This window comes from Corynebacterium sp. HMSC074C03 (assembly GCF_001838285.1).
GTDB lineage: Bacteria > Actinomycetota > Actinomycetes > Mycobacteriales > Mycobacteriaceae > Corynebacterium > Corynebacterium amycolatum.
On sequence record NZ_KV836189.1, the window covers coordinates 57,672 to 173,014 of the forward strand.

Sequence of the window (115,343 nt, forward strand, 5' to 3'; positions counted from 1 at the left end):
CGATGGGCTGACCGGGTTGCCCTTCTCGTCGACGACGAAGCAGCGGTCAGCGTCGCCATCGAAGGCAATACCGATGTCTGCGCCCTGCTCCACCGTAAACTTCTGTAGGTCAACGAGGTTGGCGGGCTCCAATGGATTGGCCTCGTGATTCGGGAAGTTGCCGTCGAGCTCAAAGTAGAGATCAGCAACATCCATGTCTTCTCCGAGCACTGCCGGAACTGTCAGTCCCCCCATACCGTTACCGGCATCGACTGCAACCTTCAGGCGACGGCCGGAGCGAATGTCGACCAGCCCATGGAGGAACGCCGCGTAATCCTGCAGAACATCTTCACGATCAATTTCGCCCGGAGTGCCGGTGTACTCCGGAATTCCGTCGACAAGCAGGTCCTTAATCTGAGCAAGCCCTGTCTCCTGCCCGATTGGGCGGGCCAGCGAACGGCACATCTTGATGCCGTTGTATTCAGCTGGGTTGTGGCTGGCAGTGAACATCGCGCCCGGGCATTCCCTTACTCCGGAGGCGAAATACAGCTCGTCCGTAGAGGTCAGGCCGAGCAGGGTGACATTGAGCCCCTGCGCTGCCGCGCCATCGGCGAAACTAGCCGCCAACTCCGGCGAGGACTCACGCATATCGTGGCCAACTACGGCACGCGTTGCGCCCTCTGAACGCATGATGTGCCCAAAGGCGGCGCCGATGGCTCCGACAAGGTCCGCGTCGATGCCCTCACCGACAACACCGCGCACGTCATAGGCCTTGATGACGGCATCCAAATCGGGACGATTGTAAGTGCCCACGAAAAACCTCTCTGGGTAAGTATCAGTGTTGTGAAAAATGATACTAGCCGCAGAGAGGCTCTCACAAAGAAATGCCGCGGCAAGATGGCATGAGCTGGGGCACGGCGCCCGCCCCGTTAGTCGTCCGAATCCTCCGGATCGCGAACTACATGCAGGTGACCGCGCGCGGATTTCCGCGTCGACGGGTGACGGCTGGAATCAATCTTGTAGGTCTGAGGACGGTTGTCGACCTCATCCCGCAGCACCAGGCCAGTCGCGTTGCGGCCAGCTTCACGGACAGCTTCCGCCAATGCGGTCAAATCATCATCGTCCTGGGCGGGCGTCGGCACGTCGTAACGCACGAGCTCCCAACCCAGCGGTGCGGTGATGGAACGCGCGTGCTTCTCACAGAGATCCCAGCTATGCGGTTCGGACGCGGCGGCGAGCGGACCCACCACAGCCGTCGACTCCGCGTAGGCATACGTCAACGTAGCTACGGCAGGTTTGCCACAGCCGGGCCGGCAACAACGTCTAAAAACACTCACGGCATCAAAGTCTAGACCCTAACTTTAAGTTTCGATAGTTTTTCTCCCACTCCGGGCGTTTTTCGCTTTCCGACGCTCCCCCGGGGCACCCCAGCCTTACCCAGCAAACCCGCGACATGGCCGAAAGTTGACCTCACCCACGTTGACAGGCCGACCGATTATGCTCAACAAATATGAATTCATCGGCTTATACTCCGCGCTCGTTGCGACGCTCACTGCGACGCGGTCGCGGACCTCGGGGACCTCTGTTGCCGCCGGAAGTACCTCGTTGGAAGAGCCGTTCAGAAGCTTTTGACCAGGCGGTTATTGACGCCTATGCCCCATTGGATCAGCGCTGGTCCCGACAACTGTCGCACCTGGACATCGCCATCGATACGATTCCTCGCATGCAGTTGCGCCCGGACATGTACTTCCCGGAAGAGGTTGTCGCTGACGGACCTGTCCCACTGGGACGGCTTATCCCTGCTGGCATTGACCGCGTAGGCAACCCCACCCGCCCCTGCGTAGTAGTGTTCCGCCGCCCCATTGAGCGCCGTGTGTCGGGTCGAGTGGAACTGGACCAGATGCTGCAATATGTACTGACCCGCCTGGTGGCGGTATATCTGGGCATTGATCCGGTTGAGGTGGACCCTAGTTTCGACGAGAACTTCCTGTAGAAAGCTCTCTTCTAAGGAGCTCCCTAGAGAGCGGGGAAAAACTCGTTCACCGAAAAATCCCCCAGGGGTTTACCCCAAGGGAGACTGTGGCATTGCGCGCACACGAAAACTAGCCGCGCGGTTCTAGCCAATCTGCCGCTTCAAACGGCGACGCTCACGCTCAGAGAGGCCACCCCAAATACCGAAGCGCTCATCATGCTCGAGAGCAAACTCCAGGCATTCATCTCGCACACCACAAGCACGACAAATACGCTTTGCTTCGCGAGTGGATCCACCCTTCTCAGGGAAGAAAGCTTCTGGATCAGTCTGGGCACACAGAGCCTGCTCCTGCCAGTCCTGATCGACGGCTTCAAACAACCCCGAAAGGTCATCTGCCCACTCTGTCAACGGCCGAGGCTGGTTTTCAGAGGAGCTATCGTTCACAGCGATGTCACCCGCATTCGTCTCACTATCCACAGCAGAGCCGCCATCAAACATGCTGGACTTTTCCATGCCGAGGGCCTCCTGATGGTTGTTGCTGCGGGTCTTTAAATTGGGCTTAGTGTGTGAAACACACATTTGTGATTACACACGTGTAACCCACCATCGGTCAAGCCGAGTAGAGAATTTGCCCCAATACTTTTCATTGCCCCTGAAGCCCCTCCCCCCGCGTTGGGGATTAAGTTCAGGTTGAAGGATGGCGCCTGAACCCTAAACCTGTCACCTGAACTCAACCACATTCGCCACATGCCTCTCACCAGCAACTTTGGCGACACTTCGGCAATTCTAATCAGATATTGCCGACAAAAGTCTGACACGCCGAAGGCTGCAGACTAGACATCCGTCGAAAAACGTACTCCGTGATCGGGAATCTGGACGCCCGGCCACACGCGCATGCCGTTGACCAATTCACAGCGGGCGCCAATGACAGCACCTTCGCCGATAATTGCATCACTAATGACTGTCCTCGGACCGATATCGGCACCATCGGCAATCACAGAGCGCTCGATAACAGCACCGGCGCCAATGCGTGCGCCGTCGAAAATCACTGACTGATCAATCCGGGCACCCGCACCAATCTCCGCGCCACGGCCAACAACAGAGCCACCGTAGAGGAGAGCACCGCCACCAATCGACGCGGATTCGTCGACAAGCGCCTCACCGTGCTGACCCTCCAGAAGTGGAGATGGAGCGATACCACGGACCAGGTCGGAGGAACCGCGGACGAAGTCACCCGGAGTACCCATGTCGCGCCAGTAGGCATAATCAACGTGACCGTAGACGTTCATACCGCGGTCGAGCAGCGCTGGGAAGATCTCACGCTCAACACTGATAGGGCGACCAGCCGGGATGGACTCGATGATCTCGCGACGGAACACGTAGATGCCGGCGTTAATCTGATCGGTCGGCGGATCCTGGGTCTTCTCCAGGAACTCCAGGACACGGCCGTCCTCATCGGTTGGCACACACCCGAACGCGCGCGGATCCGGCACCCGCACGAGGTGCATCGTGACGTCGGCATCTTTTTCCGCATGAGTCCCCAGCACCGCGCACAAGTCGGTACCGCCGAGGACATCGCCATTGAAAATCATCGCGGTGTCATAGCGCAGTTTGTCCAAGACGTTACGGATACCACCACCGGTACCAAGTGGCTCAGACTCAAAAACATATTCAATCTCTAGACCCAAATCCGAGCCGTCGCCGAAGTGCTCTTCAAATACTTCAGCTCGGTAGGATGTGCCCAACACCACATGCTTCATGCCGGCAGCACGAATGCGACCCAGCAAATGCTCCAGGAACGGATGTCCTGCTGTGGGCAGCATCGGCTTCGGCGTATTCACAGTGAGTGGACGCAGACGCGTACCTTGTCCGCCGACCAGAATGACAGCGTCAGTCTGTTCAGCCAACTTGGCTCCCGCCTGCTGTGCAGCATCCGTTCCCGGCTGGAAAGTGGAGCCATGCCCAGCACTCGGACGAACTTCGGTAGTCATGAAATCGGTAACTTTCTTCGATGGATTATTCCAACAGTTAATTAATTCCTACGCTTCTTGACAGCGATTATGGCTTTGCCACGCAGGAATAGCCCTAAACGCAGCGCCAACCGTACAGGGGCCAGTGTCGGCCCCGGCAGGCGATCTGACATGAAGCGATATGCCGACTCGTGATGCGCCTTTACGGTGATTTCTGGGTGCTTACTGGCCGAATGGCCCTGCGCGTGACGGATCTCTGCGCGGGGACAGAAGATATTGCTCCACCCCGCCTTGCCCAGACGGTCGCCCAAGTCCACGTCCTCCATATACATGAAGTAGCGGGTATCAAAGCCATCGATTTGGTCGAACGCATCCCACCGCAGCAGCAGACATGCCCCCGACAACCATCCCGCCGGACGCTCACGATCCATATCTGCGTCGTCCCGGTAGCGACGCGAGAACGGATTAGTCGGCCAAATATCAGCTAGCAGCGCATGCCCGATACCACTGACCAATTTAGGAACCGCGCGTGCCGACGGGTACACGGTGCCATCCGCCTCGCGAATCAGCGGACCAACCGCTCCGGCTCTGGGATTGCGCTGCGCGCATTCCAACAGGGCATCGATTGCGCCAGGTGCAAAGACCACGTCAGGGTTGACCAGCATGACGTAGTCCGGATTAATTTCACCAGCACGGCGAGCCCGCCCCAGCTCCGCAATGCCACGGTTTGCGGCCGCACCATAGCCAATGTTGCCACCGGTGCGCAGAAGCTGAACTTCTGCTCCGGTCTCCTTGGCCCGAGCTTCTTCCTTTTCCACAGAACCGTCCGTCGAGCCGTTATCGGCCATGATTAGACGCGTGGAGGCGCTGGCGGCGGGGCCCAGCGAATCCACCAGCTTGCTCAGGTGCTCGCCGGGCGAAAAGGTCACGGTGACCACACCGAGCGGAAGCTGCGAGGGTTGCGGAGAATTCGAGGTTACGTTCACAAATCTAGACCCTAGGCCAGGACTGAACGCAAAGTGTCCTGCCACTCCGGAAGTGGCTTTAGACCTGCCTCACTCCACGCGGAACCATCCAACACAGACCAGGCTGGACGCGGTGCTGGACGCGGGAACTCGCTGCTTGCGCAAGCCACCACGCGCTGTGGATTATGGCCGGTGAGCCGAAACACTTCGCGAGCCACCTCGAACCATGTCGCCTCGCCACTGCCCGTGACATGGAAGGTGCCGGTCGGTGCGCTGCTCGGTTCGGACAACACGCGTTCGGTTAACTCCCAGATGGCTCCGGCAAGGTCACCGACGAAGGTGGGGTTACCATGCTGATCGTCAACGACCTTAATAACTGCCGGATTGCCTTTGTCATCAGTTGCCGTCTCCGCCAGACGCATCATCGTGGAGACAAAGTCCTTGGCCTCCGGCTGTGTAGGGCCCGACCAGACCCACGCCGTGCGCAGAATAGCGAACCGAGCACCCGAATCGCGCACATTGTTCTCCCCCACTAACTTGGTGCGGCCGTACATAGTCTGTGGCGCAGTGAAATCATCGACTCGCAGCGCCCGGCGTTGCTCCGTCATCTCATTGATTGCTACATCGCCGAAGACATAGTCAGTGGAGACCTGAATAAGATACGCATCTTCCTTTTTCGCTCGAGCCGCCAAGTACTTCGGTCCGAGTGCATTGACCAGGTGGGCTGAACCGGGGTTGGATTCTGCGCCATCGACATCGGTCGCCGCTGCCGCGTTTATGATGACATCGACGTCGTCAAGCAAAGGCGTCGACTCCACGGCGTCCGAGTCAGCGATGTCCAACTGTGCCCGAGTGAGCGCGCGCACCTCAATATCAGCGGTGAAAGCGTCACGCTGAAGCGCAGTGCCCAGCTGTCCAGCAGCGCCAACAATGGCGACAATGGGACGCTGTGAGTTGCAGCAGGTTCGTTCGTTAGTGGCGAAATGCGAGACTGAGGTTTCAGACATATTCTTCTTTATCACTATCGTAGATACGATTGACACTGTGTTGAGATGCAACCGGACACGGATTGACACTGTGTTGAGGTGCCACCGCACACGGTTGGACGGTTAAGGTTTATGTAGTTTCCGCAGCTGCTGACTGCCCCTCCACGAGGTGTGGAACGCCCACGCAGACACGCAGCACGAATTATATTTTTACAGACGGTTAGAGGAGCCCCGGTTTGAGCAGCCACACGCCACGCGCGCGTCACGCACGCGATATTCAAGCGCCACCGTCCTCTGCAGAGAGTACAGCCCAAGCTTGGCCGCCGATGCTGCGCAATACACTTGTGCTGCTCTCGGCCATTATTCTGGTTATTTCCGCAGTTGGTTGGTGGACAGTCGGTAGGACCACCGACAATTTGGGTTCAGGTGGCGACTTCGGTCTGGGCAGTGAGAAGGACGGTGCAACTGATATTCTGCTCGTCGGTTCAGACTCCCGCGCCGATGCCCAGGGAAACCCGCTGACCCCAGAAGAAGTTGAACTTCTGCGTGCCGGCGACGAAGAAGCCACGAATACAGACACGATTATTGTGATTCGTGTTCCTGCCGATGGCTCTTCAGCGACGGCTATTTCCATTCCGCGCGATACCTATGTCCACACCAATCGCCTGGGCAACACAAAAATTAATGGCGTCTACGGCAACACGAAGCAGCTGGTGGAAGAGGAACTCGCGGGCAGTGGGGCATCGCCAGAAGAGATTGAGCGTCGCTCAACTGAGGCCGGACGTAGAGCTCTGATTGAAACCATTAGCGACCTAAGCGGTGTCACTGTTGACCACTACGCAGAAGTTGGTCTGCTCGGCTTTGTCCTGCTCACCGACGCCATCGGTGGTGTCGATGTGTGCCTGAATGAGGCTGTCTACGACGAGTTCTCGGGTGCAGACTTTCCGGCGGGCTCACAGACGTTGAAGGGTGCCGACGCGCTCTCATTCGTCCGCCAGCGCCACGGCCTGCCCCGCGGTGACCTCGACCGAATTACTCGCCAGCAGGTCTTCATGGCCTCGTTCACCAATAAGCTGCTCGGCGCTGGCACACTGTCCAATCCCGCGAAGCTGTCTGAACTGGGCAACGCTGTCCAGCGCTCAGTGGTGCTCGACGACAACTGGGATGTCACCGGATTTGCTACCCAGATGCAGGGCCTCAGTGGTGGCAACGTGAAGTTTGAAACTATCCCGGTGACCTCGATTGACGGTGTTGGTGACTATGGCGAGTCGGTGGTCACAATCGATAAGGGCCAAGTCCACCAGTACTTCGAGACCCTGCTGGGCACCAAGGAAGAAGAAGCTCCGACGAAGGAAGAAGACGATAAGAAGGCTGACCCCAACGCGGCTGAAACTACAGTCAGCGTTTACAACGCCACAGGCATTGAAGGTTTGGCCAGCGGCGTCTCAGGTTTCTTAACGGAAAAGGGCTACACCCAGGGAGAGGTCGGCAACGCTGAGTTCGCCGGCGTTGCCTCCAGCCAGATCAATGCGGCTGACCCAGAGGATCCGGCAGCTCAGGCCATTTCTGAAGCACTCGGTGGCGTACCGATTGTCCACGATCCATACCTCGATCCGCACCACATCTCAGTGACGATTGCCGGTGACTACGACGGCCCGGGATTGACTCCAGAGGGAATGGCCCCTGATTCGGGCGAGGGTGCCGAACCCGCACCTGAAGTCGAAGATGGTTCCAATGGCGACATCATCGGCCAAGAGGGCGGCGAAATTCCGCAGGAAGATCGCCCCGCTATTGACGCCGCTGGCGTGACCTGCGTGAACTAGGTCCGCCCCTTCGGGGAGACCTCAGCGACATGTTCGATGAGGTTATATTCCTCAATTGCGGCTAAGGACTCCTTGGCCTCCTGTTCGTCCAGCACGTTCATGATGAACCCGTTCTGGACGAACACCCAATCACCTGCCACCAGCTCAGGCACGTACATTGCCGAGCATTGCCGCTTCTGCCCCGCCATATCCACTGTCGCCATCGGCAGTGGACCATCGGCTATTGCCAAAACCCGGGCAGGAATTCCAAGACACATCGTGTTACTTCGTCCTCTCCGCTACAGTCGGGGCGTCCGCCGAACCACGGCTATCCGTTGTCATATTGTCCGCAGGTGCACCGGCATGTTCCTGCATCGTGAATGTCATCACTCCCGCAGGTGCCGAACTACACGGTAAGCACGGATCAGCGGCCCAGATGGACTTCTCGACCCCCGCAGCCTCCCCGCCGCCGCACAGCTGCTCGGTGAGCATACGAGTCAGCCAGGGTTCGTTCTGCGCAGTTGGTGTCATGATCTGACAATCCGTGATGATGCCGTCAGCCCCTGCCGTATAGCGATGCACTAACAGCCCACGCGGACCGTCAATCACCCCGACACCACTGCGATGCCCTTCAAAGTCAGCGTTCTCAATCGCTGTCGCGGCATTCGGATCGCACACATGCTCGCCGAGCAGTTCCCCGTCGGCAAGCACCCGCCTCGCCCAAGCCGCGGTGTCGGCGAGAAGCTGGCGTTGGGCGTCGCGTGGGCTCACCCCACGCTTATCGACGACAACCTGTCTGGAGACCGGCCCCACCCGGTAGAAATCGACCCGCTGACCTTCACAGCCATGTTTTCCCAGCTGCTTCGAGGCATCAAACACCGGTCTGGGAGCGGCATCGCCCGGACGGGATTCACGAACACGTGTGGGCCAATCAGCAGCCGGGAAAATCTCCGCCGCGGTATCGGTGTCATGCCGTGCGACTGCCAAGTAATTTCCCAGCGGCGCAAGCTCACCGTCGGCATCGACAACTGCCACATCGAGGCCGTCAAAAGTATCCGTCCAAGCATCAGGGGCATCGGGAGTGGGAAGAAGCTCCACTTCCTTGATTACCGCCGTCTCAGCCAGTACCTCCAGAGCAGTTTCTGCCTCAGAAACCAGCGCCTTATCCACTGTCGCGCGCACACCGCCGGGGACGGCGACATCCGGGAAGTGCGACGGTGCCCCCGCTGCACGCATCAGAGCTTTTCCGGCACGCTTCATTGCCCGCGCCCCCTCGCGGTCGACGGCCACAAATTTGGTCGCTAGATTATCCAAGGTCGACCCGGCCGCCAGCAGCTCTCGAATCAACTGTGCGGTTCGAGGAATGTCGGAGACCCCGTAGAGGTCCTCTACCGCCCGCACGCCTGCAAGATGATGCACAACCGGGCACAGGCCACACAGCCGCTTGGTGATATCTGGTACAGCCAGCGCCTGCTTGCCCACGAGCATCCCGTCGATACGCGGTAGCCCTGAAAGATCGAAGGACACCTGTGTGATGGCGCCGTTGTCATCGCGATAGACATCCAGTCGTGCCTCGAATGGGTCAACAAGCTCATCGAGCTGGATGTGCTGGGTAACCGGAACGGATTTGGATGACATGGTCCGCCTGCGCCTCCTTTGCGCTGAGTGCTTCGCCATAATGGTATCTGTGCATGAGCTTGGATTGTTGACCAGCGTGGTGGAAAAGATTGCCGAGGTCTGCCCGGGACGCACCGTGACAAAGGTGTCAATGCGTGTGGGCGACCGCTCCGGAGTCGTCTACGATTCCCTCATCGCCGCGTGGCCCGTGGCCAGTGCCGCGACGCAGTGTGAGGGCGCCGAGTTAGACGCCGAGCTCATTGTGTCGACGGTCTACTGCCCCACCTGCGAGGCCGAGCATGAGATCGATGAATTCTATGCTCTAACCTGCCCCGTCTGCGGCACCCCAACTGCGGATCTACGGCACGGCCGCGAGTTTGAAATCTCCAGTATTGAGGTCAACGCTGAGGGCGAGAGTTAGACGTCGCTGTCGCGCTCGTCGGCAAGCCAGCTGTCGATGAGCTCACGCGCAACCTCAGTCGCTTCCTCAATGCCGACAAGTGCCGTGTCGCTGAGCCCCACCACCATGTCAGCCGACTCGTAGACCACTCCCACCACACCGACGCGCGCAGGCTCCTGCCCCAACAGGCGCGCCGCGGTGAGCAAATCCAACAAGCCGACCTGGTGCGCGGACAGCTTTGCCGCCAATAGTCGAGGAATCTGGTCACCGACAAGCTTGACGACGGTACCGGGATCCCCCGGACCAGCGAGAGCGTCGAGCAGCAATAAGTTCTTGGCCTCCTGCACGAGGGGCAGCAACTCCATACCGCAGGTGCCGCCATCGATGTAGGCAACCGCACCCGTCCATTCGTCCCCTCGCCCGGCGATGTTCGCAGAATCATCGAGATTAGAGGGCGACCAGACCAAATGCGCAGAATCTCCGGCCTGAGTTGCCTGCCTCATGCCTGCAGATTCCAGTTCCGGAGCGAGGCGCCTCAGCAGTTCGAGACCAATGCCGTCGTCGCCCATGACGGGGTTGCCGATGCCAAGAACCGTCACCAACGGGGTTCCAGTATCGGCGCCGGTGACTGCGTCGGACGCCTTATCGTTACCCAATGATCTCCTATCCAATGCGTGGAGAGTCAACCGGTTGCGTGCCGCGCGGTAGCCAGACAGAGCCACCAATCATCGAGGACAGACCACCGTGATTGTGCACCGCATCGGAGCGGATGACCAGGTAAACGTGAATGACGGCGAAGAGCCAAATCAAGTACATGATGATTGTGTGAATCAGGCGGAAGTAACCGATGCCAATCCAGTGCGTGGGCATAGCCAACAGCTGGAAGAACCAGTTGGACTGATCCATCATCGCGTATAGCGACAAACCTGTGAGCATCTGGATGAAACACATCGCATAAATGCCGGTGTACGCCAGCTGCTGCAGCGGATTGTGAGCGAAGTAGAACGGCCCTTCCTTGCGCAGGAAGAGGTAGTACTGCATCGTGTGCCAGAGGTCTTTAACATCCTGCTTGTTATAAATCGGCCATAGCGCACGCCATCGGGTTTGTCGGTCGTGGGTAACAAACAACAGAATGACACGCCACAGCCCCACCGCAATCCATAGGAATCCTGCTAAGAAGTGCGCGAAACGGACATATCCCATTGCGAATCCCGCTGCCGAACCGTCATAAGTACGCTCGGTCAAATAGGGCTGCATGATGTACCAGCCAGTAAAGGTCATCACCAACATCAGCGCCAGGTTCAACCAATGTTGAACGCGCAGCGCCCATCCCCACAGGTGAACCTCAACCCACGAACCGGAGCCTTTTTTATTCTCTGCAATGGCCTCGTCAAGTTTCCGCAGCCCCATTGCCACGAAACCTTCGAAGATGAAGTCTCCGATGATATTTCCGTCTTTGTCAATGGGAGCAAGTGCGACACCCATGCTGCGATGACCGCGGCCATGGTGCATGTTCGCGTTACGCCGAAGCAGAACGCCTTCCTCACGGGACATTGTGGAAGCCTCAACGACCGCATTCAATTCACCGCGCATGATGGCGACATCGACCGTTTGATCCGCAATGTTGAGACCGTGCACCTTGGCGATGGAGTAACGGCGATCCGGAGTGGCCGGGTCGTAGGAATCCGGAGTTAGTTTCATCAGTGGCGTGCCGTCGAGGTGGAAAAGATCGTCGCGACGACGACGCAAGCTGACCTTCAGCGCAAGGTCGACAGGATCGCGGGACTCGTCCGGGACAATTGCTGCGGCCTGAATGACCTCAGATGGCGACAACCAGTGGCTGGTGTGTGCGTCAATAACCGCAATAACCAGGGGGTTGCCCTTGGAATCTTTTAGTCGCAGTTCCGGATTTTCACTCACTGAGGGGGTCATGCCGTCGTCACCTTAAACATCTCCTGACCAGACGGATCCAAAACATGGACTGCGCAGGCCATACATGGGTCGAAGGAATGAATCGTACGAAGTGGCTCAAGCGGCTGCTCAGGATTGACCAGCGGATGCGTGCCATCGCCAGCCAGCGCGTGCTCGTACGGGCCAAGCTGCCCCTTGGGGTCACGGCCACCGGCCAGCCACGTGGTAGGAACCACGGCTTGGTAGTTGGTCACCTTGCCATTTTCGATTTTGACCCAGTGGCTGAGCATGCCACGAGCGACCTCGAGAAAGCCCACGCCCTGGCACTTTTCCGGCCACGAGGACGGCTCCCAACGGCTGTTGTCGAAGACATCAATATCGCCATTCTTCAAGGCCTCAACGAACTCTGGGAAAATGTGATCTGCCAAGTAATTGGCGGTAGTCACAGATTCCACGGCACGAGCGTAGGTGCGTCCCGCAGTGGAGTTCATCTGCTCAATGCGCAGGTCGAGCTTGTCCATAACCTCGTCGACCAGGCGCACCGTCTCCGACTCCTTCTGCAGGTACGCCAACAGCACACGTGCAACCGGGCCAACTTGAACAGCGCGACCGTCGTAACGCGGCGCCTTCGACCAGGTGTACTTTTCGTTGTCGGACAGCCACTCGTACGGCGGTTTCGGTCCGGTGTAGTTCACTGTGGTTTCACCGTCGTACGGCTTGAGGCCGACATCGTCGCCCGCTTCCTGCTTGTACCAGGCGGAGTTAATGAATTCCTCAATCTTCTCCGGCTGGAATGGGTGGAGCTTGGTGTAATCACCGTCGAGAATGACACCGGGCTTGATATTTGGATGCACGGTCTGGACACGGGACTTAGCCGGGTCGCCGGAGTAAGTGGCGCCAGCCATGCCGACCGCCAGGAAGCTGTCGGAGGAGCGACCGATGTCGAAGTAATCCTTGTAAACGCTCATGATGGCGACTGCATCTGGGTAGAAGCAGTCATTGACGAACTCCACGATCTCATCGATCCAGGACTTGATCTGGTCAATGCCGACTTGGTTGACCGTCTCCGAGCGTTCCGGGTCTATGGAGCACGCCATACCTCCGACCAGGAAGTTCGGGTGGGGATTCTTACCGCCAAATACGGTGTTAATGCGGATGATAGAGCGCTGGAAAGCCAAGGCGTCGAGGTAGTGCGACACTGCCATCAGGTTGGCCTCGGGCGGCAAGCGGTAGTCCTCATGCCCCCAGTAACCGCCGGTGAAGATGGACAGCTGGCCGGAGTCCACAATGCCCTGCACGGTTTCCTTGACTCGGGCGAAGGTTTCTTCGTTATTGCCCTTCCACGTCGAGCCGATCGACTGCGCGAACTCAACGGTCTTCTTCGGATCTGCCTCGAGAGCCTTCGTGACATCAATCCAGTCCAACCCGTGAAGATGGTAGAAGTGCACGACGTGGTCGTGAATCTCCTGCGAGCCAATCACCAGGTCGCGAATACGACGTGCCTGCGGGGGCGGTGTCGAGCCAATGGCATCTTCGACCGCAGCAATAGATGCCACCGAGTGAGTACCCGTGCACACACCACAGATACGACCAACGAACGCCCAGACATCGCGAGGATCGCGGTTTTTCACAATGGTTTCGATACCGCGGAACTGAGTGGTCTCACTCCACGCGGTTTTAATCTGGTCTCCCTCGCGTTCCAGCTCAATGCGAAGGTGTCCCTCGATTCGGGTAATCGGGTCAATTACAACTTTTTCCGTAGCCATGTCCTATGCCCTTAGTTGTCCTTCGAATCGGATGCTGTCTCACTCTGCGTGCCCGGTGAGTTTGAAGGAAGGTCGACCGTCGGAGGCTTCCGGCCTTCCACACCACCAAACGCAGCCAACACCTTTTCTTCGCCGTTGGAGCGCCTTATCTTCAGTTCCTTCACCAATGTGAGTCCGCCATGGACCGCGGTACCCGCAGCAGTAGCAGCCAGCAGTCCAACGCCGACCTTGTTCACACTGGACTCCACTCCAATACCCGGGATACCCGGCAGCTTGTTATAGAACGGAGTGAACTGGTCGAAGAAGTCCTTCTCAGTACAGCCAATACATGGGTGACCAGCACCGATTGGCCAGCCAGACTTGAGGTTCCACTGCACGATTGGACATGGGCTAAACGTGGATGGCCCCTTACAGCCGACCTCGTAAAGGCACCAGCCGTTGCGTGCACCCTCGTCATCGAAGGTTTTCACGAACTGACCGGCATCATAATGTGCGCGGCGCGGACAGGAGTCGTGAATACGCTGGTCGTAGGCAAACTTTGGCCGCCCCTCAGCGTCAACCTCCGGAGTCTTGCCATAAGTGAGCACGTACGTCAGAGTGGCCGTAATAACCTCACCAATCGGCGGGCAACCAGAGACGTTAATCACCGGCTTGTCCTTGATAATCTCATCGACGCCCTTAGCGCCGGTCGGATTCGGCTTAGCGGCCTGAACAGAACCCCAGACAGCACAGGCACCAACGGCCAGGATTGCCGTGGCCTTCTCAGCAGCCTCGAGCAGCACCTGTTCTGCCGACTTACCGCCGATGGTGCAGTACGCACCGTGCTCGCCGGTCGGGATCGAGCCATTGACCACCAGAATGTGGTCCTCAGCATTCATGTCATCCAAAGCCTTTTCGGCCGCGTGCCCGGACGGCGCCATGAGCAGCTCGTTATAGTCCATCGAAACTAAGTTCAGCACCACGTCTTCAGCAGTAGTGCCTCCGGAACGCAATACTGATTCCATACATCCGGTGCACTCCTGCAATTGCAACCAAGCCACCTTCGGCTTCTTTACAGCTGAGAGCTTGTCTGCGATTTCCTCCGCCGAGGGAGTCAGCGACTGCGCCGCGGCCTCACCGACATTCGGAGTTCCCGCGGCAAAAATTGCCGCCATGGTGCCACAAAACTTCATGAAACTGCGCCGTGAGACACCAGCTCTAGCGAGGTTGTCGCCGAGGGTGCCTTCCTGCCAATTCGCGCCACTAATCATTTTTTTCGCTGCGCCTTCTGCTTAGTTATTAGGAATATTGGTTTCGAGGTTTTACAACTACCCAGGCCCATTGCCCATACATGGCCGAGTATAGCGACCTAAGAACAACCTGAATAATGGTGCTGCGCTGCGGTTATAACAAAATAATATGCAAGATAACTGTTGCGTAAATATAGCTCCAGGTACAGGGAATGAACGTGAAAAACCGCGGCAGATTACGGCCGGATATCACCTATCCCCCACTAAGGTGGAGCGAAACGAGGGGGTGGCGGGACCGTCGTCAAGCATGCCGTAATGCCCCCATTGCTTCACGACGCCCCCCCCGGCGCGCGCTTAATCAACCAGCGCAGGGTTGACCCAACGGAGCCATTCGTCGATGCCCTCCCCGGTCTTAGCAGAGACCTCAATCACCTTCACCCCTGGATTGACCTTTTCCAGATTGGCGCGGAAGAGCTCCATGTCGAAGTCAAGGTACGGGGCAAGATCCATCTTGTTGATAACCACTACCTGCACAGAGCGGAACATCACCGGATACTTGACCGGCTTATCCTCACCTTCAGTAATGGAGTAGACCATTGCCTTGCGAGTCTCACCGACCTCAAACTCAGCCGGACAGACGAGGTTTCCCACATTTTCAATCATGACCAGGTCAAGCGTGTCCAGATTCAGCCCCTCGAGCGCGCGGGAGACCATGGGAGCATCCAAGTGGCATTCGCCACCGAATCCGTTGCCCGTGTTCAGCAGCGAAATCTGTGCCCCGTAGCCCTCCAGACGATCGGCATCGAGGGCCGTCTCAATATCGCCCTCGATAATGCCGACGCGCAGCTTGCCCTGCGCAGCCACCAGTGTCTTCTCCAACAGCGCGGTCTTGCCTGAACCCGGGGAGCTCATCAGGTTGATGGCCCCAACACCATGTTCGGCAAGCAGCTCGCGATTATGCTCCGCGCGGTGGTCGTTCTCGCTGAAGATGTCCTCGAGGATGGTCACGCGTTCCACACCAGTTTCATAACCCGAGTGGTCGCCGTGGCTGGTGTCATTGGGGTCGGCGAGATGAACGTGGTCCTGGCCGTGGTGGTGGTCATGGTCGTGGTCATGATGATGGTGGTGGTGTGCGTCATCGCCGTCGTGCCGGTGGAAACGTCCCATGATTAAACCGTCTTTCCTACTTGTGCGCGTCGACGTCGATGTCGACGATTGTGAACTCTTCCCCCGAGATTACGCGTCCGGGCTTTCCACACGTGGGGCACAGCAGACCGTCGAGTGGCCCGACCTGTTCGCGATGGCCGTGCGCGCATTCGACAACGGCAGGTACCCAGTCGATCTCTAACTTCGCGTGCCCCAAACCGGTATCGCGACTGACGAAATCCCACGCGTATGAAAGGGTTTCTGGAACAACCTGACGCAGAGCGCCTATCCGCAGGTGCACAGTGCGTACAGTTCGACCTTCGGCTGCTCTCGTGACAACCTTCGCCAACTGCATGCTCAACGCTACTTCGTGCACAATCTCCAAAGTAGCAGTGCGAACGGACCCGAGTCGCTTACGTAAAGTTGAACGCATGGAAAAGGCAGGCACGACCGGGGCGGGGATGGGCACGGGCATTCAACGCATTCGCTGGCGTATCGAAGGAATCGTCCAGGGGGTCGGATTCCGCCCTTTTGTGGCCACCATCGCCCGGCGCGCGGGTCTCGTCGGCTTCTGCGGCAATGATGAGCAGGGCGTATTCATCGAGGTAGAAGGCACGTCGGACGCCCTCGCTGCCTTCCGCCGCCAGCTTTTCACCGAACTGCCGGCGCTTGCCCGCATCATCAATCACTCCGCCGAGTACATCGCTGCGCTGGGCCGTGAGCGCGAGTTCACCATCGTGCGCTCTCGCCACAGCTACTCCGGCCGTGCGCTGCTTCCGCCCGACACCGCACTGTGCCCGGACTGCCGCCGTGAGTTCTTCGACCCTACCAACCCGCGCTACCTCTACCCTTTCATTTCCTGCACCAACTGCGGACCTCGTCTGTCCATCATCACTGAACTGCCCTACGACCGCCCGCACACCACTATGGCGGCTTTTCCAATGTGCACCCCGTGCGAGCGCGAATACACCGACCCGACCGATCGCCGCTATCACGCCCAGCCAATCAGCTGTTTCGACTGCGGACCGCATCTGAGCTGGCACGATGCAGGCGGCACCACCACCGCTACCTCCCGCGAGGAGGTTCTCGCACTCTTTCGTCGCGCACACGCGCTGCTTGACGACGGCGCCCTGCTCGCCGTCAAAGGTATTGGTGGTTTTCACCTGGTCTGCGATGCCGCCAACGACGCTGCCTGCGAGAAACTACGGATGCGCAAGCGTCGACCCGACAAACCGCTGGCGGTAATGGCTCCCACTGTTGACACCGCTGCCCAACTGGTTGAGTTAACTGAACAGGAGAAGCGTTTCCTCGACTCCCCTGAGGCACCGATTGTGATCGCGCCGAAGCAGCGGTCGGGGCCGCTTTCCGATCTCATCGCCCCTGGCCTCGACAGCTTCGGCATTATGCTTCCATACTCAGGCATTCACCTGTTGCTTTGCGATCGCCCGCTCGTGGTCACCAGCGGTAACCTCAGTGGCGAGCCCGTGTGCACCGACAATGACGACGCGCTGAAGAAGCTCGGTCACATCGCCGACGCTTTCATCCTCCACGACCGCGAAATCCACGTCCCCGTTGAAGATTCGGTTTTCATCGGCACCGCCCCATCGCGCCGGTCCCGTGGCTTCGCTCCCATCCCCGTTTCAATCACGGCCACCGATTCTCGTAGGCACACGGGCACTAGCACCGGCACCAGCGCCCGTAGTACGTCGCAACCCACCATTTTCGCGACTGGCGGGGAGCTGAAGAACACTTTCGCGATCGCGCATGGGGACCTCGTTCACGTCTCCGCACACATTGGTGACATGGGTTCGTGGACCAGTCAGAAGGCCTACCAGAGAGCAGTTGATCAGCTCCTTTCCATGCGTGACGCGACCCCGGATTTTGTCGTCTGCGACCTTCACCCGGACTACGCCACTACCGCCTTCGCCGAACGCTTCGCTGCCGAGCACGACATCGAACTGCTCTCGGTTCAACACCACTTCGCCCACGCGCTCTCCCTACTCGCCGAACACCGCCTCCTTTCCCCCAGTGCCGGTCACGCAGCCGTCGCTACCCTCGACGGCACCGGCTATGGCACTGATGGTTCCATCTGGGGCGGCGAGATCCTCACGCTCAGTCGCAGTTCCGCAAACTGGGAACGCACCTGGCACTGCCCCTCTTTCCCATTGGTAGGCGGCGATCGTGCAGTCACGCACCCGTGGCGGCTAGCCCTCGGTCTCGCGCACGAGTGGGAGCTTGACGACGACCGTCTCCTACGCAACCTCTCCAACGAACACGAAGTAGCCCTGGTCAAAAGCCAGCTGGCGACGGGAATTGGCACCGTGCAAACTTCGTCTCTAGGCCGCATATTCGATGCCGCCGCAGCTCTGCTGCTGCCTCGCTGGCGCGGTGGCGCGGCCATCAGCTACGAGGCGCAAGCGGCCATGGAGTTGGAGGCAGTGGCGACTCGCTACGTGAGGTCACATGCGGAAGCGCTCGGAGCGATCAGTTCAGAGACGAAGCCGGTGCCCCTCCAGGACGTCATTCGAGAGGCGGCAGCATCGCCTGACGCTGAGCAGGCCGCATTCTTGTTTCACAGTGGGGTTGCGGGCATCGTCGGCAAGCGATTGGTGCAGGCGGCGGAGGAAGCTGGAACCGATGTTGTCGGTGTCAGCGGGGGTTGCGCGAACAATGCGCTGTTAATGGAGTTGCTGCAGCGCGAAGTTACAGCTGAGGGCTTTACTCTGTTGCAGCATCAAATCGTGCCGCCGGGCGATGGCGGCTTGAGTCTTGGCCAGGCGGTGGCCGGTCGCCTGCTGGAGGCAACCGGCATGGATGTCTAGCAGATGCGCGGCAGCGGGTCGCCGACCAACATGTCCACCATGCGGGTGCCACCGAATCCGGTGACCAGCACCACGGAAGCGGCGGGCTCGTCCTCGATGGAGCCGATATCACGAGCCTCGGAAGCCCCGGCTGCGTGGAGCGCACTGAGCGCTGCCTCGGATTGCTCAGCCGGGACAACGGCGACGAAGGTGCCTTCATTGGCGACGTAGAGGGGGTCGATGCCGAGCATGTCACAGGCGCCACGGGTCATTTCACGGACTGCAATGGATTCGTCGTCAAGCACGACACCAAAACCGGTGCCACGGGCGAGCTCGTTGGCGACCGTGCCGAGGCCGCCGCGGGTGGCATCGCGCATCCAGCGAGTGCCGGGTGCAGCTTCAAGTAGCGCTTCGACCAGACCGTTGACTGCGCGGGTATCGGACTCGATAGGCGCGGCCAGAGCCAAGTCGCCGCGGGCGAGCATGACGGCCATGCCGTGATCGGCGATTGGACCGGAGACGAGGATGCGGTCTCCGGCCTCGATGTTTGCGTAGACAGATCCTTCCGTAGCGGCACCTGCGTAGTCGCCGCGGACCACGCCCACCCCGGCCGTGGTGATGTAGACCTGGTCACCTGCGCCCTTCGGCACAACCTTGGTGTCGCCGGCGACGATGCTCACCCCTGCCGCATCGGCAGCGGTGCGCATACTCGCCACGATGCGCCGGAGGGTCGCGATCTCCAGCCCCTCTTCCAGGATGAACGATGCGGTCAGCGCCAGCGGCCTGGCTCCGGCTACCGCCAGATCGTTGATTGTGCCGTTGACGGCCAAATCGCCGATGTTGCCGCCCGGGAACTCGATGGGATTGACCACGTAGGAGTCAGTGGACATTGCCAAACGCGCCCCGCCATGTGCAGAAGCTGTCGCAGCCTTGACGACGGCATCGGCAGCGAAGAGCCCGGAGTCGCCACCCTGCCCTAAAATTTCATTGCCATAGGCATCGAAAAAGACCTGTTCAACCAGAGCGGCGGATGCCTTTCCGCCGGAGCCGTGTTGCAGGGTGACGTAATCGTCGAGAAGCCTGAACGGACGCGCCCGAACGCGACCAATATTGGTGTTTACCTTGGCTTCGCTGGTGTTCAGACGATTCTTCGGCTGCATGCTCACTATCCCTAACTTCACAGCTGGTGGCGGACAAAACTGCTTGCGTCACTCGTCCTTCGAAAACGAGGCTCGCTGCTCCTGATGGTAGTCTCGATAAGTATTGCAAACGAGGAGAAGCGTATGTGTCTTGGTGTCCCCGCCGTCATCACAGAAGTCCACGATGCTGCCCGTGCAACAGTGGAAATTGGTGGCGTCGCACGCATGATTTCCACCGATTTACTTATTGACGAGAGCCTCACCGCAGGTGATTGGGTTCTCGTACATGTCGGTTTCGCCATGAGCAAGATCGACGAGGAAGAGGCCAGACTCTCGCTCCAGCAAATCAAACAGCTAGGTGGCGACGCTTACGAGGATGAGCTGGAATCCTTCTCATCGTCACAGATCAACTAAGGGGCTGGACGGCACCATGAAATACGTTGACGAATTCCGCGATCCCGCCGCTGCGAAGAAGCTGCTCGCACGCATTGAACGCGAGGCCACCAAGCTGGAAAAGCCCATCGCACTGATGGAAGTCTGTGGCGGGCACACGCACACCATTTACCGCTACGGCTTGGAAAACCTCCTGCCGGAGAACATCGAGCTGATTCACGGACCCGGCTGCCCCGTCTGTGTCATCCCCATGGGGCGCGTCGACGATGCCATCTGGCTGGCACAGCAGGAAGACGTCATTTTCACGACCTTCGGCGACATGATGCGCGTGCCGGGGTCCGAAACGTCGCTGATGCAGGCACGTGCGCGTGGCGCCGATGTACGCTTTGTCTACTCGCCTCTCGACGCGCTGAAAATTGCCACCGACAACCCCGATAAGCAGGTCGTTTTCTTCGCCGTCGGGTTCGAGACCACCGCCCCGTCGACTGCCGTGACCGTTGAGGCCGCACGCCGGCAGGGTGTGGAAAACTTCTCCGTGTTTTCCAACCACGTACTTATCGAGCCGCCGCTGCGCGCCATCGTCAACGGCGGCGAAACCAAGGTTGATGGGTTTATCGGCCCAGGCCACGTGGCCACCACCACCGGCACGGACGCTTTCGAGTTCCTGCCGCGCGAGTTCAATCTGCCAGTGGCGGTCACCGGTTTTGAGCCATTGGATGTACTCCAGGCCGTCGTCATGCTGCTAGATCAATTCGTCAGCGGCGACGTTGCTGCCGGTAAGTCGCGGGTGGACAACCAGTACGCGCGCGTTGTGCGCTCCTCCGGCAACACCACCGCGCAGAAACTTATGGACCGCGTCTTTTCCCTCCGCGACACCTTCGAGTGGCGCGGTCTCGGCTGGATTGAAAACTCCGGCCTCGGCATCTCTGAGGAATACGCAGCATTCGACGCCGAGCGCCGTTTCCAGGTGCCAGGTCGCCGGATCCCAGACCCCGTGACCTGCGAATGCGGATCTGTGCTCACCGGCCACATCAAGCCGTGGCAATGCGCGGTCTTCGGCACCGCCTGCACCCCGGCGACCCCCATCGGCACCTGCATGGTCTCCCCCGAAGGCGCTTGTGCGGCGTACTACAACTTCGGCCGCATCGACCGGAAAGTCACCGAGAACCTGGCGAAATCCCGCCGCTAGTTACTCCGTAATTCCCGCACGCGCGAGCGCTGCCACCGCTTGCTTTACGACGGGCGCGTCAATCATCTCGCCATCGAGCTGGAAGGCGCCAGTGTGCGTACCTGCGTGATCGACAATCTTCCGGGCGCGGGCGAGCATTGCTTCCGACGGCTTATATGCCTTGCGCACCGGCGGCACCATCGCCGGGTGGATGCAGGCCGTAGCCAAGAAACCACAGCCCACGGCATCGAGAGCCTCTAGGTACTGGCCGCGCTCATCGCGAAAGTCAGTATGAACGGCATCAATGGCGGCAATACCCGCTGCAGCTGCATGCACCTGAACGAGTGCACGAGCCAATCGCTGCGGATCGCGGTAGTGGCGACGAGGATTTTCATCCACACTCTGACGCGAGGACGCCCCACCGAGTTCGGCGGTCAGGTCTTCGGCACCCCAGAACAGACCCACAACGTCCGGGTGCGTAGCAATCTGCTGGATATTAATCATGGCCTGCGGGGTTTCAATCATCGCGATGATCTTCAACCCTTCGAGCTCTGCGGGAATGGAGTCTCGAATCTTGGGCACCATGACGATGTCGTAGTCACATGTACGGGCAAAGGCGACATCCTCCGCGAAGGTCGGAGTCCCAGGACCGGTAATCCGAAGAATAGTCACCTCCGGGTCGAGCGGATTGTTGATGATGTTCGCACGTGCCTGCTCGTGATTGTCAACAGCAGCGCCATCCTCCAGGTCAATAATGACCATGTCCGATCGTTCAGCAGCTTTCTGGAAACGTTCCGGACGGTCAGCCGGGGCGAAGAGCAGCGCTGGGCCAGAGGGAAGCCAAGGGAAGGTCTGTTCACCATCGAGGGAGCTAAAGCCTGTCATAGCTCCTAACCTAATTGAAAACTCGAATCACCTTCGCGCAGGCTCCCCCAGGAGACAACAAAACCCGCGTTGTGGGGTCCATAGAGTGGAGACCACAACGCGGGTTTGCTGAGTTTTTAACCTATGCGATTAGTCGCGGTACAGCAGCAGCGCGTCGCCCTGGCCGCCGCCACCACACAGGGACACACCAGCGCGACCCGAACCGCGACGGTTCAGCTCCATTGCAGCGGTCAGAGTCAGGCGGGCACCGGAGCAGCCAATCGGGTGGCCGAGGGCAATCGCGCCACCGTGGATGTTGGTCTTTTCCAGCGGGTAGTCCAGCTCACGCAGAGACTTGACGGCCACCGCACCAAATGCCTCGTTGATCTCGATGAAGTCAAGCTCCTGCGCGTCCCACTCAGCGCGACGCAGAGCCTCCTTCAAAGAGTCCGCCGGCTGAGCGTGCAGGGAGTTATCCGGACCTGCGGTCTGGCCGGCCTTGCCCACAACTGCGAGGTAGTCCAGGCCGTGCTTCTCTGCGTAGGCACGCGATGCCAGCACAACTGCTGCAGCACCGTCGGAAATCGGAGAGGAGTTACCGGCAGTGATGGTGCCGTTTTCCTTCAGGAAGACCGGACGCAGCTTAGCCAGGGTCTCCACAGTGGTCTCCGGGCGAATGCCCTGGTCGGTGTCGACAACTACCGGGTCACCCTTGCGCTGCGGAATCTCGATTGGAGCGATTTCCTGCGCGAAAATTCCGTCTTCCTGCGCCTTGGCTGCACGCTGGTGAGAAGCGGCCGCAACTTCGTCCTGCTGCTCGCGGCTAATGCCGAGGTCGCTGTTCGGACCGTCGGTAAGCGTACCCATGGACACACCATCGAAGGAGTCGACCAGACCGTCGCGCTCCAAGGTGTCCTCCAGCTTCAGCGCACCGAAGGACTTGCCCTGACGAACACCGCGTGCAACGTGCGGAGCGTGCGTCATGGACTCCTGACCACCTGCAACAACGACGTCTGCGTCACCGAGACGAATCAGGCGAGCGGCGTGAATGACCGCGTTTAGGCCCGAGAGGCAGACTTTGTTAACGATCTCAGCGGTCGTATTCCATGGCAGACCTGCCTTAATGGCGACCTGTCGGGCCGGGTTCTGGCCAGCACCTGCGAGAATCACCTGGCCCAGAACGACGTGCTGAACCTCTTCCGGGGCAACGCCCGAACGCTGGACAGCGTGCTTGACAGCATGTGCGCCGAGTTCGACGGAAGTAAGCGGTGCCAGCTGGCCGAGCAGCTTGCCCTGCGGGGTGCGGGCACCAGCGAGGATAACGACATCATTCGGGCTGGGAGCTGGAAGGTTACTCATGGATGGATTCTCCTAAGTCAAATCTGATGAGTGTGGACTGACCATGATTGCTGCGTATTTAATTCTCGAGGTCAACCACGTATGCGGCTTCGGTGTTGGCCTCGATATCGGCTAGCGTCACCCCAGGTGCCAGCCTGCGTAGCACCAGGTGATCATCAGCGACATCGAAGCTTCCCAGGTTGCTAATAATCCTTTTCACTACTTTTGCACCTGTGAGGGGCAGTTCGCAGGCTTTTACCAATTTTGGTTTGCCATCTTTGGAAACGTGATCGGTCAAAACCACCACTCGAGGGGTACCAGCGACTAAGTCCATCGCGCCGCCCATGCCCTTTACCATCTTTCCCGGAATCATCCAGTTGGCCAGGTCACCGCACTGGCTAACCTCCATTGCACCCAACACGGCCATTTTCACAGCACCGCCGCGAATCATGCCGAAGCTGGTGGCGGAGTCGAAGATTGCCGCGCCCGGCACCAATGTCACGGTCTGCTTACCCGCATTGATAAGGTCGGCGTCCTCTTCACCTTCATATGGGAACGCGCCCATTCCCAAAATTCCGTTTTCACTCTGCAGCAGAACACGCACACCTTCGGGAATATGGTTTGCCACCAGTGTCGGAATGCCGATACCCAGATTCACATAGTCGCCATCGCGCAGCTCTTCGGCGGCCTGCTGTGCCATCTCGTCACGGCTCCAGCCCTTGTCCATAATTGTCTTCGCAGGTGCCATTTAAATCTCCTCCCCTGCTGCCGCGTCACCGGCATCGTGGCTGGAATCGGTATTGCGTGGCCGAGTTGTGCGCTTTTCAATGAGCTTCTCGCGGCCGTCACCGCGGACGATGTGCTGGATATGCACACCCGGAGTCATCACCAGATCCGGGTCGATCTCACCGCGGCCAAGCAAGTGCTCCACCTCCGCAACGGTCACCCTGCCGGATGCTGCACACAGTGGGTTGAAGTTCTGCGCGGTCCGGCGATAGACAAGGTTGCCGTCGATATCGCCGTGGTAGGCGTGCACCAGGCCAATGTCGGCAACGATGCCACGCTCCTGCACGTAGGTCTGCCCGTCGAAGTCGGCGTGGGGCTTGCCCTCTGCAACGAGCGTGCCGACGCCGGTTGCGGTGTAGAACGCCGGAATACCTGCGCCCCCTGCGCGAAGCCGCTCAGCCAGCGTTCCCTGAGGGGTGAACTCCACCTCGATTTCTCCTTCGAGGTACTGGCGGGCAAACTCCTTGTTCTCGCCGACGTAGGAGGCCACTACCTTTGCCACCTGTTTGTTCTCCAACAGAATGCCGAGCCCAGTACCGTCAATGCCCATGTTGTTGGACACGATGGTGAGGTCTTTTGCCCCGGAGTCGCGCACGCCTTCGATGAGGGTATATGGCACACCACACAGGCCAAAGCCGCCAACTGCCAGGGTCATTCCATCAGTGACAAGGCCTGCGACAAGCTCACGGCCGGTCTGATTAGTTGTTTTTGACATTGTTCTACACCCAGCCCAGGATTCGCGGCGCCATCTCACGCATCTCGACCTTGCGGACCTTGCCCGACGCGGTCATCGGGAACTCCTCGACGACGTGGACGTAGCGCGGAATCTTGTGACGCGACAGCTTGCCGTGGGCAAAGGCCGCCACATCGTCAGCGGTGAAGTCTTCCACATCGTCGTGCAGAATTACCCATGCCATAATCTCTTCGCCGTACTTGTCATCCGGCACACCGATGACCTGCGCATCGACGACAGCCGGGTGGGTGAACAGGAACTCTTCAATTTCGCGCGGGTAGATGTTCTCACCGCCACGGATGAGCATGTCCTTAATACGTCCAGTGATGGACAGGTAGCCCTCGTCGTCAAGCACACCCAAGTCGCCGGTGTGCATCCAGCCGTCGGCGTCGATGGCCTCGGCGGTCTTTTCCGGGTGCTCCCAGTACTCCTTCATCACGGAGTAACCGCGAACGACAACCTCGCCCTGTTCGCCTCGTGGTAGGGTCTCGCCGGTTTCTTCACAGATGATGCGGGCTTCCAAGTGCGGCATAATCTGGCCGACGGTGTTGACGCGCTTTTCCAGCGGAGAATCTGCGCGGGTCTGGAAGGACACCGGCGAGGTTTCCGTCATGCCGTAACAGATGGCAATCTCGCGCATATTGAGTTTGTCCATCACATCACGCATGGTCTTCGACGGGCACGAGGTACCTGCCATCACACCTGTGCGCAGCAGCGACAGGTCGTAAGGGGATCCGTATTCCTCCTGATCATGAGCTTCTTCAAGCTCATTGATGAACATCGTCGGCACGCCGTAGAGGCTGGTGGCCTTGGCCGAGTGCACAGCCTTGAGTGTTTCACGCGCCTTAAACGACGGGGCCGGGATGACAATAGCAGCACCGTGAGTGAAGGCGGCGAAGGTGCCAATCACCATGCCGAAGGTATGGAAGAACGGCACCGGCACACAGATGCGGTCGGTCTCGGTGTAGCCCAACAGCTCACCGATGAAGTATCCATTGTTCAGCAGGTTGCGGTGCGTTAGCGTAGCGCCCTTGGGAAAGCCTGTCGTGCCCGAGGTGAACTGGATGTTGATCGGGTCATCCGGCTTCAGCTGAGAGGTGTACTCGCTCAGGTCGTCGATTTCGCTGTGCATGTGCTCGTACCATTCGGACGAACCGAAGTAAATGACCTTGTCCAAGCGCACACCGCGCTGCTTGGAGGCCTCAATCAGCATGGTTCGGTAATCGGAGTCCTTGTAGCGGCGAGCGGCAAACACCATACGCACACCTGCCTTTTCCAGCACGTAGTTCAGCTCGTGCTGGCGGTAAGCCGGGTTGATGTTGACCAGCACCAGGCCGATGTGGTGGCAGGCGTACTGCACCACGGTCCACTCCCAGCGGTTGGTGGACCAAATGCCGATGCGGTCTCCTGGACGGTAGCCCTCCCGGATGAAAGCGCTGGCCAGGCGCAGAACCCGGTTATAGAAACGCTCAAAGGTAAAGGAGACATCCGCGTAGACGTCAACGACGGCGTCGCGGGAAGGGAATTTCTCCACAATCGCACGCAGGTTCTCACCGAGGGTCTCATCGCGAAGTGGAGCGGCACCTTGCTCGACACCGGCGCCGAACACGTGGCTCATCTTGTTGCCATCGGCATCGACAACATCCTTGCCGTATGGTGCCGGCACAGTCGTGAAGCCCTCCGGCAGCTTCGAAGGATCAGCAGTGCGCTGTTCTGCGTGGTTCTTCAATGTCGCGGTCATGGGGAGATCTCCTTGGTTTAAGTGACTCCGCAGAGTGCGGAGTGTGTGAGAGGAAAATGTGTTCTTTAGGGGGATAAATCAGTGGTCGTTACCGGCCGTGGGACTAACCTGTTACAGCAGCTCGCCGAGCAATGGCTTCTGCTTGACGGAAGAGCGGCGCATCCACCATCTGGCCGTCAAAGCTGAAGGCACCGGTGTTCTTTTCCGCTTCCGCCAAGAGCCGACGCGCCCAGTCAATCTCCTCGTCGCTGGGACGGTAAGCCTGGCGGATTGTCGGGACCTGACCGGGGTGGATACAGACGGTGGCGGCAAATCCCAAGGCAGCGGCATCTGCTGCCTCCGCAGCTAGCCCATTCGCGTCGGAGATATTGACGTAGATGGAATCCAGACTGGCCTTACCGTGCGCCGCTGCCGCCAGGTGAACGTGGCTGCGGGTATGTACCGCCACACTGCGGTAGCTACCCGCATGGATACGGCCCGGCGCGAGTGCAGCCTCTGCTTCGCTAAAGCGTGATGACGTTCCCGCCAATCCCGCCACCAGGTCCTCTGCGCCCCAGAACAGTGCAACGACACCATCGGCCTGCGCCAGCTCTTCGGCGCGCATGACCCCAAGCGGAGTTTCAATAAGGGCAATGACCTGGGGCTTCTCCCCCAGTGCCGCTACCAACTCATCCACTTGCTGAGCCGAGGAAGCCTTGGGCAGCATCACCTGGCGGAAAGCGGTGCCACGCAGCATGTCAATATCCGCTGCGTAGTCCTCAACCTCCGCTGGATTGACACGCACAATCGTGCGGGCCGGGTCGAGGTCACAGGAGGCGATAGCCTCGCGGGCAGCCTCACGGTTTTCTGCGCGACAGCCGTCCTCCAGGTCCAGAATCACCATGTCGGCACGGTCAGCAGCTTTAGCGAATCGTTCCGGCCTGTCTGCCGGCGCAAACAGAATTGCAGGGCCCAGCGGCTGCCAGGAGTTATGCGTAGACATGGGCCACTCACTTCCCCGCTGAAGCTGCGTTCTCGGAGCCGTCGTCAAGCGAAGTCGGTGCGCATTGGACGAGCGTGGACCGGACGGCGCGGCAGACGACGGTGCCGTCCTGATTGCGTCCGATGTGCTCGAGCTCGACAATGCCTTGGTTGGGGCGGGACTTGGACAGACGCTTGTTACGGCAGACGGTCTCTGCATACAGGGTGTCGCCGTGGAACATCGGTGCGGGAAACGCCACTTCGGTGAAGCCGAGGTTGGCGACGATGGTGCCGAGCGTCAGCTGCCCGACGGACAGCCCGACAACCGTCGACAGCGTCCACATGGAGTTGACCAGACGCTCGCCGCCGAATCCCGGCTGCTGGCTCGACCAGTGCGCATCCAGATGCAGTGGCTGGGTGTTCATGGTCAGCGTCGTGAAGAGGACGTCATCGGTTTCAGTGACGGTTCGCCCCGGACGGTGCAGGTAACGCGCGCCGACCTCGTACTCTTCGAACCACAGTCCGCGCTGGACGACGTCGTGGGTGACTTCGGTTGCGTTGTTGTCAGCCATTTTTACAGCCCCAATCCACGTGCGATCAGCATGAGCTGAACTTCGGTGGTGCCCTCGCCAATCTCCAGAATCTTGGAGTCGCGGTAGTGACGTGCCACGCGGTACTCGTTCATGAATCCGTAGCCACCGAAAATCTGTGTCGCGTCGCGCGCGTTGTCCATCGCTGCCTCGGAGGCAATCATCTTGGCGATGTACGCTTCACGACGGAAATCTGCGCCCGCGGCCATCTTTGCGGCTGCGTCGTACCACGCCATACGTGCGGCATGCGCACGCGCTTCCATACGGGCAATCTTGAAGGAAACAGCCTGGTACTCACCAATCGCTCGGCCCATGGAGTGACGTTCCTTGGCGTGGCGGACCGACTCATCAACACAACCCTGCGCAGCACCGGTGGCAAGCGCTGCGATTGCGACACGCCCCTCGGCCAAGATGGACAGGAAGTTAGCGAAACCGCGCCCACGAGTGCCCAGCAGGTTCTCCTGCGGGACGCGAACATCGGTGAAGGTCAGTGGGTGGGTGTCGGAGGCATTCCAACCGACCTTGTCGTAAGCCGGTTCCGCGACAAAGCCCTCCGTGCCACTCGGGACGATGATGGTAGAAATCTCCTTCTTTCCATCGTCCTTCTGGCCGGTGACTGCGGTGACAGTAACCAGCGAAGTAATATCCGTGCCGGAGTTGGTGATGAACTGCTTGGCACCGTTGATGACGAAATCATCGCCGTCTTCACGGGCGTTGGTGCGGGTGGCACCGGCGTCGGAACCTGCATCCGGCTCGGTGAGACCAAAACCGGCGAGCTTCTTACCAGCAGTCAGCTCGGGCAGGTAGGTCTCCTTCTGCTTGTCATTGCCGAAGTGGAAGATCGGCATGGCACCTAGGCCAACGCCCGCTTCCAGGGTGATAGCGACCGACTGATCGACCTTAGCCAGCTCCTCCAGAGCGATACCGAAGGACAGGTAGTCGCCGCCCATTCCACCGACTTCCTCAGGGAATGGCAGACCGAACAGCCCCATTTCTCCCATCTGCGAGACAATCTCGTACGGGAAGGTGTGGTTGCGGTCGTGCTCGGCGGAAACCGGATCGACAACTTCGTTGGCAAATTCGCGAACTACTTTCTGCAGTTCCACGTATTCGTCGTCGAGGATGGCGGTTGCAATCTTGGTGCTTTCGGACATGATGAGTGCTCCTTAAAGATTTTGTAGGTGTAGGACCTGATTGGTGCGTTTTGTGTGGGTTTTTATTCCTCGGCTTCGGCCACGGTGATGACGGCCAGCTGCTGGTCACCGGCGACCTGATCGCCCGGCGCGACGGTGAAGCTAACCTCACCTGCAATTTCGGCAGTGAGAGTGTGCTCCATCTTCATGGCCTCCATGACCAACAGAGCATCACCAACTTCGACGCGGGCTCCCTCCTCCACCGACAACGCGATAATCGCGCCGGGCATCGGTGCTTGGATGACTCCCGAGCCACCGGCATCGGCTTCGGCACCGGTGGTGACTACCTCAGTGCGAGGCAGCACCCACGTGCCGTGAGCACCGGCGACAACGTATTCTTCATGGTTCACTGCCCCCGCATGGTCGATGGTCTCGACCAGGAAATGCTGTGCGACACCATCGCGGACGATGCGCAGATGTTCTCCGTCGCGGTAGACCGAGACTTTGTAATTTCTCGGTTTCGGAACGTCGATCTCTTCGTTCTCAGCCTCGGCAGACAGGCCCGCGACCACATCACCGACGATGACGTCGGCACTCGACGGCGTGCCCACAATCGAGATCAGACGTGAGTCCTCCCCCGTTCCGAAGCGGATGCGCTGCGCGGCAGGAGTACTGGCGCGCCAGCCATCCGGGGTCAGCCACGGCGAGTCGGTGGCTTCTTCAAAGCGGGAAGTCAGCCAGTCCATCGCGGCGGCGAGGTACACATCGTCCGGTGTTCCGGAGGTGGCGAAGCCTTCCGCAACGCGGTCGAGCAAACCGGTGTCAAGATCGCCGGCGCGAACCTCGGGGACGTTCAGCAGGTAGCGACAAAAATCGATGTTGACCCCGACGCCTGCGACAACAGTGTCGCCCAGAGCCTTGTCCAGCCGCTCGAGCGCCTGCTCACGGTTTTCACCGTGGGAGATGATCTTCATCAACATCGGGTCATAGAGCGAAGAAACCTCGGAACCATCGGTAATGCCGGAATCCACACGGATACCCGCCCCACTCGGCTCGACGACACGTGTGACCGTGCCACCGGTGGGCAGGAATCCCGCCGCTGGGTCTTCGGCATAGACGCGAGCTTCAATCGAGTGACCGGTGAGAGTCACGTCTTCCTGAGCAACCGGCAGTGATCGTCCCGAGGCAATGTCAACCTGCAGCGCCACCAAATCTAGGCCGGTGACCTGCTCAGTTACCGGATGTTCAACCTGTAGACGCGTATTCATCTCCATGAAGAAGAACGACGACGGGTCCTTCGCCGGCACAATGAACTCCACCGTGCCCGCACCGACGTAGCCAACCGAGCGGGCCGCGTCACAGGCCGCTTCACCAATTGCGCTGCGCGTTTCCTCATCCAGCAGGGGGCTCGGTGCTTCCTCGATGACCTTCTGATGGCGTCGTTGCAGGGAGCACTCACGCTCGCCCAAGTGGATTACGTTGCCGTGTTTATCTGCGAGAATCTGCACCTCGATATGCCGTGGAGTGTCGACGAAGTGCTCGATGAACAGGGAGTCATCGCCGAAGGCACCCGCCGCCTCACGACGAGCCGTTGCGAGCGCCGCCGGCAGGTCAGCAGCGTCTTCCACGCGGTGCATACCCTTACCGCCACCGCCTGCCGACGGCTTAATCAGTACCGGAAAGCCAATCGATGGGGCTGCCTCAATGAGGTCCTCGTCGCTAAGCCCTGGGCGAGACAGGCCCGGAACTGTGGGAACATCGCGGGCTTCAACGGCAGCGCGGGCGGAGATTTTGTCACCCATGGTGTTAATGGCGCTGGCCGGTGGACCAATGAATTCAATACCGGCTTCCTCACAGGCGGTCGCGAAGTCTGCGTTTTCAGACAGAAAGCCGTAGCCGGGGTGGATTCCGTCTGCGTCGCAGCGGCGAGCAGCGTCGATGATCTTGTCGATAACCAGGTAGGACTCGCGTGCCGGAGATGGGCCAATGTGGATGGCCATATCCGCCATGCGGACATGAGGGGCATCGGCATCGGCATCCGAGTAGACCGCGACGGAGCGAATTCCGTTGTCACGAAGGGTTCGGATAATACGGCAGGCAATCTCGCCGCGGTTTGCGACCAATACGGTACTCAGGCTGCCGCCAGCTGCGTGGGGCTGCGTGTTGTGCGCTGTCATGTGCCCTGTGTTTCCTTTCCAGAAAATGCGGTGTCGAGAGTTTTTAGCTGGTTACTACATGCGGAAGACGCCGAAGCCCTGTTCCTCCAGGGGTGCGCCACTTGCCACATCGAGGGCCATGCCAAGAATTCGGCGGGTATCCGCGGGGTCGATGACACCGTCATCCCACAGGCGAGCCGATGAGTAATAGCAGTGCGACTGGCGCTCAAACTGCTCGCGGATCGGAGCTTCAAACTCTTCCTGCTCCTCCTGTGACCAGTTCTCGCCTGAGCGTTCAATCTGGTTACGACGAACCGTCGACAACGTCATCGCCGCCTGCGGACCGCCCATGACGGAAATGCGAGCATTCGGCCACATCCAGAGGAAGCGCGGCGAATATGCGCGACCACACATGGAGTAATTACCGGCGCCGAACGCACCACCGATGACAACGGTGAACTTGGGCACGCGGGTGGTGGCCACGGCGTTGACCATCTTGGCGCCGTGTTTTGCGATACCGCCTGCCTCATATTCGCGACCAACCATGAAGCCCGTGGTGTTCTGCAGGAATACCAGTGGGATACCGCGCTGGTCACACAACTCGATGAAGTGCGCGCCCTTCTGCGCAGATTCCGCGAAGAGAATGCCGTTGTTGGCGATAATGCCGACGCGGTGGCCGTGGATGCGGGCGAAAGCAGTGACCAGGGTCGTACCAAATTCGGCCTTAAACTCCTGGTATTGACCTCCATCCACAATAATTTCAATAACCTCGTGAACGTCGTAAGGCACTTTGGCATCGACGGGGACGACATCGTAAAGATCAGTCTGGTTGCGAGTCGGGGCAACGGTGGGTTCTGTGTCCCACGGAACTTCCGGGTCCTTGGGGAGCGTTGCGACGATATCGCGGACGCGACGCAGTGCGTCGGCATCGTTAACCGCAAGGTGGTCGGTAACTCCGGAGGTCTTGGAGTGCAGTTCGCCGCCACCGAGTTCCTCTGGTGTGACATCTTCACCAGTTGCAGCCTTAACCAGTGGCGGGCCTGCCAGGAAGATGGTGCCCTGGTTTTTCACAATGACCGCTTCATCGCTCATCGCCGGCACATAGGCGCCACCGGCGGTACAGGATCCCATCACGGCGGCAATCTGCGGAATCCCGCGAGCGGAAAGGTTGGCCTGGTTGTAGAAAATGCGACCGAAATGATCGCGATCAGGGAAAACTTCATCCTGGTTGAGAAGCATGGCCCCGCCGGAGTCGACCAGGTAAATGCACGGCAAGTGGTTAAGGCTGGCAATCTCCTGTGCGCGCAGGTGCTTCTTGACAGTCAACGGGTAGTACGTTCCGCCGGAAACGGTTGCGTCATTGGCTACAACCAGGCAGCGACGACCTTCGATGATGCCAATGCCGGCGATGACGCCAGCAGCCGGAACCTTGCCGCCATACATTTCGTGGGCCGCTAGCGGTGCGACCTCAAGGAAAGGGCTGCCGGGGTCAAGCAGTTGGTTGATGCGCTGACGTGGCAGCAGCTTACCGCGGGAAATATGGCGAGCACGGGCACGTTCGGAACCACCGCGTGCTGTTGTGCTAAGCAGCTCTTTGAGCTCTGCGACGAGCTCTTCGTGGCGCTGTCGGTTGGTCAATGCTGGAGCGTGAGTCATGGGCGAAATACTTTCCGTTAATGACTATTAACTTTCTTGACGAAAAGATTAATGTGACCCGGGTCACCTCACAACAAATTTTGTTTTCTCGACCACACTTTCACCCCCGTGGACTTCCCGCGCACCATGAAGTACGCACCCCTCCCCGAGGTCGCAGCATGTTTCCGACAGAGATGTAAGCTTCCCCTAGAAATCTGTTTCGGGGGTGAATTCAACTGAATGTGAGCGCCCTGCACCGCACAACAAAGCCGCCTGACCTCACACTGCTGAGCACAGTGAGGCCAGACGGCAGAAGAATGAATACGGATTATTGGTTGTTAATGCCCAGCGCAGCGAGGGCCATCTCAAAGGCATTTTCCCTTGTCGCCTCGGGGCCCGCCCATTTGAGCACATGCCTGGAAGAGTTAATCAACCCAGCGGTGAGCTGGACTTTAAGCTGCGCCTCGTCGGAGGTGAGTTCGGGCTGTAGTTCACGCAGAGCGTCCACCCATAAGACCATGTAAAGACGCTGCAAGGAACGCACTTTTGCGCTCTGCTCTGGCGCCAGATTTCCCCCTTCGCGCTCTTGGACACGAATGCGATCGGGCTCCGTGACTGCAAAATGCACGTGATGCGCAAGGAGGCCCCGAAGAGTCTCCTCTGGCTCCCAATCATTGCTCTTTGCTCGATCGAGAACTGCTCGCGCACCATCGACAAGTCGGATAGAAATATCGATGAGGATCTGCGCCAACAGCTCTTCCTTGCCGCTGAAGTAACGGTAAAGAGCTGGGCCAGAAATGCCGACAGCGGAGCCAACATCCTCCAACCGAGTCTGATGAAACCCTCGGTCGGCCAGGATCGCAGCAGCAGCGGAGAGAATCTCTGCTTCTCGACGCCGTCGCGCTTCGGTTCTACGTGACATAAGCCCTTATGTTAAACGCATTGGAGCCATTTCGTCTGCATAATTATCACCAGCGCCTGCCCTCAGCGTGTGTTCACATAGACCACGGCTCGACAACAGACACACATCCTCGCCCACAGGTCCCCACACGTCCGGGTAGAGAAAAACCGCCGAGGTGACAGTTAGCACCGCGGCGGTTAGCCCCTAATCCAGTAAGGAATTAGTGGAAGAAGTGACGAGTACCTGTCATGTACATGGTGACGCCAGCTTCCTTGGCAGCAGCTATGACCTCTTCGTCACGGATGGAACCACCTGGCTGGACAACTGCCTTCACACCGGCATCAATCAGGACCTGCAGACCGTCAGCGAACGGGAAGAAGGCATCGGACGCAGCGTAGGCCCCCTGAGTACGGTTTTCTCCGTCGGCAAGCGTATTTGCGCGCTCAACGGCGAGCTTTGCGGAGTCCACGCGGTTGACCTGGCCCATGCCGACGCCGACGGTGGCGTTGTTCTTGGACAGCAGGATGGCGTTGGACTTCACAGCGCGGACGGAGCGCCATGCAAACTCGAGCTCAGCCAGCTCTTCAGCATTCAATGCCTCGCCGGTGGCCAGCTCCCAGTTCTCCGGCTTATCACCCTCTGCCTGGTAAGTATCCGGATCCTGGGTGAGCAGACCACCCGAGATAAACTTGTTCTCGGTGGTCGGTGCTTCGTACTCGGCGACGAGAATACGCAGATTCTTCTTGGCCTTCAGCACCTCAACGGCACCGTCTTCGTAGGACGGAGCGACGATGACCTCGGTGAAGATGTCCTTGACCTGTTCGGCCATCTCAACGGAGACCTCGCGGTTGACGGCAATGACACCGCCGAATGCGGACATCGGGTCACATGCGTGAGCTGCGCGGTGAGCTGCGGCGATGGACTCATCCGAGACTGCGATGCCGCACGGGTTAGCGTGCTTGATGATTGCCACACACGGGCGCTCGTGATCCCAGGCGGCACGCCATGCGGCGTCGGCATCCTGGTAGTTGTTGTACGACATCTCCTTGCCGTTCAGCTGCTTGGCGTTTGCCAGCCCCTTGGTACCAATGCGGGTCAGAGTTGCCGACTGGTGAGAGTTCTCGCCGTAGCGCAGCGGAGTCGGAGTGGATCCCTCAGCGCCACCGAGCTGCTCAACAAACCAGTTGGACACAGCTGCGTCGTAATCAGCGGTGTGCAGGAATGCGTCGCGAGCGAACTCACGGCGCTGCTCGAGGGTGAAGCCGCCTTCCTTCACGGCGGTAGCGACATCGCCGTAACGAGCCGGGTCGACGACGATGGCAACCGACGGGTGGTTCTTCGCCGCAGCGCGAACCATCGACGGGCCTCCAATGTCGATCTGCTCCACGCATTCGTCGTAGGAAGCGCCCGAGGCAACGGTCTCCCGGAACGGGTACAGGTTAACGACAACGAGCTGGAAAGCCTCCACACCGAGCTCCTTCAGCTGAGCCAGGTGGTCTTCCTTGCGGGTATCAGCCAGAATGCCGGCGTGAACACGCGGGTGCAGCGTCTTCACGCGGCCCTCGAGGCACTCCGGGAAACCAGTGAGATCCTCAACCGGGGTCACAGGCACGCCAGCTGCAGCAATCTTGCCAGCCGTGGAACCGGTGGAAACGATTTCCACGCCAGCCTCGTGCAGGTCGCGAGCCAGCTCCTCGAGCCCAGTCTTGTCGTAGACGCTAATCAGAGCGCGCTTGATCGGTTTACGCTGCGTGTTGTCGTTGGTCATTTCAGATAAGCCTTTCGTCCGTCACGCTCAATTCCGTGATCGGCAATCGAGTGCAATACATCAACCAGGAGTCGGCGTTCGACAACCTTGATTCGTTCGTGCAGGGTCTCCACCGTGTCGTCGTCCTCGACGGCCACTGGCTGTTGCGCCAGAATCGGCCCGGTGTCCACTCCATTATCAACGATATGCACGGTCGTGCCGGTGACCTTCACCCCGTAGTCAAGTGCATCCGGTACCGCACGCGCCCCTGGGAAGGACGGCAGCAGCGCTGGGTGCGTATTAATGATGCGATTGCTGTAGGCCTCCACAAATGATGGCCCCAGAATGCGCATGAAACCCGCCGAGACAACGATATCCGGCGAAAAACTGTTCACGGCCTCTAAAACACGAATATCCCAACCTTCTCGGTCCTTCTTTGCCTCAGCATCGAAAGGCACCCGAAAAGTTGGGATATTGAGGTTTTGAGCCCTCTCCAGCGCCGGACAATCCTTGTCCGAACCAACCGCGACAATCTGAACCTTTTCAGCGTCCAGCAGTTCCAGCATCGACTGCAAAAGGGAGCCCAGGCCAGAGGCCAGGACTACGATGCGGAGCTGCTTGCTGGAGGAATTATTGTGCGAAATTTCTGCGACGGGCTGTGCTTCAGTCACGGCGTTTAGCTTACCCAGCCCGGCAGAGACCCCAAATTCCGCTCCCCCTAAGTTGGCTTAGCTCTTTTGGCTTGACGACGGTTCCCCGTCGCCGCCTTCCTCCGAGTCTTCGGTGTCCTCATCGGATTCGTCCTCGTCGGTCGCATCTACTTCGCCCGATGCTTCTCCGCCTGCGGCGCTTTCTGAATCCTCTTCAGAGTCGTCCGATTCCTCAGCGTCTTCTGAAGTGTCTTCAGACTCAGCACCGGACTCTGATTCCTCCTCTGTGTCGGACTCGGCTTCGTCTTCGGAGGTCGCTTCATCTTCGGAGGTCGCTACGACTTCCCCGTCGACAATCTCCTCCGACTCCTCCGAACCGCTCCCGTCATTGTCGGACTTATCGGCGTCGCCGGCATCCTCAGCCTCAGCATGACCGTTTCCATCTCCCGCAGGCTTCGGCGGGAACTTCTCGGCGGCCACTTCCGAGACTCCCTTGTCCCTACCAAGTGACGGCACACCGGTCATCGCAACAACCACGATGGCCCCCGGAACAACCAGCCACATCGAGCCGAGCAGTCCAGTCAGCCACCAGGAGGCACCGGCCCACCCAAAGATGCCAACCTCACCGCCGAGCAGCCAAGCCAGCCCCATGAGGAAGATGATCGACCACACGGCAGCGAGAACGACGACCAGGTAGGGCTGCTTCGGTGCAGATTTCTTCAGGAATGCCACGACGCGCCAAGCCGCAACGGCTGGCGGTAGCACAATCAGCACTCCGAAAGCCCAGTGCACCAGCGACTGAGGCATGGCAGCCAAAATCGGCAGCGGTGGCAGCTGAGCCGGGTGCACTGCGAACAGCCCAGCCTCCGCTGGCCCAAACGTCGATTTTCCGCCCACCAGCACACCGACAGCACCGAAGGCCACATTTGGCAGGTACAGCAGCGAGAGGCCGCTGACCGCAACACTTTCACCGACGGTATCCGTGATTGCAAATGTCTCTGCCAGCAACTCTCGATGCCAAATCAGCGAAACGAGTGTCACCACAACACCGGCCAGCCACAGCCATGCCACGTAGCTGCCCGCCAGACGGGCCGACCCGAGCAACCACTCCGGCAGCTTCCGGCGCAGCAGTAGTGCACGCAGCAACCGCTGCCCCATTCCCAGCACCAAGGCCACGAGATTTACAAGCAGCGCGGCTGCAATCGCAAGGCCGAAACTAGGGGTCTGAACGCGGGGAAACACCTTCGACGCGTCGTAAAGCATGAGCCACGCGATGATGGTGAGAACAATGGGCGTGCCCAGATACGCGCCGACCAACGCGCGGACATCCTTGATGCTGATGCGGTCAGCGACTTCGCGGCGTACACGCCAGGCGATGAACAACACCATCAGCACCGCGGGCAGTGCTGGTGTGAGCCCCAGCGTCGTGCCGTTAAAACGGAACGGCGCGAGGTTAAAGATCATCCACATCGACGCGATACTCGCTGGAAGCGGAGACATTCCAGCGCCACTGACGATGACGCCAATCAGAGCTACCGAGATGATGAACAGCAATACGACGCCGTAAGAACCGGCAACAGACAGCCCAAACCGGCGTGTACGAGGCGAGTTAATGAAACGACGGAACCCCGAGGGACGCCCCTTGCGTGACGACGTTCCGGAGCCCCCCGCTTTCATCTTCGTCGTGGCGGCTCGATTGCTGTCGGCACCGACGCTGCGCGCACCGCCAGTCTGACCGGCCTGCGTATTCTGCCATGCGCGGGCAGTGCGCTCACTGCGCTCGCTGCGGACGCTACGGGAACCCCCGCCGCTGCCACCGGCACCGGTGCGGCTTCGCCGATTTCGATCGCTACCGGAGGAACCTCTCCGCGAATCCGCGCCTTTCACAGTGACATCGTCCTTCCCGCGTCTAATCATTGACAGCTGATTGCCCACCTATATAGATAGGGTGCCACGCAAGGGTGCGTCACAGCCATGGCCATATAGTGCCATACATACAACGCCTCTTTGTTTAGGCATTGCAGAGTCTAATTTGAAGGTACGGATCCCAGGACGGACGGTATCCGTTGAGTCCGATCTCCTTTTGCCCCCTCCCCCCCCAAAGTGGCTTCACCTTTGGTTTCCATTTGTCAACGCCGATGGGTTACTTTTTGCCACCCCCGCGACCACACCCTTAGTTCACCCGGAAACTACTTGCCGATCCCCCTACCCAGCCCCTCGATTAAGGGGCATCCGCCATAAATCCCCTGGCAACACACCGGTTGCGCTTCACCGGATCCGTGATACAAGACAACAGCCCCACGGCCACAGCACGGCCCTATTGAACTGAAACTGACGAATCAGCGAACAAGTTCTCTAAAAACAAGTTGCTTGCCCTATATCGAACCGTTATTATCGCAGAAGTTAGATAACAGTTGGGTTACAAAGAGTTTCGTTGGCAGGGAGATTGAAGTGACGTTTTTCAATGCTCGTCGCGGAGGCGGAAAGCACCGCAAGGTAGAGGTTTCCGCAACTTCTCGCGCAGCACTGGTCGCACTGTCCGCATCGACGATCGCTTCCTCCAACGCGGTCGCCCACGCAGCTGAGACCGAGAATAAGGCTCCGGAGAACTCAGCTTCGACTCAGACCCGCGCTGCTCAGCCGAAGAACAACGCTCCGATGGTGCTGGCCTCCAGCTCCTTCAATCCGAGCACTAACCTCAGCGACCACCTCGCTACGGCGTTGCAGTACAACCAGGAGCGCGTTGCTCGCGACCAGGCTGCCCGCGCTCCGAAACTCTCCATCCCGACCGTGGGGCTGCTGACCTCACCGTTCGGTCCACGCTGGGGAACCTTCCACTACGGTGTCGACCTGGCTAACGTCACCAACACCCCAATCATGTCCGTCATGGACGGCACTGTTATCGATGCCGGCCCGGCTCAGGGCTACGGCCAGTGGATTCGCGTTCGCCATGACGACGGCTCTGTTTCCGTCTACGGCCACATCGAGTCCATCTACGTTGCTGTCGGAGAAGCTGTCCGAGCTGGTCAGGTCATCGCCGGTATGGGCAACCGCGGCTTCTCCACCGGTACGCACCTCCACTTCGAGATCCACCCGGATGGCACCACTCCGGTCGACCCGGTGACCTGGTTCATCCAGCGTGGTCTGAACCTGAACTAATCAGGTATCGGCACAGGTACGAGCAAGCCTGGCCGCTCTGCGAAGGCCCTACCTGTGCACCGGCTCCCTGTTTGACCGCGGCTGCAAGCCTCCCCTGATTAAATTTTTCAGAAACCGGCATCGCCGCCGGTACTGGGGCTTTACTCTTGACACATGGCAGAGACTCAAACATTCCGCATGTGGAAGAAGTTGGCTGCGACTCCAGTCGTCGGCAAGCGTTTATTTTCCTTAACCGCCGCGTTGACGGCGCCATATTTCCGCACAATCTGCCCCAAGCTAGAGACGATGCAGCCTGGACTGGCGGTAGCGCGCATGCCCGCTTGGTGGGGCGTGCGTAATCACATTAAGTCCGTGCATGCGATTGCTGCGTGTAACCTCGCTGAATTCGCGATGGGCATGCTCTGTGAGGCCAGCGTACCGACAACGCATCGCTGGGTGCCAAAGGGCATGACGACGAACTACAAGCGCATCTCCGTTGGTGGCCTGACGGCTGTGGCCAAGGCTGAGTTGCCGGACTTCTCCACCATCACACCGGAGACTGGTGGGGTAGATTTTCCCGTCCACATTGTGCTGACCGATGCCAACGGCACCGAAGTGCAAGATGCCACCATCAACTGCTGGGTGACGGCGAAGAAGCCTAAGTAGCCTCCACGCGATAGTGGCACGTGCACGGCCGCGGGTAGGGACGGCCAGTCGGGCGGTGGTGGATTTTTACAACTTCTCCATGGGCACGCCGCCGATAAGCATCATGCGGACCTTACCTGCGGATCCAAAGTCAATCATCGCAGTTGCCCGGGGCGCGGCCCCTTGGACCTCAAGCACAGTGCCTAAGCCGTACTTGTCGTGAACAACCTTGTCACCGGGCTCTAGGTGCAAGACCTGATTCTTCTTTCGGGATGGCGCACCAGAGTTAGAGGATCCACCAGAGCCGAAGCCCGAGCTGGAACCGAAGCCCGACGAGGCACCATGGCCACGACCAAACGCGCTGCCCGCGCCGTAGCCACCAGAACCAAAACCACCAGAACCGGCGCCCCAGCTGCGAGCCGGAGCCTCGCGCAGCCAATCGATCAGGTCGCTTGGGACTTCCCCCAGGAAACGTGAAGGCGGATTATTCTGCGGCGAACCCCACGAGGACCGAGTCACAGCGCGCGTGAGATACAGCTGCTTGCGAGCTCGGGTAATACCCACATAGGCCAGACGTCGCTCTTCAGCCAGCTCCTTCGGATCGCCCAGGGCGCGCAGGTGCGGGAACAGTCCGTCTTCCCAGCCAATGAGAAATACCACCGGAAACTCCAGGCCCTTAGCCGTATGTAGCGTCATCAACGTCACTACACCGGTGTCATCATCCGGAATCTGATCCGCATCGGCCACCAGAGAAACTCGCTCGAGGAATGCCTGCAGACTTCCCGGTTCCGCTTCCCCATCGTTGTCGAAGTCGGCCGCGAAATCACGCGCGAGGTCATTCGCGATTCCAGATTCCACCTCGGACTCGCCACTAGTATCAGCACCGCTTTCAGCATCAGCTGCAGCGCCAGAGCCTTCATTTACATCAGCGCTAATATCCACCGACGACATCATCCGCGCCTCTGCAGAGAACTCCCGCGCAACGCTGACGAGCTCATTGAGGTTGTCCAGGCGCGTGGCATCTTGCGGATCATTGGAGCGCTCGAGCTCCGACTTGTACCCACTGCGATCAATAATCGCGTTGACCAAATCACCGATATCGGCCAGTTCACCGGATGCCATATCCGCCGCCAAGCCATCAATCATCTCGACGAATGCCGCCATCGCGTTTCGACTCCGTGCCGCCACCGCCGGAACCTTGCCCTCCGCTACGGCACGTAGCGCGGTGCCAAACGAGCAACGCTCATCCTCGGCATAGAGCGACACATGCGCCACCGCACGGTCACCGATTCCGCGCCGCGGCGTATTGATAATGCGACGCAACGATACATCATCGTCGAAGTTCTCAATAACGCGCAGGTAGGCGACAATATCGCGTACTTCCTTACGCTCATAGAACCTGGTGCCACCAACCACCGTGTACGGCACGCCCATACGAATGAAGACATCCTCCAGCGCACGGGAGGAATTATTGGTGCGGTAGAAAATCGCCACATCCGAGTACGAGTACGGCCCGTAGTCGACCAATTGCTCAATCTCGTTAGCGATAAACCGAGCCTCATCATGCTCATTGTCCGCCACGTAGCCCTTGATCTTGCCGCCCTCACCGAGATCGGTCCATAGCTTCTTCTCCCGGCGGTTCTCATTGCGCGCAATCAACGCATTGGCCGCCGACAGAATCGTCTGCGTCGAGCGATAGTTTTGATCCAGCAGAATCGACGTGGCCTCCGGATAGTCCTTCTCAAACTCCTCAATATTGCGAATAGTCGCACCACGGAAGGCATAAATGGACTGGTCCGAATCGCCCACCACACACAGCTCACTCGGAGGCACATCTCCACCGGGCTTGCCGACGAGCGTCGAGACCAAAACATACTGCGCATGGTTGGTGTCCTGGTACTCGTCCACCAACACATGCCGGAAACGGCGACGGTAATACTCTGCAACCTGCGGGTGATTGGTGAAAATCCGAACGACCTCACCGATTAGATCGTCAAAGTCCACGGCATTAGCCGCCCGCAGCCTGGTCTGGTACTCCAGGTAAACCCGTGCAACGACGTCATCAAAAGGATTGCGCGTCGCCGACGCGTCCGCGATGGCCTTCTCCGGGTCAATCAACTCATTCTTGAGATTGGAGATACGCGACGAGAGCACGCGACCGGTGAACTTCTTGGCATCCAGATCCATGTCCTTAGCGATCATGGACAGCAAACGCCGGGAGTCGTCCGAATCATAAATAGAGAAATTGGAATTAAGCCCCGGCACTAGCGCATGCTGCATGCGCAAGATACGCACACACATGGAGTGGAACGTGGACACCCACATACGCTGCGCCTGGTCACCGACCAGTCCCGCCACACGCTCACGCATCTCGGCTGCGGCCTTATTGGTAAAGGTAATAGCCAAAATTTGGCTTGGCAGAACCCCACGCGCACCGATCAGGTATGCAATCCTGCGCGTCAGCACAGACGTCTTTCCTGAACCCGCTCCAGCCACAATCAACAGTGGTGAACCAATGTGCTCCACTGCTTGGCGCTGCTGCGGATTAAGCCCCTCTAGCAGCGACTCTGAATCAAAACTGGGCTCAAAGCCACCGCCAAAACCGCCGCCAAAGCTGGCAGCGCCACTCGGCGCGCTATTGCTACCAGCGCCGGTGAAGCGGCCGAACCCACCACGGCCAGGCGTAGCACCGCCCACCTCACCGTGGTTCGAACCAGCATGGCTATCGCCACTACGGCCATCGTCAGCATTGAAGGACCCGAACAGCATTCCAGTTTCATTTCCCATGATGGCTACTACAGTAGCCGAGCCCCCGGATTGGACTGTTCGAATCCTTTGGCACAATAAGAACTATGAGCGAAAACCCTGCGGACACTCCCGCCGCACACACCGACAACACCGACGACGCCGAGCACAGCCAGCAGGCGGCGGCAGTATCCCCTTTTGAAGTCCGCACCCCCACCGGCACCGATGATCCGTTGAGCTCCGCGGAGATCGAACAGTACCGCAAGGAAATCAACCGCCTTGACGGGCTGATTATCGATGCCATTCAACGCCGCACCGCAATCAGTAAGGCCGTCGGCAAAACTCGCCTGGGATCTGGCGGCACGCGTCTCGTGCACGGCCGAGAGGTGCAGATCATCAACGAGTTCCGCGACGCACTTGGCCCAGAGGGCCCGGCAATCGCGTCGGCTCTGCTGCGCATGGGACGCGGTCGCCTGGGCTAACCCTCGCCAGCTACCTGTCCGGCTAGCCTTCCAGGGAAATCAGCTTTTCCTCTAGGAACTCATCGATACCGGTGAAACCACCCTCACGTCCAAGGCCGGACTGCTTGACACCACCGAACGGCGCCGACGGGTCCGACAGCGAGCCCTTATTGACCGCAACCATGCCGGACTCCAATGCCTCTGCCGCACCGAGCGCCTTGGTCAGGTTCTCACTGAACACATACGCCGCCAGACCAAAGATGGTGTCATTTGCCTGCTCAATCGCACGGCCATCGTCCGTGAAGGTTGTCACTGCAACCACCGGACCGAAAATCTCTTCGCGGACAATATCCGCGTCCTCGGGCACATCAGTCAGAACTGTGGGCTCGAAGAAGTAGCCGTCGGAAAGCACGCCTCCGAGATCCGGAATCTTGCCGCCACACTCAACCTTCGCACCACGCGTGACCGCATCGTCAACCAGATCACGAACCTTTTCCTGCTGATCGCGCAGTGCGAGTGGGCCAAGATCCGTGGCAGAATCGGTACCCTCGCCCAACTTCAGTTCCGCAAAACGCTTGACGACGCCTTCGACGAACGCATCCTTCTTGGATTCATGAACAATAAAGCGATTCGGGGCGATACACACCTGGCCGCCATTGCGGAGCTTGGCGTCACTGACTGCCTGCACAGCCTTATCAACATCACCATCAGAGAGAATGACAAACGGAGCATTCCCGCCGAGCTCAAGGGAAACTTTCATCGAAGTTTCCGCGGCCTTCGCAGCGAGCATCTGGCCAACTTCGGTGGAACCGGTGAAGGTGAACTTGCGCAGGCGGTCATCGGAAAGCAGGGCCGAAACGTTGGCTGAGTGTCCTGTTGGCAGCACGGAGATTACGCCTGCGGGGACACCGGCTTCGATAAGCAGTTTGCCCAGGTAGAGCATGGTCAGCGGAGTTTTGGACGCGGGCTTAATAATGACCGGGCAGCCGGCGGCGAGTGCCGGGGCGATCTTGCGAGTCCCCATAGCCAGCGGGAAATTCCACGGCGTAATAGCCAAAGCCGGGCCGACCGGCTGCTTAATCACCGCGACGCGCGAGGTCCCGCTCGGAGAAATTCGGTAATCGCCGGAGATACGCACGGCCTCCTCAGCGAACCAACGAAAAAACTCGCCACCGTAGCCGACCTCAGCCTTGGAATCCGGCAACGCACGGCCCATCTCCAGAGACTGCAGCTGGGCCAACTTGTCTGCATCCCGACGGATGAGTTCAAAAGCGCGGTAAAGAATCTCGCTGCGCTTGCGGGGCGGGGTTACCTTCCACTCCTTCTGAGCTGCGACGGCGTCGTCAAGCGCCTGCCTGGCGTCCTCCTCTGTGGCGGAAGCGACCTGGACCAGCGGCTTATCTGTCGCGGGGTTAACGACATCGAAGGTCTCACCATTCGACGCGGGACGGAACTCACCGCCGAGGAGAAGGCCTGTGGGGACATCTTTGAGGATGTTGTCGTAATCAGGGGTGAAATCAGTCATATTTTCCAGAGTAGGTGCCTTTGCTGAAGCGGGCTAGGGGCTCGTAGATGGCGGATAGTCGACGGATGGTCGGCGCATAGGCGAAGCAAAGGCACCGCGGAATCGAGCTGCCAGCAGATTGTGGTCACGCCTGGTCACATCCTGCTGCCCGGCGAGAGTGCCAAAACGTAACTAGGCTGGGGATGTATAAAGTGCTTTTCGTCAAAAATCACCTGGGAGCAGGAATGACCGTAGATATCACCGCAACCGAACAGTGGGCTCAGCTGGCTAAGCGCGTGGACAATGTTCGCGCCACCTCGCTGCGTGAGCTTTTCGCCAATGAAGATGGCCGCACTGAGAAGCTGACTTTCGATGCGGGCACTCTCCACGTTGACCTTTCCAAGAACTTGATGTGCCTCGACGGTTTTGCCGAGCTGGTTGAGCTCGCTCGTGCCGCTGGCATCGAAGAAGCACGCGAGAAGATGTTCCGCGGTGACAAGATCAACACCACTGAAAACCGCTCCGTGCTGCACACAGCGCTGCGCCTGCCAGCAGAGGAAAATCTGACCGCCGGCGACCAGGATGTCGCTGCCGACGTGCATGAGGTGCTCGGCCGCATGCGCGACTTTGCTCGCAGCCTCCGCAGTGGAGACTGGCTGGGATACACGGGTCACACTATTAAGACTGTGGTCAACATCGGCATCGGTGGCTCCGACTTGGGCCCGGCAATGGTGACCAAGGCGCTGCGCACCTACGCCACTGCCGGCATTGATGCCCGCTTTGTCTCTAACGTTGACCCATCTGATCTACAGGCGGTTCTGGATGAGGTCGATCCGGAGTCCACGCTGTTTATCGTCGCTTCCAAGACCTTCACCACGCAGGAGACGCTCTCCAACGCTCACGCAGCTCGCCGCTGGCTTATCCAGCAACTGGGTAGCGAAGAAGCTGTCGCCAAGCACTTCGTCGCCGTTTCCACGAATGCCGAAAAGGTCGCCGAATTCGGCATCGACACTGAGAACATGTTTGGCTTCTGGGACTGGGTCGGCGGCCGCTACTCCGTCGACTCCGCCATCGGCCTGTCCATCATGGCCGTCGTTGGTCCGATGGACTTCATGCGCTTCCTGCAGGGCTTCCGCGCAATGGATGAGCACTTCCTCAACGCTCCGCTGGAGCAGAACGTGCCGGTACTGATGGGCATGCTGAATGTCTGGTACTCAAACTTCCTCGACGCTCAGTCGCATGCCGTGCTGCCCTACTCTGAAGATCTCTCTCGCTTCCCGGCGTACCTTCAGCAGCTCACCATGGAATCGAACGGTAAGTCCGTGCGTACCGACGGCAAGAGGGTGGACTACAACACCGGAGAAATCTTCTGGGGTGAGCCGGGAACGAACGGCCAGCACGCTTTCTTCCAGCTCCTTCACCAGGGAACTCGCCTAGTTCCGGCTGACTTCATCGGCTTTGCCCGTCCACGCCAGGATCTGCCGACGGCTTCCGGCGAAGGTTCTATGCACGACCTGCTGATGAGTAACTTCTTCGCACAGACCAAGGTGCTGGCCTTCGGTAAGACCGCAGAAGAAATTCGCGCAGAGGGCGTTGCCGAGGAACTCGTAGAGCACAAGGTCATGCCAGGTAACCGTCCGACCACGACCATCATGGCCGAGGAACTGACCCCGGACGCAGTAGGTGCACTGATTGCACTCTACGAGCACATCACTTTCGTCGAGGGCATTGTCTGGGGTCTGAACTCCTTCGACCAGTGGGGCGTGGAGCTGGGCAAGCAGCAGGCCGGCGACCTGCTGCCTGCAGTTACCGGTGAAGTAGCACCGGATTCTGGCGATGCTTCCACCGATGCGCTGCTGACGTGGTACCGAGATAAGCGCTAGCGGCTCTTAGACAGCTGGCCTAAATAGCTAACAGTCCGCCCTCGGCTTCTCGCTGCGGGCGGGCTGTTGTTATTTGTATCCCTCTAAATCTTCACCGCGTAACCGTCAGCGCGATAGCCCTTAACAATCTCCTTGCCGAATGGGAAGCAGGTCACCGGAATCATCTTGACGTTGGCCACCGCCAGTGGAATTCCAACGATGGTGACAGCCTGCGCCGCCGCAGTCATGATGTGACCGATGGCCAGCCACAGACCAGCGATGAGGAACCAGATTACATTCATCACACCGGCGCTAACGGCACCGACCGCGCCCCGTCCGGAACGCTCCACCACGGAGCGCCCAAACGGCCACAGTGCATAAGAAGCCATGCGGAACGAGGCCACACCAGCGGGAATTGTGACAATCAAAATACAGGCAAGAACGCCGAAGAAAATGTAGCCCAAAGCAAGCCACAGGCCACCGAACAACAGCCAAATGATATTCAGCAAGGTCTTCATGCCACTTAAGTGTAGTCAGGATGCGTAGTGGGCACCTGGAGTTAGCGCAGCTCACCTAACGCCTGCGCAAAGTGAGGCATTAAGCCCATAGGGCCACTCGGTTGCGGTGAGGATGGGGCGCGGCATCCCGTCGCAAAGCGGGGTTGGGAAAAAGTGAATAGTATCTAAGTCATGTCTGCCTACATTGAAGATGATGTTCTTGCCTATCGACTTGCCGTGGGCGCCAGTGAAATTCTCAAGGGTGTCCGCAACGTAGGCCTGCTGCGTGGCCGCATTCTGGGAGATGCCGGCGACGCACTGGCACAGGAGTGGATTGCCCGCGTACTGGAGCAGCACCGTCCGGACGACGGACTGCTGTCGGAGGAAGCCGCGGATAACCGTGAGCGCCTGGACTCAAAGCGGGTGTGGATTATTGACCCACTCGATGGCACGCGTGAGTTCGCTTCGGGCCGCCAGGACTGGGCAGTTCATGTCGCTCTGGTAGAGGACGGTCAGCCGACCCACGCTGCTGTTGGTCTGCCGGATCACGGCCAGGTTTTCCACACGGGTGAGGCCAAGGCTGTCCAGGGGCCGTGTGCGGGCAAGATTGTCGTATCGCGTACTCGCCCACCGGCTGTGGCGAAGTACGTCGCTGACAAGCTGGGCATGGAGCTGGTAGAGATGGGCTCCGCTGGTGCGAAGGCAATGCACGTACTGCTCGGTGACTACGACGCCTACATCCACGACGGTGGTCAGTACGAGTGGGACTCGGCAGCGCCGGTTGGCGTCGCTAAGTCCGCAGGACTTTTCGTCAGCCGCCTAGACGGCTCCGCGCCGACCTACAATAATGTCGATACTTTCCTGCCGGATATGCTGTTCTGCCGACCGGACCTGTCGGAGGAGATTCTGGCAGCGGTGAAGGAATTCAAGGATCAAGAGCAGAAGTAGGTAAGTTAGGGCGGCCATGACCGACTCCACTGACATCACGACACAGGCTCATCAGGGCATTCAGACTCCGTACGAGGATTTGCTGCGCGAAATTCTCGCTGACGGAGCAGCTAAATCAGACCGCACTGGCACGGGCACTCGCTCAGTGTTCGGCCGCCAGCTGCGCTTTGATCTGAGCGAGGGCTTCCCACTGATCACCACTAAGAAGGTGCACCTGAAGTCCATCGTGTACGAGCTGCTGTGGTTCCTCCGCGGCGATTCGAACGTCCGGTGGCTCCAGGACCGTGGAGTGACTATTTGGGACGAGTGGGCAGACGACAACGGCGACCTCGGCCCGGTCTATGGCGTGCAATGGCGCTCCTGGCCCACTCCGGATGGGCACCACATCGACCAGATTGCACAGGCGCTGGAGACTTTGAAGTCCAACCCGGATAGCCGCCGCAACATCGTCAGCGCCTGGAATGTCTCCGAGATTTCCAATATGGCGCTGCCACCATGCCATCTGCTGTTCCAGTTCTACGTCGCAGATGGCAAGCTCAGCTGCCAGCTCTACCAGCGCAGCGCGGACATGTTCCTGGGCGTACCATTTAACATCGCTTCCTATGCACTGTTGACGCACATGATGGCGCAGCAGGCGGGCTTGGACGTTGGTGAGTTCATCTGGACCGGTGGTGATTGCCACATCTACGACAACCACATTGAACAGTGCGAACTGCAGGTCTCCCGTGAGCCACGCCCCTACCCCACGCTGAAGCTTCGGAAGGCCGACAGCATTTTCTGCTACGCTTACGAGGACATCGAGGTCATCGGCTACGACCCGCATCCTCTGATTCGCGGTCAGGTGGCTGTCTAAGTCAGCGAAAGGTGAGTGTCGACATGAACGAGTCCACCGCTTCCACCAGCGCAAGGCCCCCGTTTGTAGGGATGATTTGGGCGCAGTCTCGGGCCGGCATTATCGGCGACGGCGCGACTACGCCCTGGCATCTGCCTGAAGATCTTCAGCATTTCAAAACAACGACGATGGGCGCACCGGTCATCATGGGGCGTCGCACGTGGGACTCGCTGAATCCCAAGTTCCGTCCGCTCCCGGGTCGTCGAAACATCGTCCTTTCGCGCTCCGTGTCCGATTTCCCCGGCGCTGAATCCGCAGCCAGTCTCGAAGCGGCACTCGCAGCCGTCGCCGACGAGCCCGCAGCATGGATTCTCGGGGGCGGACGTGTCTATCGCGATGCACTTTCGCTTGCCGACGAATGCGTGGTCACCGACATTGATACTGATGTCGATGTCCCGGTACCAGTCATGGCTCCCGACCTCTACGACTGGGTTCGTGTCGAGGATGGCCCGTGGCAGACGTCAACGACCGGCCTACGCTACCGCTTCTGCACGTGGCGGCGTCTAGAGGATTAGCTTCCTTTAAAAGCCGCGGAAGGAAAACCTCCGAAGAGCATCTGGGAATGCTGCCTAGCAAGGCTCTGAGGAGGGGCTACTGCCCAGCGGACGTATTGCACAATGGAATATCGGCCTTGGTCCGCGCGTTGGACTGAGTATGACTGATGTGAAGACTCCACAGACCACCGAACACGTGACCATTTACGCTGCGGCCTGGTGCCCTTTCTGCCAGAACCTCATTGCTGGCCTGAAGGAAAACGGCACTCCGTTTGAGGCTTGGGACGTCGAAAAGCACGAGGACCTTTCGAAGTGGGTTGAGTCCGTCAATGACGGCAACCGCGTTGTGCCGACTGTGCTGTACTCCGATGGCGAGCACGCCACGAATCCGTCTGTGGAGGAAGTCACCGCTAAGTACGCTGAACTCTCCAGCAAGTAGTTAAAAGCTAAGTAAGCAAAAAGCCGAACCCCACTTTCGGGTTCGGCTTTTTATGTTCACGCGCGACCGGGGTTAATAGAGGGGTAAGTTACTGACCTCGTTTATAGCAAAAATCGCCCACAAAATGGCCTGAAAGTGCCATAAACTCGCACAGTTTCACATTTGCAGCCCGTAAATTTTGTCTATTGACCGTGCGGCCGGTCATGCTGCCAGTCGCGATACCAGCATTAGTCCAGATCGTCGTGTGCCATCAGCTGACGAGCAGCCTCAGTAATCGAGCCAGACAGCGACGGGTAGACAGAGAAGGAGCTTGCCAAGTCATCGACGGTGAGCTGGTTGGAAACGCACACAGCAATTGGCAGAATCAGCTCCGAGGCGGTCGGAGCGACCACCACACCACCGATAATCATGCCGGAATTCTTACGGCAGAACAGCTTGACGAAGCCGTGGCGCAGCGAGCGCATCTTCGCACGTGGGTTACCTGCCAGCGGGAAAACCTCAACACGAGCGGAGACCTCACCGGACTCAATCTGAGCCTGGGAGACACCAACAGTCGCAATCTCCGGGCGGGTGAACACTGCCGAGGAAACGGTGCGCAGGCGAATTGGCGAAACACCTTCACCGAGGGCGTGGTACATCGCAATACGCCCCTGCATAGCTGCAACGGAAGCCAGCGGGAACAAGTCGGTGCAGTCACCGGCAGCGTAGATACCCGGCACGTTGGTGCGGGAAACACGGTCAACGTGAATGTGGCCAGACGGGGTCATTTTCACACCGCTTGCGTCCAGACCCATATCCGCAGTGTTCGGAATCGATCCGACGGTCATCAACGCGTGGGAGCCGAAGACCTCACGGCCGTCGGAAGTGACGACGCGAACGCCGCCGTCCTCAGTGCGTTCGACAAGATCACAGCGGGCGTTCTTCACAACGTCCACACCGCGCTCCAGCAGGACCTCCTCCAGGGCATCTGCAGCGTCAGCATCCTCGTGCGGCAGGATGCGGTCACGCGAAGCGACCATGGTGACCTTCACACCCAACTCGGTAAACGAGGATACGAACTCAGCACCGGTAACACCAGAACCGACCACAATGAGGTGCTCCGGCAGCTCCTCCAGTTCGTAAACCTGACGCCAGGTCAAAATACGGTCACCATCAGGAATCGCACCCGGCAGAATACGTGGGGACGCACCGGTGCAGACCAGCACCAGGTCGGCTTCAAGAGTGACCTCGCCGCCCTCGAGCAAGTCGACGGTGACGTAGTGAGTTACACGGCCCGGGTCGTGGTCATCGAGACGACCGCGGCCCTGCAGCATCTTGATGCCCTCGCGCTCCATCTGTGCGCGAACATCGTCAGACTGCTGCTGCGCCAGGCGCTTAACGCGCTCGTTGACCGCAGTGAAGTCGATTTTACGCTGGGAGAAGTCCGGGCGAAGACCCATCTCGTCCGCACGGCGCATATCAGTACGAACGCCCGTCGCCGCGATGAAGGCCTTAGAGGGAACGCAATCCCACAGGACGGAAGAACCGCCCATCCCGGCATCCTCAACCACAGTGACTTCAGCACCGTACTTGGCGCCAACCAGCGCTGCTTCGTAGCCGGCTGGGCCGCCGCCAATGATTACGATCCTCTGTGTCACAAATCCTCCAAAGTTGCCGTGGATATCACAATGTAACTACCGCGGGAGGCATTTTCCCCGCTTTGCCCCAATAGTCTAACGGACAGTCATGGTTGACGGCGCGCCATCCTCATAGCGCGCGACAATGCCAGCGAAGAGTTTCACACCAACGCCCAGGCAACGCTCGTCCACGATTAGATCATCTCGGTGCAAATCGTGCTTGTCTCCACGACCGGACCAGCAGCCCAGACGAGCCATCGCACCCGGGACGTGCTCGAGGTACCAACCGAAGTCCTCGCCGCCGGACGACTGTGGGGCCTGAATGACAGCATTCTCGTCCACTCGTCGCACCGCTTCCGCAATCAGGGCGGTGCAGTATTCGTCGTTAAGCACAGGCGGCACGCCACGCTCGTAGTTGATGGTGCAATCAGCGCCGGTCGGAGCGAGGACCTGTTCAATCAGTTCACGCACCAGTGGATCGATGTCGCGCCAGGTCTTGATGTCCGCGGTGCGCAGGGTGCCACTGACGCTGCCTTCCGACGGAATCGCGTTGTGCGCGTACCCGGAGTGAACGGAGCCGAACGTCAGCACGGTGCCCGTACGAGGATCGACGCGTCGCGACAGCAAGCCCGGCAAATCTACAATCAATTTACCCAGCGCATAGACAACATCGGCCGTCATCTGCGGACGGGAGGTATGCCCGCCCGGACCATGCACCTGAATCTCCAGGGTGTCGGCTGCAGAGGTGATGGCACCTGTTCGAACGCCAACGTGACCGACACGTAACTTCGGCTCACAGTGGACGGCAAAAATACGCTCAACGCCATTGAGCGCACCGGCAGCGATAACCTCGGGTGCACCGCCAACCATGACTTCCTCTGCCGGTTGGAAAATGAAACGCAGCGGAGTAGGCAACGTGTGCTTCTCGTGGTACTCAGCCATGGCCAATGCCGTCGCGAGCGTAATCGTGGTGTGAAAATCATGCCCGCAGGCGTGCATGACGCCATCGTTGGTGCTGGCAAACTCCAGCCCCGTGGTCTCTGTAATTGGAAGCGCGTCTATATCACCGCGGAAAGCGAGACGCCCCGGCAATTCACCTCCGGCTTCGCTACCGGCGAGTTCATCTTCACCAATGTCGACCATCAGGCCGGTGTTGGGAAATAGCACTGGTTTCAGCCCTGCAGCACGCAGCTTCTCCTCCACAAAAGCCGTGGTGGCGTGCTCCATGTGAGATAGCTCTGGGTGCGCATGAAGATGCCGCCGCCACTCAAGAATCTCGTTCGCGTGCTCGGCCCACCAGTGCTTAATAAACTCCTCAATCACAACTCTCCAGTGTAAGCGCTCCGCCGACAGGCCGTAACAAGAGGCCTACCGACGACTGCGCCAGCGATAGCAGTGGCTGGCAAGCGCTTGAATATCAGCGCCAGACGTACACATGACCAGGAGTCACTTCTTTAACTTTGACCTCTTCAATTATCAGATGTTTCACATTTTGAGGAAGTCTGCGATGATAATAGGCATGTCCGGCAATGGCACACCTAAGTCTCTCAGCATCCCCATCATCATCGTGGCCACAGCACTCGTGGTTGTCATCGGCATCGCCATCGGCCTGTCGCTGAACAATAGTGATGAGCCCCAGCGTCCGGAGGTCCCCTCCTCCTCGCAGCCGACGTCGCCCAGTTCGACACCGCCGTCCTCGACGAGTTCGACTTCTACGAGCAAGACGACCACCACGACGACGACTACGTCGAAGACCTCCGAGACGTCGTCAAGCACGCCGAGCACTTCGACATCGTCCTCGTCGTCGACGCCGAGCACCACGTCTTCGTCATCCACGACGACGAGCTCCGAGCCGACATCAGCTCCGGAGGGACAGGACTTCGGCACTGGGCGCTCTGACTTGGACGGCCTGGGCTTCGTGGGTAGCTCCGCACGCTGCGACAGCGGCGACCGCGCCTTTGCTGTTGTCGCCGCTGAGCAGGGCATTAAGGCTGCTGCTTGTGAGACACGCTCCGGCGAGAAGTACTACCGCTCGGATACACCACAGGGTTCCGGATCGATGGACATCATCGTCGATGAGGGCGACCGCGTTGTTGCACAAAACGGCTCGTACAAGTACCAGATGTCCCCCTCCGGAGTTCTTGTGACCAAGGACAACGAGGTCGTCAAGAAGTACGCCGCAGAAGCCTGGGGCACTGCCTAAGAGATCAGCTTAAAAATCAATGTTGCGGGGACCGTAGAGGCGGTCGCCCGCATCTCCCAGCCCCGGCACGATGTAGGCATCCTCGTTAAGATCCGGGTCCACCACAGTGGTGACAAGACGCACCGGGAAACCGGATTCCTTCAAGGCGTCGACACCCTGCTGTGCAGAAATGATGCACACGGCCGTGATGTTGTCCGCTCCTCGATCCGCCAACAGCTTCAGGGCATGCAGCAGTGAACCGCCGGTTGCCAGCATTGGGTCGACCAGGAAGACAGTGCGCCCGGACAAATCCTCCGGCAGCGCCTCGAGGTACGGCACCGGCTCATGGGTTTCCTCATTACGAGCCAAGCCAATAAAGCCCACCTGCGCATCGGGAATCATCGACAGCGACGGATCAATCATGCCAAGCCCCGCACGAATGACGGGAACAATAATCGGCGGATCCTGCAGACGGTAACCCGGCGCGGTGGTGATTGGGGTCTGAACATCGAAGTTATCGACGGGCAGCTCCCGGCTTGCCTCGTAGATCAGCATCGCGCCCAAATCGGCGAGTGCCGCACGGAAGCCCGCGTTATCAGTGCGCGCGTCTCGCAGAATGGTCAAACGTGACTGTGCCAAGGGATGGTTGACAACGGTAATCTCCATGCCTTCCAAAATACATTGCTTTGCTTTTGCCGCTCTGGTGCCGGCATCGCAAGTTTCTGAAAACGCGTTCCCAAAAAAGATGGAACCGAATCGGCCTTTTTCGCGCCTAACAATACGAGGGCTTTTTACTGCGCCCCATTTGTGTAAGCCCGCTTACCACCAAACCACTGCCGCTCAGCCGCCGTCCGAACCCCGCTAGCCGTTCTGCCACAGCACTGAGTGTTTAACCACACGCGAATTTCCTAGAGAGGCCGTAAATCTTGTCCCGTCCATCACCACACAGTCCCCACAGCCAATCGTTTCTCTCTCCGACCACTAACGGGAATGAATCAGTCTTTACGCTGGTGCCAGAGCTTATTTCTGCCAATGCCGCGCGCCTTGACGCATTGTCGCAGCAGAACAGCGGCACTGCCTTGGACATCAGCGCACTGCACTCGCTTGGCGACGTCCCGTTTGCCGGCTCCTTCTGTCACGCTGCAGCCTCTGCTCTACAGCGCCAACATCAGCATGTGGCTGAGCTGAATGAGTACGGCACCAGCGCTGCTCGTGCACTGAACGCTCTTGTCTCTGCGGTGTCCACTGCTGAAGATGCAGGCGCACATGCGTTGCAGTCCATCTCACCGAAAATGGGAGCCGTTGCAGCTCGCGGGATTGGGGGTGTGTGATGCTTCCCACCAATCTACTTACGGAGGTCCCCAGCGCGATTGCACAACAGCTAAGTCCTGCCATCGCCCCCGCACTGGCAGGACTTGCTGGGGCCGCAATCCCCGCCGCGAGTACTGCCTGGCGCTCAGTGGCAGATTCCGTTGACCGCAACTGGGGCGATGGTGCTGGTTCCGGGGCAGGAGCCGCGGGAACAAGCCTCAAACGGGCTGCAAATGCGGCAGCCGACTTGGAAGCTCGCGCCGGAACCATTGACAGTGACATTGCCAAGGGCCTAGCTGCAGTAATGTCAGCGGCCACTGATTTGGCCCGGATTGCCATGGATTTTGTTACTTCCGCCATGGGCTCGCTGACTGCGACGGCTGCGGGGCCCGCAGGTCTCGCCGCGACCGGTGCCAGCCTAGTCTCAGCGGCCAGTTCCGCGATCTCACAGGCCATTGCGCGGCTTATGAAACTAGAACAAGAACTGCGGCCTCTGGTGCAGTCGCTGATACAGCAGGCAAGCGCCGCGGTGGACACCCCTACCCCACCCCGTCCGGCGCAGTTGGAGGCCCCAGCAACCACTCAAGCCGCCCTCGCTTCTACGTCTACGAACACCCCAGGATCGGCCAGCGCTACCGATGCTGCAGATGGTTCGGAGGCGTCGTCCGATTCGGGCAGCGCGCCGGTGCCTGCGGATGCGGGGGCTGGCGCGCCGACACCAGAAGCCCAAGCTGCGGTGAAGGCTGCACTCAGTGCCGTCGGAACGCCCTATGGTTGGGGCGGAAATACTCCGGGGCAGGCGCTCGATTGCTCAGGCTTGACGCACTGGGCCTACGGGCAAGCTGGTGTTGATATTCCCCGCACGGCAGAAGCACAGGCCGTCGGCCGACAGGTGAGCCAGGATGAACTGCTGCCTGGCGATCTTGCAGTGTGGGACGGCCATGTCGCCATGGTTATCGGCGACGGAAAGATGGTCGAAGCAGGCGATCCGGTACAGGTAAACCCCGTGCGTACAACCAACATCGGCATGCCGTTTAAGGGGTTCTACCGCCCGACCGGATAGTGCGGTGGGTATCTGCGTCGTAAAACTTCTAAGATAGGACTACGCAAACTTGCCACCCGTGGGGGCGCTGCAGGTATGACAATTTTTGAGTTCTAATAATCACCGACAAGCAGAAGGGCTGCGACGAAAACTATGGCCAGGAAAGGCATCGTTCCTATCGAACTCGAGCTGACCTCGGGCACCTTTTACACGTTGTGGGCTCCAAGCTGGCGTGAAGGTGGCTCCGAGTGGCAGGCTCTGCTCGGCCGCGGCGATGACATCTATTTGTTCTCATCTGCGGCAAAGCTCCTGGCTTTCCTTCAGTCGGATGCTCCTCACGACTTCACGCAGCACCCCAGCTGGCGCAACTTCAACCAGCAGCTACCGGGAGCGGCCATCGCGGCGCCACGCCACCGCTATGACCTGATTGGGCTGCCAGAAATTTTGGCCGGCCGGGCCGACTACGACCATGTTTCGCGCGCAGACCGCATTCTTGCCATCACTCGCTCGATTGGTGCGATTGCGGATCTCAATCCGATCAACCAGATGTTCGCCTCTCACTCTGTCCTGGCTGCCACGCAAAATGGTGCTGATCACTTCCAGGGCAATGGCGCCGCTCAGTGGTCGGCTATCGGCAATGTCATCTTGACCAACTGGGACAATTGCATTGACGCTATCGACGCCATCGGCGCAAATACTCCGAACATCGATGAAGAGTCTGAAACCACTGCTGCAGCCGCACTAAAGGAAGCGGAGGCCGCGGAGCGTGAGCGCCGTGAAACCGCGGAGAAGAAGCGCGAAGAGGAAAAGAAGTCCGCAGAGGAGACCGTCGGCGATCCGTACGATCAGACGGTGTGGGCCAACGCTGGCATCGACCCGATCAAGATCTCCATCGCTGGCCGCACGCTCTACACCTTGCGTTGTTACATGGGGCGTCGCCCGCTATTCCTGGGCAGCGCCGGTGAGATTCACACGTTCTCGCAGCCACGCACGATGGTGCGTTGGCTGCTGGAGAACAAGCATCACGACATGTCGGCGCTGACGACGTGGGATGAAATCATCACTGCAGCCAACGCAGGTGAGCTAGAGGCCGTGGTGCACGAGGACAATGAGTACTCGTTTACCGGTCTGGCCGAGGATATTGAAAAGGGCCCGAACGCCGTGGACACCGCCCAGCTCGCCCGCGCGTACGAGCTACTCGCAGACGCCGCTGACTGGGCTGGTGATGATGCCGTGAACGAGGTACTGGCGGGCAATCAGCAGCTGCAGTGGCTGCTGAACTTCCTGCTGGACACCGGAGAGCTGTCCGAGCCAGTTCCGCCTTACGACGATGAGGCCAAGGGCTGGAGGCAGCTGGAGAAGGACTTGGCCGCTCGGTTCACGACCAAGATCTAGCTCCTCCCAGCAAAGCTGGCCGGCGCTGGCTAGTCCAGCGTCAGGTTCAGCTCATCTTCGGCACCGAAACCCGCACCGTTGACATCAGTTTCGATGTCCTCGTCGCTGTTGTCGATAAGCTGCAGGTAAGCGGGGTAAATAATGGTGTCCATGATGTGTTCGCGGGTCGGTAGATCCACGAATGCATTGTTTAGCGCATTCGAGGTCAGTTCGAACAGCTCGCTGTAGCCGTAGCCGAAGTTCTCCACCAGCTCCATGCACTCCCTGGTCATGGAAGTCGCACCAATCAGACGGTTATCCGTGTTGACGGTGCAGGCGAAACTCATATCGTCGAGAAGCGAGAACGGGTGATCCGCAACGCTGTCACAGACACCCGTCTGAACGTTGGAAGTCGGACAGATTTCCAGCGGAATCTGGCGGTCACGAATAGCGGAGGCAACCTCCTGACATTCGATGCCCTCGAGGGAAGCACCGAAGTCCTCGTAGATGCGCACACCGTGACCCAGGCGGCGAGCACCTTGCACGACAGCGTCCTGCAACGAATCCACACCGGCGTCTTCACCTGCGTGAATGGTGACCGGAATGAGGTTCTCCCGCAGCATAGTGAATGCTTCGGCGTGGTTAGCCGGCGGGAAGCCGTTTTCCGGTCCAGCGATGTCAAAACCGACAACGTACCCATCGGAGTTCTTCCCGTAGTTGTCGATGACCAGCTGTGCGACTTCCTTGGAATTGTTATTCTGGCGCATCGCACAGACCAACAGACGTGCGGTGATGTGCTTTCCCTCAGCGGCGGCGTGGGCTTCACCCTGCGCCAGGCCTTCGACCAGAGCGTCGATAACAGCCTGCATATCCAGGCCCTTTTCCAGATGGTTTTCCGGAGCGAGGCGCAGCTCAGCGTAGACAACGTTGTCGGCAGCCAAATCCTCGACGGCCTCACGCGCCACGCGCGTCAGCGACTCAGCGGTCTGCATGACGGCGCAGGTGTGCGCGAAGGCAGTCAGGTAGCTCGGCAACGAGCCAGAGTTGCCGGTGTCAATAAACCACTTCTCCAGTTCATCCGCGTCGGTGGTGGGCAGCTGATCGGTGTAACCGCAGTCCGCGGCCAGGTCGATAACGGTCTGCGGGCGCAGGCCGCCATCGAGGTGATCGTGAAGCAGTACCTTGGGCAGGCTGGCGACAACCTTGCGCATCTCATCGAGATTCGATGCTGAAGACTGTGTGTCCAGAGACTGAGCATCACTGTGCAAAGATTTAGTCATAATGGCCAGACTATCGGTACTGCGCCCTCCGCTTCTACTTCACTGCCGCGGAATCGTATTTCTGCTTTGCACAAAGACTTTCTCTCCCCCGTTTTCCCCCATCCACACACGAGAAATACGTCATTCCGGGTGACGTTTTACTACCCTTATTTCATCATGTTTCCCTCTCGCCGCTACTCGTCTGCCGTTACGCTGCTAGCCACCAGCGCTCTGCTTCTGCCGAGCACTGCCCCCGCAGCCATGGCGCAGAGCACCTCGCCTACCGACGACACCCCGATTGTCGGCCCCGCACCTGACATCCGTGACACGGAGGGCTGCCCCTACAAGACCCTCCCACCAGCACCAGTGGACTCCTCGGAGGTTCCGGCTCCCGGCGAAACATCTCCCCCTCCTCTTCCGGTTCCCCCAAAACCGGCTGGAGGTAGCAAAATGTCCGCCTGCGGCATTGTCAGCGGTGAGGGGTTTGACGTTCCGAAAGAACTCTCCGCCTCTGCATGGACGGTGTTCGATTTGAAATCCGGCGATGTCCTTGCGGCGAAGGACCCGCACGGCCGCTACCGTCCGGCATCGATTATTAAGGTGTTGCTGGCGATGGAGGCGCTCGAGGATTTGAAACTCGACACCTCGGTTAAAGCGACATTCGAGGACGCGAACATGGAGGGCTCTCGTGTCGGCATCGTCGAGGACGTGAACTACTCGGTAGAAACGCTCCTAACTAGCCTGTTGCTCAACTCCGGCAACGATGCCGGCCACGCGTTGGCCCGCGAACTTGGTGGCATGGATAAGACCACCGAAAAGGTCAACGCCCTGGCAAAGAAATTGGGGGCGACGGATACGCGAGTGGTCAACCCGACTGGTCTCGATGCTCCGGGCCAGATGACGTCGGCATACGACATGTCACTGTTCTTCCAGCACGCATTCAACAATGAGACCTATCGCAAGCTCTCGGCTACCCGCCTGGCCACCATACCCGGAGACAAAGCTCTCGAGGTTGATGACTTCGAAATCGCCAACGACAATCAGCTGATTGCCCAGGACTATCCCGGCGCGCTTGGAGGCAAAACCGGTTTTACCGACGATGCCCGTCACACCTTCGCTGGGGTGGCTGAGCGCGACGGCCGTCGTCTCGGCGTCATCGTTCTCGACGTCACTGTGGAGGATTCACCGCGCCCCTGGGAGCAGGCGGCATCGCTTCTCGACGCCGGCTTCGCGGCCCCGCAGGACAGCTCTGTCGGTGTCCTCGAAGCGGAAGCGACTGAGGATACGTTGGTAGAAAAATTGCCCGATATCCTGGACGACGAGTCAACAGGAACCGGGCTGAAAATTACTGTCAGCGCTGCCATCGTAGGTGTCATCGCATTGATTGCGATGGTCACCTACCGCTTCGGCAGACGCGATCGCGGCTAATTATTTCGAACCGAGCAGGCGGTTCAATCCGGACGGGTTGGCCGCTTCCGCACGGACGTTAATGACAGCAGGAGCAGGTGCATCCAGCTCCTCGTCGGCAAGCGCTTCTTCGGTCGTCGCGGTCCAGGCAGTGGCGTACATAGTGATGCGCCAGATGAGGTAGAAGACGACCATCAAACCGATGACCGGACCGAAAACTGCACCGGCCGGGTTCGACAGGGCGTTGGAGAAGAAAACGCTACCGAGCTGCTTGACAACCTCAAGGCCAATCGCACCGATAATCGCGCCCTTTGCCGCAGAGCGGAACGGGGCGCCCCCGCGTGGCAGGAAAGCGAGCATCCAGAAGAACAGCAGCCAGTTGGCGACGAGACCAATGGCGATGGCAATCAATCCTGCGATTATTGTGATTCCCGGGACATGGGCCAGACCAATCTTGTCCAGCAGGGACTGTGTCAGTCCGGAAGAGCCGGCCGCGGTGACAGCGAAGGTCAGCAGGATCATAACCAGCATGCCCAGCAGACGCAGCAGGTCGCGAACCTTTCCCATCACGAAGTTGCTAGCGCCCAGCGGGCGCTTCCACAGCTGTGTCACTGCGTTGGAGAGGTTGCTCATCCAACTAAGACCCGACCACAGGGTGGCAATGAAACCGACGGTGAAAACGCCACCGGCCTGATCGATCGCGCCTTCAATAATTGCGTTGATGGTGTCGCCCATCGACCCATCGATGGAGTCTGTGATAGCGGACTGAATTTGCTCGAGCAGTTGCTCATTACCACGCAACACAAGCGCGAGGATGGCAAATGCCGTCATGATAAGGGGGAAAATCGACAGCACGGAGAAGTACGTGACAGCGGCGGCAAAAAAGTTGCCACCCTGCTCGGAGTAGCGCTCCTGCATCCGCATAATGTGATCGAACCACGTCCACTTTTCGCGGAGGCGGTCGATTGCGCTCGGTTCATCGGCGTGTACACGCTCGATGCCATAGCGGTCCGTTCTCTTCGGATCTTTTTGAGTAGAGGTTGCCATGTCCTCTACCTTAACGTGCCAGCTTTCGGTACGGAGACTGAAGCGCAGAGTCTACAGCTGAATTAACGGTTGGCAGCCTTCAGGAACCCGACGCGCTCGTACACATCTGCAAGTGTCTTGGCGGCAACTTCACGGGCGCGGTCAGCGCCTTCGGCCAGAATCCGTTCCAACTCACCGCGATCAGCCATGAGCTCCTCATAGCGAGCACGCAGTGGCGTGGTGAATGCCTCCAGCGCATCTGCGGTATCAGCCTTCAGCTGACCGTAGCCTGCGCCTTCGTAGCCGGCAACGAGCTCGTCGACAGGCTTGTCGGTCAACGCCGACTGAATGACCAGCAGGTTGGATACGCCCGGCTTGTTCTCACGGTCGAAACGAATTTCGCCGTCATTGTCGGTAACGGCCGAGCGAATGCGCTTGGCAGAGACCTTTGGGTCGTCCAACAGATTAATAATGCCCTTCGGGTTTGCACCCGACTTGCTCATCTTCGAGGTCGGATCCTGCAAGTCATAGATTTTGGCGGAGCCTTCCATGATGTGCGGATCCGGCACCACGAAGGTTTTCTTGTAGCGGGAGTTGAAGCGCTGCGCCAGGTTACGCGTCAGCTCGAGGTGCTGGCGTTGGTCCTCGCCCACCGGCACCAGCTGTGGGCGGTAGAGCAGAATGTCGGCGGCCATCAGCATCGGGTACGCAAACAAACCAGCGGAGGTATGTTCCGCGCCCTGACGAGAGGACTTGTCCTTAAACTGCGTCATACGGCTGGCTTCACCAAAGCCAGTCAAGCAGGTCAGCACCCATCCGAGCTCCGCGTGCTCGGGCACATGCGACTGCACGAACAGCACCGACTTCTCCGGATCAATACCAAGTGCAATCAGCTGTGCGGCACCTGCGATAGTGCGCTGACGCAGCTCCTTCGGATTCTGCTCGACAGTGATGGCGTGCAGGTCTGGAATGAAGTAGTAAGCGTCGAAGTCATCCTGCAGATTGATCCAGTTCTTCAATGCTCCCAGGTAGTTGCCCAGGTGGTAGGAATCTGCGGTCGGCTGAATGCCGGACAGAACGCGCTGCTTACGAGCACTCGGTGCAGGATTAGTTGCTTCAGGCCCCTTGCTTTCACTCATAGCCAATAAGTCTAGCGCGAGCTTCATAGTGGAGAGTCGGCGACGTACCCATTTCGACGACATCGCAGGCTTTACAGGAACGCCAATCCTTAACATCCGGTCTTTAGATCGACGTCGACTACCGGGAAAGCGACTACCAAAAACTAGTCCTGACGGCCCTTGTACCCTTGCTCCACAACCATTCGATCGGATAGCAATTTAACGGTGCGCGCTGCAGCGGCTGGCGATTCCTCGGGGTACAGTGCGCGCACCAGCGTGACCGCCGGGCGGATGCCGTGTTCAGAGAGAACACGTCGAACACGCTCGCGCTCCCCCTGGGTCAACTCCAGCGGCGCTACGGGAGGCCTGCGGGTGTAGGACACGACCATCACGACTCCCAGCAGAACAATGAGTCCGAGGGAAATCCACAGTGGCCACGCGTAGGCAAAAGACAGCACGATAAACGCAACGATGACACCGGAAGTCACAACCACCGGGACATTGACAGCAGTACCAGGATCGTTCTGCAGGCTCCGTGCGATGGCTTCCAAATCGGCCATCTGGTGCCGCTCGTTATCTCTCTCGCCGTTTTTCACTGTGAATGTCCTCTCCTTTCCGGGTCCGCACCGAGCTCGCTTCAAGTCTCGCGCAAATTCGCGCTTGGGCTTTACAGCAGCTGAAGTCCCATCAGTCCTTCTTCAAATCTTAGGCGCTCACGTCCCAAGCGCCGAACTAACCCACAGGTATTATTGGACTAATTCAATGCTCTTATCCGTCAGGAGTCCCATGCTCGCTGCCATTGCGGTTGCTGTCTTCATCTTGCTGGTCCCAGGCGCAGTTCTCGGTTGGGTCAGTGGGCTACGCCCCACGCTCGCGTTGGCATCTGCCGGTCCATTAATGCTGGGCGTGACTGGTTTTTCCGCATGGTTGTCCCACGCGCTCGGGCTGGATTACACCTGGCTATTCGTGGCCGGCATGTGGGCATGGTTCTGTGCCATTGGCTATCTGGTGCGCAGATTCATCCCCCGCGCAACGCCAGAAGACGGCTTCGATTCCGGTGCTGTCACCGCGATGATTGTCGCCGGGGTCACGGTAGTCGGCTCGATGCGCGCCATGCTCGTGCTTCACGACGTCCCCGGCGGCCCCGGCGCTATCCGCGAAGCTTGGGACATGCTCTGGCATACCAACTTCCTCCGGTTCATTGACGAACACGCAATAGCCTCGCCCACCGCGGCCGGTGACCTGATGAATCAGGAGACCGGAGCCGAAATGTTTTACCCCACCGGCTGGCATGCTGTGGCGGGGCTGCTGCCCGGCTCAGTCTTCCTCGATTCCAACGTGTTTGCGTTCTTGGCCCCGGCGCTGCTTCTGCCCGCAGCAACTGCGGTGCTAGCCCGCACCGCAGTTGGTCCTAAGTGGGCGGCCTATGCCGGTCCCGCAGCTGCCGTCGCGACGCTGATGCTCCCGGAGATTTGGGTGGCTCTTTGGCGCACATCCTCCATGCCGTATCTGCTCGCGGTGGCCGCTTTACCGATTGCTGCAGCTTTGACTATGCGGGGCTATATTATCCCCGCTACGCTTGCCCTGGTCGGCACGTTTATCACCCACCCGGCCGGCGCAATTGCTGCCGTGCTCTTTGTTGGCTTGTGGTTGATTACCCAACCGAGTGTCAGTGGCCTAGCTCGCACGCTAATTGTCGGAGCGCTCGCCCTGGTGATGACTCTCCCGGCGGCATTGTCCGCGAGGGGGCAAGGCGAATCCGTTGCGGGCTTTACCGGCCAAATTGAGATTTCCCGCTCCGAATCGCTGTGGCGGACGCTTATCGGATTCTCCCGCTATGCTGACGAGCCCATCTTTTCCCGGACCGTTCTGGTTCTTGTACTCATCGGCCTGGTGGTGGCGCTGGTCTCTCGCCTGCCAGACAGCCCTTGGGCGCCGTGGCCGGCACTGGTTTTCGGGCTGCTCTTTGTGGTTTCCGACAGTGCGCAGTCCCGTTGGGCTGAGCCGTCCGGCACCTATCTGAAGTTTATTGGCACTTTCTTCTACGACATGCCGTATCGCATGCAGGCGGTTATGGGAATTCTGCGCGCAGTGCTGGTCGGCTACGCAGTCGCGGCTGTCGTTGTCGCGATTGCGGCTGCGGCGCAGTGGATCGTCGCAAAGCGAAATCAGCCGGTCAAGTCGTGGAATTCTGCGCTGGCGATGGGGCTCGTGGCGGCACTGGCGATTGTGCCTGCGACCTGGGTGAGTGGGCCTGCTCAGCGCGATGCAATTCGTGCAAGTTTCGGAAGCACGTTTGTGACCGCTGCGGACATGGAAGCTATTGATTGGCTGTCCGAGCAGCCGCATGCGTTTGAGGGGCATATCCTCAATGACCGTCGTGACGGTTCTGCGTGGATGTACGCCATCGCTGGGCTGCCGACGCTGTTCCGCCATTTCTCCTTCTCCGACAAAACTGCCGAGGCAAGCAAGAAGCTGCCGACAAACGTTGACTTGCTGGGCTCACATCCGGAATTCGATGCCATGGCGAAAAAACTGGGCGTGCATTACATCATTAGTTCCCCGCCGGGTGTGAACACGGATGGCACGGAGGCGCTGTCGATGCGTTCCTGGGCATGGCACGCGCCGGGGCTCACGCCTGTGTATCACGACAGTTCGGTGATGATTTTCGCGGTCAACAAGATGTTTTCACCTGAAGAGTTGCACGCTGTTGTCAACAGTTCCCCACACCGCCCGGCGCGCCCCAATCCGCTGTGGATGCCTCCGCGCCAGCCGATCATCCCCTCCCCCGACGAGGCTGCCGATCCGCTCGCCGGCGCGCATATCACCGTCGACTCTCGCCGCGGGGCCATCGAGGCTATCAACGCTGACCTGCCTCGCGCGCTGCGTTTGAGTGGGGATACTTCCGCTCACATCGACAGCATCGTGCAACGTGCCAACGAGAAGCTCCGTCAGCGCGGCGCAATCGTTGGCGCGCATTCGCTTGCCGACGACACGGAGAGCGCAGCCACCGTAATCGTCGGTCGCTCATCAGAGGGCCAGACCCTTTCTGGGGATAACATCGGCGATCGTGGTTTTTCGGTCTCGGCTGTTGTGGAGTCTCTCGAACCTGACGACGATGCCCCTGCTGATTGGCAGTTGGCGGCAGGCGTGCGCGACGGAATGGTGTTCCGTGGTTTCAATCCGCACAGTAGTTACAGCACAAACGGAGTGCCTACGGAGTTTCGCACCGGCTTGGCGCCGGCAGTGGCGGTGAACCAGAGTTCGCGGTCGCATGCGCCGACAGTTGCACTATCGCTGGGCGCGGTGGGTGCCGCCAAACTCACCCGCGATTTGGCTGACCCCGCTATGCAGGACAAATGGGCCGACGCCATCGTCGACGGCATCGCCTCCATGTTGCGGCAGAACCGCCATCTCGTAATCGCTCCCGAGCCGGAGTTGATCCCAGAGCTCGCTGGCGCCGGAGCACACTAGTCCGCGGCCTAGGTGCGTGCCGAGTTTAGGCGTACTCCACGATCACCGGCGCGTGGTCCGTCCAGCGAAGGTCGTAGGCGGCAGGCTTATCCACCACCGAGCTGACGGCACGCTTGAGCATTGGTTCGGTTGCCGCCTGGTAGTCGATGCGCCAGCCGGCATCGGTATCGAACGCCTTACCGCGGTAGGTCCACCAGGACCAAGGGCCGTCGGCCTCTGGGTGAAGACGGCGAGTGACATCAAACCACACCGGATCTGCATTGGGCGCCGGGGCCTCCCACACGGAACCATCGGAGAAGGCACCGGATTCCAGCTCCTTGTCGCTGGCCTGAACCTGCGAATCCTGGGGAACCTCATCGGGCCAGCAGCCGAAGATTGAGTCCATCCAGGCGCGCTCCTGTGGCAGGAAACCGCTCTTGCGGCGGTTGGTCTTCCAGTTCTTCAAATCCTGTTCGCGGTGGCAGATGTTCCAGTCGCCGCCGATAACTGCGTGGTGACCGTCGCGCCCCTTGGCCCCCAGTTCCGCCAGGTAATCAGAGAAAGCATTGAGGAAGCGGTACTTCTCATCCTGCTTCTCGCTCAGGGCAGCACCAGAGGGCAGGTAGAGGCTGGCAATCTGGACATCCGCATCCAGGCCGGTATCCGCTGCCGGGGCAACCCCACTGATAAACCGACCGGATTCTTCGAACTCCTCCGAGCCGATGCCCACCTGGACGTCGTTAAGCGGAAAGCGCGAGAGAATGCCCACCCCGGCGCGCCCCTTGGCCCCCAGGTTTTCAGCGCCGACCCAATGCCATCCGGCATCGAAAGCGGGCGCGAGGGCCTTGCGTGTCTGATCGTCGGTGGCGCGGACTTCCTGCAGCAAAACGACATCGGAACTGGTGTGCTTCAGCCACTCCAACAGTCCCAGGTTGGTTTCGCTGCGCTCCTTGACGGCGGCGCGAATGCCGTTGACATTGATTGTCGCGATTGTAAGGCTCATGCCCTCATACGTTACCTATGCGTGCGCTACGCCTTGTAGACCCCTAGCGCAGTTCGATGCGCTCGGACTTCTTCGCCTGTGAGCGGCGGTACAGAACAATGGTCGGCAGAGCGATGAAGATAGCCAGCATCGCCAACGTTGCGCCGCCCAAAGCCGGTGCGCGGTAGCCATAACCGGAAGCGATGACCCAACCACCGAGCGCGGCTCCGAATGCGTTGGCCATGTTCAATGCGGCCTGGTTGAGAGCTGCTGCCAGCGTCTGTGCGCGACCTGCGACATCCATCAGACGGGTCTGCAGATTCGGTACCAATACCGATCCCAGCAGACCGATAAGGAGGAAGTTGATCGTGCCCAGCACAGCATTCTGCGAGGTGAAGTAGAAGGCGCTGAGCATGATTACCATCAGCACCAGCGCAACCATGATGCCCCACTCCCCGATGCGGTCGGAGAGCCATCCGCCAATGTAGGTACCGACTACCATGCCGATGCCGTAGGCCATCAGCACAATCCAGATGTGGTTTTCGCTCATGCCCGCTTCGCGAGTCATGGTCCAAGTGATATAGGTGTAGACCGCGAACATTCCGCCGAAACCAACGGTGCCAATTGCGACGGTCAGCAGCACCTGCGGTGTCACCAGGGCGGAGAGCTCATCCATCGGACGCGTCTTCGGCATACGGTTCATATGCGGCACAGCGAACCACAGCGAAACAAGTGCAATCAGGCCGATGACCGCTACAAACGCGAAGGCGCTGCGCCAACCGTACATCTGCCCCAGCACCTGCGCGGCCGGCACACCAATCACAGTCGCCACCGACAGCCCCACGCCCGACAGGGCCACCATCTTTCCACGCTGCCCTGGCTTAGCCAGGGAGGCCGCCACCAGAGCAGCCACCGAGAAATACGCACCGTGCGGCAAACCGGCAATGAAGCGGGAGACCATGACAGCTTCGAAAGACCCCAGTGTGCCTGCCCATACCGTGGCACCATTGCCGATGGTAAATGCCGCCATCAGCAGCAGTAGCATGCGCCTGCGCGGAATCGAGCCGGTCAGCACGGTAATCAGCGGTGCGCCCACGACAACACCGAGGGCGTACATCGAAATCATGCGCCCCGCGGCGTCCTCATCGCGTCCAAAGGCGTCAGCGATGTAAGGCAGCAGGCCCATGGCCACAAACTCAGTAACGCCGATGCCGAATGCACCGACCGACAGAGCCACAATCACCAAGATTCGGCGTAGATCAGAGATGTCATCCTGGACCGGAACAGGACGGCGATGCGAGCTAAACGCTCCCGCACGACGTGCACGCGGTTTGTGGTCGTCGTTGTGGGTTGTTACTTCGCTTGACGACGTCATTGCGACCGTCTCCTTTTCTCTTCTTACGCCAGTTGGTGGGCTCTCAGTTCCCCTCGATTTTCGACCCAAGACGGGCTCGCAAAACCGCGAGGGGCGCCGAAAGGGAAAAATGAGACTCTACTCCGCAACACAAAAATTTCGCTATTCAATCCGTCTGTTCCCCGGGTATTTGTGCGCGGAATAACATCTACAGACATTGGTGGTAGTCACTCACTCACGTTCTTCTAATACATTGTGCAATCGGCATTGTTTGCCGAGGACTACCAATGCCCTCCGAGCGCCACGGACTTCCTACCATCGAGCGCTCCGGGTCTTCGATGCTGCCGTACTAGCTACCGAGTAAATTGTTGTAAAAGATATTTCGAACTGCAATACCGATAGGATCTTGATCCACTATGGGCGACCGCTATAACCTCTACGAGTCTCTGAAGCTGGATAGCGCAGCCAGCACCGAAGAGCTCCATGCAAACCTTTCTAGTCAGCTCTCTGAACTGCGGGATGCTGGTGTCTCGGAGTACTCCGGCGAGTTCCAGGAGAAGCTCACTGCGCTGCAAGTGCTAGGCGATGAGGGACGTCGTCGCGAATACGACGCTTTGCTGGCCGATGAGAACGCCACCATCACCATTGCGACGCTGCGCGGGCTGGCACATCGCCCGGTACCCACTGCGCAGGAATCCTCGTTCCAGACACAAGCCCAGCAAGCCCAGTCGCAGCCATCATCGGCACAGCAGAATCAACAAGCACAGTGGTCCGCCCCAACTCAAAACGGACCTGCGACGGTAACCACCACGGTGACCACGGATGTACCGCCACTGCCGGCAAACGCCACACTGCAGAACATGTGGCAGCGCATGCCGCTCATTCCCCGAATCACTACCGGCCTGGTCGGTTTTTCAACCTTGATTGGCATCATCACAGTTCTGTACGCAATCAAGCTCAGCATCCAGGGCGCCAACAATCTCGGCAGCCTAGAGTCATCGTTGGTCGATTCTTGGGAGGGCATTGGCTACATGATGGGCGCTGCAGCCGCCCTCGTTCTCGTTCCAATCCTTTTACTGCTGGGAATGATGCTTGTCACCTTGACCGCATACTGGATTCACTCCATTCTCCGCGGCGAAGACTCAACGGCACCAATCTTTTTCTGCGTCACCGTGGCACCACTGGCGTTGACTATGACCATCATCCCCCTCCTGTTCTTGAGCTCCTGGGTGGATGTAGTCCTCTTCCTCGCAGGTGCCATGCTGATCGCCGCTTGCGTTCTTATGTTCCTCAAGGACATGCGCGCATGGTTCCGCGGCCAGAAACTGGTCAGGACTACCCAGTCAGCCCCGGGGCAGGGATATGCTCCGCAGCACCCCCAGTCTCAGAACATTCAGGGCTACCAGTTCGGCCAGAACAATCCTCCGAACAATACGCAGAACTAACTAAGCTGCCCTGAACAACCGCGCCGGCGTGCACGACACCCCAGCGCGGTTTTTCGTATTTGCAGGGCCTGAGCGCGGGGCCGTCGTAAAGCGAAAAATGGAATGAAAAGCGGCGAATAAGCGACAAATAATTACGCATTTCGTGACTTACCTCACATAATTGCGTTATTCATATCACTATCACTGTTTTTGCGCTATGCCCCGACACAACCCAAGATTCAAAACTGGGTTATCGTGGAACAAAACAGATAGGAGACATGAATTATGGCGACAATTATTTGGACCCGTACTGACGAAGCCCCTCTGCTGGCGAGCTACTCGCTGAAGCCAATCGTGGAGGCATTTGCAAGCCAGGCTGGTGTCAATGTTGAAACCCGCGACATCTCCCTCGCAGGCCGCATTCTGGCTCAGTTCCCGGAGCGCCTTTCGGACGAGCAGAAGGTAGAAGATGCGCTGGCAGCCCTGGGCAAGCTGGTCAAGGAGCCGGACGCCAACATCATCAAGCTGCCGAACATCTCTGCATCCGTCCCGCAGATTAAGCGCGCTGTCGCAGAGCTGCAGGAAAAGGGCTACGACATTCCGAAGTACAAGTCGCAGCCGGAAGGCGACGAGGAGACCGCCGACCGCGCAAAGTTCGACAAGGTCAAGGGCTCTGCCGTTAACCCGGTACTGCGTGAGGGTAACTCCGACCGCCGCGCTCCGGAGCCGGTGAAGAACTACGCCCGCAAGCATCCGCACCGCATGGGCGCTTGGTCCGCAGACTCCAAGACCAACGTCGCCACCATGGCCTCCAACGACTTCCGCCACAATGAGAAGTCCATTGTCATGCCGGAAGACGACAAGCTGACTTACCAGCTCGAGTCCAACGACGGCCAGATCATCACCCTGAAGAAGGACATGCCGGTCCTCAAGGGCGAGATTATTGACGGCACGGGCATGAACGTCCACATCCTGGACAACTTCCTCCGTGCTCAGATCCGTCGCGCAAAGCGCGAGAACATCCTGTTCTCCGTCCACCTGAAGGCCACCATGATGAAGGTCTCCGACCCGCTGATTTTCGGCGAGGTCCTCAAGGCCTTCCTGCCATCTGTTTTCCCGAAGTTCGAGTCCAAGCTGGCTGCTGCCAACCTGACTCCGGACTATGGCCTCGCCGCTATCCTCGACGGCCTGCACAAGCTTGACGACGCAACCGCTGCAGCCGTCAAGTCCGCGATTGAAAAGGACCTGAAGGAGGGCCCGGCCCTCTACATGGTGAACTCCGACAAGGGCATCACCAACCTCCACGTTCCGTCCGACGTCATCGTTGACGCCTCCATGCCTGCACTAATCCGCAACGGCGGCAAGGGCTGGGGCCCGAGCGGCGAAGAGAGCGACACTCTCGCTGTTATCCCGGACTCTTCCTACGCCGGCGTCTACCAGGCGGTCATCGACGATTGCCGCGCCAATGGCGCTTTCGACCCGGCGACCATGGGATCTGTCCCGAACGTCGGTCTGATGGCTCAGAAGGCTGAGGAGTACGGCTCTCACGACAAGACTTTCCAGGTTCCGGTTGACGGTGTCCTGCAGGTCATCAACTCCGCTGGTGAGGTTCTGATTGAGCACCACGTCGCCGAGGGTGACATCTGGCGCTCCTGCCAGACCAAGGACGCCCCAATCCGCGACTGGGTGAAGCTAGCCGTTAACCGCGCTCGTATCACTGGTGACCCTGCAGTGTTCTGGCTGGACCCGCAGCGTGCGCACGACAACAACCTGATCAGCAAGGTCAACGAGTACCTGGCAGATCACGACACCGAGGGCCTGGATATCCGCATCATGGATCCGGTGTCCGCCACCAAGTTCTCCCTCGAGCGCATCCGCCGCGGCGAGAACACCATTTCCGTAACCGGTAACGTTCTGCGTGACTACCTCACTGACCTGTTCCCGATCATGGAGCTGGGCACCTCCGCTAAGATGCTGTCGGTCGTGCCGCTAATGGCCGGCGGCGGTCTGTTCGAGACCGGTGCAGGCGGTTCCGCCCCGAAGCACGTCCAGCAGGTTCAGGAAGAAAACCACCTGCGCTGGGATTCCCTGGGTGAGTTCCTGGCACTGGCCGAGTCCCTGCGCTACGCCGCTGAAGATGACGACGACCCACGTCCGCGCGTCCTGGCCGAGGCCCTGGACAAGGCAACCGCTACCCTGCTCGACGAGGGCAAGTCGCCGTCCCGCAAGGCTGGCGAGATCGACAACCGCGGCTCCCACTTCTACCTGGCTCTCTACTGGGCACAGGAGCTGGCCAAGCAGGACGAGAACTCCGAGCTGAAGGAAGCTTTCGCACCGGTTGCTAAGGCCCTCACGGAGAAGGAAGAGTCCATCACGAAGACCCTGATTGATGCTCAGGGTTCCCCAGCTGATCTGGGTGGCTACTTCCTGCTGGACGATGAGAAGACCTCCGCAGTTATGCGTCCGTCCGCTGAGTTCAACGAGATCATCGACGGCCTGAAGAAGTAGGACTAACTGCCTGCCCCCTGGGCGGTCTGGCTGGTCTGGTTGGCCCAGGCTGGCCTTGGCCGACCTAGACTGCCCGCCGATTTCAGGCGATAGCCCCTCGCTCATGTTGCATTTGATGCACATGATGCGTGGGGCTTTTTCTGTGCCCTGACCTCCATAACGGCCTTGACAACTTCGAGCGCCCTTCGGCGGTCTCCGGTACTTTTCGCCCATACCCAGCCCTCAGCTTGGCTCAACCCGACACTCGACACCGCAGCGCCCAATGCCCCGCCCCCACAACTAATCACACCCCACGACTAATCAAACCAATCCGTACTAAGCGGGCTATAGCACTCTCGACACAGATGCACACACCCTCTTACCTTGGGTTTTTCTAAAACTTTGCAATAGACAGCTTGGTTCACTATTGTTTGTAAGCAACGTTTTGAACAACCTCAAAAACCGCAAGGAAGTATCTGAAATGACCACCAAGTACGACAACAGCAACGCCGCCGACTGGGGCCTGTCCACTCGCGCTATTCACGCCGGCTTCGCTCCGGACGCACAGACCTCCGCGCGTAACCTGCCGATTTACAACACCTCCTCCTACGTCTTCGATTCCGCTGAGCACGCTGCCAACCGCTTCAACCTCTCGGATGCAGGCCCGATTTACTCCCGCCTGACCAACCCGACTGTGGATGCCGTCGAGCAGCGCATCGCCAGCCTTGACGGTGGCGTCGCAGCCGTACTGTTCGCCTCCGGCCAGGCAGCTGAGACCGCTGCTGTTCTCACTCTGGCTCGTGCGGGCGACCACTTCGTCGTTTCGCCGCGCCTCTACGGTGGTACTGAGACCCTGTTCAAGGTCACCCTGCCGCGCCTTGGCATCGACTGCACTTTCGTCGAGAACCCGGATGACCCGGAGTCCTGGCAGGCAGCAGTTCAGGACAACACCGTCGGTTTCTACGGTGAATCCATCGCCAACCCGCAGATCGACATCCTGGACATTCCGGTTATCGCAGAGGTTGCACACCGCAACAACGTGCCGCTGATTGTCGACAACACGGTTCCGACCCCTGCCCTGCTGCGCCCGCTCGAGCACGGTGCTGACATCGTGGTTTCTTCCACCACCAAGTTCCTGACCGGTAACGGTTCCTCCCTCGGCGGTGTCATCGTCGATGGTGGCAAGTTCGACTGGACTCAGACCCGCAACGGCCGCTCTATCTTTCCGAACTTCACCGAGGCCGACGAGGCTTACCACGGCCTGAAGTTCGCCGACCTGGGCGCCCCAGCCTTCGCACTGCGCGCCCGCGCTGGCATTCTCCGCGACACTGGTGCTACTCCGGCTCCGTTCAACGCGTGGGTTCTGGCGCAGGGCCTCGACACCTTGTCTCTGCGCATCGAGCGCCACAATGAAAACGCCAAGGCTGTCGCCGAGTTCCTCGAGAACCACCCGCTGGTCGCCAAGGTCAACTACGCTGGCCTGCCGAGCTCCCCGTGGCACGAAACCCTGACCAAGCTGGGTCTCTCCGGCGCCAGCGGCGTGCTCTCCTTCGACTTGAAGGATGCCGACACCGCCAAGGCTTGGAAGTTCATTGACGCTCTGAAGCTGCACTCCAACGTCGCCAACATCGGTGATGTCCGCTCGCTGGTTGTCCACCCGGCCACCACCACTCACTCCCAGTCCGATGAGGAGGGTCTGACTCGCGCCGGCATTTCCCAGGCCACCGTGCGTCTCTCCGTCGGTATCGAGAACATCGATGACATCATCGCTGACCTCGAGGGCGGCTTCGCAGCACTCGCGTAGACCGTTTGTACACAGACATATGACGGACTAAGTAGTCTATAAGGCATGAGCTTTTCCCCATCTACCCCGGCCGCCCTCCCACCCGAGGGCGAGCCGGGGCGTGTCTTTATCGGCGATGTCACCACCGAGGCTGGCGCGGTCATCCCCGACGTCACCGTCGAGTTCGAACGCTGGGGCCGGCTTAACGACGACTGCTCGAATGTCATCCTCCTCGAGCACGCTCTAACCGGCGACGCCCACGCTTCCGGCCCCTCGGATGAGTACCACCCGACTGCGGGTTGGTGGAACGGGATGATTGGCTCTGCCCGCGCACTGGATACCGACGAGTACTGCATCATCTGCACCAACGTCATCGGCGGCTGTCGCGGTACAACTGGCCCCTCCAGTCCGCATCCGGACGACGGCAAGCCCTGGGGCTCTCGCTTCCCCGCCATCTCCGTGCGCGACACGGTGACAGTGGAGCACCTTGCGCTGCAAGAACTGGGAATTTCCCGCCTCCAAGCTGTCATTGGTGGCTCCTTGGGTGGGGCCCGCGCGCTTGAGTGGTCACTGATGCACCCTGATTTCGTCGGCAAGGCATTGGTGATGTGTGTCGGCGCACGTGCGTCTGCTTGGCAGATTGGTATTCAGTCTGCGCAGATTCAATTCATTGAGTCCGATCCCGATTGGTATGGCGGCGACTACTACGACCGCGGTGTGACCCCAACCCGAGGTCTGGGGTTTGCACGCAGGGTCGCGCATTTGACGTACCGTGGCGAGCTGGAGATGGATGACCGCTTTGGTGCGGCAGCGCAGCCCGGTGAGAATCCGCTGGGCGCGATGCGCACGGAAGACCGATTCCAGGTAGAAAGCTACTTGGATCATCAGGCGAAGAAGCTGGCTCAGCGTTTCGATGCCGGGTCGTATGTCGTGCTCACCGATACCTTGAATCGGCACAATATTGGCCGTGATCGCGGTGGCCTCAACGAGGCGCTGCACTCGTCAACCGTGCCGACCATGATTGCCGGTGTGGACACGGATATTCTCTACCCCTTCCACCAGCAGGAGCACCTCGCCCGCAATCTGGGCAACTGCATGGGGCTAGAAAAGATTGAATCCGCCGTGGGTCACGACGGATTCTTAACGGAGTTCGAGCGGGTGGATTCGATTGTGCGTAATTTCCTCGCTCGCGATGTCAGCTAATGTCAGCTAGCTTCCCAGCGCATCCACGCTGACTGCCAGGAATACAATCCCCATCCCGATTATGGAGCAAAACCATAAGTCAAAGGCCCGGGATCGTACAGAGAACACGCCTAGAATGCTGTCCGGCAGGTACTGCCTAGCCACACCGAGCAGCATCATTGTGATTCCCAGCATGAAGGTGGCGCGTCGCCATCGCTCCAACCCCAGGAACACGACGAAGGCAGACATGCCGAAAAAGAGCGCGCCATAAATCGTGTACTGCACCCACATTGGCCACGATGCCCCCGGCGGCGGGGTCTTCGGGCTATGCGGGTTCAGCATTGGATCCGGCAGATCTTCCCGCCGGGCACGCTGCGCAATTTCCCTTTTCGACATGACTTCTTCCTCCTGGCTGACTAGGCCAGGCCAGCGAGCTTTTCAGCGCGCTCGACGACATTGCGTACGAGGAAAGCGCGAGTCAGTGGGCCGACACCACCTGGGTTCGGGGATACGTAACCGGCAATGTCCCAAACGTCATCAGCAACGTCACCGGCCAGCTTGCCGTCGACACGCGAAACTCCCACGTCGAGTACAGCAGCGCCAGGCTTGACCATGTCTGCAGTAAGCATATGGGCGACACCAGCGGCTGCGATGATGACATCAGCCTGACGGGTTTCAGCGGCCAAGTCCTTGGTGCCGGTGTGACACAGCGTCACGGTGGAGTTCTCGCTGCGGCGAGTGAGCATCAGTCCGATCGGGCGACCGACGGTGACACCGCGGCCGATAACAACAACCTTGGCTCCATTGAGCTCGACGCCGAAGCGTCGCAGCAGGTGGATACAGCCGTTTGGGGTACACGGCAGCGGTGCTGGCTCGTTGAGGACCAGCTTGCCCAGGTTTACCGGGTGGAGGCCATCGGCGTCCTTCTCCGGATCGATGAGGCCCAGAATACGGTTTTCATCCAGGTGCTTCGGCAGTGGCAACTGAACAATGTAGCCTGTGCACTCCGGACTTTCGTTCAGCTCGGTGATTACTGCCTCGAGTTCTTCCTGCGTGGTGTCAGCTGGGAGATCACGGCGGATAGAGGCGATACCAATCTGCTCACAGTCGCGATGCTTCATCTTGACGTAAGAGTGGCTGCCTGGATCATCACCAACCAACACGGTAGCCAGCCCCGGGGTGTAGCCGGCTTCCTTCAAACGCTCAACGCGCTTTTCCAGGTTTTCGAAGATTTCGTCTCGGTAGAGTTTGCCATCAAGCTTTGTCGCTGCCATGGCATTTATCTTAGGCACAGGAGCGAATAATGCCCAGAAACGCCCTGTAACCGCCCTCGCCTTTGACCCTATTTACCGCCCATAAAGCCCTGCTGACGCCAGACTTCATAAGCAGCCACTGCAGCGGCGTTGGAAAGATTCATGCTGCGACGAGCGGGCAACATGGGAATTCGGATTAATTGCGTAATTCGCGAATCATCGAGCACTGACTGTTCCAACCCGGTTGGCTCCGGGCCAAAGAGCAGTACATCGGTGTTCGTGTACTCAATGTCTGTGTGCCAAGTGTCAGCGTGTGCGGTAAAGGCAAAGATGCGGCACCCTTGGCTGGCAAAGGTCTCCAACGCTTGATTGATGGAATCGTGAATACGCACATCGGCCAGGTCATGGTAATCCAGCCCGGCGCGACGCAGATTCTTGTCATCGAAGTTGAACCCCAGTGGCTTGGCCAGATGCAACATAGCTCCAGAGCCCGCACACATGCGGATAGCGTTTCCGGTGTTCGGCGGGATGACAGGCCGGTCAAAAAGCACGTGGCAGGTGTGGCTCTTAATCCAGTCTGTGGAGTTGGTTGGCTCGGCGTTCGTCGGCTCGGTCGTGGCGCTATTCATTTCTTCTGTCAGTTCTTTTCCGTTGCTTCTATTACTGATCGTTGTTAGTTTCTACTGCCGTTGACGCGCTGGGCGCCGCATCACACACGCCGTGCTCGGCGAAAAACGCGATGATGGTCTCACCGATGAGCGCTCGGCTCCTCGGCTTCGAGAACTTATGGCCCTCTCCCTCAACCACCAGAAAATCAGTGGGCACACCATAGGCGTCCATGGCGTTGCGCATCTGACCGGACTCTCGCGGAGGCACGTTGGTATCCCACTCGCCGTGGATGAATAGGGTTGGAGCCTTCATTTCCTCCGCACGGTGCAGTGGCGAGATATCGCGCAGAAGCTCAGCATCCTGGTACGGGTAGCCGTATCGAGGGAACGCGGCCTGCGCCAACCAGGGTTCTGTGGATTGGTAGTAGGTTTCAAAACTTGTCATTCCGCAGGCATCCACGATGGCAGCAAACTGATCCGGGTACCACGCCGAGGCCAACAGCGACATGAAGCCACCGTAAGATCGCCCACCCAGGGCAATGCGTTCTGGGTCCGCCAACCCGGCATCAACGAGGAAGGCACGCGCCGCTGCGATATCCGCAATAGCGGCAAAGCGTCCATAGCGGTCGCCCGCGTGCTCGAATGACCTACCGGACCCCGAGGAACCGCGCACATTAGGTGTGAACACCACGAATCCCGCCTCCACAATGCTGGCTAGAACATCGTGGTGAATGGGTTTTGCCTGCAGTTCTGGGCCGCCGTGGATGTGGATGAAAGCCGGCGGTAGTGCGTTTCCGGAAACGTCATTAGAACTATTGCGCACCGACTCTGGAAGGTAGAGCCAGCCAGAGAGTTCCAGCCCATCGCGGGAGACAAAGTAGACCAGTTCTGGGGCCGGCATGGTCTCCAGATTCTTCTCTTCCAGAGCCAAAATCCGTTCGGTGCGTTCCATATCCAATGGCTCAATGACACCACCGATATTGCGCAGAATCTCCACCGTTGGCGCAAGGCCTGGCCCTTCTACTGTCAGGGAGATCAGCTCACCGTCCCCGGAGATTGACAGCTCGCGCGCAACCATGCCCGGCAATTCCACATTGCGGCGCACCATCACCCGCATGTCGTCAGTCTGCGGGTGAAGGCCAAGGGTTAGCACCTCGAGCGTGCTGACCCCACCGCTATTCCACAGCACAGCCGCAGTGGAGGAATCCTCACTAATGACGAATTCTTCGACGTCTTGATCCGGATTGCCAATGAACTCCTCGACATCAACTTCGATGCCAATCTTCATATCCAAAATCTCCGCTGCGGTCGATTCCGCTGTACGCGGCTCCGTGGTGCTGATACCGCTGTCGGGAGTAATACCCAGGCGCAGGATGCGACGCTGTTCCGCGCCATGATCTGAGAGCACGAATGCGGTCAGCTTCTCCTGCCCCGGATGCGCCAATAAGACACCGACATCCGTGGTAGAGCCAGGATCGGATGGCAACAGCGGCTGCCACTGCTGCCCCGGCCCGACTAGTAGTAACTCCCGGTGGCCTCGCGGGCCCACCCGCACGAGGCCAAACCCACTTTCAGCCGCTACCAGCTGGCTGTCGGTGCGTCTATCAATGACCTCATACTTTGAGTTTGTCGGGTTGACCAAACGTGCATAGTTAATGCCCTGGGCATCGACCGCGTTCATCGCCAGGAGATCGTTATCCCATTCCACCAGTGTGGCGCGCATATCCGCATCCATGCGCAGGGGGCGGGCACCATCGACCTCCGGATCGGTGGATACCAGCCAGGTCTGCAGTCGCTCCGTACCGTACGGAGAGACCTCGCAGGCAATCCACTTTCCATCCGGGGAGTGCAGCACTCTGGTAACCGGGCCTTCCACCGGCAGTTTCACGGGGCGCTCCTCCCCTAGCCCCTCCGGAGTAATCTCCTGCTGTACCGCACGCGGGTAGCCGCTATCGCGGACAATAAAGGCGATTGCACTCCCATCCGGTGCTAACGAGGATTCATAGGTCTGGCGCATAACAATCCATTCTAATAGTCAGCGAAAATCTCTACTTCGACCTGCCACCACCGGCCGCCCCAGAGCCTCGGACATATCCACCAGACGATCGGCCACGATTGTCACCGCACCAGAGGCTGTCTGCGCGATACCGCGCACCACCATCGCCCGCGAATTCACCGCTACCGGCCGAAAACGATTCCACAGCCCCGGTGTACACAGCACATTCACCAGCCCAGTTTCGTCCTCCATTCCCAAAAATGTCACTCCGCCAGCTGTCCCTGGACGTTGCCTATGTGTCACGACTCCCGCCACTTCTACTCGTGTTCCGTCGGGCACTGCTTTCAGTTCCGCCGCAGGCACCACTCCACGTTCCTGCAGGTCTGCCCGCAACGCGGCCACCGGGTACTGCCCCGGGGTCACTCCCGTTGCCATCAAATCGGCAGCTGCCAGCTCAAACTCCGTCATGCCGGGCAACGCCGGTGCGTCGGCAAGCGTGAGCCCCGGCAGCATGCCCTCACTTTCCGTCGCCGCCACGCCCGCCGCCCACAGTGCTTGACGACGGTCAATCCCCAGCGACCCAAGTGCTCCTGCGCGCGCCAGTGCTTCCATGTGCCCAACACCCAGCCGAGCTCTGCGGGCGACATCTGCTGCGTTGACAAATGGCCGCGCTGCGACGATACGTTCCGCCACGCCATTGCCCACACCGGCAATGGCACCGAGCCCCAAACGAATACGACCATCGATGACGCTGGCTTCCACGCCTGAAACTGCGATATCCGGACCATCGCAGCCGATACCGTGCCGGCGGGCATCGGCAATCAACGACTGCGGAGAGTAAAACCCCATGGGCTGAGCACGGAGCAACGCTACACAGAACTCCGCCGGATAGTGGTACTTAAACCAGGCCGAGAAATACACCAAGGAGGCAAACGACTGCGCGTGTGATTCAGGGAAACCGTAGGCGGCAAAGGCCACTATCTTGTTCCACAGTTGTTCCCCAATATCCGCATCAATGCCACTGGTGCGCTCCAGCCCAGCCAGAAAACGGGCATGGAGCGCTTCCATTTTGGCCACTGAGCGCTTCGACCCCATAGCGCGGCGCAGCGAGTCCGCTTCCGCCCCGCTGAAATCCGCCGCATCGACGGCCATTTGCATCAGCTGCTCTTGAAATAGCGGAATGCCCAGTGTCTTCCCGAGAGACTTCTCCAACACCGGATGCTCATAGGTCACCGGTTCGAGTCCATTTCGGCGGCGAATGTAGGGGTGCACGCTACCGCCTTGAATGGGGCCTGGGCGAATGAGTGCCACCTCCACCACCAGATCAAAGAACTCCCTCGGCTTCAGTCGGGGCAAGGTGGCCAGCTGCGCGCGCGATTCCACCTGAAACACGCCCACCGCGTCCGCGCGTGCCAACATCTCGTAAACCTCCGGTTCAGCGACATCTATTTCCCACAGGTTCACTCGGCGCCCATGCTGTTCATAGACCAAGTCAATGCAATGGTGGATGGCCTCCAGCATTCCGAGGCCAAGCAGGTCGAACTTCACCAGTCCCGCTGCCGCACAGTCATCCTTATCCCACTGCACTACTGAGCGCCCCTCCATGCGTGCCCATTCCACTGGCACGACATCCGCAATCGGCCGATCACAAATCACCATTCCGCCAGAGTGAATGCCTAAATGACGAGGCTGCCCACGAAGCTGCTCCGCCAGTTTTCGCACCGGCTCCGGCGGACACGCTTCCCGGTCTCTGACCCACGCATCGATAACGCCCGGCGAGTATCCCAACACCCGCGCCGCATCGCGCAATGCGCCGCGCCGCCGGTAGGTAATGACATTGGCTACCTGCGCGGCATTGTCACGACCATACTTTTCATAGACGTATTGGATAACCTCTTCCCTACGACCAGACTCGATGTCTACATCAATATCCGGCGGACCATCCCGTTCTGGCGACAAAAACCTCTCGAACAACAGCCCGGCACTAATGGGGTCAACATTGGTGATCCCCAGCGCAAAACACACCACCGAGTTAGCGGCCGAACCGCGCCCCTGCGCCAGAATTCCCGCCCGGCGACAGAACTCACAGATGTCGTGCACGATGAGGAAGTAGCCCGGAAAGCCCAGCTCTCGAATCACAGTCAGCTCATGTTCTAACTGCGCCCACGCCCGCGCTTGCACGGAGCCGTCCCCAGCTCCATCGACCGGACCATACCGCCGCCGTGCCCCCGCACGGGCAATTTCCCGCAGCCAGGAGTCCTCATCGTGGCCCTCTGGCACTTCCCAGCGAGGCAACTCAGGCGCAATGAGGTCAAGCGTAAAAGCACACTCACCTGCAATGTCCTGTGTTGACTGCAGCACCTGCACCCCCAGATACCGTGTTGCCGCCGCTAGCTCCTCCCACGAACGCAACCAAGCTCCGCCTGCCGGCTCCAGTCGTGACTCGAACCCGTCTAAGTCCTCTCTCACAGCAAGAGCCTGTTTAGCCCCAGCCAACCGGCTTGTCGCAGGCGAAGCCGACGTCGCAGCAGAGGAAACCACCTCCCGCAGGCCATACTTCACAGCTGCGGCTGAAATAGCTTCCGCGTCATCGGCCGCCTGCGCGGTGGGGCTCACGCGGTGTTCGAGTGCCACATTCTCCGCACCGAAGGCCGCAATAAGTTCTTCCAGGTCGCCGAGCCAGTTAACGTCGGCAAGCACCTGCCAGAAACCACCTGCAGCCTCCCCCAACTTTGGCAGTGGAGGATAGCGGACGACGGACTTCTCCCCTGCCGACATATGCGCATCACACAGCGCGTGGCTCAGGCGCCGATAGCCCTCGGGCCCCCGCCCCAGCACCGTGAGGGGCCGCTGCGGAAGCCCCAGCTCCGCGCCGATGATTGTGGCAATACCAGCCTCCGCTGCAGCCTCGGCAAAACGAGCGATTCCATAGAAACCATCGCGATCTGTCAGCCCCAACACGTTTAACCCCAAACGCACAGCCTCGGACACCAATTCTTCCGGATCCGATGCGCCATGCAGGAACGAATAACTCGAACGACAGTGCAATTCCGCCTTAATATCCGCAGGCGTAAATGACATGCCACCTCTGCCACCAGCGCCGCTTTCCGGAGCTTCAAAAGCCCCAACGATGGAATCTGACAGCTGTCCCCGCCAGCCGTTGAAGCTACCATTAGGCTGTAGTTTTCCTGAAAATTTACCCGATAGAATACGCTCAATCCGCGACCAGCTCAGTGGCCGACCGGACTGCTCCGACTGTCCGTCCGAGATGTTTTCCATGCCACGAACATTAACCCACCCCACGGACTGCATTCAAACGCCTTTTCGATTAGCATCTGCATTAAGCGCCACCCCCGGGACACATCCGTAAGTCACACCTCAGCAACACTCGACTGTTTAGGCTGAAGTTGAATTTTCAGCACTACCTGGGCAAGTGCTAGCCTTAACCCCAGAATTAAAGACAGCTTGGTCTAGTTCTGCCTTAAAACTTCAGCTAACAAATCCCATTAAATAAGGAGACCCCTCGATGAACCTCAAGCGTTTTTCCGCCGGTGTACTCACTGTCGCATTCGCCGCAACCGGCCTTACTGCCTGTGGCAGCTCGGATGACGCCATTCGCATCGGCACCACGGATGCCAGCAAGAAGGCCTGGACCGTTTTCGAGCAGAAGGCTTCTGAACAGGGCATTGATCTGGATGTTCAGAACTTCTCCGACTACCAGACTCCGAACCGCGCACTCGATGAGGGCCAGCTCGACGTCAATCTCTTCCAGCACATCAAGTTCCTGGCTGAGTACAACGTCGGCGCTAAGTCGGACCTGACTCCGATTGGCTCGAGCGAGATTGTCCCGCTGGCACTGTTCTGGAAGGACCACAAGTCGGTTGATGAGCTGGAGAAGGGCACCGAGGTCGTCATCCCGAACGACCCGTCCAACCAGGGTCGCGCTATTAACGTGCTGGTTCAGGCTGGCCTGCTGAAGCTGAAGCAGGATGACCTGCTGACTCCGTCCCCGGCTGACATCGATAAGGAAGCTTCCAAGGTCACGGTTCTGCCGGTGGATGCCGCTCAGACTCCGGCCGCCTACGGCGAGGGTAAGCCTGCCATTATTAATAACTCCTTCCTGGACCGCGCCGGTATCGACCCGAACACCGCCATCTTCCAGGATGACCCGAACTCCACGGAGGCAGAGCCGTACATCAACGTCTTTGTCACCAAGGCTGAAAATGCTGACGACCCGAAGTACGCGGAGCTCTCCAAGATCTGGCACTCCAAGGAGGTCCAGGACGCAGTCGCAGAGGACTCCAAGGGCACCTCGGTTCCGGTTGACCGTTCGGCTAAGGAGCTGCAGGACATTCTGAATCGCGTCGAAGAGCAGCAGCGCGAGCAGAACTAACGCCACTGCCACTTAAGTACCGCCCAACACCAGGGAACATAGACCAAGGGGCACTGATTCATTCGTGACCAACAAGGGAACGAAGCTCGAGTTCCGCGAGCTGAACAAGCAATTCGGCGACGTCACCGCGCTCGCCGACATCAACCTGACCGTTGAACCCGGCGAAATCCTCGGCGTCATCGGTTATTCCGGCGCCGGTAAATCAACGCTCATCCGTATGATTAACGGCCTGGAAAAGCCAACATCAGGGCAGGTTTTGCTCGATGACACCGACATCGTCGGCATCTCCGAGCGCCAGCTACGAGGCCTGCGCCGCAATATCGGCATGATCTTCCAGCACTTCAACCTCTTCCATTCGCGCAACGCGATTCGCAACGTTGAATACCCGCTGGAACTGGCCGGTATGCCGAAGGCCAAGCGCCGCGCTCGCGCCCAGGAGCTGTTGGAGTTCGTCGGTCTCGGCGACAAGGCGGAGTCCTTCCCAGAGCAGCTCTCGGGTGGACAGAAGCAGCGTGTCGGCATCGCCCGTGCGCTCGCCACCGAACCGACGCTCCTGCTTGCCGACGAAGCCACCTCGGCACTCGACCCGGAAACTACTTCCGGTGTCCTGGATCTGCTGCGTCGCATCAATCGCGAAATGGGTGTCACTATCGTGCTGATTACCCATGACATGTCGGTTGTGCGCGGTATCGCTGACCGCATGGCCATCATGGAAAATGGTCACATCGTCGAAACTGGTACGGTTCACGGGGTCTTCGCCAATCCCAAGACTGAGGTTGGCCGCCGCTTCGCCACCACCGCACTGCGCGATGTTCCAATTGGCCGTGAACGCGATTCGGTGAATCAGTCCGCCGAGAGCGCAGCGGCTCGCCTGATCACCATCACTATCAATGACGGTGTTGACCTCGGTGCTCTAGCACAGGCCACTAGTGCCCACGGTGTCGCCGCCTCGGTGGCACACGGTGCAGTCGCCAATGTGCAGGCGAAGTCCTACGGTCGCCTTACTTTGCGGTTGACTCCGCTGACAGGTGATTCCGCCTCGGATTCCTCTGATTTCGATGCCGCCATTGCTGCCATTTCCGAACTGACACAGGTAGAGGAGCTTGCATCATGATTGGTCTCTTAAACTCTCTGCCATCGGTGAGTGGCAAGGACACCAACTGGGATAGCCTCGGCCCAATGCTGGGCGAGGCATTCGGCCAGACGCTCTACATGGTCTGTGTCGCCATGCTGATTGGTGGTGTCGCAGGTCTGGCAATCGGCGTGCTGCTCTACACCACCCGCGATGGTGGCGTGTTGCGCAACAAGTTTGTCTACCAGGTCCTCAATGTCCTGATTAACTTTGTCCGCCCAATCCCGTTCATCATCTTGGTTACGGCCATCGGCCCACTGACAAAGAACGTGGTCGGCACCACGATCGGCACCGAAGCCGCGGTGTTCGTCATGTCGATTGCCGCCACCTTCGCCATCGCGCGCCTGGTGGAGCAGAATTTGATGTCCATCGACCCCGGCGTAATTGAGGCCGCCCGTGCGATGGGCGCAAGTCCGTGGCGCATCATCCGCACGGTCGTCGTGCCGGAGGCACTGGGACCACTGGTACTTGGCTACACCTTCGCATTCATCGCCGTGGTCGACATGTCGGCTATGGCCGGCTACATCGGCGGCGGCGGACTGGGCAACTTCGCAATCACCTACGGCTACCAGGCATTCGACTGGAACGTCACTCTGGTGACAACCCTGGTCATCATCTTCATCGTCCAGTTGGCGCAGATCTTCGGCAACTGGCTCTCCAAGAAGATTATGCGCAGGTAGCCGCACACATTAGCTAGCCATTAGCTAGCGGCGGGTTACTTCGACCGCAGCCCAGCCCTTCTTTGGCCCTGGAGCATCACCGCAGGAAGACACAACACCTTCTGTGGTGATTTTCTCCAGGGCCACTTCGTATTCCACGACCTTGTCGCGGTCGCTGGGGCCGTCGTAAAGCACGACGACCGCAGTCGTACCGTCGACGTCAACGCGTGCGACGTCGTCTACGCCCCACGCATCTGCTTGACGACGCACAGCCAACTCGGCTGCCTGCCCCTGCGGGGTGTAGATACCACGGCCGCGGCAGCCCTCTGCATGCACGATGCCCCGCTGAGCGTCTTCGATAACCCCCTTGGCGTCCACCGCACTCAGACGTCCAAAGCTGTAATTCCATGGCAGCAGTACGCTAGCCGGCGCAAAGCGGTGCCCCTTAGAGTGGGAAGTTTCCCACACGACCTCTGGGTAGAGGTTGTGCATCGCCGCAGCGAGCGGGCGACCTTTAATCGCACAGCAACGATCGCGCTTACCGTGCGTACAGATGAGAAACAGTGGATGGTCTAGACGAGTGGCCCCCTCGGTGGGCTGTCCAAGCCGGATATCCAGAGTCATCAGGTCTTTAACATCGGCAACCATGCGATGTTCGAGGAAAACCTCAGAGCCATCCGCTGACTCGCAATGCGCGATATAGACGTTAACGCCATCACACGGCTGCTGGCCGATTCGGCCTGGTTTGCGAATTAGCTGCAACGCGCCACCGCGCTCAGATAACCAGGCTTCTACCTGACCGGTGATCTCTGCTCCCCATACCCCGCCGTCAAAAATATCGTGAGACCAACCGAGTTGGTGCTCCAACGCAATAAAGAGCTTTCCGGCTTTTGCAGTACCGGGAAGCGGCTCAGCCATCTGAGCGGAACAGGTGGTATCAAATTTGGCCTGGCTCATACGCCTAAGCGTAATTGAGTGCCTCTGCGATTGGGTCTTAGGTCGCAGCGTTCACCCCTGTTTTATTACTATTGTGCAACACTTTGACAACAAATAACTTTGACCTCGACTTTTGCAGTTCAACTTGTTGAAATTCCGCAACTGCGCACATACCGTCGGACGTATGAATACGAAATCGCTGGATGCTTCGCGCACTCGTACCCGTATCGCGGCATCCCTGTGCCTCGCATTGGGTCTAGCTCTCGGTGCCTGCTCCTCTGACTCCTCCTCAGACTCGGCTGCTGCACTGTCTATGAAAACTGACTCAACCGCTGGCACCTCCGATTTGTCGAGCAGCTCTAGCAGCTCCACTAGCTCGTCTGCGGCGGCGCAAACCACCATGGATGACGATGCTGCTCCGGAGGGCGATTTCAATAGCTCCTCCGCAGAAGCTGCTCCTTCCGATGGCGCTTACTTGGGTATTCAAGATGTACGCGTCGGTTCCCACGACGGTTATGACCGCATTGTCTTTGAACTCACCGGTGAGGGCACACCGGGATACTTTGTCCGTTACGAGGATGTCCCAACCCAGCAGGGCTCCGGCAAGCCGATTTCTGTCGACGGTACAGCCAAGCTGGTAATCGACTTGCGGGGCATGGGCTACCCCTTTGATTTCCAGATGGAGGACTTCCCCTCTGACTCGGTCAAGCCGACATCGACTTCCGTTATTAAGGAAGTTGTCGGTGCCGGAACCTTCGAGGGGCAGACTCAGTATGTCGTCGGGCTCAAGGGAGATAAGACCCCGTTCAAGGTTTTCTCGTTGAGCAATCCGAACCGCCTGGTTATTGACTTCCAATCGAAGTAATCGGTTTGCCCACCGACGCACTCCTCCTCCACTGCGTCTCTACGCGTAAGCCCCCTCGATTCTCCATGCGCCGGCATGCCCTATGAGCAACCAGGCGGCGATGGTACCGTCATTCGCTACCGCACGGATTTGTATTCTTGCCGCTCGGCGAGCCTCATCGGGTACCCACCAGCGCTCATCAATCGGCCAGGGTCCAGCCCACGATGACACGCGATACGTTGTTACTCCATGTCGCACCAGGGACGGTTCCGCCGTCATGGTCGCTCGCCCAGTTACGCCCACGGTGTGCCCATCGGCGTCGAGCACTTCCACCTCTGCATTCGCGGTCGCGGGAATAATTGCCGGATTGGGGGCAAGAACAGCTCCCGGCCATGGCTGATTAATTTCCGCGGTTTTTGTGTTTTTGGGGTTTTCTCCGAAAGCGACAAATCCCACTCTTTCGCCTGGGCCACGCCCGCCTTGCATGACTGGTTGCTGTACTGCCTCTGGCCCCAGTAACCCCTGCACACGCTCGGCAGCTCGGCGCGCTTTAGCTCGCGCATCATCACTACCGTGCCACAAATCCTGCTTTACAGTCCCGGCGGCGACCACATCCAGTGGCTCTAACTGCAGCTCTACAATTCCGCGGCTATCATCTCCGTCGTTTTCCTCAGCGCCGTCAACAACTCCAGTAACAGTGCCACTGTTCCCTCGTGGCTGCTGCCGATTCCTGTTATTCAGCCAGCCATCGAGCTGCCACCGAACTCTGTCAGCCGTAGTCTGTTCTGCCAGTGGCTCAGTGCAGCGCCATACTCTGCGCACCTCTGAGCCGTCACTAAACTGCGCCACCACCGCTAAGCGGTAACACGAATACCCATGGCTAAAAAGCTGTTCATGCAGTTGCCCAGCTAGAAAGCGCGCGACGAATGAGGCCTCATCCACTCTCCGGAGTGGACTCTCCCAAGACTGGTAGCTCGCAGCCAATCCTGGTGGCAAAGATCGCGGCGCTACCAACCGCACTTCCCCACGACAGGCCAAATCATGCCATCTAGCCCCCTGCGCCCCAAACCTGTTGGCTATATCCCGCTTCGGTAACGCAGCGACATCTCCCAATGTGCGCAGACCGAGTTCCTGCCACGACTTCGCAAGCTCTGCGGGCATCTCCAGTGCACTTTCCGCCCTAAGCTCCACCAGAGAGATTCCCTGCCGAAATCTTTTGCCTTCATCCTCCCCGGGAGCTACCAGCACTCCCCGGCGCGCTGCCAAAATAGCTGTCACAATATCGTCCGCGAGCCCCAAGCTGCAGTCCACGCCCGGCACTGCAGCGGCATCAAGCAGCTTTTCCAAGGCCACATCCTGTCCGCCGTAATAACGCATTACCCCTCGCGCTGCCACAACCGCCAAGCCTGGCCGTAGAGCTTCGACCCCAGCTGCCACCGCCTCCAACCGTTGCAGCACGGACTCGAATTCCGCAGCGTCGCGCGCCGCACTTTCCTCGACAACCTCCAGCTCCGGGCACAACGCTTCCGCATGGCGACGACTCTGCCCGCGCCGTACCCCTGCACGGCGCGCACTTGGAGAACAAGCAGCTACTCCGCTATCACCCACGATCGCAATTGGACTGAGCGGGTTAGCCTGCGACGTCACAGATGCTAGATGCGCTGCCTGCACTGGCCAATCAGGAAGCCATAGCGCCACCACACGGCTCGATTCCGCCGCTGCCACTAGAACCTCCTCTGCGCGGGAAAGGCGACCACATTGTTCTGTTCCACCTGTTCCCCCACCCGCCAACGGCACTGCCTCCGCGGAAACCGCGTCCCCGACACACTGACGTGGTAATCCACTGCCCGAATCCGGCCATAACCGGTACCAATCCCGGAAACACCAGCAACAGAGCTGGAAATTTCCGACTCAGCGCCCGGCCACTGCTGCCCGACAAAAACCAGAGCACAACCACTCGTGCGCAGTCGTGCCTGCAGCGGACGTGCCTGCGACGGCGGTGGAGTGCGTGCCAACGAAGCCACCACCAAGTCAACGCCGTCCGCCAACAGCCCAATTACTTCAAGTGGCTGCATTCCAGGATCTGGCACACAGACAATGTTCGATAGCTTCCCGCCCAACTCCACCACGGAGAGCAACCCCTGCTCGGAGAGCCCAACTAGCGCAACATGACCTGTCTTCGTAACTTCCGCGATTAGGCCTGCCAATACCGCACCGGGCTGTTCAATGACACTGACAGCCCCTTTTCGCACTGCTCCTGCCAACGTATTTTCCAACGCCACCGGCACCGGCAGCGCCTCACCGAGCCCAAAGGTTGCACCAGTTGCAGTCCCACCAGACTGGGCTGCCATCGCCTGCCGCAATGCCGCAATAGTCTGCTCTCTAGACTGCCCCGCAGCAATATTGACCGCCGTTGTCACTTCTTGTTCCACCTCATCTCACTGCCATGCTCACCACGAACCCTGCTCGAATATTCTTTCCCAACAAGCGGATTAAACACTACCTTAAATAGCACGTACGTTCGATATTAATGTGCGAAGAAAAGCGCCGCACACCACCGCGCGACGCTCTAACCTCAGCCGAACACTACATTGCGTAATGCTTACGCCTTCACATCCAGGACTACATCGAATTCGAGCAAATCAGCCGACGACGACACCGGCTTGCGCTTTTCGCCCTCATGCGATGCCTTGAACGCACGGCCCTCACGCCACCCCTGGTAGGCCTCCTCGCTCTCCCACTCAGTGAAGACGAAGTAGCGGCTCCCCCCTGCGGTTGGACGCAGCAGCTGGAAACCAATAAAACCCGGGACATCGGTCATTTTCGAAGAGTTAGCGGAAAAGCGACGTTCGAGCTCTTCTCCCGCACCCTCAGGAACGGTAATAGCGTTAATTTTTACAATGCTCATGGTCATAACACTAGCCACACGACTCTCAACAATCTATAGTTCCACCGCTACTAAACTTAAGAAGTATGACTGAATGCAGCCGACACCAACACTCTTCAGGGTCTTACCAAGACGCAACTCAACGCACGACAAAATTTATCAATAATCCCGTGCGGCTGGGGACGGCGATTGGCGTCATCACCGCAGTGATTACGCTGCTCGCGCTGCTTAACGCCCATATCATCGGCTCCATTGGCTGGTGGATCATGATAGCGCTTTTACTGGCCCTCATCGGCGCCACTCTTGTCGTGCGCCAGGCAAAAACACCCACCAAAGAAACTCGGCCATCCTATTTCGCCGAGCCGATGCGTGAGTCACCAAACGACATCTCTTGGACCTCCAGCGTAAGCGTGCTGCTGATTTTCCCCGGCTCATGGATTATTGCTGCTGTCGCCGAACGAATCTCCTCTACACCGGTCGCCTGCATAGTGACCCTAGTTCTGTCCGCCATCACCGCTACCTGCGCAATCCTGCCGCGGCAATTCGGCTTCCTCCCGATGGCCGCACAACTTCCCGACGACTTCGCCCAACGCTGCCCCTACTCTGCCGACTCACCAGAGGCCCGCATCCTCGCAGTCCTCTTCATCGCACGTCTGCGCGACAACTACGTCTTCTTCACCGACCAGCTGTCTTACTTCGCCATGCTTGACGACGATGCCGTGAGCGCAGCCCTCCACACACTCGTGGCCGATAAGCGCATCACCATCACCAGGAACAATTCGGCCCTGACGGAAAAGGGCCGTGCCCGCGAGTTTGCACAACTCACAGACACGGCCCTTGCCAACTAGTGGCTTACTCCCACTCAATGGTTCCCGGCGGCTTGGAAGTCACATCCAGGACCACTCGGTTGACCTCTGGCACCTCGTTGGTAATACGCGTGGAGATCTTCTCCAAAGTGTCGTACGGAACGCGAGTCCAGTCAGCGGTCATCGCATCCTCGGAGGACACCGGGCGCAGCACAATTGGATGGCCATAAGTACGACCATCGCCCTGAACACCGACCGAGCGAACGTCGGCAAGCAGGACGACCGGGCACTGCCAGACAACCTCATCCATACCTGCGGCCGTCATTTCCTCGCGCGCAATGGCGTCGGCACGGCGGAGGGTATCCAGGCGCTCCTCATCGACAGCGCCGATGATGCGGATACCAAGCCCCGGACCCGGGAACGGCTGACGAGCAACGATTTCTTCCGGCAGACCCAGCTCACGGCCGACCGCACGGACCTCGTCCTTGAACAGCAGGCGCAGCGGCTCAACGAGGGTGAACTCAACGTCATCCGGCAGACCACCGACGTTGTGGTGGCTCTTGATGTTGGCAGTACCAGAACCGCCACCGGACTCCACCACATCCGGGTACAGGGTGCCCTGAACCAGGAAGTCCACGGTCTCGCCCTCCGGAGCGCCCTCCAGCGCCTGAGCGACAGCACGCTCGAAGGAGCGGATGAACTCACGGCCGATAGTCTTACGCTTGGTCTCCGGATCAGTGATGCCGGCCAGAGCATCCAAGAAAATCTTGGAATCGTCGACGGTAATCAGCTTCGCGCCAGTTGCGGCAACGAAATCCTTCTCAACCTGCTCGCGCTCGCCCTGACGCAGCAGCCCATGGTCGACGAAGACACAGGTCAGACGGTCACCAATAGCGCGCTGCACCAGCGCGGCGGCAACTGCGGAGTCAACGCCGCCAGACAGACCGCAAATTGCGCGACCGGTCTCACCGACCTGATTACGGACCTGCTCAATCAGCTCTTCCGCGATATTAGCGGCAGTCCAGTCCGGCTCCAGGCCAGCAATCTCGTACAGGAACTTCTCCAGAACCTGCTGACCATACGGCGAGTGGTTGACCTCCGGGTGGTACTGCACACCGGCCATTCGCTTTTCCAAGCACTCGAAAGCGGCTACCGGCGCACCCTTGGTGGACGCCGTAACGGTGAAGCCCTCCGGTGCCTCAGACACCGCGTCACCGTGACTCATCCACACCTCGTGCGTCTCCGGCACACCAGCGTGAACGACACCGCCACCGTCGACGACGTTTAGCTGCGTGCGGCCGTACTCACGGTCACCGGTAGCAGCGATCGTGCCGCCGAGTACCTCAGTCATCGCCTGGAAACCGTAGCAAATACCAAACACCGGAATGCCCAGCTCAAGCCACTCTGGGTTGAGCTTCGGGGCACCTTCGGCGTAGGCACTGGACGGGCCGCCGGACAGCACCAGCGCGGCCGGGTTCTTGGCCTTGATTTCTTCGGTCGTCGCATCATGCGAGACCACTTCGGAATAAATTTTTGCCTCGCGCACACGTCGCGCGATGAGCTGCGCATACTGCGCACCGAAGTCCACGACGAGGACGGGCTTAGTCACCTGTTCAGACACGCCCTAAAGCTTATCAAGACTTACGGACTGCAGGCATACCCAGGTTCAGTGCAGCCGGAGCATCTTCCGGCACAGCCGGGTTCACCGGAGCAATCGGTTCCAGTCGCACGTAGGACTCACCCTGAGCCGGACGCTGATCTTCCTCACCCTTGTTCGGCCACAGCGACGTTGCACGCTCCGCATTCGCGGAAATCGACAGTGACGGGTTCACCCCCGGGTTGGCTGCCATCGCCGAGCCGTCGTGAATCGAGAGCGTCGGGTAGCCCCACACGCGCAGGTACGGGTCGACTACGCCGTTTTCGGGCGAATCCGAAATCGTCGCGCCACCAATGAAGTGAGCTGTCAAAGGAATGTTTGCCAACTCACCGATAGTGCCACCAGCCAGCACACGACCATTCCGACCACGTGCATTGAGCTTATCCGACGCACGTTGCGTAGCTTCATTACCCGACGGAATCCACGTCGGATTCGGCTCCCCCTCGCCCTGCTTACTCATCAGGAAACGCACCGGCCCGATCTTTTGCAGGTACGTCGTAATCGAGTTGTCGCGATTCTGCATCACCAAAGAAATCACTGTGCGCTGCGACCACTTACGCAGGTTTACGAGCTGTGTCACGTAGTTAGGGTGCTTTACGACGGTTCCCACAGCCTGGAGCCAACGCGGAGTTGCACGGCCCCCTTCGGTCATAATCATCTGCAGCATTGCGATGGCATTAGAGCCCTTGCCGTAGCGCACTGGCTCGATATGAGTGTCCTCGTCCGGGAAGAATGACGAAGTGATGGCTACACCGTTAGAGAAGTCATTTTCCGGGTCCACCTTCGTACCCATCGCGCCCAAAATAGCCTCGGAGTTGGTGCGGGTCAGCTTGCCCAAAGACTTCGGCAGCAGCGGCAAGTACCCATCGGCCTGCTGCCGGTGCAGCAAATTCTGGGTTCCCCAGGCACCGGCGGCGAGAATGACGCGCTTAGCGCTAAACTGCTGCTTTCCCTTAGCTACCCAACGGCCAGTGCGCTCAGTGTCAATAACCCAGGAACCATCAGCCTGAGGATGCAGACCGGTAACGGTAGTGCGGTCAAAGACCTGCGCACCGAACTTCTCCGCCAAGTAAAGGTAGTTCTTAACCAGGGTGTTCTTGGCATTGTGGCGGCAACCAGTCATGCACTCACCACATTCCGTACAAGCAGTGCGGTCCGGTCCAACGCCACCAAAGTAGGGATCCGAAACTGTTTGCCCTGGCACACCCTGACCACCAGTCTTGGCACCAAAGAACACGCCCACCGGGGTTGAGCGGAAAGTATGGCCCACACCCATATCTTCGGCTACCTCACGCATGACGACGTCGGCAGGCGTGTCGGTTGGGTTGGTGACCACCCCGAGCATGCGAGATGCATTGTCATAGTGCGGAGTGAGTTCTGACTCCCAGTCGGTAATGTGCCCCCACTGACGGTGCTGAAAGTACTCGGTACCCGGCTTATACAGAGTGTTTGCGTAGTTAAGGGAACCACCGCCGACTCCAGCCCCAGCGAGAATCATGACGTCTTTCAACATGTGCACGCGCTGGACGCCAAAGAGCCCCAGCTTGGGAGCCCACAGGTACTTGTGAAGCCGCCAGCTGGTCTTGGCAAAGTCTTTATCTTCGAACCGTCGACCGGCTTCGAGAACTGCCACTCGGTAGCCTTTTTCGGTCAACCGCAAAGCAGAAACAGAGCCACCGAAACCGGAACCGACGATTACAACATCGAAATCACGTTGTTTACTCATGGGAAAAGCCACCTTCGTTAAGGGCGTAACGCTAATGCGCGGAACATATGTTCCTAACCCTAAGCGGAGGTGGCTTTTCAGTAAGGTAGTTTCACGAAAAAACTATCCGATTACTTTAACTAAAAACCCTTTGGACGTACCGATAGCTCAACGCGGTGGAAGGACTTCAGGTCGGTAAAACCGCACTTGGCCATTGCGCGACGCAGGCCGCCGGCGAGATTGCGATCACCGAACGGCGAGGCGGACGGCCCAAACAGAGCCTCTTCCAGACTGACCAGTTCCCTCTCATCTTCGACGACCTGCCACACGGCACCGCGCGGGTACTTCGGGTGTGCCGCGACAGACGGCCAGGCGTAGCCCTGCCCCGGAGCCTCATTGACGGTTGCCAGCACGCTGGACAGCGCCACAGCATCTGCGCCACAGGCGATTGCCTTAGCAATGTCCCCGGCGGTATCAATGCCGCCGTCGGCAATGATGTGGACGTAGCGACCCTCGGTCTCATCGAGGTAGTCCTTACGAGCAGCTGCGGCATCGGCAATAGCGGTGGCCATTGGTACGTCGATGCCGAGCGCACCCGGGGACGTCGTAAAGCCCGTACCGACAATCACACCAGCGGCACCGGTGCGCATCATGTGCAGCGCAGTCTGGTAGTCGACGACACCGCCGACGATAACTGGGACATCCAGGCTGCCGATGAAGTCCTTGAGGTTCAGCGGCTCACCCTGAGCAGTGACATGCTCTGCAGAAATCAGTGTGCCCTGGATAACCAACAAGTCGATGCCAGCCTTGATAGCCAGCGGAGCCAGCTCACGGGCGTGCTGCGGGGAGACACGAACTGCAGTAATCGCGCCGGTTGCGCGGATTTCCTTGATGCGCTCAACCAACAGCTCCGTATCAATCGGAGCAGAGTGCAGTTCCTGCAGCTTGCGATTCACTGCCTCGGATTCGCGCTTGGTGGCGGCGTTCTTTGCCAGCTCCACCAACTCGGCAATCTTGTCCTGCGCATCGGTGTGGCGAGCCCAAATGCCCTCGGCATTGAGAACCGCCAAACCACCCAGACGAGCAAATTCAGCGACGGATTCCGGGCTGGCGATGGCATCCGTCGGATGCATCATCATCGGGAGTTCGAAATCGTAGGCGTCAATTCGCCAGGAGGTATCGACGTCCTTGGACGACCGAGTACGACGAGTGGGAACGAGTGCAATATCGTCCAACTCGTAGGTCCGGCGTGCCTCGCGGCCAATACCGATTTCAACGATGTCGCGCATGAGCTTTCCTCACATGCCCTTTCCGTGGAATTTAACTCGACTAAGCCAGTTTAGCGCTGGTAGTAGTTCGGCGCTTCGACAGTCATCTGGATATCGTGCGGGTGCGACTCGCGCAGGCCTGCAGCGGTGATCTGGACAAACTGTGCGTCGTGCAGCTGCTCGACGGTAGCGGAACCGGTGTAGCCCATAGCTGCGCGCAGACCACCAACCAGCTGGTGAACGATGGAGTCGATGCTGCCGCGGAACGGAACACGGCCCTCGATACCTTCCGGAACCAGCTTCTCTTCGCTCTTGACGTCAGCCTGGAAGTAGCGATCCTTGGAGTAGGAGCGCTTCTCACCGGTCAGGCCGCGGCCCTGCATGGCGCCCAGCGAGCCCATGCCGCGGTACATCTTGTACTGCTTGCCGTTGACGAAGGTGACCTCACCCGGAGCCTCAGCGGTACCGGCCAGCATCGAACCGAGCATGACGGAGGATGCACCGGCCGCCAGAGCCTTGGCGATGTCGCCGGAGAACTGCATACCGCCATCGGCGATAATCGGAACGCCAGCCTTCTTAGCTGCGACAGAGGCTTCCATGATGGCGGTGATCTGCGGGGCACCTACACCTGCGACAACGCGAGTGGTGCAAATCGAGCCCGGGCCGATACCGACCTTGATGGCATCTGCACCCGCGTCAATCATGGCCTGTGCAGCGCCACGGGTAGCCAGGTTGCCGCCGATAATCTGGATGCTCTCGCCGAATTCCTTCTTAACGCGGGAGACCATCCCAAGTACACCTGAGTTGTGGGCGTGAGCGGTATCAACAACGAGCACGTCTACGCCTGCGTCAGCCAATGCGTGTGCGCGCTTCCAGGAGTCCTCGCCGGTACCGATGCCAGCACCGACCAGCAGACGGCCGGAACCATCCTTGGAAGCATTCGGGTACTGATCCTTCTTGACGAAGTCCTTGACGGTAATCAGACCAGTCAGACGGCCTTCGCCATCGACGATCGGCAGCTTCTCCACCTTGTGGGCGCGCAGCAGGTTCAGCGCCGCATCGCCAGACACACCCTGCTCAGCCACGACGAGCGGCATCGGTGTCATAATCTCGGAGACCTTGCGGTTCAAATCTGCCTCGAAGCGCATGTCGCGGTTGGTGCAGATACCGACTAGCTTGCCGTCCTTGTCGACGACCGGCAGGCCCGAGATGCGGTAACGAGCGCACTTGGCATCTACTTCGGCAATGGTGTCATCCGGGGAACAGGTCACCGGGTCGGACACCATGCCAGCCTCAGAGCGCTTCACAATCTCGACCTGCTGAGCCTGCTCCTCGATGGACAGGTTGCGGTGCAGGATGCCCATACCGCCCTGGCGGGCCATGGCAACAGCCATGCGAGCCTCGGTGACGGTGTCCATAGCGGCGGACACGATTGGAATGTTCAGACGCAGTTCACGAGTCAGCTGCGTAGAGGTATCAACAGCGGAGGGGATAACGTCCGAAGCGTCCGGCAGCAGCAGGACATCATCGAATGTAAGGCCGACTAGTGGAATCTTGTTGGGATTGTCTCCGCCGAGGCTAATTCCCGTGGGGTTGGTCATGGACTCCTCCTGCTCCACCCTTGCCGACATCCGGCCAGGGGCGCTATCGCTTCGTGGTTGCCAAACGTTATATACAGGGTAGTCCCTAAGTGATGAAACGCGACAATTAGGCGGAGCGACAGGTACCCGACAAGGGTTAGCCAAAAGCTAGCTGAGGGTTATACCAAGGTGAACTAAACCCCAACTAAGTGCATTGCCAATCGTCGGGATTGCCGTACAGAGCTGTTACGGTAGGGATTGTGAACCACGACTTTTTCTCGTCCATGCCGCGGGATCCGTTCGAAGGAGATCCCAATGACCCGGCAAGCTTCCTCGAGCCGGATGAGCCTTTCGCGCCGTTGACAGACCAGGAACGTCGGGAAGTTCTTGAAGACCTTTCCGCCGTTCGCCTATTTCGTACTGCACTGAGTCCAGAGGGACTGCTTGGCGTGTGCATGCTGTGTGAGGACTGCGGTGACGAGCACTTTTATAACTGGGATGTACTGGAAAATCACTACTTGATGCTTCTGTCAGGCCAGGAGTCCCCAGTCCACGAGCCGCAGTTCGACCCGGACCGAACCCGCTACGCCCCATGGGAATACTGCGCAGGCTTTGTCGACGGTCTGCGTTCGCGCCGACCTGGTCGTTTCTAAAAATTTGATAAGAGTTTGACGGAATTGTTTGCACAGTATCCCGGTTAGCCTCCTGGGGTTTACCAACCGTTCATTGTTGGCCTCCACACTTGAGCTCACTGCTTCAAGAAAGCTCAGTGAAGGAGACATCAAATCCGATGACGTACATCGACCACTTGCCCGGGCCCAATGCAGATTTGTGGGATTGGCAGCTGCACGGCTCTTGCCGCGGGCAGGACTCCGCAACTTTCTTCCACCCGGAAGGCGAGCGCGGACGCGCACGCAGCCTCCGCGAAGCCCGCGCGAAGGCTATCTGCCGTTCTTGCCCCGTTCTCATGCAGTGCCGTAGTCACGCACTCAAGGTTGGTGAACCATACGGCGTGTGGGGTGGTCTCAGCGAGTCTGAGCGAAATGAGATCCTTCGAGCTAAGCCGGCTGCACGCGAGCGCGAACTTGAACGCGTTCTGGTCACTGCCATGTAGGTTCTCTGCTCTTTCGGCCTCCAGCTAACTCACATAGAAACAAAAGTGCTCCCCACCCTTCGATTGAAAGGCGGGGAGCATTTCGCGTACTAGCAACTAGTGCACTAGCTCATTAGCGATTAGTGAGCGTGATCGTTCTCCGGCTCCTCTTCCGGCTTGTCCACAACGGAAGCCTCGGTAGTCAGCAGCATGCGTGCCACGGAGGTTGCGTTGACGACTGCGGAGTGAGTGACCTTGACCGGGTCGATGACACCGGACTCAATCAGGTTCTCGTAAGTGTCGGTTGCAGCGTTGTAGCCGTTGCCGTTCTCCTGCTCACCGATGTGGTAGACGACGACTGCGCCGTCCTTACCAGCGTTCTCTGCAATCCAGAAAGCCGGACGGGTCAGAGCCTTGGCAACTGCGCGAACACCGACTGCCTCGTCTCCCTCAAACTCGTCGGCAAATGCCTCGAGTTCACGGGAAATCTGCACCAGCACGGAACCGCCACCGGCGATAACGCCTTCCTGGGCTGCTGCACGAGCAGCGTTGATGGCATCCTCGACGCGCAGCTTGCGCTCGTTGACCTCGGTCTCGGTAGCAGCGCCAACCTTAATGACAGCCACGCCGCCAGAGAGCTTCGCCAGACGTTCTTCCAGCTTCTCGCGGTCCCAGTCAGAGTCGGTGCGTTCAATCTCGGCACGAATCTGGTTACGACGCTCTTCCACAGCCTCAGCGGTGCCAGCACCGTCAACCAGGACGGTCTCATCCTTGGTAATGGTGATGCGGCGCGCATTACCCAGCACCTCAAGTCCAACGTCCTTGAGCTGCATGCCGGTGTCAGCCGTAACGACGGTTGCACCGGTGACGACTGCCAAGTCATCCATGAACGCCTTACGACGGTCACCGAAGTACGGTGCCTTCACTGCGGCAACCTTCAAGGTCTTGCGCATAGCGTTGATAACCAGCGCGGACAGAGCCTCGCCCTCGATATCCTCAGCCATAATCAGAGTCGGCTTGCCGGACTCGGCAATCTTCTCCAAAATCGGCAGGAACTCTGGCAGGGAGGAAATCTTCTCGCGGACCAGCAGCACCTGTGCACCGTCGAGAATTGCCTGTTGAGCCTCAACGTCGGTGATGAAGTACGGGGAGAGGAAGCCCTTATTAAAGGACACGCCCTCAGTCACGGACAGCTCGGTGGCAATCGACTGCGACTCTTCAACAGAGACGACGCCGTCCTTGCCAACCTTGTCCATAGCACCTGCAACCAGGTCGCCGATTTCAGTGTCACGCGAGGAAACGGTTGCCACCTGAGCGATGGCAGCGGAGCTGCTCACCGGGGTGGCACGCTGCTTCAGCAGTTCAACAGCCTTATCGGATGCAGCGTGGATACCGCGGTTCAGGGAAACCGGGTTTGCGCCAGCTGCAACATTGCGCAGACCCTCGTGGACCAGCGCCTGTGCCAGCAGCGTTGCGGTAGTAGTGCCGTCACCGGCAACGTCATTGGTCTTGACCGCAACAGACTTAACCAACTGAGCGCCGAGGTTCTCGAACGGATCCTCAACGTCGATATCGCGGGCGATGGTCACACCGTCATTGGTGACCAGCGGACCACCGAAGGCCTTGTCCAGGACAACGTTGCGACCCTTCGGGCCAAGCGTGACCTTGACTGCGTCGGCAAGCGTGTCCACACCGCGCTTGAGGCCTTCGCGAGCCTCTTCGTTAAAAGCAATAAGCTTCGCCATGTGTGGGTACGTCCTCCCTTTAGTTCTCGATAACAGCCAGGATGTCGCGCTGCGACAGCAGCAGGTACTCCTCGCCCTGGTACTTCAGCTCAGCGCCGCCGTACTTGGAGAAGATGACGATGTCACCCTCCTTGACGTCCATAGGAATGCGGTCATCGTCATCGGCCCAGCGACCCGGACCAACTGCAATAACGGTGGCCTCCTGCGGCTTCTCCTTAGCGGAGTCCGGGATAACCAGGCCGGAAGCCGTGGTGGTCTCTGCTTCGTTGATCTGGACGAGGACGCGGTCCTCCAGCGGCTTGATGTTGACGTTCGCCACGATGAATTCCTCCATACATGCGGTGATGTGATGTTCTTGTGCCGGTTGGTCTGCCGTGCACAGCCGTCGTCGCGGGTGAACAACTGTGTGTCAAACAACCTTCGTTAGCACTCTACCCCTGCAAGTGCTAACACTCAACAATAGTGAGCGCTAATGCTAGTTAGTCAGCTTGTCGGGGTTGCAAGCCATCCGATCGAACACCGTAACCGTCATTCCGTGTTCTTCGATGTATTCATCGCTAAAGCAGGGACCGCCCGAGCCGGTTGTGTAACGACTGTCTGGCTCCCTCCTTTGCCAGGCACCTTCGTCCCATTGGTAAACCACCAGTCCACCGCTGTTTGCGCGTCCACCCAGTGCCCACCATCCGTCACAGGCGACGACCGTAAAGTTCTCCTCCGTAGTCGGGAACGCCGATGCCTCGCAATCCCCACTAATCGGATACTCAGAGCTAGCCGTACTCGTGGTTTCCCTAGTCTTTGTTGCTGTCTTCTTCGCTTCCTTCTCCGTGGACGTCGTGGTCTCTGACCCCTCGCATGCTGTCACCGCATTCTGGAAACCAACCGGGGCGCCTTCTCGCTTCAGCCGGTCCATGTCGAAGCAGGCGTAGTCACTGGGCGATTGTGTCCCGTGGCGCTCGTATTCAGCCCATCCCGAACCGCCCCAGCGCCACGCGCCGAATCCACCGGTGCCTTCAACCCCAGTCACAGCCCACTGGCCATCACAAAAATGAACAACGAATCGACTTGCATCATTGACGAAAGCCGATGCCGCACAGCGTTCCTTCTTGGTCTTCTCCGGCGACTTCACCTTCACGGTCTCCGTCGCAGTCGCGGTAACAGTACGCTTCGGCGCTGCTTCATCCTTGGCGCCTGCACCAAGCCACTGTTCACCTCGACCCCTCACAACTAGGTAAAGCACCGTCGCTACAGCGACAATCAAAACAAGCAGCAGCGTGACCATCGCCCATAACACTCCCCGACCACGGCCGCGCTGATCTTCACCTTGCGGTGCTTGCGACTGTGGTGCAAACAGCTCAGTCTGATCTTGCGAATTATCGGATGGCTGAAGCTCCCACTCGCTGTAGTCTTTACTCATTTTTGGGCAAGCGCTTTCCTGTAGTTGTTCTGCAATCGACGACAGAGAAACAAGTCATAGTCAATTAACGGAATTTAACACGGGTCTGAGTGGTAATCAGTCTCATTTTTCATTGCGCGCACGTTTCCGCCCCACTGGCGCTTCAACGAGCAAGCTTCTTCCGCGCTACCAGCATCGAAGTAGACAGCGTAAACGTCCTTGTCCTCATAGGAAGGCCTCAATGACGGACACAGCCCAGGCGTGGCGTACCGAAGGTCCGAGTCCTGCTCAAGCGCACGTGCCAATTCCTGCCGCGTTGTCGAATTGTTGCCGCCTATCACGGACTGGACAATCACCACATAATGACCGTCACACGCCAGGCTCGCCGGCACAATGGTTCCCCGAGAAGTCTCAACCGAAGAAATAAAGCCGGAGTTTTCCCGCCACACCGGTTCCTGCTGAACCTGCGTTTCAGTCTGCGTCTGGGTAACTGTTTTCGTCGACGTTATCTCCGCAGGCGTTTGCTCCACGCTTGACGACGACTCTTGCGCCACCTCTACCACGGGCAAACTGATCCGCTCGGTTTTTACTCCCCACGCCAGGTAACCGAGCACGGCGACCAACGCGATAGCCACGACTGCAACAAGTGACCAGACCAGACCGCTGCGCGTACTGCTACCACTACCGCCAGATACTGGCGCGAACTGCTGTGTCTCCGCCCACTCGGACTGGTTCGATTGCTCGGGCTGCTCAGGGTTCAGTTCCCACTGATTGAAATTACCGCTCATTGCACTACAGGCTCTTCCACTGGCATGGATGGGTCGGTCGGACAGGCGTAACCAGAGGGCTTAGCTCCCGCGGCGATGAGGTAGGCGGCAGCTGCGCCAATCATGACACCATTATCAGTACACAGCTTAATCGGGGGCACATGCAGAGTAATTCCCGCCGACGTAGCCCGCGCCGCTGCGAGTTCACGCAACCTCGAGTTCGCAGCTACACCGCCACCGAGCAGCAGAGTGCTCGCCCCCACATCCTGAGCGGCGCGAACGGCCTTCTTCGTCAACACATCGCAGACCGCTTCCTGGAAGGAAGCACAGACGTCTTCGACCGAGTACTCACGACCTTCCTTCTCCGCTGCCTCGACATAGCGGGCCACGGCTGTCTTCAAGCCGGAGAAGGAGAAGTCATGGCGCGCATCCTGCTGGCGCATCATGGCCCGAGGAAACGCGATGGCCTTGCGATTTCCCTGCTTAGCCAACTTATCGATAATCGGGCCGCCCGGGTAACCCAACCCCAGCAACCTAGAAACCTTGTCGTATGCCTCTCCGGCCGCGTCGTCAAGCGTCGATCCGAGCTCCTCCATCGGACGACCAACCCCCTGCACACGCAGCAGCTGCGTGTGCCCGCCGGAAACTAGCAGCGCCACTGCATTGGACAGATCCGCGCCGTCGAGAGCTCCGACAGCAACGTGGCCACCAAGGTGGTTAATGCCGTAGAAAGGCACACCCCAGGCGGCGGCATAGGCCTTCGCGCCTGCCGAACCAACCAGCAGCGCACCGGCGAGACCAGGCCCCACGGTTGCGGCGACGGCATCTGGGATAAAAGTTTCGATACCGAGCTTGGCAGCTGCTTGCGCACGCGCCTCGGAAACCACTGGCTGCAGGGCTTCCAAATGAGCGCGGGAAGCAATCTCCGGGACTACACCGCCGAAGCGGGCGTGCTGTTCCATGGAGGATGCGACGACGTCGGCAAGCACTTCCACCTCTGGAATGGCTGGGGTGCTGGTGTCCGTGTCGTCGTAGCGCACACGCATCACTGCAGCGCCTGTCTCATCGCAGGAACTCTCGATTGCCAGCAGGGTCAACTCGGTCATAGCAGTAATGGTACTAGCGCGGCACCGGGTCGCTTACCAGCGACCGAGCTTAAATCTCGAGGCGACCGAGGTTCCTCACAGCGGCACGCCAGAGGGCGTATTCCTCCGGGTAGTCATCGCGGTAGTGACGAACGGCACGCATGCCGTGCTTGATGCGTTCGATCTCCTCGTCCCCAATGTCCTCGCCCTCGGCATCGACGAAGACAACCGTTCCACAGATAGCGGTGGTCGGGTCGGTGAAGAAAGCGGAGTTACCCGTGGCTGCCTCATTGCGGCCGAGGGACGCGACCGGGTTCGGTTCAGCGCCCTCAGCCTTGGCCGTCGGGTTGTACAAAGCGGCGTAATCGGTGCCATCTTCCTGGAACACCACAGAAACCCGGTCGGTGGAAACGCCACCGAGGAAGGTAGCGGCGGCATCCAGCTCGAATTCGATGATGCGATGCGTCAGGTCAGGGTTCACCAGAAAACCTTTAATCATGGACACAGTGGTACCGCACCGACCCCGCTCCCGCATCTCGAGGGCGATACCCCCGCTACGGACGCGGAATGTTACGCAGGTTCGACCGTGCCATGTTGATCATCTGGCCAACGCCACCACCGAAGACGGTGCGCGTAGCGGCCTTGGAGAATCCCATCAGCATGTCCCAGGTGATATTCGCCGGAATGGACAGAGCGTTCGGGTCGGTGACCATGTCCACCAGTACCGGACCGTCGTAGGCCAGCGCCTCCTGAATCAGGCGGGGTGCATCGGCCGGATCTTCAATGCGGATGGCCTTGATACCCAGCGACTCCGCGACTCCCGCGTAGTCGACTGCCCCGTGGTCGGTCTGGTGCTCCGGCAGACCCTGGACCAGCATTTCCAACTTGACCATGCCGAGCGAGGAGTTGTTGAACACAAACATCTTGATCGGCAGCTGCTGCTGCTGCACGGTGATGAGCTCACCGAGCAGCATTGACAGGCCACCGTCACCGTTGAAGGTAATGACCTGACGGTCCCGGTCAGCAGCCTGCACACCAATGGCCTGCGACAGTGCATTGGCCATAGTGCCGTGACGGAAAGAACCGATCTGCTCTCGCCTGCCATTCGGCGTGACGTAGCGTGCAGCCCAGACATTGCCCATACCGGTGTCGACGGTGAAGACGGCATCGTCATCGGCGTACTTATCAATCAGGTCGGCCACATACTCCGGGTGAATCGGGCGCATGTTCTCAACGTCATGGGTGTATGCCTCGATGACGTGGCTGAGCAGGCGCTCGTGGTTCCGCAGCTGCTTGTCCAGGAAGGAGCGGTCGGTCTTTTCATCCAGGTACGGCAGGATGGTTTCGATCGTTGCAGCCACATCGCCGACGACTGGGTACTTCACCGTGGTACGACGACCGATGGCGCGACCATCGATATCGACCTGGGCGACGTTCTTAGTCGGCAGGAAGTCGTTGTACGGGAAGTCAGTACCGAGCAGAATCAACAAATCAGCATCGTTAGAGGCATCGTGGCAGGCGCCGTAGCCCAGCAGTCCGGACATTCCGACGTCATAGGGGTTGTCGTACTGGATGTACATCTTGCCACCCAGCGCATGCCCCACCGGCGACTTAATCTTCTCCGCAAGCTTGAGCACCTGTTCGCGGGCATCCTTCACACCTGCGCCACAGAAAAGCGTGACGGTTTTAGCCTCATTGATTGCGTCGGCAAGCGCGGCGGCCTGGCCGGCATCAGGGAATACGACTGGGCGACCGCTGCTGATAGTGGAGGTGACGAACTCATCATTTTCCACTTCATGCGTTGTAATGTCGCCCGGCAGAACCAGCACGGAAACACCGTGGCCAGTCATGGTCGACTGGATAGCATGATGCAAAACGACGCCACCCTGCTCAGCGGAGTTCACCATCTCGCAGTAACCGGAGCACTCGTTGAAGATAAACTCCGGATGGGTCTCCTGGAAGAAATTCGAGCCAATCTGGCGAGAAGGAATGTGCGATGCCAGCGCCAGCACCTTTGCGCCGTTGCGGTGGGAGTCATAGAGGCCCTGAATGAGGTGGGTGTTACCCGGACCGCAAGAGGCCGCACACACTGCTAATTCGCCGGTGACCAGGGACTCGGCACCGGCAGCGAAGGCCGCAGCCTCCTCGTTGCGGACGTGCACCCACTCAATGGAGGACTCACGCACCGCGTCGACAATGGGGTTCAAACTATCTCCGACGAGTCCGAAGATTCGCTTGACACCTTGATTCTCTAGGGTTTCTACGAGCTGCTTTGCAAAGGTTTTAGCCATGTGACCGGTCTAGCGCAGAATAGTCGCTACGTCAACATTTAGCCGGCGGGCACAGGCCGGCACATTGTGTAAGCGTCCGCCCCAGAGCCCGGGTAGTAGTTTTTTCGTAGCCCCATATTTTCGAAGCCGTAGCGTCGATACATGGCGATAGCGGGTTCATTATCCGTGCGCACTTCTAAAAACACTGGGCCCGGATCCTCCGCCACCGCTGCCATCAGCGCGTCCATGAGCTGCGCCCCAAAACCTCGACGCTGCCACTTCTGCCCCACGCCGATGGTGTGAATCTCGTACTCGGCGGCACCCGCAGGCCCCAGCCTGGTAATTCCCGCATAGCCGCACAGTTCTTCGTCCCCGTCTGCCTCTGCGATCAGCCCGACGTAGAAATTGTTCGGCGCGGCCAGCTCTGCCATAAAGACCGATTCCGGCCAGGGATCATCGCCGGCAAATAGCTCCGCCTCGATCGCCGCACACGCCTTGGCTGCAGGAGGCCCGAGACGCACTAGCTTGACGACGCTCATCTCATAGCCTTCGGGACAACGGCATCCGGACGGCGCAAGTACAGCGGCACCAGTGGGCCCGGCGCGGAGTCAAAGTGGGCCGCTTCAACCATGGCTTTCGGAGTGGGAAAGACTTGTTCGGCAGCAACCTCAAGCCCGGCAATTTGCTCGATGTGGCTGAGGCTGCCGCGGGCGTGGCTCGGCGTGAAGTCTGCGACTTCTGCTGCGAGCTCTTCCTTGAGAAGCTCCATGACGTCGGCTGGCTTGGCCACTGCCGGACCGAAAACTCGCTGGCCATCGCGGTAGGCCGCGAAGTACACCTCGCGGCGGCGAGCATCGGTGACGACCAGTTCATCGCCAACACCACCCGCGAGCGCATCCAGGCTGCAGATGCCGTAGCAGGGAATTCCCAGAGCGTCGGCAAAGGAGGCTGCGGTGGCCATACCAACGCGCAAACCCGTAAACGGCCCCGGACCACAGCCGACAACCACGGCATCTAGCTCGGCTGCCGCCACCCCACTGTCGGTGAGGCACTGCTGAATCAGCGGCACCAGCACCTCGTTGTGCGCGCGGGCATCCAGGTGCAGCTTTTCGGCCACGGTTTCACCATCGCGGACAATTCCCGCGGTGACCTGTGGGGTCGATGTGTCAACGGCCAAAATGTTCATACTCAGTAACCTACTTGAACCGACTTGAAGCTACTTGCTCCACTTCCAGGTGACGACGCGGGTATCGTCGTCACGCGAACGATCGATACTCACCTGCAGATAGCGCTCAGAGAGCACCTCGGCGAGCCCCATTCCCCACTCGGCGACCACGACGCTGTCCTCGAGGTCGGTGTCCAGATCGAGTGAATCCAGCGCATCGAAGGCCTCGCCATCGGAGCCGGGTCCCTCTTCGCCGAAGAGTCGATAGGCGTCGACGTGGATGAGGGTGACGCCATCTTTTGCGAGCGGACGGTGCTCGCGGGCGATGGTGAACGTCGGCGACGTCACGCGACCGCGCACATTCATGCCGCGGGCGATGCCCTGCGTGAGAGTGGTCTTACCCGCGCCGAGTGGGCCATCGAGAATCACCAGATCCCCGGCGGCTAGCTCCCGGCCAATCTCCTCGCCGAGGTCACGCATGTCCTCTGCGGTTGGCGCGATGCGGCTGCGCACCCACTTTCGCTCGCTGCGTCCCTTCGGCGCGGTGAGGATTTCGTAGTTAATGGTGCCGGATGCCTCCGCGAGGTCATCGAGACCGGGCTCCCCCAGTGTAGGATCACCGACGATGACCGCCGTGTCGCCGGCCTCGACATCACTGTCTGGACCAAGGTCGACGACGAACTGATCCATGCACACGCGTCCTACCTGCGGATAGCGTGTGCCATTGATGCTGACTTCGAAACGACCGGATGCCGAGCGCATCATGCCGTCGGCATAGCCGCAGGGCACGATGCCGATGGTGGTATCGCGGTCAGCTGTCCAGGTCTGTCCGTAGGACACCGACTGCCCTGCCGGCAGCTTCTTGACCAAGATGACCGACGCTTCCCACCGCATCGCTGAACGCAATCCATGGGTGGACCCCACAATTGGCTCGCCACCATAAATCGCCAGCCCTGGGCGCACCATGTCGAAGGTCAGGTCAGGACGCGACAACGATGCCGGCGAATTCGCCGCATGGTTAATCATCTCGTCCAGCCCCGCCTCGCGCAGGACAGAAATGGCGGTTCGGAAATTCTGCGCCTGCTTATCGACGCTCTCGTTGCCCGGCTCATCCGCGCACGCAAAGTGCGTGAAAGCACCGGTGATGTTCAGCGCGCCGGTCTTGTGCAGCTCGACCAGCTGATCAACCGCATTCTCAAAGTCCCCATTGGCCATAGAGAATCCCGAGCGACCCAAGCCCGTATCGACCATCACCGTCACACGTGGTGTCACCGATAGCGCCCGCCCGGCATTGGCCACGGCCAGCGCATGAGCCATCGACGGCAGGCCGAGGTCAATATCTGCAGCCACAGCACGCTGCAGCAACGAGGTGGCTGCCGCGTCCCAGATCCAGGCGAGGATGGGGATGGTGTGGCCGTCGTCAAGCGTGGTGCGGTGTTCCTCGCGGAGGGAGAGCGCCTCGTCGATTGTTGCGACGCCGAGCTGTGTTGCGCCGCCGGCCAGTGCGGCACGCGCGGTCTGCAGCGCACCCTGCGAGTAGCCGTCCGCCTTGACGACGGCCATGAATTCCGACACCCCTGCGATGGCCTTGACGGTCTTCACATTGTGGGTGATTGCGTCGAGATTAACGGTATGGGTCAGGATGGCTGGTGCCGAGGAAGTCATAGCCGTATTTTGCCACTGCTGCCTTCATTGGTGAACCATGCGGTGGCATCTCGGATGGATTCAGCGATGTCCTGGGCGCTGCAGGGTGCTGGTCCGAACTCTGTCTGCGCGGCCAAGAATGCGGCGCGAGCGTGAATAATTACTGGTACGTAGAGGGATTCGCCACGCGCTACCCAGGCGCCGAGAAGTCCGGACAGTACATCGCCGGAGCCCGGCGTGGCTGCCCAGGAGCTACCCGCGTCAATCACGACTGTGCGCTGCGTTGTCGGATTGGCAATCACGGTGCGGCGTCCCTTGAGCAACACTTCACAGGAGAACTGCTCGGCAAGTTCACGGGCATCTGCGATGGCGTTAGTGACCTCGTGCCCGGTAAGGCGCTCAAATTCGCCGGCGTGCGGAGTGAGAACAGTGCGCAGGTTGCGCTCTTGGCCGCGCTCGCGGACGAGCTGTCGGATGTCCTCATGCTTCGACAGCAGCGTCAGTGCGTCAGCGTCGATGACGACTGGTTTGTCGGTGGCCAGAATGTCGCGCAGTTCCTCGGCCGCGCGCTCATCAGTGCCGCGACCAGGGCCGACAACCCAGGCATCGACGCGCACCTCTTTACGATCCACCGAGTCCGGCTGCGCAATGACCGTCGGCAAGGCTGCGGTGATGCGGTTGCGGGCATCCACGTCGCCGACATAGATAACCGCGGGACTGGTCGCGTGCACGGCAGCGGAGGCACACAGCTGACCAGCGCCCGGATACGCCTCGCTACCGGCGGCGATACCTGTAACTCCAGTGGAGTACTTGTGGTCATTAGCACCGGGTTCGAGCTGAGTCTTCGCGCCAAAAGGTGCCGGAAAGCTCCCGCCTAGGGCTTCGTAAAACTCTACGGTCGGAGTCTGGTGGTGGACGGCATTGTAGTGACCGTTTTCATAGAGTGTCTGTCCCAGTCCTGGAAGTTCGAGGGAGAAGGCATCGAGCGCAATTTCGTGCAATTCGACCTCACCACAGGCTTCCGACAGTGCATGCGCGTAGCGCAGTCCGCCGAAGGTCACCGTTGTCGTGGCCTCGACGTGGGATGGCAGGTACGGATCCTGGCCCTCTTCCAGGTCGAGGTCGGGGTTGATGGTCTGGGAGGGCGGATCAAAAGTGCGTCCGGTATCGGCTTCCACACCACTCGGCACGTCGACCGAGAGAATAGGCACCTCGCCTATGTTTGCCTCGCGCACCAGCCACGCAGCCTCTTCGCGCAGCGCACCATGACCACCGAGCCCCACAATTCCGTCGATAATCAGTGCGTAGTCTTCACTTATCGACCACAGAATCTTCGATAAATCCGTCTCCCGGTCACACCCCAACGGCAGCACCCGCCCGCCTGCGAGCTCAAACGCTTTCAGCGCCCGTTCATGTGGCTTGGTGCCCAGCAAAACTGCATCCACGCCATGTCCGCCCGACGACAAGTCCCGGCCGGCATAGAGCGCATCGCCACCATTGCCTCCCGACCCAACCAACAGCAGCACACGACCGCGACCAGGCTCCGGCGACACCTTAGCGAGCATCCGCTCCGCCACCTCCGACACAGCGGCGGCTGCGTGGCGCATGAGTTCGTCGTCACGCGTTTGTGCGTCCAGATAGGGCTGTTCCGCAGCGCGAATTTCGGCAGCTGTGTAGCAGTACGTCATAAACCCAGCCTACGATTAGCCCCTATGGATGACTACTCCCCGAGCACGCGAGTTTTCGGCCCTCTACTGCGCGCCTTTCCGCAGGCATACCTGCGCTCGTTGCGTCATCCCGAATGGATCCCCCACGGCGCGCAGGACGTTCGCGAAATCCTCGACGGCAAAGTCACTCCCGACCTGGATGGATACAACGGCCGCACACCAATTGTCCTGGTTCACGGCACCTGGATGAACTCGTTCAACTCCTTCGCCATGTTGGGGCCGTTCCTCGCCCGGAATCGCCCTGTATTCTCACTCGATTACGGCTCCGACCCCGCCGCGCTAGTCAGCCGCCTCCGCAGCGTCAAAGCCACCACCGATTTGAACGATGCGCTCGCCGAAGTCACCGACCTTCTCGACCGCTTCCGAGCCCAACTCTCCCTACCCCGCATCGACCTCATCGGTCATTCCCAGGGCGGTCTGCACTGTCGCAGTTACGCCAACGCGAGCATCGATTCGCTTTACGACGACGCCCTCAACCATGGCCTCAACGAAGAAGACGCCGAGCAGTTCGCCTCCGACAACAGCCCCGTGCGGGCAGTCATCTCGCTTGCGGGAAACCATCGCGGCACTACTGCGTGGGGCATGCGCCGAAGGCTCAGTGCCCTTGAGCGATGCGGCCTACCAATGCACAAACTCGTCGACCGCCTTGTCGGCCGTGCCTGTATTCAACAGCTGCTGGACTCCGACTATATTGCGACTCTGAACCGCGCAGCGCGTGGCATTACCCGACGCGGCCCGCACTACCTGAATATCGGCACCCCTTTCGACACCGTAGTTCGCCCGTGGACCGGCGCCTTTTTGCCCGAACAAGAGGGTCACCACGTTACGAACGTCAACAACGCCACCGGCGGTGGCGACTGGTCTGACCACCTCGCGCTGCTCTACTCCCCCAATACCTTAGAACTCATCCACGAGTTCTTAGACGAGCTGGATCGCGCCGAGGAGGGTGGCACCGAGGACTCTTCGACCAACAAGCAAACGCCGCGCCATGTACGGCAGCGAGTCCTGCCTATGTACGGCGCACTGCCGACGAGGCTCGGGCGGCGGAGGCTCGGACGGAGGCTCGGACGGCGCGGCCAGATCTAATTCAGCATGGAGTTTTAGAACATATTTCTAAAACTCTATTGACACTTCTTCAAACAGGTGTACGATTTGGGTTGTAGGGAAAATTTGTAAGCAAAAGTTCTTTGTCCGGTGCACAGAGGTTGGCGGGGCTGGTTGAACGAGCCTCTCCACGCTCCTCTCCACCACAGAACTCAATCTTCAATTCTCCGGCGGACACGTAGTAATCAGGGGGATAACCAATGTCATCGCCGCCCATAGAACTTCCAGCACCAGGTCAAAAGCCCTCCTGGGCCAACCAGCAATCCGACGACCCCATTAGCATCGCGGCCCGTGCCACCAACGCCGCAGACCTTCAACTCATCGATATCTGCGCTCCCGGTGACGCGGTAGACGTCAATCACCATCTCGCCCGCATAAGCATCCGAACCGGCCTTAGCCGCGGCAAGTGCTCTACGCTGTGCGAGATCGCGCTGATGTTCGAGCGCCTACCAAAAGTCCGAGCTCTCATCGAATCCACCTTCTGTTTCTCTCTAGCACATCTCCGCGCCATCGCCAATGGCGTTGCCGGGCTGTCACCAGACCAGTTCGACACGGTAGAGCCCCATCTTTTGGAAATGCTCACTCCGACGCGACCTCGACAAGCAATGATTGGTGTCTACACGCTGTCTCGCCTAATCGGCGACTTGGTTTCTGAGTACAACGACTGCGCCCGCAACGACGGCACCCAACGGGTTCCAGAAGGCGAAGCGGTCACACTCGCCGACACGGGCGATGGCAAGCACAAAAAGGTCACAGCAATCCTTGAAAACGACCGCGCGACCGAACTCATGGCCAGGATCCAGGGGATTCGCAACACCGCAATCAATCGTGGTGAACAGTGCACGCAGGCGGAAGCGCTACTACAGCTGGCACAGAATTCGACCAATGCCGAGATTGTCATCAATGTCTACCGCGAGGTCGGCGGTGGGCCAGCATGGATTGATGGCGTCGGCTGGCTGAGCGAGGTAGCCACCGAAGAATGGATTGCTCGCGCAACTCACATCCGCATCTCCGCCGACAGCAAGGTGGATGGTTACCGCCCCACCGAGAGCCAAGTGGCTCGCGTCCGTGGTCGCGACGGTACCTGCCGCTTCCCCGGCTGTGACGTCCCGGCATCCAAGTGCGACCTGGACCATATTCAGCCGTACAACCACGACAATCCCGAGCAGGGCGGGCCAACTGACACAGAGAATCTGCACTGTCTCTGCCGCCGACACCACAACCTAAAAACTCACGAGGGCTGGGACATCGACAGGTACCCCGATGGAACGGAAGTGTGGACTTCCCGCGATGGAGACACCGCGACTAGCGTTCCGGTTGGGCCGCTAAAGAACGTCGGCAAGCAAACTTTTCATCAGCGCGTGACACGAAAGATGAAGACGATTCAGAAACGCAACCTCGATTGGATGTTGTCATTTTGCGACATACCTGACGAGGTCTGGGAGCTAACAGAGGAGGAAGAAAAACGCATCGAGTCCCTCACGGATGAAGAACTCGATGCGGAGATTGAGCAGTACCGACGAAAGCAGGACGAACTACTCGACGGTGACTGACTTAGCCAGGTTGCGCGGCTTATCGATGTCCTCGTTACCGCACTGGCGAGCGATCTCAGCTGCCAGGAACTGCATCGGAATCGTAGACAACAGCGGCTGGAGCAGCGTGGACGTCTCCGGGATCTCAATCAGGTAGTTCGCAAACGGAACCACCGACTGATCCCCTTCTTCGGCAATCACGATGGTCTTGGCGCCACGGGCACGAATCTCCTGGATGTTGGAGACAATCTTGGAGTGCAGCACGGCGCGTCCCTTCGGCGATGGCACTACAACGACGACCGGAAGATCATCCTCGATGAGTGCAATTGGGCCATGCTTGAGCTCGCCTGCCGGGAACCCCTCTGCGTGAATGTAGGCAAGCTCCTTGAGCTTCAGCGCACCCTCAAGTGCGACTGGGAAGCCAACGTGACGGCCAAGGAAGAGCATCGTCGGAATAGCACCGATTTCCTTGGCCATGTCGATGAACTCATCGCCCTTAGCAACGACCTTGTCAATCAGTGCCGGGATGGTCTCCAGCTCTTCAAACTCGCGAGTGACCTCATCCGGGTACTTAGTGCCGCGTGCCTGGGCAAGAGCCAATCCGACCAGGTAATTTGCGGCTACCTGCGCCAGGAACGACTTGGTTGCAGCAACACCAATCTCCGGGCCGGCGTGCGTGTAGAGCACGGCGTCAGACTCACGCGGAATCTGTGCACCGTTGGTGTTACAGACTGCCAGCACGCGGGCGCCCTGGCTCTTTGCGTGCCGCACGGCCTCGAGGGTGTCCGCAGTCTCACCCGACTGCGAAATAGCGACCACCAGCGTTTGGCGGTCCAGCACCGGATCGCGGTAGCGGAACTCGGACGCGACCTCAATCTCGACCGGGATACGAACCCAGTGCTCAATGGCGTACTTGGCCAACAAACCGGAGTGGTATGCGGTACCACAGGCGACGACGAAGACCTTCTCGATGTCACGCAGATCTTGGTCGCTTAGGCGGGACTCGTCGAGAACGATGCGGCCATCAACGAGGTGACCGGCCAACGTATCGCGGACGGCGGCAGCCTGCTCGTGGATTTCCTTCATCATGAAGGAGTCATAGCCACCCTTTTCGGCTGCGGCGAGATCCCAGTCGATGGTGAATGGTCGACCCTGCTGCTCGTTGCCGGCGAAATCCAGGATGCGGTAATCATCCGCGGTGATGATGACGACGTTGTCCTGCCCCAGCTCCACGGCCTCGCGGGTGTGCGCGATGAAAGCCGCAACGTCAGAGCCGAGGAACATTTCGTTTTCGCCCACTCCGACAATCAGCGGAGTGGAGCGACGAGCAGCGATGATGCGATCCGGGTGGTCTGCATGAGTAAACAACAGCGTGAAAGCACCCTCGAGGCGGTTGAGCACGGACAGCGCAGAGGCCTCGAAATCACCAGCGGTAGATCCGCCGTCGGAACCGTCCAGGGCACGTGCGAGCATGTGCGCGGCGACCTCGGAGTCGGTTTCGGACTTCAGCTCAATGCCGGCATCCTCCAGCTCCTGACGTAGCGGAGCAAAGTTCTCGATAATGCCGTTGTGGACGATAGCCACCTTGCCGTCATAGGACTGGTGTGGGTGGGCATTCTCATCAATTGGGCGACCGTGGGTAGCCCAACGGGTGTGCCCAATTCCAGTGGTTCCAGTGATTTTGTCGCGCCCATCCGCGTCAAGGGCAGCCTCGAGGTTGGCGAGTTTACCGGCCTTCTTCTCTACAGTGATATGCCCCTGATTGTCGACAATGGCAACACCCGCGGAGTCATAGCCACGGTATTCCATGCGTCGTAGCGCATCGACAGCAATATCCAGGGCGGGCTGATGGCCCACATATCCAACGATTCCACACATGCCCTACAGAATAACCCGCGAAGCGGAAAATCGTCATAACGAAATAGACATTCTCGCTCATCCTGGCACTTTTTCAGCAAAGGTATGCACCTTATAGTTAAGCTATTCACTGTGGCTGACAACTTGAAGACTCTGACATCTAATCTTTCCAAGCGTGGACCGCACCGCGTCATGGTCGGTGACCTAGCTTTTACTGGCCTGCCGGGAAAGGTCTACACACCTGCCGAGGGCAATGGCATCCCCGGTATCGCCTTCGCACACGATTGGCGCACACCGATTGAGGAGTACCACGCCACGCTGCGTCACCTAGCTTCGTGGGGCATCGCGGTCGCTGCTCCGGACACCGAAAATGGCATTGTGGCAGACCACCGAGGTCTCGCCAACGATTTGGAGACAGCGCTCCAGATTCTCGCTGGTGTCCGCCTCGGTGAGGGCAAGGTCGTCGTCCACCCGAAGAAACTCGGTGTCGCCGGCCACGGCATGGGCGCTGGCGTAGCCGTCCTCGCCGCCGCTGGTCACGACATCATCTCCGGCGTTGGCTGCGTCTACCCCGCGACTACCGCGCCTTCCTCCACCGCCGCTGCCACCAATGTCTCGGCTCCGGGCCTCGTCCTGGCCCCTGGCGAGGATCAGTGGCTCGATCGTGGCAACCCGGCTCGCCTGGCTGTTCAGTGGAAGGGCGATGTCGTTTACCGCGAAGTAGACAACGCTGACCAGAGCAGCTTCTCGGAGACAACTCTTCTCCGTCGCCTAGCGGGCTTCTCTTCTTCCAAGGTGAAGTACCAGGAGGTTGCGCGCGCCGCGCTCACAGGCTTCCTGCTGGCCACGGTCGGTGACGACAAGAAGTACTCGGATTTCGCGGACCCGACCGCCACTATCAAGGGCACAACTAACCGCGACATGGAGTGGCTCATCAAGGAGCTGCCGGAAAACCCGGAGCACTCGCTGATTCCCGGCAAGTAATCACTAGGCCACGCTTCAGGACACGCCCCGAATCGACTTCACCGTCGGCGTCCCTTTCCCCGCCCGCCCGAACAATCGCGTAACGGTTCCCTTCGGTCGGGCGGTTTTTTGCTGCTTCTCGACGCCCTTCGCCACCTCTCTCTCCTTAAT

101 protein-coding genes (2 of these 101 cut by a window edge) are annotated in these 115,343 nt (G+C 59.3%); 34 read left to right on the forward strand and 67 right to left on the reverse strand.

What is annotated here, in order from left to right:
- Positions 1-792 carry the 5' portion of a phosphomannomutase/phosphoglucomutase gene (locus HMPREF2847_RS00415; RefSeq protein WP_083327278.1) on the reverse strand. Its footprint begins 588 nt before the window's first position, so only the first 792 of its 1,380 coding nucleotides appear in the window; the start codon lies at positions 790-792; its stop codon lies off the left edge, out of view.
- 116 nt (positions 793-908) lie between these two features.
- Positions 909-1,316: a DUF3499 domain-containing protein gene (locus tag HMPREF2847_RS00420; RefSeq protein ID WP_005509890.1), complete on the reverse strand. Its 408-nt coding sequence runs from the start codon at positions 1,314-1,316 to the stop codon at positions 909-911.
- Positions 1,317-1,489: 173 nt separating this feature from the next.
- Between HMPREF2847_RS00420 and HMPREF2847_RS00425 the strand changes: the two genes are divergently transcribed.
- Positions 1,490-1,972, forward strand: coding sequence for a metallopeptidase family protein (locus HMPREF2847_RS00425; protein ID WP_070851144.1), 483 nt, complete (start codon positions 1,490-1,492; stop codon positions 1,970-1,972).
- A 123-nt stretch (positions 1,973-2,095) separates the two neighbouring features.
- On the opposite strand, the gene HMPREF2847_RS00430 is transcribed toward HMPREF2847_RS00425, so the two are convergent.
- The 4 genes from HMPREF2847_RS00430 to rfbD all read right to left on the reverse strand — a co-directional run bounded on the left by HMPREF2847_RS00430 (position 2,096) and on the right by rfbD (position 5,893).
- Entirely contained in the window at positions 2,096-2,464 is a 369-nt protein-coding gene (locus tag HMPREF2847_RS00430; RefSeq protein WP_005510060.1) for a WhiB family transcriptional regulator, read from the reverse strand.
- 320 nt (positions 2,465-2,784) lie between these two features.
- On the reverse strand, positions 2,785-3,942 hold the full coding sequence (locus HMPREF2847_RS00435; RefSeq protein WP_083327279.1) for a mannose-1-phosphate guanylyltransferase: 1,158 nt from the start codon (positions 3,940-3,942) through the stop codon (positions 2,785-2,787).
- Positions 3,943-3,983: 41 nt separating this feature from the next.
- Positions 3,984-4,907, reverse strand: coding sequence for a glycosyltransferase family 2 protein (locus tag HMPREF2847_RS00440; protein ID WP_070851146.1), 924 nt, complete (start codon positions 4,905-4,907; stop codon positions 3,984-3,986).
- 11 nt (positions 4,908-4,918) lie between these two features.
- The gene (gene rfbD, locus HMPREF2847_RS00445) at positions 4,919-5,893 is read right to left on the reverse strand and encodes a dTDP-4-dehydrorhamnose reductase (protein WP_048760855.1); all 975 of its coding nucleotides are present in this window, start codon (positions 5,891-5,893) and stop codon (positions 4,919-4,921) included.
- 215 nt (positions 5,894-6,108) lie between these two features.
- On the opposite strand from rfbD, the gene HMPREF2847_RS00450 reads away from it, so the two are divergent.
- A complete protein-coding gene (locus HMPREF2847_RS00450; protein ID WP_070851147.1) occupies positions 6,109-7,695 on the forward strand; it encodes an LCP family protein in 1,587 nt (528 codons plus the stop codon).
- Here the strand turns inward: HMPREF2847_RS00450 and HMPREF2847_RS00455 are convergent.
- Together HMPREF2847_RS00455 and HMPREF2847_RS00460 are read right to left on the reverse strand one after the other, a co-directional pair.
- Complete coding sequence (locus tag HMPREF2847_RS00455; RefSeq protein ID WP_049172782.1) at positions 7,692-7,952, reverse strand: HypC/HybG/HupF family hydrogenase formation chaperone; 261 nt, start codon at positions 7,950-7,952, stop codon at positions 7,692-7,694. The two genes, HMPREF2847_RS00450 and HMPREF2847_RS00455, sit on opposite strands and share 4 nt — an antisense overlap.
- A gap of 4 nt (positions 7,953-7,956) precedes the next feature.
- Positions 7,957-9,312, reverse strand: coding sequence for a nickel-dependent hydrogenase large subunit (locus HMPREF2847_RS00460; RefSeq protein WP_070851149.1), 1,356 nt, complete (start codon positions 9,310-9,312; stop codon positions 7,957-7,959).
- Between the two features lie 40 nt (positions 9,313-9,352).
- Here HMPREF2847_RS00460 and HMPREF2847_RS00465 point away from each other — a divergent pair, with 40 nt between their 5' ends.
- Positions 9,353-9,712, forward strand: coding sequence for a hydrogenase maturation nickel metallochaperone HypA/HybF (locus HMPREF2847_RS00465; protein WP_187271236.1), 360 nt, complete (start codon positions 9,353-9,355; stop codon positions 9,710-9,712).
- Here the strand turns inward: HMPREF2847_RS00465 and HMPREF2847_RS00470 are convergent.
- The 6 genes from HMPREF2847_RS00470 to HMPREF2847_RS11165 form a co-directional block, all read right to left on the reverse strand.
- Positions 9,709-10,293 carry a hydrogenase maturation protease gene (locus HMPREF2847_RS00470; RefSeq protein WP_070851223.1) on the reverse strand — a complete coding sequence of 195 codons (585 nt, stop codon included), beginning with the start codon at positions 10,291-10,293 and terminating at the stop codon, positions 9,709-9,711. The genes HMPREF2847_RS00465 and HMPREF2847_RS00470 overlap by 4 nt on opposite strands.
- A gap of 61 nt (positions 10,294-10,354) precedes the next feature.
- On the reverse strand, positions 10,355-11,623 hold the full coding sequence (cybH, locus tag HMPREF2847_RS00475; RefSeq protein ID WP_048731710.1) for a Ni/Fe-hydrogenase, b-type cytochrome subunit: 1,269 nt from the start codon (positions 11,621-11,623) through the stop codon (positions 10,355-10,357).
- A complete protein-coding gene (locus HMPREF2847_RS00480; RefSeq protein WP_070851151.1) occupies positions 11,620-13,368 on the reverse strand; it encodes a nickel-dependent hydrogenase large subunit in 1,749 nt (582 codons plus the stop codon). The genes cybH and HMPREF2847_RS00480 overlap by 4 nt, the downstream gene beginning before the upstream one ends.
- A gap of 11 nt (positions 13,369-13,379) precedes the next feature.
- Positions 13,380-14,618, reverse strand: coding sequence for a hydrogenase small subunit (locus HMPREF2847_RS00485; RefSeq protein ID WP_070851153.1), 1,239 nt, complete (start codon positions 14,616-14,618; stop codon positions 13,380-13,382).
- Between the two features lie 333 nt (positions 14,619-14,951).
- Positions 14,952-15,764: a hydrogenase nickel incorporation protein HypB gene (hypB, locus tag HMPREF2847_RS00490; RefSeq protein ID WP_070851155.1), complete on the reverse strand. Its 813-nt coding sequence runs from the start codon at positions 15,762-15,764 to the stop codon at positions 14,952-14,954.
- Between the two features lie 16 nt (positions 15,765-15,780).
- A complete protein-coding gene (locus tag HMPREF2847_RS11165; RefSeq protein ID WP_241482030.1) occupies positions 15,781-16,098 on the reverse strand; it encodes a hydrogenase maturation nickel metallochaperone HypA in 318 nt (105 codons plus the stop codon).
- Between the two features lie 76 nt (positions 16,099-16,174).
- On the opposite strand from HMPREF2847_RS11165, the gene hypF reads away from it, so the two are divergent.
- Positions 16,175-18,565, forward strand: a complete 2,391-nt coding sequence (gene hypF, locus HMPREF2847_RS00500; protein ID WP_083327280.1) for a carbamoyltransferase HypF — start codon at positions 16,175-16,177, stop codon at positions 18,563-18,565.
- Here hypF and hypE read toward each other — a convergent pair.
- The gene (gene hypE, locus HMPREF2847_RS00505; protein WP_070851161.1) at positions 18,562-19,704 is read right to left on the reverse strand and encodes a hydrogenase expression/formation protein HypE; all 1,143 of its coding nucleotides are present in this window, start codon (positions 19,702-19,704) and stop codon (positions 18,562-18,564) included. The two genes, hypF and hypE, sit on opposite strands and share 4 nt — an antisense overlap.
- 123 nt (positions 19,705-19,827) lie before the next feature.
- On the opposite strand from hypE, the gene HMPREF2847_RS00510 reads away from it, so the two are divergent.
- Both HMPREF2847_RS00510 and hypD read left to right on the forward strand, forming a co-directional pair.
- Positions 19,828-20,097, forward strand: coding sequence for a HypC/HybG/HupF family hydrogenase formation chaperone (locus HMPREF2847_RS00510; protein WP_016422179.1), 270 nt, complete (start codon positions 19,828-19,830; stop codon positions 20,095-20,097).
- A gap of 16 nt (positions 20,098-20,113) precedes the next feature.
- Positions 20,114-21,265 carry a hydrogenase formation protein HypD gene (gene hypD / locus HMPREF2847_RS00515; RefSeq protein ID WP_016422178.1) on the forward strand — a complete coding sequence of 384 codons (1,152 nt, stop codon included), beginning with the start codon at positions 20,114-20,116 and terminating at the stop codon, positions 21,263-21,265.
- On the opposite strand, the gene HMPREF2847_RS00520 is transcribed toward hypD, so the two are convergent.
- The 14 genes from HMPREF2847_RS00520 to HMPREF2847_RS00585 all read right to left on the reverse strand — a co-directional run bounded on the left by HMPREF2847_RS00520 (position 21,266) and on the right by HMPREF2847_RS00585 (position 38,395).
- Positions 21,266-22,129 (reverse strand): HpcH/HpaI aldolase/citrate lyase family protein, encoded by an 864-nt coding sequence (locus HMPREF2847_RS00520; RefSeq protein WP_070851162.1) that lies wholly within the window; start codon positions 22,127-22,129, stop codon positions 21,266-21,268.
- A 129-nt stretch (positions 22,130-22,258) separates the two neighbouring features.
- The gene (locus tag HMPREF2847_RS00525; protein WP_038627863.1) at positions 22,259-23,467 is read right to left on the reverse strand and encodes an acetyl-CoA C-acetyltransferase; all 1,209 of its coding nucleotides are present in this window, start codon (positions 23,465-23,467) and stop codon (positions 22,259-22,261) included.
- Between the two features lie 58 nt (positions 23,468-23,525).
- Positions 23,526-24,194 (reverse strand): CoA transferase subunit B, encoded by a 669-nt coding sequence (locus HMPREF2847_RS00530; protein WP_005509864.1) that lies wholly within the window; start codon positions 24,192-24,194, stop codon positions 23,526-23,528.
- Complete coding sequence (locus tag HMPREF2847_RS00535) at positions 24,195-24,947, reverse strand: CoA transferase subunit A (protein WP_070851164.1); 753 nt, start codon at positions 24,945-24,947, stop codon at positions 24,195-24,197.
- Between the two features lie 4 nt (positions 24,948-24,951).
- Complete coding sequence (locus HMPREF2847_RS00540) at positions 24,952-26,706, reverse strand: AMP-binding protein (protein ID WP_048731620.1); 1,755 nt, start codon at positions 26,704-26,706, stop codon at positions 24,952-24,954.
- A 103-nt stretch (positions 26,707-26,809) separates the two neighbouring features.
- Positions 26,810-27,688 carry an HpcH/HpaI aldolase/citrate lyase family protein gene (locus HMPREF2847_RS00545; RefSeq protein WP_070851166.1) on the reverse strand — a complete coding sequence of 293 codons (879 nt, stop codon included), beginning with the start codon at positions 27,686-27,688 and terminating at the stop codon, positions 26,810-26,812.
- A 7-nt stretch (positions 27,689-27,695) separates the two neighbouring features.
- The gene (locus tag HMPREF2847_RS00550; RefSeq protein WP_069359443.1) at positions 27,696-28,238 is read right to left on the reverse strand and encodes a MaoC family dehydratase; all 543 of its coding nucleotides are present in this window, start codon (positions 28,236-28,238) and stop codon (positions 27,696-27,698) included.
- A 2-nt stretch (positions 28,239-28,240) separates the two neighbouring features.
- On the reverse strand, positions 28,241-29,410 hold the full coding sequence (locus HMPREF2847_RS00555) for an acyl-CoA dehydrogenase family protein (RefSeq protein WP_070851167.1): 1,170 nt from the start codon (positions 29,408-29,410) through the stop codon (positions 28,241-28,243).
- 62 nt (positions 29,411-29,472) lie between these two features.
- The gene (locus HMPREF2847_RS00560; RefSeq protein ID WP_070851168.1) at positions 29,473-31,566 is read right to left on the reverse strand and encodes an ATP-binding protein; all 2,094 of its coding nucleotides are present in this window, start codon (positions 31,564-31,566) and stop codon (positions 29,473-29,475) included.
- 54 nt (positions 31,567-31,620) lie between these two features.
- Entirely contained in the window at positions 31,621-33,201 is a 1,581-nt protein-coding gene (locus HMPREF2847_RS00565; RefSeq protein ID WP_070851169.1) for a carboxyl transferase domain-containing protein, read from the reverse strand.
- Positions 33,202-33,508: 307 nt separating this feature from the next.
- Positions 33,509-34,102: a TetR/AcrR family transcriptional regulator gene (locus HMPREF2847_RS00570; RefSeq protein WP_016422168.1), complete on the reverse strand. Its 594-nt coding sequence runs from the start codon at positions 34,100-34,102 to the stop codon at positions 33,509-33,511.
- 199 nt (positions 34,103-34,301) lie between these two features.
- The gene (gene purH / locus HMPREF2847_RS00575; protein WP_016422167.1) at positions 34,302-35,849 is read right to left on the reverse strand and encodes a bifunctional phosphoribosylaminoimidazolecarboxamide formyltransferase/IMP cyclohydrolase; all 1,548 of its coding nucleotides are present in this window, start codon (positions 35,847-35,849) and stop codon (positions 34,302-34,304) included.
- Positions 35,846-36,499, reverse strand: coding sequence for a phosphoribosylglycinamide formyltransferase (purN, locus tag HMPREF2847_RS00580; RefSeq protein WP_016422166.1), 654 nt, complete (start codon positions 36,497-36,499; stop codon positions 35,846-35,848). The genes purH and purN overlap by 4 nt, the downstream gene beginning before the upstream one ends.
- A 57-nt stretch (positions 36,500-36,556) precedes the next feature.
- Positions 36,557-38,395, reverse strand: coding sequence for a cell division protein PerM (locus HMPREF2847_RS00585; RefSeq protein WP_070851170.1), 1,839 nt, complete (start codon positions 38,393-38,395; stop codon positions 36,557-36,559).
- A 534-nt stretch (positions 38,396-38,929) separates the two neighbouring features.
- On the opposite strand from HMPREF2847_RS00585, the gene HMPREF2847_RS00590 reads away from it, so the two are divergent.
- Both HMPREF2847_RS00590 and HMPREF2847_RS00595 read left to right on the forward strand, forming a co-directional pair.
- Positions 38,930-39,637, forward strand: a complete 708-nt coding sequence (locus HMPREF2847_RS00590; protein WP_070851171.1) for a M23 family metallopeptidase — start codon at positions 38,930-38,932, stop codon at positions 39,635-39,637.
- Positions 39,638-39,790: 153 nt separating this feature from the next.
- Positions 39,791-40,282: a hotdog fold domain-containing protein gene (locus tag HMPREF2847_RS00595; protein ID WP_038627827.1), complete on the forward strand. Its 492-nt coding sequence runs from the start codon at positions 39,791-39,793 to the stop codon at positions 40,280-40,282.
- A gap of 66 nt (positions 40,283-40,348) precedes the next feature.
- Here the strand turns inward: HMPREF2847_RS00595 and HMPREF2847_RS00600 are convergent, their stop codons facing one another.
- A complete protein-coding gene (locus HMPREF2847_RS00600) occupies positions 40,349-43,048 on the reverse strand; it encodes a UvrD-helicase domain-containing protein (protein ID WP_070851172.1) in 2,700 nt (899 codons plus the stop codon).
- 65 nt (positions 43,049-43,113) lie between these two features.
- On the opposite strand from HMPREF2847_RS00600, the gene HMPREF2847_RS00605 reads away from it, so the two are divergent.
- The gene (locus HMPREF2847_RS00605) at positions 43,114-43,488 is read left to right on the forward strand and encodes a chorismate mutase (RefSeq protein WP_048731597.1); all 375 of its coding nucleotides are present in this window, start codon (positions 43,114-43,116) and stop codon (positions 43,486-43,488) included.
- Positions 43,489-43,510: 22 nt separating this feature from the next.
- Here the strand turns inward: HMPREF2847_RS00605 and HMPREF2847_RS00610 are convergent, their stop codons facing one another.
- Positions 43,511-44,992: an NAD-dependent succinate-semialdehyde dehydrogenase gene (locus tag HMPREF2847_RS00610; protein ID WP_070851173.1), complete on the reverse strand. Its 1,482-nt coding sequence runs from the start codon at positions 44,990-44,992 to the stop codon at positions 43,511-43,513.
- 224 nt (positions 44,993-45,216) lie between these two features.
- Here HMPREF2847_RS00610 and pgi point away from each other — a divergent pair, with 224 nt between their 5' ends.
- Positions 45,217-46,854: a glucose-6-phosphate isomerase gene (pgi, locus tag HMPREF2847_RS00615; RefSeq protein WP_048731593.1), complete on the forward strand. Its 1,638-nt coding sequence runs from the start codon at positions 45,217-45,219 to the stop codon at positions 46,852-46,854.
- Positions 46,855-46,937: 83 nt separating this feature from the next.
- Here the strand turns inward: pgi and HMPREF2847_RS00620 are convergent, their stop codons facing one another.
- Positions 46,938-47,351 carry a YccF domain-containing protein gene (locus tag HMPREF2847_RS00620; RefSeq protein WP_048731591.1) on the reverse strand — a complete coding sequence of 138 codons (414 nt, stop codon included), beginning with the start codon at positions 47,349-47,351 and terminating at the stop codon, positions 46,938-46,940.
- Between the two features lie 171 nt (positions 47,352-47,522).
- Between HMPREF2847_RS00620 and HMPREF2847_RS00625 the strand changes: the two genes are divergently transcribed.
- The 4 genes from HMPREF2847_RS00625 to HMPREF2847_RS00640 all read left to right on the forward strand — a co-directional run bounded on the left by HMPREF2847_RS00625 (position 47,523) and on the right by HMPREF2847_RS00640 (position 50,103).
- Positions 47,523-48,278: a 3'(2'),5'-bisphosphate nucleotidase CysQ gene (locus tag HMPREF2847_RS00625; RefSeq protein WP_048731590.1), complete on the forward strand. Its 756-nt coding sequence runs from the start codon at positions 47,523-47,525 to the stop codon at positions 48,276-48,278.
- A 16-nt stretch (positions 48,279-48,294) separates the two neighbouring features.
- Positions 48,295-49,131 carry a thymidylate synthase gene (locus HMPREF2847_RS00630; protein WP_048731588.1) on the forward strand — a complete coding sequence of 279 codons (837 nt, stop codon included), beginning with the start codon at positions 48,295-48,297 and terminating at the stop codon, positions 49,129-49,131.
- Between the two features lie 23 nt (positions 49,132-49,154).
- Positions 49,155-49,685: a dihydrofolate reductase gene (locus tag HMPREF2847_RS00635; RefSeq protein ID WP_048731587.1), complete on the forward strand. Its 531-nt coding sequence runs from the start codon at positions 49,155-49,157 to the stop codon at positions 49,683-49,685.
- A 139-nt stretch (positions 49,686-49,824) separates the two neighbouring features.
- Positions 49,825-50,103: a mycoredoxin gene (locus HMPREF2847_RS00640; RefSeq protein ID WP_048731585.1), complete on the forward strand. Its 279-nt coding sequence runs from the start codon at positions 49,825-49,827 to the stop codon at positions 50,101-50,103.
- A 227-nt stretch (positions 50,104-50,330) separates the two neighbouring features.
- On the opposite strand, the gene HMPREF2847_RS00645 is transcribed toward HMPREF2847_RS00640, so the two are convergent.
- Together HMPREF2847_RS00645 and HMPREF2847_RS00650 are read right to left on the reverse strand one after the other, a co-directional pair.
- Complete coding sequence (locus tag HMPREF2847_RS00645; protein ID WP_048731583.1) at positions 50,331-51,740, reverse strand: NAD(P)H-quinone dehydrogenase; 1,410 nt, start codon at positions 51,738-51,740, stop codon at positions 50,331-50,333.
- A 75-nt stretch (positions 51,741-51,815) separates the two neighbouring features.
- Complete coding sequence (locus HMPREF2847_RS00650) at positions 51,816-53,042, reverse strand: M20 family metallopeptidase (protein WP_048731582.1); 1,227 nt, start codon at positions 53,040-53,042, stop codon at positions 51,816-51,818.
- A 196-nt stretch (positions 53,043-53,238) separates the two neighbouring features.
- Between HMPREF2847_RS00650 and HMPREF2847_RS11395 the strand changes: the two genes are divergently transcribed.
- Positions 53,239-53,922 carry a hypothetical protein gene (locus HMPREF2847_RS11395; RefSeq protein WP_141765038.1) on the forward strand — a complete coding sequence of 228 codons (684 nt, stop codon included), beginning with the start codon at positions 53,239-53,241 and terminating at the stop codon, positions 53,920-53,922.
- A gap of 9 nt (positions 53,923-53,931) precedes the next feature.
- Here HMPREF2847_RS11395 and upp read toward each other — a convergent pair whose 3' ends face one another.
- Complete coding sequence (gene upp / locus HMPREF2847_RS00665) at positions 53,932-54,567, reverse strand: uracil phosphoribosyltransferase (RefSeq protein WP_048731576.1); 636 nt, start codon at positions 54,565-54,567, stop codon at positions 53,932-53,934.
- A gap of 344 nt (positions 54,568-54,911) precedes the next feature.
- On the opposite strand from upp, the gene HMPREF2847_RS00670 reads away from it, so the two are divergent.
- The 3 genes from HMPREF2847_RS00670 (at position 54,912) to HMPREF2847_RS00680 (ending at position 57,649) form a co-directional block, all read left to right on the forward strand.
- The gene (locus HMPREF2847_RS00670; RefSeq protein ID WP_070851174.1) at positions 54,912-55,232 is read left to right on the forward strand and encodes a hypothetical protein; all 321 of its coding nucleotides are present in this window, start codon (positions 54,912-54,914) and stop codon (positions 55,230-55,232) included.
- On the forward strand, positions 55,232-56,275 hold the full coding sequence (locus HMPREF2847_RS00675) for a C40 family peptidase (protein ID WP_070851175.1): 1,044 nt from the start codon (positions 55,232-55,234) through the stop codon (positions 56,273-56,275). The genes HMPREF2847_RS00670 and HMPREF2847_RS00675 overlap by 1 nt, the downstream gene beginning before the upstream one ends.
- Before the next feature lie 132 nt (positions 56,276-56,407).
- The gene (locus HMPREF2847_RS00680; protein ID WP_048731571.1) at positions 56,408-57,649 is read left to right on the forward strand and encodes a hypothetical protein; all 1,242 of its coding nucleotides are present in this window, start codon (positions 56,408-56,410) and stop codon (positions 57,647-57,649) included.
- A 29-nt stretch (positions 57,650-57,678) separates the two neighbouring features.
- Here HMPREF2847_RS00680 and HMPREF2847_RS00685 read toward each other — a convergent pair whose 3' ends face one another.
- Entirely contained in the window at positions 57,679-58,908 is a 1,230-nt protein-coding gene (locus HMPREF2847_RS00685; RefSeq protein WP_048731569.1) for an adenosine deaminase, read from the reverse strand.
- A 156-nt stretch (positions 58,909-59,064) separates the two neighbouring features.
- Between HMPREF2847_RS00685 and HMPREF2847_RS00690 the strand changes: the two genes are divergently transcribed.
- Positions 59,065-60,315, forward strand: coding sequence for a D-alanyl-D-alanine carboxypeptidase family protein (locus tag HMPREF2847_RS00690; protein WP_070851224.1), 1,251 nt, complete (start codon positions 59,065-59,067; stop codon positions 60,313-60,315).
- Here HMPREF2847_RS00690 and HMPREF2847_RS00695 read toward each other — a convergent pair whose 3' ends face one another.
- The 3 genes from HMPREF2847_RS00695 to HMPREF2847_RS00705 all read right to left on the reverse strand — a co-directional run bounded on the left by HMPREF2847_RS00695 (position 60,316) and on the right by HMPREF2847_RS00705 (position 63,034).
- The gene (locus HMPREF2847_RS00695; RefSeq protein ID WP_049182310.1) at positions 60,316-61,341 is read right to left on the reverse strand and encodes a YhjD/YihY/BrkB family envelope integrity protein; all 1,026 of its coding nucleotides are present in this window, start codon (positions 61,339-61,341) and stop codon (positions 60,316-60,318) included. It lies immediately after the preceding gene.
- 62 nt (positions 61,342-61,403) lie between these two features.
- Entirely contained in the window at positions 61,404-62,459 is a 1,056-nt protein-coding gene (trpS, locus tag HMPREF2847_RS00700) for a tryptophan--tRNA ligase (RefSeq protein ID WP_049171954.1), read from the reverse strand.
- A gap of 143 nt (positions 62,460-62,602) precedes the next feature.
- Positions 62,603-63,034: a cytochrome c-type biogenesis protein CcmH gene (locus HMPREF2847_RS00705; RefSeq protein WP_141762896.1), complete on the reverse strand. Its 432-nt coding sequence runs from the start codon at positions 63,032-63,034 to the stop codon at positions 62,603-62,605.
- 190 nt (positions 63,035-63,224) lie between these two features.
- Here HMPREF2847_RS00705 and HMPREF2847_RS00710 point away from each other — a divergent pair, with 190 nt between their 5' ends.
- Complete coding sequence (locus HMPREF2847_RS00710) at positions 63,225-65,912, forward strand: DUF6541 family protein (RefSeq protein WP_070851176.1); 2,688 nt, start codon at positions 63,225-63,227, stop codon at positions 65,910-65,912.
- A 25-nt stretch (positions 65,913-65,937) separates the two neighbouring features.
- Here HMPREF2847_RS00710 and HMPREF2847_RS00715 read toward each other — a convergent pair whose 3' ends face one another.
- On the reverse strand, positions 65,938-66,894 hold the full coding sequence (locus HMPREF2847_RS00715) for an exodeoxyribonuclease III (protein ID WP_070851177.1): 957 nt from the start codon (positions 66,892-66,894) through the stop codon (positions 65,938-65,940).
- A gap of 43 nt (positions 66,895-66,937) precedes the next feature.
- A complete protein-coding gene (locus HMPREF2847_RS00720; RefSeq protein ID WP_070851178.1) occupies positions 66,938-68,248 on the reverse strand; it encodes an MFS transporter in 1,311 nt (436 codons plus the stop codon).
- Between the two features lie 395 nt (positions 68,249-68,643).
- On the opposite strand from HMPREF2847_RS00720, the gene HMPREF2847_RS00725 reads away from it, so the two are divergent.
- The 4 genes from HMPREF2847_RS00725 to HMPREF2847_RS00740 all read left to right on the forward strand — a co-directional run bounded on the left by HMPREF2847_RS00725 (position 68,644) and on the right by HMPREF2847_RS00740 (position 75,124).
- Entirely contained in the window at positions 68,644-69,672 is a 1,029-nt protein-coding gene (locus HMPREF2847_RS00725) for a molecular chaperone DnaJ (RefSeq protein ID WP_070851179.1), read from the forward strand.
- Between the two features lie 264 nt (positions 69,673-69,936).
- Positions 69,937-72,159 carry an NADP-dependent isocitrate dehydrogenase gene (locus HMPREF2847_RS00730; RefSeq protein ID WP_070851180.1) on the forward strand — a complete coding sequence of 741 codons (2,223 nt, stop codon included), beginning with the start codon at positions 69,937-69,939 and terminating at the stop codon, positions 72,157-72,159.
- A gap of 460 nt (positions 72,160-72,619) precedes the next feature.
- The gene (locus tag HMPREF2847_RS00735) at positions 72,620-73,942 is read left to right on the forward strand and encodes an O-acetylhomoserine/O-acetylserine sulfhydrylase (protein WP_070851181.1); all 1,323 of its coding nucleotides are present in this window, start codon (positions 72,620-72,622) and stop codon (positions 73,940-73,942) included.
- A gap of 45 nt (positions 73,943-73,987) precedes the next feature.
- Positions 73,988-75,124, forward strand: coding sequence for a homoserine O-acetyltransferase MetX (locus tag HMPREF2847_RS00740; protein ID WP_070851182.1), 1,137 nt, complete (start codon positions 73,988-73,990; stop codon positions 75,122-75,124).
- A 6-nt stretch (positions 75,125-75,130) separates the two neighbouring features.
- Here the strand turns inward: HMPREF2847_RS00740 and HMPREF2847_RS00745 are convergent, their stop codons facing one another.
- The 5 genes from HMPREF2847_RS00745 to HMPREF2847_RS00765 all read right to left on the reverse strand — a co-directional run bounded on the left by HMPREF2847_RS00745 (position 75,131) and on the right by HMPREF2847_RS00765 (position 82,239).
- Positions 75,131-75,499 (reverse strand): DUF3017 domain-containing protein, encoded by a 369-nt coding sequence (locus HMPREF2847_RS00745; protein WP_070851183.1) that lies wholly within the window; start codon positions 75,497-75,499, stop codon positions 75,131-75,133.
- A 20-nt stretch (positions 75,500-75,519) separates the two neighbouring features.
- The gene (locus tag HMPREF2847_RS00750; protein WP_070851184.1) at positions 75,520-76,377 is read right to left on the reverse strand and encodes a bifunctional methylenetetrahydrofolate dehydrogenase/methenyltetrahydrofolate cyclohydrolase; all 858 of its coding nucleotides are present in this window, start codon (positions 76,375-76,377) and stop codon (positions 75,520-75,522) included.
- Between the two features lie 68 nt (positions 76,378-76,445).
- Positions 76,446-76,985, reverse strand: a complete 540-nt coding sequence (locus HMPREF2847_RS00755; RefSeq protein ID WP_070560852.1) for a tRNA (cytidine(34)-2'-O)-methyltransferase — start codon at positions 76,983-76,985, stop codon at positions 76,446-76,448.
- 31 nt (positions 76,986-77,016) lie between these two features.
- A complete protein-coding gene (locus HMPREF2847_RS00760; protein WP_070851185.1) occupies positions 77,017-78,981 on the reverse strand; it encodes an alpha/beta hydrolase family protein in 1,965 nt (654 codons plus the stop codon).
- Between the two features lie 18 nt (positions 78,982-78,999).
- Complete coding sequence (locus HMPREF2847_RS00765) at positions 79,000-82,239, reverse strand: error-prone DNA polymerase (RefSeq protein ID WP_070851225.1); 3,240 nt, start codon at positions 82,237-82,239, stop codon at positions 79,000-79,002.
- 247 nt (positions 82,240-82,486) lie between these two features.
- Here HMPREF2847_RS00765 and HMPREF2847_RS00770 point away from each other — a divergent pair, with 247 nt between their 5' ends.
- The 3 genes from HMPREF2847_RS00770 to HMPREF2847_RS00780 all read left to right on the forward strand — a co-directional run bounded on the left by HMPREF2847_RS00770 (position 82,487) and on the right by HMPREF2847_RS00780 (position 85,165).
- Positions 82,487-83,353, forward strand: coding sequence for a MetQ/NlpA family ABC transporter substrate-binding protein (locus tag HMPREF2847_RS00770; protein WP_070851186.1), 867 nt, complete (start codon positions 82,487-82,489; stop codon positions 83,351-83,353).
- A 64-nt stretch (positions 83,354-83,417) separates the two neighbouring features.
- Positions 83,418-84,467 carry a methionine ABC transporter ATP-binding protein gene (locus HMPREF2847_RS00775; protein ID WP_038627760.1) on the forward strand — a complete coding sequence of 350 codons (1,050 nt, stop codon included), beginning with the start codon at positions 83,418-83,420 and terminating at the stop codon, positions 84,465-84,467.
- A 65-nt stretch (positions 84,468-84,532) separates the two neighbouring features.
- Entirely contained in the window at positions 84,533-85,165 is a 633-nt protein-coding gene (locus HMPREF2847_RS00780) for a methionine ABC transporter permease (RefSeq protein WP_224433327.1), read from the forward strand.
- 24 nt (positions 85,166-85,189) lie between these two features.
- Here the strand turns inward: HMPREF2847_RS00780 and HMPREF2847_RS00785 are convergent, their stop codons facing one another.
- Positions 85,190-86,101, reverse strand: a complete 912-nt coding sequence (locus tag HMPREF2847_RS00785; RefSeq protein WP_070851187.1) for a sucrase ferredoxin — start codon at positions 86,099-86,101, stop codon at positions 85,190-85,192.
- Positions 86,102-86,264: 163 nt separating this feature from the next.
- Between HMPREF2847_RS00785 and HMPREF2847_RS00790 the strand changes: the two genes are divergently transcribed.
- Complete coding sequence (locus HMPREF2847_RS00790) at positions 86,265-86,945, forward strand: AMIN-like domain-containing (lipo)protein (protein ID WP_049190345.1); 681 nt, start codon at positions 86,265-86,267, stop codon at positions 86,943-86,945.
- 39 nt (positions 86,946-86,984) lie between these two features.
- On the opposite strand, the gene HMPREF2847_RS00795 is transcribed toward HMPREF2847_RS00790, so the two are convergent.
- The 3 genes from HMPREF2847_RS00795 to HMPREF2847_RS00805 all read right to left on the reverse strand — a co-directional run bounded on the left by HMPREF2847_RS00795 (position 86,985) and on the right by HMPREF2847_RS00805 (position 89,832).
- Positions 86,985-88,649 (reverse strand): Y-family DNA polymerase, encoded by a 1,665-nt coding sequence (locus HMPREF2847_RS00795; protein ID WP_070851188.1) that lies wholly within the window; start codon positions 88,647-88,649, stop codon positions 86,985-86,987.
- Complete coding sequence (locus HMPREF2847_RS00800) at positions 88,649-89,344, reverse strand: hypothetical protein (RefSeq protein WP_070851226.1); 696 nt, start codon at positions 89,342-89,344, stop codon at positions 88,649-88,651. The genes HMPREF2847_RS00795 and HMPREF2847_RS00800 overlap by 1 nt, the downstream gene beginning before the upstream one ends.
- Before the next feature lie 182 nt (positions 89,345-89,526).
- Entirely contained in the window at positions 89,527-89,832 is a 306-nt protein-coding gene (locus tag HMPREF2847_RS00805) for an antibiotic biosynthesis monooxygenase family protein (RefSeq protein ID WP_070851227.1), read from the reverse strand.
- 149 nt (positions 89,833-89,981) lie between these two features.
- On the opposite strand from HMPREF2847_RS00805, the gene HMPREF2847_RS00810 reads away from it, so the two are divergent.
- Positions 89,982-90,659, forward strand: a complete 678-nt coding sequence (locus HMPREF2847_RS00810) for a hypothetical protein (protein WP_246821880.1) — start codon at positions 89,982-89,984, stop codon at positions 90,657-90,659.
- Positions 90,660-90,663: 4 nt separating this feature from the next.
- Here HMPREF2847_RS00810 and guaA read toward each other — a convergent pair whose 3' ends face one another.
- The 4 genes from guaA to guaB form a co-directional block, all read right to left on the reverse strand.
- Positions 90,664-92,238: a glutamine-hydrolyzing GMP synthase gene (gene guaA, locus HMPREF2847_RS00815; RefSeq protein ID WP_070851190.1), complete on the reverse strand. Its 1,575-nt coding sequence runs from the start codon at positions 92,236-92,238 to the stop codon at positions 90,664-90,666.
- 13 nt (positions 92,239-92,251) lie between these two features.
- Entirely contained in the window at positions 92,252-94,000 is a 1,749-nt protein-coding gene (locus HMPREF2847_RS00820) for an FAD-dependent oxidoreductase (protein ID WP_070851191.1), read from the reverse strand.
- A 119-nt stretch (positions 94,001-94,119) separates the two neighbouring features.
- Positions 94,120-95,268 (reverse strand): GuaB3 family IMP dehydrogenase-related protein, encoded by a 1,149-nt coding sequence (locus HMPREF2847_RS00825; RefSeq protein ID WP_070851192.1) that lies wholly within the window; start codon positions 95,266-95,268, stop codon positions 94,120-94,122.
- A gap of 50 nt (positions 95,269-95,318) precedes the next feature.
- Positions 95,319-96,848 (reverse strand): IMP dehydrogenase, encoded by a 1,530-nt coding sequence (gene guaB, locus HMPREF2847_RS00830; protein ID WP_070851193.1) that lies wholly within the window; start codon positions 96,846-96,848, stop codon positions 95,319-95,321.
- Between the two features lie 239 nt (positions 96,849-97,087).
- Here guaB and HMPREF2847_RS00835 point away from each other — a divergent pair, with 239 nt between their 5' ends.
- Positions 97,088-97,480: a DUF5319 domain-containing protein gene (locus HMPREF2847_RS00835; protein ID WP_070851194.1), complete on the forward strand. Its 393-nt coding sequence runs from the start codon at positions 97,088-97,090 to the stop codon at positions 97,478-97,480.
- Between the two features lie 137 nt (positions 97,481-97,617).
- A complete protein-coding gene (locus HMPREF2847_RS00840) occupies positions 97,618-97,941 on the forward strand; it encodes a WhiB family transcriptional regulator (protein WP_016422117.1) in 324 nt (107 codons plus the stop codon).
- Positions 97,942-98,060: 119 nt separating this feature from the next.
- Here the strand turns inward: HMPREF2847_RS00840 and groL are convergent, their stop codons facing one another.
- The 11 genes from groL to HMPREF2847_RS00895 all read right to left on the reverse strand — a co-directional run bounded on the left by groL (position 98,061) and on the right by HMPREF2847_RS00895 (position 109,677).
- On the reverse strand, positions 98,061-99,665 hold the full coding sequence (groL, locus tag HMPREF2847_RS00845) for a chaperonin GroEL (RefSeq protein WP_070851195.1): 1,605 nt from the start codon (positions 99,663-99,665) through the stop codon (positions 98,061-98,063).
- A 19-nt stretch (positions 99,666-99,684) separates the two neighbouring features.
- The gene (groES, locus tag HMPREF2847_RS00850) at positions 99,685-99,984 is read right to left on the reverse strand and encodes a co-chaperone GroES (protein WP_070851228.1); all 300 of its coding nucleotides are present in this window, start codon (positions 99,982-99,984) and stop codon (positions 99,685-99,687) included.
- 156 nt (positions 99,985-100,140) lie between these two features.
- Positions 100,141-101,079: a hypothetical protein gene (locus HMPREF2847_RS11700; RefSeq protein ID WP_246821882.1), complete on the reverse strand. Its 939-nt coding sequence runs from the start codon at positions 101,077-101,079 to the stop codon at positions 100,141-100,143.
- Positions 101,080-101,153: 74 nt separating this feature from the next.
- Positions 101,154-101,846 carry a hypothetical protein gene (locus HMPREF2847_RS00860; protein WP_070851196.1) on the reverse strand — a complete coding sequence of 231 codons (693 nt, stop codon included), beginning with the start codon at positions 101,844-101,846 and terminating at the stop codon, positions 101,154-101,156.
- Positions 101,843-102,922 (reverse strand): tRNA (adenosine(37)-N6)-threonylcarbamoyltransferase complex transferase subunit TsaD, encoded by a 1,080-nt coding sequence (gene tsaD, locus HMPREF2847_RS00865; protein WP_070851229.1) that lies wholly within the window; start codon positions 102,920-102,922, stop codon positions 101,843-101,845. Before tsaD ends, HMPREF2847_RS00860 begins: the two co-directional genes overlap by 4 nt.
- A 58-nt stretch (positions 102,923-102,980) precedes the next feature.
- Complete coding sequence (locus tag HMPREF2847_RS00870; RefSeq protein WP_070851197.1) at positions 102,981-103,409, reverse strand: hypothetical protein; 429 nt, start codon at positions 103,407-103,409, stop codon at positions 102,981-102,983.
- Between the two features lie 55 nt (positions 103,410-103,464).
- Entirely contained in the window at positions 103,465-105,201 is a 1,737-nt protein-coding gene (locus tag HMPREF2847_RS00875) for a pyruvate dehydrogenase (RefSeq protein WP_070851198.1), read from the reverse strand.
- 38 nt (positions 105,202-105,239) lie between these two features.
- A complete protein-coding gene (rimI, locus tag HMPREF2847_RS00880; RefSeq protein ID WP_048731521.1) occupies positions 105,240-105,719 on the reverse strand; it encodes a ribosomal protein S18-alanine N-acetyltransferase in 480 nt (159 codons plus the stop codon).
- On the reverse strand, positions 105,716-106,366 hold the full coding sequence (gene tsaB, locus HMPREF2847_RS00885) for a tRNA (adenosine(37)-N6)-threonylcarbamoyltransferase complex dimerization subunit type 1 TsaB (protein WP_048731519.1): 651 nt from the start codon (positions 106,364-106,366) through the stop codon (positions 105,716-105,718). Before tsaB ends, rimI begins: the two co-directional genes overlap by 4 nt.
- 30 nt (positions 106,367-106,396) lie before the next feature.
- Entirely contained in the window at positions 106,397-108,010 is a 1,614-nt protein-coding gene (locus tag HMPREF2847_RS00890) for a bifunctional alanine racemase/tRNA (adenosine(37)-N6)-threonylcarbamoyltransferase complex ATPase subunit type 1 TsaE (protein WP_048731518.1), read from the reverse strand.
- Positions 108,007-109,677 (reverse strand): NAD(P)H-hydrate dehydratase, encoded by a 1,671-nt coding sequence (locus HMPREF2847_RS00895; protein WP_070851199.1) that lies wholly within the window; start codon positions 109,675-109,677, stop codon positions 108,007-108,009. The genes HMPREF2847_RS00890 and HMPREF2847_RS00895 overlap by 4 nt, the downstream gene beginning before the upstream one ends.
- Positions 109,678-109,701: 24 nt before the next feature.
- Between HMPREF2847_RS00895 and HMPREF2847_RS00900 the strand changes: the two genes are divergently transcribed.
- Complete coding sequence (locus tag HMPREF2847_RS00900) at positions 109,702-110,802, forward strand: esterase/lipase family protein (protein WP_070851200.1); 1,101 nt, start codon at positions 109,702-109,704, stop codon at positions 110,800-110,802.
- A 218-nt stretch (positions 110,803-111,020) separates the two neighbouring features.
- On the forward strand, positions 111,021-112,373 hold the full coding sequence (locus tag HMPREF2847_RS00905; RefSeq protein WP_070851201.1) for an HNH endonuclease signature motif containing protein: 1,353 nt from the start codon (positions 111,021-111,023) through the stop codon (positions 112,371-112,373).
- Here the strand turns inward: HMPREF2847_RS00905 and glmS are convergent.
- A complete protein-coding gene (glmS, locus tag HMPREF2847_RS00910) occupies positions 112,356-114,230 on the reverse strand; it encodes a glutamine--fructose-6-phosphate transaminase (isomerizing) (protein WP_005509815.1) in 1,875 nt (624 codons plus the stop codon). The genes HMPREF2847_RS00905 and glmS overlap by 18 nt on opposite strands.
- Before the next feature lie 111 nt (positions 114,231-114,341).
- On the opposite strand from glmS, the gene HMPREF2847_RS00915 reads away from it, so the two are divergent.
- Positions 114,342-115,193: a dienelactone hydrolase family protein gene (locus HMPREF2847_RS00915; protein ID WP_246821883.1), complete on the forward strand. Its 852-nt coding sequence runs from the start codon at positions 114,342-114,344 to the stop codon at positions 115,191-115,193.
- A 15-nt stretch (positions 115,194-115,208) separates the two neighbouring features.
- Here HMPREF2847_RS00915 and HMPREF2847_RS00920 read toward each other — a convergent pair whose 3' ends face one another.
- Positions 115,209-115,343 carry the 3' end of a hypothetical protein gene (locus HMPREF2847_RS00920; protein WP_070560828.1) on the reverse strand. 147 nt of this gene lie beyond the right edge of the window, so 135 of the gene's 282 nt are visible here — the last part of the coding sequence; its start codon lies off the right edge, out of view; its stop codon occupies positions 115,209-115,211.

Coding starts and splice junctions, on each gene's coding strand:
- tsaB (WP_048731519.1), bottom strand. CDS start 106,366: ATGAACATTTTGGCCGTTGACACATCGACCCCACAGGTCACCGCGGGA.
- HMPREF2847_RS00595 (WP_038627827.1), top strand. CDS start 39,791: ATGGCAGAGACTCAAACATTCCGCATGTGGAAGAAGTTGGCTGCGACT.
- HMPREF2847_RS00550 (WP_069359443.1), bottom strand. CDS start 28,238: ATGGCTGACAACAACGCAACCGAAGTCACCCACGACGTCGTCCAGCGC.
- HMPREF2847_RS00635 (WP_048731587.1), top strand. CDS start 49,155: ATGAACGAGTCCACCGCTTCCACCAGCGCAAGGCCCCCGTTTGTAGGG.
- HMPREF2847_RS00540 (WP_048731620.1), bottom strand. CDS start 26,706: ATGACCGCGACATTGAAGAACCACGCAGAACAGCGCACTGCTGATCCT.
- HMPREF2847_RS00675 (WP_070851175.1), top strand. CDS start 55,232: ATGCTTCCCACCAATCTACTTACGGAGGTCCCCAGCGCGATTGCACAA.
- HMPREF2847_RS00455 (WP_049172782.1), bottom strand. CDS start 7,952: ATGTGTCTTGGAATTCCTGCCCGGGTTTTGGCAATAGCCGATGGTCCA.
- HMPREF2847_RS00435 (WP_083327279.1), bottom strand. CDS start 3,942: ATGACTACCGAAGTTCGTCCGAGTGCTGGGCATGGCTCCACTTTCCAG.
- HMPREF2847_RS00610 (WP_070851173.1), bottom strand. CDS start 44,992: ATGACTGATTTCACCCCTGATTACGACAACATCCTCAAAGATGTCCCC.
- hypE (WP_070851161.1), bottom strand. CDS start 19,704: ATGCAGCCGAAGAATCGTCTGAACACCAGCGAAGCCAAGGTAAACACC.
- HMPREF2847_RS00485 (WP_070851153.1), bottom strand. CDS start 14,618: ATGATTAGTGGCGCGAATTGGCAGGAAGGCACCCTCGGCGACAACCTC.
- HMPREF2847_RS00525 (WP_038627863.1), bottom strand. CDS start 23,467: ATGAGTAACCTTCCAGCTCCCAGCCCGAATGATGTCGTTATCCTCGCT.
- HMPREF2847_RS00465 (WP_187271236.1), top strand. CDS start 9,353: ATGGTATCTGTGCATGAGCTTGGATTGTTGACCAGCGTGGTGGAAAAG.
- HMPREF2847_RS00745 (WP_070851183.1), bottom strand. CDS start 75,499: ATGTCGAAAAGGGAAATTGCGCAGCGTGCCCGGCGGGAAGATCTGCCG.
- HMPREF2847_RS00605 (WP_048731597.1), top strand. CDS start 43,114: ATGAGCGAAAACCCTGCGGACACTCCCGCCGCACACACCGACAACACC.
- HMPREF2847_RS00530 (WP_005509864.1), bottom strand. CDS start 24,194: ATGGCACCTGCGAAGACAATTATGGACAAGGGCTGGAGCCGTGACGAG.
- HMPREF2847_RS00755 (WP_070560852.1), bottom strand. CDS start 76,985: ATGAATAGCGCCACGACCGAGCCGACGAACGCCGAGCCAACCAACTCC.
- HMPREF2847_RS00625 (WP_048731590.1), top strand. CDS start 47,523: ATGTCTGCCTACATTGAAGATGATGTTCTTGCCTATCGACTTGCCGTG.
- HMPREF2847_RS00820 (WP_070851191.1), bottom strand. CDS start 94,000: ATGAGTAAACAACGTGATTTCGATGTTGTAATCGTCGGTTCCGGTTTC.
- HMPREF2847_RS00555 (WP_070851167.1), bottom strand. CDS start 29,410: ATGTCCGAAAGCACCAAGATTGCAACCGCCATCCTCGACGACGAATAC.
- HMPREF2847_RS00740 (WP_070851182.1), top strand. CDS start 73,988: ATGAGCTTTTCCCCATCTACCCCGGCCGCCCTCCCACCCGAGGGCGAG.
- HMPREF2847_RS00890 (WP_048731518.1), bottom strand. CDS start 108,010: ATGACTTCCTCGGCACCAGCCATCCTGACCCATACCGTTAATCTCGAC.
- HMPREF2847_RS00720 (WP_070851178.1), bottom strand. CDS start 68,248: ATGACGTCGTCAAGCGAAGTAACAACCCACAACGACGACCACAAACCG.
- HMPREF2847_RS00905 (WP_070851201.1), top strand. CDS start 111,021: ATGTCATCGCCGCCCATAGAACTTCCAGCACCAGGTCAAAAGCCCTCC.
- HMPREF2847_RS00875 (WP_070851198.1), bottom strand. CDS start 105,201: ATGGCTAAAACCTTTGCAAAGCAGCTCGTAGAAACCCTAGAGAATCAA.
- HMPREF2847_RS00780 (WP_224433327.1), top strand. CDS start 84,533: ATGCTGGGCGAGGCATTCGGCCAGACGCTCTACATGGTCTGTGTCGCC.
- cybH (WP_048731710.1), bottom strand. CDS start 11,623: ATGACCCCCTCAGTGAGTGAAAATCCGGAACTGCGACTAAAAGATTCC.
- HMPREF2847_RS00730 (WP_070851180.1), top strand. CDS start 69,937: ATGGCGACAATTATTTGGACCCGTACTGACGAAGCCCCTCTGCTGGCG.
- HMPREF2847_RS00760 (WP_070851185.1), bottom strand. CDS start 78,981: ATGCGCCAGACCTATGAATCCTCGTTAGCACCGGATGGGAGTGCAATC.
- HMPREF2847_RS00585 (WP_070851170.1), bottom strand. CDS start 38,395: ATGATTAGACGCGGGAAGGACGATGTCACTGTGAAAGGCGCGGATTCG.
- HMPREF2847_RS00510 (WP_016422179.1), top strand. CDS start 19,828: ATGTGTCTTGGTGTCCCCGCCGTCATCACAGAAGTCCACGATGCTGCC.
- HMPREF2847_RS00805 (WP_070851227.1), bottom strand. CDS start 89,832: ATGAGCATTGTAAAAATTAACGCTATTACCGTTCCTGAGGGTGCGGGA.
- HMPREF2847_RS00860 (WP_070851196.1), bottom strand. CDS start 101,846: ATGAGCGGTAATTTCAATCAGTGGGAACTGAACCCTGAGCAGCCCGAG.
- hypF (WP_083327280.1), top strand. CDS start 16,175: ATGGAAAAGGCAGGCACGACCGGGGCGGGGATGGGCACGGGCATTCAA.
- hypD (WP_016422178.1), top strand. CDS start 20,114: ATGAAATACGTTGACGAATTCCGCGATCCCGCCGCTGCGAAGAAGCTG.
- HMPREF2847_RS00725 (WP_070851179.1), top strand. CDS start 68,644: ATGGGCGACCGCTATAACCTCTACGAGTCTCTGAAGCTGGATAGCGCA.
- HMPREF2847_RS00560 (WP_070851168.1), bottom strand. CDS start 31,566: ATGACAGCGCACAACACGCAGCCCCACGCAGCTGGCGGCAGCCTGAGT.
- HMPREF2847_RS00825 (WP_070851192.1), bottom strand. CDS start 95,268: ATGCGCGACATCGTTGAAATCGGTATTGGCCGCGAGGCACGCCGGACC.
- HMPREF2847_RS00570 (WP_016422168.1), bottom strand. CDS start 34,102: ATGTCACGTAGAACCGAAGCGCGACGGCGTCGAGAAGCAGAGATTCTC.
- HMPREF2847_RS11700 (WP_246821882.1), bottom strand. CDS start 101,079: ATGAGTAAAGACTACAGCGAGTGGGAGCTTCAGCCATCCGATAATTCG.
- HMPREF2847_RS00520 (WP_070851162.1), bottom strand. CDS start 22,129: ATGACAGGCTTTAGCTCCCTCGATGGTGAACAGACCTTCCCTTGGCTT.
- HMPREF2847_RS00785 (WP_070851187.1), bottom strand. CDS start 86,101: ATGAGCCAGGCCAAATTTGATACCACCTGTTCCGCTCAGATGGCTGAG.
- HMPREF2847_RS00895 (WP_070851199.1), bottom strand. CDS start 109,677: ATGACGTACTGCTACACAGCTGCCGAAATTCGCGCTGCGGAACAGCCC.
- HMPREF2847_RS00430 (WP_005510060.1), bottom strand. CDS start 2,464: ATGGAAAAGTCCAGCATGTTTGATGGCGGCTCTGCTGTGGATAGTGAG.
- upp (WP_048731576.1), bottom strand. CDS start 54,567: ATGGAGATTACCGTTGTCAACCATCCCTTGGCACAGTCACGTTTGACC.
- HMPREF2847_RS00640 (WP_048731585.1), top strand. CDS start 49,825: ATGACTGATGTGAAGACTCCACAGACCACCGAACACGTGACCATTTAC.
- groL (WP_070851195.1), bottom strand. CDS start 99,665: ATGGCGAAGCTTATTGCTTTTAACGAAGAGGCTCGCGAAGGCCTCAAG.
- HMPREF2847_RS00900 (WP_070851200.1), top strand. CDS start 109,702: ATGGATGACTACTCCCCGAGCACGCGAGTTTTCGGCCCTCTACTGCGC.
- HMPREF2847_RS00600 (WP_070851172.1), bottom strand. CDS start 43,048: ATGGGAAATGAAACTGGAATGCTGTTCGGGTCCTTCAATGCTGACGAT.
- rfbD (WP_048760855.1), bottom strand. CDS start 5,893: ATGTCTGAAACCTCAGTCTCGCATTTCGCCACTAACGAACGAACCTGC.
- HMPREF2847_RS00425 (WP_070851144.1), top strand. CDS start 1,490: ATGAATTCATCGGCTTATACTCCGCGCTCGTTGCGACGCTCACTGCGA.
- HMPREF2847_RS00535 (WP_070851164.1), bottom strand. CDS start 24,947: ATGTCAAAAACAACTAATCAGACCGGCCGTGAGCTTGTCGCAGGCCTT.
- HMPREF2847_RS00690 (WP_070851224.1), top strand. CDS start 59,065: ATGTTTCCCTCTCGCCGCTACTCGTCTGCCGTTACGCTGCTAGCCACC.
- HMPREF2847_RS00770 (WP_070851186.1), top strand. CDS start 82,487: ATGAACCTCAAGCGTTTTTCCGCCGGTGTACTCACTGTCGCATTCGCC.
- pgi (WP_048731593.1), top strand. CDS start 45,217: ATGACCGTAGATATCACCGCAACCGAACAGTGGGCTCAGCTGGCTAAG.
- HMPREF2847_RS00695 (WP_049182310.1), bottom strand. CDS start 61,341: ATGGCAACCTCTACTCAAAAAGATCCGAAGAGAACGGACCGCTATGGC.
- HMPREF2847_RS00630 (WP_048731588.1), top strand. CDS start 48,295: ATGACCGACTCCACTGACATCACGACACAGGCTCATCAGGGCATTCAG.
- HMPREF2847_RS00840 (WP_016422117.1), top strand. CDS start 97,618: ATGACGTACATCGACCACTTGCCCGGGCCCAATGCAGATTTGTGGGAT.
- HMPREF2847_RS00480 (WP_070851151.1), bottom strand. CDS start 13,368: ATGGCTACGGAAAAAGTTGTAATTGACCCGATTACCCGAATCGAGGGA.
- HMPREF2847_RS00680 (WP_048731571.1), top strand. CDS start 56,408: ATGGCCAGGAAAGGCATCGTTCCTATCGAACTCGAGCTGACCTCGGGC.
- trpS (WP_049171954.1), bottom strand. CDS start 62,459: ATGAGTGAAAGCAAGGGGCCTGAAGCAACTAATCCTGCACCGAGTGCT.
- HMPREF2847_RS11395 (WP_141765038.1), top strand. CDS start 53,239: ATGTCCGGCAATGGCACACCTAAGTCTCTCAGCATCCCCATCATCATC.
- HMPREF2847_RS00545 (WP_070851166.1), bottom strand. CDS start 27,688: ATGTCTACGCATAACTCCTGGCAGCCGCTGGGCCCTGCAATTCTGTTT.
- HMPREF2847_RS00790 (WP_049190345.1), top strand. CDS start 86,265: ATGAATACGAAATCGCTGGATGCTTCGCGCACTCGTACCCGTATCGCG.
- HMPREF2847_RS00565 (WP_070851169.1), bottom strand. CDS start 33,201: ATGACTCACGCTCCAGCATTGACCAACCGACAGCGCCACGAAGAGCTC.
- rimI (WP_048731521.1), bottom strand. CDS start 105,719: ATGAGCGTCGTCAAGCTAGTGCGTCTCGGGCCTCCTGCAGCCAAGGCG.
- HMPREF2847_RS00870 (WP_070851197.1), bottom strand. CDS start 103,409: ATGATTAAAGGTTTTCTGGTGAACCCTGACCTGACGCATCGCATCATC.
- HMPREF2847_RS11165 (WP_241482030.1), bottom strand. CDS start 16,098: ATGCAGTTGGCGAAGGTTGTCACGAGAGCAGCCGAAGGTCGAACTGTA.
- guaB (WP_070851193.1), bottom strand. CDS start 96,848: ATGACCAACCCCACGGGAATTAGCCTCGGCGGAGACAATCCCAACAAG.
- HMPREF2847_RS00685 (WP_048731569.1), bottom strand. CDS start 58,908: ATGACTAAATCTTTGCACAGTGATGCTCAGTCTCTGGACACACAGTCT.
- HMPREF2847_RS00460 (WP_070851149.1), bottom strand. CDS start 9,312: ATGTCATCCAAATCCGTTCCGGTTACCCAGCACATCCAGCTCGATGAG.
- purH (WP_016422167.1), bottom strand. CDS start 35,849: ATGACCAACGACAACACGCAGCGTAAACCGATCAAGCGCGCTCTGATT.
- HMPREF2847_RS00735 (WP_070851181.1), top strand. CDS start 72,620: ATGACCACCAAGTACGACAACAGCAACGCCGCCGACTGGGGCCTGTCC.
- glmS (WP_005509815.1), bottom strand. CDS start 114,230: ATGTGTGGAATCGTTGGATATGTGGGCCATCAGCCCGCCCTGGATATT.
- HMPREF2847_RS00750 (WP_070851184.1), bottom strand. CDS start 76,377: ATGGCAGCGACAAAGCTTGATGGCAAACTCTACCGAGACGAAATCTTC.
- HMPREF2847_RS00620 (WP_048731591.1), bottom strand. CDS start 47,351: ATGAAGACCTTGCTGAATATCATTTGGCTGTTGTTCGGTGGCCTGTGG.
- HMPREF2847_RS00710 (WP_070851176.1), top strand. CDS start 63,225: ATGCTCGCTGCCATTGCGGTTGCTGTCTTCATCTTGCTGGTCCCAGGC.
- hypB (WP_070851155.1), bottom strand. CDS start 15,764: ATGGGACGTTTCCACCGGCACGACGGCGATGACGCACACCACCACCAT.
- HMPREF2847_RS00715 (WP_070851177.1), bottom strand. CDS start 66,894: ATGAGCCTTACAATCGCGACAATCAATGTCAACGGCATTCGCGCCGCC.
- HMPREF2847_RS00765 (WP_070851225.1), bottom strand. CDS start 82,239: ATGGAAAACATCTCGGACGGACAGTCGGAGCAGTCCGGTCGGCCACTG.